65 protein-coding genes, 2 tRNA genes, 3 rRNA genes and 3 pseudogenes (2 of these 73 only partly in view) are annotated in these 115,343 nt (G+C 52.9%); 44 read left to right on the plus strand and 29 right to left on the minus strand.

What is annotated here, in order from left to right; all coding sequences use genetic code 11:
• The 9 genes and pseudogenes from AC53GJ_RS01695 to AC53GJ_RS01735 all read left to right on the plus strand — a co-directional run.
• On the plus strand, positions 1–3,048 hold the 3' portion of the coding sequence (locus tag AC53GJ_RS01695) for a type I polyketide synthase (RefSeq protein ID WP_496730803.1). The gene continues 243 nt to the left of window position 1, outside the view; only the last 3,048 of its 3,291 coding nucleotides appear in the window; its start codon lies off the left edge, out of view; the stop codon is at positions 3,046–3,048.
• Positions 3,045–12,839: an amino acid adenylation domain-containing protein gene (locus tag AC53GJ_RS01700; RefSeq protein WP_496730804.1), complete on the plus strand. Its 9,795-nt coding sequence runs from the start codon at positions 3,045–3,047 to the stop codon at positions 12,837–12,839. Before AC53GJ_RS01695 ends, AC53GJ_RS01700 begins: the two co-directional genes overlap by 4 nt.
• Positions 12,833–14,332: pseudogene (locus tag AC53GJ_RS01705) on the plus strand (condensation domain-containing protein); the annotation flags it as partial. The gene AC53GJ_RS01700 and the pseudogene AC53GJ_RS01705, both read left to right, overlap by 7 nt.
• A gap of 177 nt (positions 14,333–14,509) precedes the next feature.
• A pseudogene (locus tag AC53GJ_RS01710) lies at positions 14,510–15,850 on the plus strand (non-ribosomal peptide synthetase); the annotation flags it as partial.
• Between the two features lie 156 nt (positions 15,851–16,006).
• The gene (locus tag AC53GJ_RS01715) at positions 16,007–23,467 is read left to right on the plus strand and encodes an amino acid adenylation domain-containing protein (protein WP_496732749.1); all 7,461 of its coding nucleotides are present in this window, start codon (positions 16,007–16,009) and stop codon (positions 23,465–23,467) included.
• Positions 23,455–26,862 (plus strand): non-ribosomal peptide synthetase, encoded by a 3,408-nt coding sequence (locus AC53GJ_RS01720; RefSeq protein WP_496730805.1) that lies wholly within the window; start codon positions 23,455–23,457, stop codon positions 26,860–26,862. The genes AC53GJ_RS01715 and AC53GJ_RS01720 overlap by 13 nt, the downstream gene beginning before the upstream one ends.
• 51 nt (positions 26,863–26,913) lie before the next feature.
• Positions 26,914–27,675, plus strand: a complete 762-nt coding sequence (locus AC53GJ_RS01725; RefSeq protein ID WP_496730806.1) for a phytanoyl-CoA dioxygenase family protein — start codon at positions 26,914–26,916, stop codon at positions 27,673–27,675.
• Positions 27,676–27,760: 85 nt separating this feature from the next.
• Positions 27,761–38,209 (plus strand): amino acid adenylation domain-containing protein, encoded by a 10,449-nt coding sequence (locus AC53GJ_RS01730; RefSeq protein ID WP_496730807.1) that lies wholly within the window; start codon positions 27,761–27,763, stop codon positions 38,207–38,209.
• Between the two features lie 132 nt (positions 38,210–38,341).
• Complete coding sequence (locus AC53GJ_RS01735; RefSeq protein ID WP_496730809.1) at positions 38,342–39,274, plus strand: arginase family protein; 933 nt, start codon at positions 38,342–38,344, stop codon at positions 39,272–39,274.
• Positions 39,275–39,334: 60 nt separating this feature from the next.
• Here AC53GJ_RS01735 and AC53GJ_RS01740 read toward each other — a convergent pair whose 3' ends face one another.
• Positions 39,335–41,812, minus strand: coding sequence for an ABC transporter permease (locus AC53GJ_RS01740; RefSeq protein ID WP_496730810.1), 2,478 nt, complete (start codon positions 41,810–41,812; stop codon positions 39,335–39,337).
• A 53-nt stretch (positions 41,813–41,865) separates the two neighbouring features.
• The gene (locus AC53GJ_RS01745) at positions 41,866–42,330 is read right to left on the minus strand and encodes a hypothetical protein (protein ID WP_496730811.1); all 465 of its coding nucleotides are present in this window, start codon (positions 42,328–42,330) and stop codon (positions 41,866–41,868) included.
• An 825-nt stretch (positions 42,331–43,155) separates the two neighbouring features.
• On the opposite strand from AC53GJ_RS01745, the gene AC53GJ_RS01750 reads away from it, so the two are divergent.
• From AC53GJ_RS01750 to rrf, 5 genes are all read left to right on the plus strand, one after another.
• Positions 43,156–44,680: ribosomal RNA gene (locus AC53GJ_RS01750) — 16S ribosomal RNA — on the plus strand.
• 86 nt (positions 44,681–44,766) lie between these two features.
• Positions 44,767–44,843: transfer RNA gene (locus tag AC53GJ_RS01755), tRNA-Ile, on the plus strand.
• 229 nt (positions 44,844–45,072) lie between these two features.
• Positions 45,073–45,148, plus strand: a tRNA-Ala gene (locus AC53GJ_RS01760).
• Positions 45,149–45,338: 190 nt separating this feature from the next.
• Positions 45,339–48,221 (plus strand): 23S ribosomal RNA (locus AC53GJ_RS01765).
• A gap of 102 nt (positions 48,222–48,323) precedes the next feature.
• Positions 48,324–48,438, plus strand: a 5S ribosomal RNA gene (rrf, locus tag AC53GJ_RS01770).
• Together the 16S, 23S and 5S rRNA genes with 2 tRNA genes alongside form the textbook arrangement of a ribosomal RNA operon.
• A gap of 394 nt (positions 48,439–48,832) precedes the next feature.
• Here rrf and AC53GJ_RS01775 read toward each other — a convergent pair.
• Positions 48,833–49,868 (minus strand): IS630 family transposase gene (locus AC53GJ_RS01775; RefSeq protein WP_496732747.1). Its coding sequence is split into 2 segments (ribosomal slippage): positions 48,833–49,409 and positions 49,408–49,868, totalling 1,038 coding nucleotides; the frame shifts between segments, so codons are not numbered across the junction.
• Between the two features lie 348 nt (positions 49,869–50,216).
• Here AC53GJ_RS01775 and AC53GJ_RS01780 point away from each other — a divergent pair.
• The gene (locus AC53GJ_RS01780) at positions 50,217–50,912 is read left to right on the plus strand and encodes a 2OG-Fe(II) oxygenase (RefSeq protein ID WP_496730812.1); all 696 of its coding nucleotides are present in this window, start codon (positions 50,217–50,219) and stop codon (positions 50,910–50,912) included.
• Between the two features lie 14 nt (positions 50,913–50,926).
• On the opposite strand, the gene AC53GJ_RS01785 is transcribed toward AC53GJ_RS01780, so the two are convergent.
• On the minus strand, positions 50,927–51,412 hold the full coding sequence (locus AC53GJ_RS01785) for a GNAT family N-acetyltransferase (protein WP_496730813.1): 486 nt from the start codon (positions 51,410–51,412) through the stop codon (positions 50,927–50,929).
• Between the two features lie 203 nt (positions 51,413–51,615).
• Between AC53GJ_RS01785 and AC53GJ_RS01790 the strand changes: the two genes are divergently transcribed.
• Together AC53GJ_RS01790 and AC53GJ_RS01795 are read left to right on the plus strand one after the other, a co-directional pair.
• Positions 51,616–53,634 carry a PhoX family protein gene (locus tag AC53GJ_RS01790; RefSeq protein WP_496730814.1) on the plus strand — a complete coding sequence of 673 codons (2,019 nt, stop codon included), beginning with the start codon at positions 51,616–51,618 and terminating at the stop codon, positions 53,632–53,634.
• Positions 53,635–53,875: 241 nt separating this feature from the next.
• Entirely contained in the window at positions 53,876–55,249 is a 1,374-nt protein-coding gene (locus tag AC53GJ_RS01795) for a lipase family protein (RefSeq protein WP_496732750.1), read from the plus strand.
• 46 nt (positions 55,250–55,295) lie between these two features.
• On the opposite strand, the gene AC53GJ_RS01800 is transcribed toward AC53GJ_RS01795, so the two are convergent.
• The 6 genes from AC53GJ_RS01800 to ylqF all read right to left on the minus strand — a co-directional run bounded on the left by AC53GJ_RS01800 (position 55,296) and on the right by ylqF (position 61,515).
• Positions 55,296–55,955: a choice-of-anchor E domain-containing protein gene (locus AC53GJ_RS01800; protein ID WP_496730816.1), complete on the minus strand. Its 660-nt coding sequence runs from the start codon at positions 55,953–55,955 to the stop codon at positions 55,296–55,298.
• A 159-nt stretch (positions 55,956–56,114) separates the two neighbouring features.
• Positions 56,115–57,008 (minus strand): DMT family transporter, encoded by an 894-nt coding sequence (locus tag AC53GJ_RS01805; RefSeq protein ID WP_496730817.1) that lies wholly within the window; start codon positions 57,006–57,008, stop codon positions 56,115–56,117.
• Positions 57,009–57,013: 5 nt separating this feature from the next.
• Complete coding sequence (gene cysM, locus AC53GJ_RS01810; RefSeq protein WP_496730818.1) at positions 57,014–57,925, minus strand: cysteine synthase CysM; 912 nt, start codon at positions 57,923–57,925, stop codon at positions 57,014–57,016.
• A 73-nt stretch (positions 57,926–57,998) separates the two neighbouring features.
• Positions 57,999–58,748, minus strand: a complete 750-nt coding sequence (locus tag AC53GJ_RS01815; RefSeq protein WP_496730819.1) for a TrmH family RNA methyltransferase — start codon at positions 58,746–58,748, stop codon at positions 57,999–58,001.
• A 93-nt stretch (positions 58,749–58,841) separates the two neighbouring features.
• The gene (locus AC53GJ_RS01820) at positions 58,842–60,509 is read right to left on the minus strand and encodes an amidohydrolase (protein WP_496730820.1); all 1,668 of its coding nucleotides are present in this window, start codon (positions 60,507–60,509) and stop codon (positions 58,842–58,844) included.
• A 70-nt stretch (positions 60,510–60,579) separates the two neighbouring features.
• Positions 60,580–61,515, minus strand: a complete 936-nt coding sequence (gene ylqF / locus AC53GJ_RS01825; RefSeq protein ID WP_496730821.1) for a ribosome biogenesis GTPase YlqF — start codon at positions 61,513–61,515, stop codon at positions 60,580–60,582.
• A gap of 250 nt (positions 61,516–61,765) precedes the next feature.
• Here ylqF and AC53GJ_RS01830 point away from each other — a divergent pair, with 250 nt between their 5' ends.
• The 6 genes from AC53GJ_RS01830 (at position 61,766) to cysW (ending at position 68,111) form a co-directional block, all read left to right on the plus strand.
• Positions 61,766–63,295: an FG-GAP repeat domain-containing protein gene (locus AC53GJ_RS01830; RefSeq protein ID WP_496730823.1), complete on the plus strand. Its 1,530-nt coding sequence runs from the start codon at positions 61,766–61,768 to the stop codon at positions 63,293–63,295.
• Positions 63,292–63,621, plus strand: a complete 330-nt coding sequence (locus tag AC53GJ_RS01835; protein WP_496730824.1) for a hypothetical protein — start codon at positions 63,292–63,294, stop codon at positions 63,619–63,621. The genes AC53GJ_RS01830 and AC53GJ_RS01835 overlap by 4 nt, the downstream gene beginning before the upstream one ends.
• Before the next feature lie 53 nt (positions 63,622–63,674).
• On the plus strand, positions 63,675–65,132 hold the full coding sequence (locus AC53GJ_RS01840) for a PepSY domain-containing protein (protein WP_496730825.1): 1,458 nt from the start codon (positions 63,675–63,677) through the stop codon (positions 65,130–65,132).
• A gap of 160 nt (positions 65,133–65,292) precedes the next feature.
• Complete coding sequence (locus AC53GJ_RS01845) at positions 65,293–66,306, plus strand: sulfate ABC transporter substrate-binding protein (protein WP_496730826.1); 1,014 nt, start codon at positions 65,293–65,295, stop codon at positions 66,304–66,306.
• 54 nt (positions 66,307–66,360) lie between these two features.
• Positions 66,361–67,203, plus strand: a complete 843-nt coding sequence (gene cysT, locus AC53GJ_RS01850; protein ID WP_496730827.1) for a sulfate ABC transporter permease subunit CysT — start codon at positions 66,361–66,363, stop codon at positions 67,201–67,203.
• A complete protein-coding gene (gene cysW / locus AC53GJ_RS01855) occupies positions 67,200–68,111 on the plus strand; it encodes a sulfate ABC transporter permease subunit CysW (RefSeq protein WP_496730828.1) in 912 nt (303 codons plus the stop codon). The genes cysT and cysW overlap by 4 nt, the downstream gene beginning before the upstream one ends.
• 58 nt (positions 68,112–68,169) lie before the next feature.
• On the opposite strand, the gene AC53GJ_RS01860 is transcribed toward cysW, so the two are convergent.
• The gene (locus AC53GJ_RS01860; RefSeq protein WP_496730829.1) at positions 68,170–68,601 is read right to left on the minus strand and encodes a hypothetical protein; all 432 of its coding nucleotides are present in this window, start codon (positions 68,599–68,601) and stop codon (positions 68,170–68,172) included.
• A gap of 426 nt (positions 68,602–69,027) precedes the next feature.
• On the opposite strand from AC53GJ_RS01860, the gene AC53GJ_RS01865 reads away from it, so the two are divergent.
• Complete coding sequence (locus AC53GJ_RS01865; protein ID WP_496730830.1) at positions 69,028–69,792, plus strand: hypothetical protein; 765 nt, start codon at positions 69,028–69,030, stop codon at positions 69,790–69,792.
• Between the two features lie 46 nt (positions 69,793–69,838).
• Here AC53GJ_RS01865 and AC53GJ_RS01870 read toward each other — a convergent pair whose 3' ends face one another.
• Together AC53GJ_RS01870 and AC53GJ_RS01875 are read right to left on the minus strand one after the other, a co-directional pair.
• Positions 69,839–70,849, minus strand: coding sequence for a helix-turn-helix domain-containing protein (locus AC53GJ_RS01870; RefSeq protein WP_496730831.1), 1,011 nt, complete (start codon positions 70,847–70,849; stop codon positions 69,839–69,841).
• A 2-nt stretch (positions 70,850–70,851) separates the two neighbouring features.
• Positions 70,852–71,757 carry a GGDEF domain-containing protein gene (locus tag AC53GJ_RS01875; RefSeq protein WP_496730832.1) on the minus strand — a complete coding sequence of 302 codons (906 nt, stop codon included), beginning with the start codon at positions 71,755–71,757 and terminating at the stop codon, positions 70,852–70,854.
• A 249-nt stretch (positions 71,758–72,006) separates the two neighbouring features.
• Between AC53GJ_RS01875 and AC53GJ_RS01880 the strand changes: the two genes are divergently transcribed.
• Together AC53GJ_RS01880 and AC53GJ_RS01885 are read left to right on the plus strand one after the other, a co-directional pair.
• A complete protein-coding gene (locus tag AC53GJ_RS01880) occupies positions 72,007–74,868 on the plus strand; it encodes a TonB-dependent receptor (protein WP_496730833.1) in 2,862 nt (953 codons plus the stop codon).
• Between the two features lie 133 nt (positions 74,869–75,001).
• A complete protein-coding gene (locus AC53GJ_RS01885) occupies positions 75,002–77,023 on the plus strand; it encodes a phytase (RefSeq protein ID WP_496730834.1) in 2,022 nt (673 codons plus the stop codon).
• Positions 77,024–77,067: 44 nt separating this feature from the next.
• Here the strand turns inward: AC53GJ_RS01885 and AC53GJ_RS01890 are convergent, their stop codons facing one another.
• The 5 genes and pseudogenes from AC53GJ_RS01890 to AC53GJ_RS01910 all read right to left on the minus strand — a co-directional run bounded on the left by AC53GJ_RS01890 (position 77,068) and on the right by AC53GJ_RS01910 (position 81,822).
• Positions 77,068–78,345, minus strand: a complete 1,278-nt coding sequence (locus AC53GJ_RS01890) for an acetyl-CoA hydrolase/transferase family protein (protein ID WP_496730835.1) — start codon at positions 78,343–78,345, stop codon at positions 77,068–77,070.
• 172 nt (positions 78,346–78,517) lie between these two features.
• Positions 78,518–80,203: pseudogene (locus AC53GJ_RS01895) on the minus strand (PAS domain S-box protein); the annotation flags it as partial.
• A 173-nt stretch (positions 80,204–80,376) separates the two neighbouring features.
• Positions 80,377–81,051 (minus strand): methyl-accepting chemotaxis protein, encoded by a 675-nt coding sequence (locus AC53GJ_RS01900; protein WP_496730836.1) that lies wholly within the window; start codon positions 81,049–81,051, stop codon positions 80,377–80,379.
• Positions 81,014–81,229, minus strand: a complete 216-nt coding sequence (locus AC53GJ_RS01905) for a PAS domain S-box protein (protein ID WP_496730837.1) — start codon at positions 81,227–81,229, stop codon at positions 81,014–81,016. Before AC53GJ_RS01905 ends, AC53GJ_RS01900 begins: the two co-directional genes overlap by 38 nt.
• Before the next feature lie 134 nt (positions 81,230–81,363).
• Complete coding sequence (locus tag AC53GJ_RS01910) at positions 81,364–81,822, minus strand: hypothetical protein (RefSeq protein ID WP_496730838.1); 459 nt, start codon at positions 81,820–81,822, stop codon at positions 81,364–81,366.
• Between the two features lie 94 nt (positions 81,823–81,916).
• Between AC53GJ_RS01910 and soxR the strand changes: the two genes are divergently transcribed.
• A complete protein-coding gene (gene soxR / locus AC53GJ_RS01915; protein WP_496730839.1) occupies positions 81,917–82,417 on the plus strand; it encodes a redox-sensitive transcriptional activator SoxR in 501 nt (166 codons plus the stop codon).
• Between the two features lie 91 nt (positions 82,418–82,508).
• Here soxR and AC53GJ_RS01920 read toward each other — a convergent pair whose 3' ends face one another.
• Positions 82,509–85,490, minus strand: a complete 2,982-nt coding sequence (locus AC53GJ_RS01920; protein WP_496730840.1) for a TonB-dependent receptor — start codon at positions 85,488–85,490, stop codon at positions 82,509–82,511.
• A 250-nt stretch (positions 85,491–85,740) separates the two neighbouring features.
• Here AC53GJ_RS01920 and AC53GJ_RS01925 point away from each other — a divergent pair, with 250 nt between their 5' ends.
• From AC53GJ_RS01925 to AC53GJ_RS01965, 9 genes are all read left to right on the plus strand, one after another.
• Entirely contained in the window at positions 85,741–87,027 is a 1,287-nt protein-coding gene (locus tag AC53GJ_RS01925) for an alanine racemase (RefSeq protein WP_496730841.1), read from the plus strand.
• 63 nt (positions 87,028–87,090) lie between these two features.
• Entirely contained in the window at positions 87,091–87,942 is an 852-nt protein-coding gene (locus AC53GJ_RS01930) for a MurR/RpiR family transcriptional regulator (RefSeq protein ID WP_496730842.1), read from the plus strand.
• A gap of 2 nt (positions 87,943–87,944) precedes the next feature.
• On the plus strand, positions 87,945–89,450 hold the full coding sequence (locus AC53GJ_RS01935) for an N-acyl-D-amino-acid deacylase family protein (protein ID WP_496730843.1): 1,506 nt from the start codon (positions 87,945–87,947) through the stop codon (positions 89,448–89,450).
• Between the two features lie 102 nt (positions 89,451–89,552).
• Positions 89,553–89,936: a RidA family protein gene (locus AC53GJ_RS01940; protein WP_496730844.1), complete on the plus strand. Its 384-nt coding sequence runs from the start codon at positions 89,553–89,555 to the stop codon at positions 89,934–89,936.
• Positions 89,937–90,049: 113 nt separating this feature from the next.
• Positions 90,050–91,588: a sodium:solute symporter family protein gene (locus tag AC53GJ_RS01945; RefSeq protein WP_496730845.1), complete on the plus strand. Its 1,539-nt coding sequence runs from the start codon at positions 90,050–90,052 to the stop codon at positions 91,586–91,588.
• Positions 91,585–92,649 carry a PfkB family carbohydrate kinase gene (locus AC53GJ_RS01950; protein ID WP_496730846.1) on the plus strand — a complete coding sequence of 355 codons (1,065 nt, stop codon included), beginning with the start codon at positions 91,585–91,587 and terminating at the stop codon, positions 92,647–92,649. Before AC53GJ_RS01945 ends, AC53GJ_RS01950 begins: the two co-directional genes overlap by 4 nt.
• On the plus strand, positions 92,639–95,224 hold the full coding sequence (locus tag AC53GJ_RS01955) for a beta-N-acetylhexosaminidase (protein ID WP_496730847.1): 2,586 nt from the start codon (positions 92,639–92,641) through the stop codon (positions 95,222–95,224). The genes AC53GJ_RS01950 and AC53GJ_RS01955 overlap by 11 nt, the downstream gene beginning before the upstream one ends.
• A 242-nt stretch (positions 95,225–95,466) precedes the next feature.
• The gene (locus AC53GJ_RS01960; protein ID WP_496730848.1) at positions 95,467–97,749 is read left to right on the plus strand and encodes a di-heme-cytochrome C peroxidase; all 2,283 of its coding nucleotides are present in this window, start codon (positions 95,467–95,469) and stop codon (positions 97,747–97,749) included.
• An 18-nt stretch (positions 97,750–97,767) separates the two neighbouring features.
• A complete protein-coding gene (locus AC53GJ_RS01965; RefSeq protein WP_496730849.1) occupies positions 97,768–99,135 on the plus strand; it encodes a cytochrome P450 in 1,368 nt (455 codons plus the stop codon).
• A 63-nt stretch (positions 99,136–99,198) separates the two neighbouring features.
• Here the strand turns inward: AC53GJ_RS01965 and AC53GJ_RS01970 are convergent, their stop codons facing one another.
• From AC53GJ_RS01970 to arfB, 3 genes are all read right to left on the minus strand, one after another.
• Positions 99,199–99,837 carry an NAD(P)H-dependent oxidoreductase gene (locus AC53GJ_RS01970; protein WP_496730850.1) on the minus strand — a complete coding sequence of 213 codons (639 nt, stop codon included), beginning with the start codon at positions 99,835–99,837 and terminating at the stop codon, positions 99,199–99,201.
• Between the two features lie 265 nt (positions 99,838–100,102).
• Positions 100,103–101,167, minus strand: a complete 1,065-nt coding sequence (locus AC53GJ_RS01975) for a sulfate/molybdate ABC transporter ATP-binding protein (RefSeq protein WP_496730851.1) — start codon at positions 101,165–101,167, stop codon at positions 100,103–100,105.
• Positions 101,168–101,490: 323 nt separating this feature from the next.
• Entirely contained in the window at positions 101,491–101,910 is a 420-nt protein-coding gene (arfB, locus tag AC53GJ_RS01980) for an alternative ribosome rescue aminoacyl-tRNA hydrolase ArfB (RefSeq protein ID WP_496730852.1), read from the minus strand.
• Between the two features lie 131 nt (positions 101,911–102,041).
• On the opposite strand from arfB, the gene AC53GJ_RS01985 reads away from it, so the two are divergent.
• Positions 102,042–102,383, plus strand: coding sequence for a zinc ribbon domain-containing protein YjdM (locus tag AC53GJ_RS01985; RefSeq protein ID WP_496730854.1), 342 nt, complete (start codon positions 102,042–102,044; stop codon positions 102,381–102,383).
• Positions 102,384–102,429: 46 nt separating this feature from the next.
• Here AC53GJ_RS01985 and AC53GJ_RS01990 read toward each other — a convergent pair whose 3' ends face one another.
• From AC53GJ_RS01990 to AC53GJ_RS02010, 5 genes are all read right to left on the minus strand, one after another.
• Positions 102,430–102,657, minus strand: coding sequence for a hypothetical protein (locus AC53GJ_RS01990; RefSeq protein ID WP_496730855.1), 228 nt, complete (start codon positions 102,655–102,657; stop codon positions 102,430–102,432).
• A gap of 99 nt (positions 102,658–102,756) precedes the next feature.
• Complete coding sequence (locus tag AC53GJ_RS01995; protein WP_496730856.1) at positions 102,757–103,170, minus strand: ExbD/TolR family protein; 414 nt, start codon at positions 103,168–103,170, stop codon at positions 102,757–102,759.
• A gap of 1 nt (position 103,171) precedes the next feature.
• Entirely contained in the window at positions 103,172–103,924 is a 753-nt protein-coding gene (locus AC53GJ_RS02000; protein WP_496730857.1) for a MotA/TolQ/ExbB proton channel family protein, read from the minus strand.
• Positions 103,925–103,943: 19 nt separating this feature from the next.
• Positions 103,944–104,600 carry an energy transducer TonB gene (locus AC53GJ_RS02005; protein ID WP_496730858.1) on the minus strand — a complete coding sequence of 219 codons (657 nt, stop codon included), beginning with the start codon at positions 104,598–104,600 and terminating at the stop codon, positions 103,944–103,946.
• A gap of 208 nt (positions 104,601–104,808) precedes the next feature.
• Positions 104,809–105,765 carry a hypothetical protein gene (locus AC53GJ_RS02010; protein ID WP_496730859.1) on the minus strand — a complete coding sequence of 319 codons (957 nt, stop codon included), beginning with the start codon at positions 105,763–105,765 and terminating at the stop codon, positions 104,809–104,811.
• A 237-nt stretch (positions 105,766–106,002) separates the two neighbouring features.
• On the opposite strand from AC53GJ_RS02010, the gene AC53GJ_RS02015 reads away from it, so the two are divergent.
• From AC53GJ_RS02015 to AC53GJ_RS02025, 3 genes are all read left to right on the plus strand, one after another.
• The gene (locus AC53GJ_RS02015) at positions 106,003–108,108 is read left to right on the plus strand and encodes a bifunctional metallophosphatase/5'-nucleotidase (RefSeq protein WP_496730860.1); all 2,106 of its coding nucleotides are present in this window, start codon (positions 106,003–106,005) and stop codon (positions 108,106–108,108) included.
• Positions 108,109–108,327: 219 nt separating this feature from the next.
• The gene (locus AC53GJ_RS02020; RefSeq protein ID WP_496730861.1) at positions 108,328–111,186 is read left to right on the plus strand and encodes a bifunctional diguanylate cyclase/phosphodiesterase; all 2,859 of its coding nucleotides are present in this window, start codon (positions 108,328–108,330) and stop codon (positions 111,184–111,186) included.
• Positions 111,183–111,923: an SDR family oxidoreductase gene (locus tag AC53GJ_RS02025; protein WP_496730862.1), complete on the plus strand. Its 741-nt coding sequence runs from the start codon at positions 111,183–111,185 to the stop codon at positions 111,921–111,923. The genes AC53GJ_RS02020 and AC53GJ_RS02025 overlap by 4 nt, the downstream gene beginning before the upstream one ends.
• Positions 111,924–111,967: 44 nt before the next feature.
• On the opposite strand, the gene AC53GJ_RS02030 is transcribed toward AC53GJ_RS02025, so the two are convergent.
• Positions 111,968–112,240, minus strand: a complete 273-nt coding sequence (locus tag AC53GJ_RS02030; protein WP_496730863.1) for a DUF2798 domain-containing protein — start codon at positions 112,238–112,240, stop codon at positions 111,968–111,970.
• A gap of 130 nt (positions 112,241–112,370) precedes the next feature.
• On the opposite strand from AC53GJ_RS02030, the gene AC53GJ_RS02035 reads away from it, so the two are divergent.
• A complete protein-coding gene (locus tag AC53GJ_RS02035) occupies positions 112,371–113,294 on the plus strand; it encodes a LysR family transcriptional regulator (protein WP_496730864.1) in 924 nt (307 codons plus the stop codon).
• Between the two features lie 46 nt (positions 113,295–113,340).
• On the opposite strand, the gene AC53GJ_RS02040 is transcribed toward AC53GJ_RS02035, so the two are convergent.
• A complete protein-coding gene (locus AC53GJ_RS02040) occupies positions 113,341–113,676 on the minus strand; it encodes a hypothetical protein (RefSeq protein WP_496730865.1) in 336 nt (111 codons plus the stop codon).
• 144 nt (positions 113,677–113,820) lie between these two features.
• Between AC53GJ_RS02040 and AC53GJ_RS02045 the strand changes: the two genes are divergently transcribed.
• The 3 genes from AC53GJ_RS02045 to AC53GJ_RS02055 form a co-directional block, all read left to right on the plus strand.
• Positions 113,821–113,964 carry a hypothetical protein gene (locus tag AC53GJ_RS02045; protein ID WP_496730866.1) on the plus strand — a complete coding sequence of 48 codons (144 nt, stop codon included), beginning with the start codon at positions 113,821–113,823 and terminating at the stop codon, positions 113,962–113,964.
• An 87-nt stretch (positions 113,965–114,051) separates the two neighbouring features.
• On the plus strand, positions 114,052–114,435 hold the full coding sequence (locus tag AC53GJ_RS02050; RefSeq protein ID WP_496730868.1) for a glutaredoxin family protein: 384 nt from the start codon (positions 114,052–114,054) through the stop codon (positions 114,433–114,435).
• An 803-nt stretch (positions 114,436–115,238) separates the two neighbouring features.
• Positions 115,239–115,343, plus strand: the start of a protein-coding gene (locus AC53GJ_RS02055) for an ABC1 kinase family protein (RefSeq protein WP_496730869.1). 1,203 nt of this gene lie beyond the right edge of the window; only the first 105 of its 1,308 coding nucleotides appear in the window; it begins with the start codon at positions 115,239–115,241; the stop codon falls past the right edge of the window.

The raw sequence follows: 115,343 nt of genomic DNA on the forward strand, positions 1-115,343 counted from the left end.
GCGGAATTTTTTGGTTTTTCGCCGCGGGAAGCGGAATTACTGGATCCTCAGCATCGGATTTTTCTGGAAGTTATCTGGGAGTTGCTGGAGCGCGCAGGATATGGTGGCGGTGAACAGGGCCAGGTGATTGCTGTTTACAGTGGTGCTGGAGCCAGTTCTTATCTGTCACGCAACTTATTATCTCACCAGGACTATGTGCGGGATGTTGGAACTTTTAAGGTGTCACTGGCTACAGGGCAGGATTTCGTCTCAACCCGGGCCAGTTACAAGCTGGGGCTCACCGGTCCAAGTATTAACGTCAATACTTTATGCTCCTCTTCAGCTGTGGCAGTGCATTATGCGCGGGAAGCGTTGCTGGCGTACCAGTGTGATATTGCAGTCGCTGGCGGGGTGACTATTTCAAACTCACGTGAAGATGCGTTGTTTTATCAGGAAGGTGGCATTGGTTCTTTTGATGGTCATTGCCGCGCTTTTGATGCCAGAGCAGCAGGTACTGTTGCCGGGAACGGCATTGCCCTGGTGGCATTAAAACGGATGGAAGATGCGCTGAATGACGGGGATCAGATCATTGGGGTACTGAAAGGTTCGGCCATCAATAATGATGGTGGTGACAAGGCCAGCTACACGGCACCCAGTCCGGAAGGCCAGGCCCGTTGTATCACCGAAGCGCTTGAGGTCGCCGCCGTGGACCCTGCCACCATAGGCTATGTTGAAGCGCATGGCACTGGCACCAACCTAGGGGATCCAATTGAGGTTTCCGGCCTGACCCGCGCTTATCGTCGTTATACCGAGAACACGAATTATTGTGGAATTGGCTCCGTCAAAACCAATATCGGTCATCTGGTCGCCGCCGGTGGGGTTGCCAGTATGATTAAAACGTTGTTGGCGATGCAGCATCGAACGTTACCTGCCAGTCTGAATTTTGATATCCCGAACCCGAAAATTGATTTTGCCAACAGCCCGTTTTATGTCGTTGCCCAAAGCAAACCCTGGTTACCGGTTGGCGGCGATGTGTTGCGTGCCGGTATCAGTTCTTTTGGCATTGGTGGGACCAATGCCCATCTGATTGTCGAGCAAGCACCAGCATTACCAGCTTCCGAACCAGGCCGTAGCCATCAGTTGATTGTGTTGTCTGCTAAAACGGCGACGGCGCTGGCGACGATGAAACAAAATCTGCTCGATTATTTACAACATCATCCGGCGGTTTGTCTGGCTGATGTGGCTTATACCCTTCAGCTTGGCCGGCGACATTTTGAATATAAATTTGCAGCAGTAGCCAGTTCAGTTGCGGAGCTGATGGCGAAACTGGCTGGGACCGAATATCGTTTTACCGTACAAACTGAGCAGAAATCCAGTCAGCGAGAGTTATGTTTTATGTTTCCGGGTCAGGGTAGCCAGTATATCGGCATGGGCCGGGCGTTGTACCAGACCGAAGCCGTGTATCGTGCTGCTGTGGAGCAGTGTATTGCACTGGTGCAGCCACAACTGGCGGATGATTTGCTGCACATGTTGTATCCGGTACCGCAACAGGAACAACAGGCCGAGGCACTGTTAAGGCAAACTCAATATGCGCAGCCAGCATTGTTTATCACTTGTTATGCCATGGTGCAGTTATTAGCCAGTTGGCAGATTAAACCGGATCGATTGATTGGTCACAGTATCGGTGAATATGTCGCGGCCTGTGTAGCCGGGGTGTTCAGTCTGGCAGATGCGCTGATGCTGGTGGTGAAACGGGGCCAACTGATGCAACAGATGCAGCCTGGACAGATGCTGTCGGTGCCGCTGAGTGTGGCGGCGATCCAGCCGTTGCTCAGTGCTGAGATTTGGCATTGTGTCCAGAATGGTCCTGAGGCGCAAGTGCTGGGAGGCAGCCTGGATGCGATTGCTCAGTTACAGCAGCATCTGGAACAGCAGCAGATCAGTGCCACAGTGTTACACACTTCTCATGCCTTCCACAGCGGCCTGATGGAGCCGGCGCTGGCTGAGTTCAGTGCCATAGTGGCCGGAGTGTCATTACAAGCACCAACCATCCCCTTTATTTCGAATCTCAGTGGGCAGTGGGCTGGCGCCGAGGTCACGACTGCTGCCTATTGGGCAAATCATTTGCGCCACACGGTTCGGTTTGCCGATGGTCTCAGTACCCTGCTGGCCGACAACCCGGGTCAGCTGTTTATCGAAGCAGGTCCGGGCCAGACACTGAGCTCGTTGTTGCGAACTCAATCTGCCGGTCAGGCGCTATCAGCCATGGCGATGCCTCACCCGCGTCAGGTGGCTGACACTTTAGCGCAGATACAGCAATTGCTGGCTGTGTTGTGGGGCGCAGGGCATACCCCGGCCTTTGTCGCCTTACATCAGTCAGAGCGCAGGCTGCGACTGTGTTTACCAACGTACCCGTTTGAATCAAAACGATACTGGATCGAACAGGCACCCGCCGGGGCGAGAACGTTCCGCCCTGATTGCATCCTTGATACCGCGACTGATCCGGCGCAACTGCAACTGCCGGTAGCCCAAGCGATGCTGCGGCTGGAACTGCATGCCGGAGCCGATGGGTTCACCATGCCGGCAGACATTTGGCAACAACTGGGTCTGTTGCAGCAGAGTTTCAGTCAGCAGTTACAGCAGTTGGTTGGTGATTATGCCCAGATCCGCAGTCCCGGCCCTGAATTGAAGTTTCAAACCGCCATTGGCAGCAGTGCCGTCAGTCCTGTTGCGGCGTCGCTGGCGACAGCAGCCAGTCACAGCAGACCCCATGGCGCAGCCCCCTATGTGGCGGCCGGTTCAGAATTGCAGCAATTGCTGGTACAGCAATGGCAGGAAGTGCTGGGATATAGCCCGGTTGGTATTCACGACAACTTTTTTGAAGTGGGGGGGCACAGCCTGATGGCAGCAGCCTTGGTCACGCGGATGCGAAAGCAATTTGACTTTGAGGTGCCATTGCGGGAGTTACTGGAAACCCCGACCATAGCCGAATTGGCGGAGCTCTTGGAAAACCGGCTCTGGTTGTTGCAACCAAGTAACACGGAAGCCGCCGAGGTGCTGGAGCTATGATGGCGGAACAGCTATTGAAAGCACTACGGGAGCATCAGGTTCGGCTGAGACTGGAGCAGGACAAGTTAATTTGTGAGTTGCCAAAACAAGGCATCCCGGCAGAGTTACGCCAGAGCCTGATGGCAAGGAAAGAAGAACTCAAAGCTTTCCTGCGTCATTTGCCATCCAGTCCCGTTGCGGTGCAAATACCAGGTCGGCCGCAACAAGCCAACTGGCCTTTGTCGTTTGCGCAAAACCGGCTGTGGCTGGCGGAACAGATGTCAAGACAGGACAGTCACTACAACAGCTATTTTACGTTTCAGGTGACAGGACAACTGGAGTCAGCTGCTTTGCAGCAGGCATTTGTCCGCATCGTAGCTCGTCATGAAAGTCTCAGAACCGGTTATGGACTGATTGACGGGGAGGGGCGGCAATGGGTTCATCCGGTTGAGAACATCACTGAACAGACGCTGCTGGATGTGGTCGATGCTTCGGGGTTCGATGACGAGATGCTGACCGCTTTGTTACGGCAACGGATCCAGCACCGTTTCCGGCTGGAACAGGATATTTTGATGCGGGTAACCCTGCTTCGCCAGTCCGGCGAACAGGCCTTGGTATTGCTGGTGGTACACCACCTGGCCTCGGATGGCTGGTCTGGTGCCGTGCTGGCACAGGAATTGACCCATTTTTACCGGCAATTAGTGGGTGAATCAGTGACTGAACTGGCGGAACTACGCATTCAGTATGTAGATTTCGCCTGCTGGCAGCGCTCGCCAGAGGGAGCCCGGCAATGGCAGCCGCTGTTACCTTACTGGCAGCAGCGGCTGCAGGATTTACCCAGCGTTCATCAGTTGCCGCTGGATAGCGCCAGGCCATCGGAACAAAGTTTTACCGGTCGGCAGATGCTGCAATATATTCCGGCGGCCCTAGCACAATCACTACAGCGGATGGCAGTAAAGCAAGGGGTGACCTTATTTATGCTGCTGCACACCTTGCTTGGTTTACTGCTGGGTCGTCTCAGTGGACAAAAAGATGTTGTGATAGGTGTGCCGGTCGCCAATCGCAATCAGCCCGAACTGGAGCCGTTAATCGGCTTTTTTGTCAATACGCTGGTCACCCGGTTGCAATGGCAGCCTGAACAGACATTTCTGGCTTTATTACAACAGAATAAAACAGCGTTACTGGATGATTTTCGTCATCAGCAGATGCCATTTGACGTGCTGGTTGAGCAGCTACAACCGGAGCGTTTACCGGGGATCACTCCGTTATTTCAAATTCTGTTCGTGATGCAAAATAATAAAGCTGCCGAGCTGGACGTGCCGGCGGCACAGATCAGACCCATCAGCTTCGATGGGGGGCTGACCCGATTTGAGCTGGAGTTGTATGCGACAGAGCAGGAACAAGGACTGGAGCTTTGCTGGAACTTTGCCAGCCAGTTATTTGAGGAACAGACCATCCTGATGTTGCAGCAAAGCTATCTGCAACTGTTGCAGTCGGTGCTGCAGGCACCGGAGCAGCCTGTTGCCTTACTGCCTTTGTTAGCTGAACCGTCACCATGGCTACAGACCAGTACCGGTCCGATACTGGCCACGCCGGAACAACCCGTGCAACGCTGGTTTGAACAGCAGGCCCGTCAGCAACCAGCAGCACTGGCGCTGCTCAGTGCCGAAGAGCAATGCAGTTACCGGCAACTTGATCAGCAAGCCAATGGAATGGCAACGTTGTTGCGCACTGAATATCACTGTCAGACCGGTCAGCTGGTTGCATTTTGTTTACCCAGAGGCATCCGCCAAATCACCACGATGCTGGCCATTTTGAAAGCGGGTTGTTGTTATGTGCCACTGGATCCAACTTTACCTGATGAACGGTTGCAACAAATAGTCCGGCAATACCCATCTTTATTGTTGCTCACCGATCAGGAGAATGCGGCTCGTTTTGTCGAAACAGACGTCCGTTTGCTGCTGGAAACATCAGTGCCGCTGCAGCCATGTCCACCTGCAGTTTCAGACTGGCAGCCAGCAGATCCGGTGTATTTGCTGCATACCTCAGGTTCGACCGGACAACCAAAAGCCATTCAAATGCCGCACCGGGCTGTACTGAACCATCTAGCAAGCCTGCGGCAGGATCTGCCGTTGCTGCAGGGACCCAATCGTTCGCTGCATTTTGCTTCGGTCGGCTTTGATATGAGTTTCACCGATATCTTTCTGACATTAAGCGGTGGTGGCCAGTTGGTCCTGTTAGATGGCTCCCGGCAGTATGATCCGGCCTATCTGGCACAGCTGGTGCGTCAGCATCAACTGAATACGCTGAATTTACCCTATGCGATGCTGGCGATGCTGGCTGAACACCTGCAGCAACAACAACAGTTATTGCCGTCCTTGCAATGTATCACGGTATCGGCCGAACAGTTAAAAATGACCCCGGCGATCCGGTATTGGTGTTCGGCGCAACCGGAACTGCAGTTGGTGAATCACTATGGGCCTTCTGAAACCCATGTGGTGACCAGTTGGCAACTGAGCGGCGATCCGGCCGCCTGGCCATTGTTGCCACCGATAGGCCGGCCACTGGCGAATATCCGCTGTTATGTGCTGGATGCCAGACAACAGCCTGTGCCTGATGGTGCTGTTGGTGAACTATATCTGGCTGGTGACTGCTTGTCGCTGGGTTATCTGGGACAGGTCGAGCTTACCGCAGAGCGGTTTATGCCCGATCCCTTTGCGGCGCAGTCTGCGGCGTTGATGTATCAGACCGGGGATTTAGTTCGCCGCCGCCGGCATGGTGAGCTGGAATATCTGGGCCGTAATGATTTTCAGGTTAAAGTCAGAGGGTTCCGGATTGAACTGGGTGATATCGAAGCGGCACTGCGGCAATGTGGTGTGGCTGAATGTCTGGTGATCACGCAACCGGATGCCCGTGAGCATGTCCAGTTGGTCGCTTATTATCGCAGCAACACCGACATCTGCGCTTTCGAGTTACAGCAGCAGATCGCGCGTTTGTTGCCTGCTTATATGGTGCCTGCCGTGTTGGTCGCGGTAGACGCCTTTGTGTTAAATGCCAATGGTAAAATTGACAGGCGGGCATTACCTGCCGCCATGATGCCAGAGCGGCAACAGGCATTTATAGCGCCAGTGACGACAACCGAGCAATTGTTGGCTGCACTCTGGCAGGAGGTGCTGCAATCCGGCCCTGTCAGTCTGACCGATAACTTTTTTGCCCTGGGCGGTCATTCATTACTGGTCATGAATTTAGTTGCCAAAGCGCAGCAACATCAGTTGAAGCTGGATGCCACTCAGGTGTTCGCAACTGCCAGTCTGGCTGAACTGGCAGCGACACTCAGCACACAGATGGAACCAACATTCCGGTTGCCAGTGACGTTGACGACCTCTGCGCATCTGACTGTGACGCCGTCGATGTTCCCGCTGGTGCAGTTAACTGAGTCTGAGCTGGCAGACATTGTGGCGGCTGTCCCTGGTGGGGTTGGCAATATTCAGGATATATATCCGCTGACGCCGTTACAGCAAGGATTTTTGTTCCACCACTTGCTGGATGTGGAGGCGCGGGATGGTTATCTGCAACATCCAGTGCTAAAAGTGCAGGATGCTAGCCGGACCCAGCAACTGCTGGCGTTATTGCCTGAGCTTTTTCAGCGGCATGATGTGCTGCGGACGCAGCTGGTTTATCAGGGGCTGGAACAGGCCGTGCAGGTGGTGTGCCGGCAAGTGGCGCTTGTTCCGACTTTTGTCCGACTGACGACGGCTGACTCGGATGAGGCGTACCACGCTCAGTTATTCGAGCTGGCACCACCGCGACTGCCACTCGATCAGGCACCGCTGGTCCGGGTGCTGGTGGGGCACGTTGAAGGGGAAGCGCAGCATTATGTGCTGGTGTTGTGGCATCACATTATTTCTGACCATGTCGGGGTAGAAATTTTGGGGCAAGAGTTGCTGGCATTACTGGAGCAACGGCTTTTACCGGCGGCGGCACAATACCGGGACCAAATCGGCTGGATGCAGTTCTGCCGGCAGCAACAGGATTTATTAGCTTTTTTCCGCGCTGAACTGGCGGATGTAACAGAGCCGACCTTACCTTTTGCTCTGGCGGATGTCCGCAGTAACAGTCAAAAACAGGATATTGTCGCCTGGTCATTAAGCAGTACCACATCCGCTGATATCCGCCTGGCATGCCGCAGCATGAATTTGAGCCCGGCGGTCTGGTTCCATGTGGTGTGGGGACTTGTGGTCAGTCTGGCCAGTAACAAAGAGGATGTCGTGTTTGGTACTGTGCTGTCGGGGCGGATGACAGGGTATGAAGGAATAGGTCGGATGGCCGGTCTGATGATTAACACGCTGCCACTCAGATGCCGTGTCGCCGACCAGTCACTGCGCCAGTTGTTGCAAAAAACCGAATTATTCTTACGTCAACTGATGTCGCTGGAGCAGGTGTCACTAGCAGAAGCGCAGGCTTGTAGTGCTGTGCCACCGAATGTGCCCTTATTCAGTGCGATGCTGAATTATCGCCACACTGAAGTGGTGACAGAGCAGTTAGCCAGCCATGGACTCGCGTTGCTATTACCCGCTGATCAGTCGAATTACCCCTTTGCCTTGGCTGTGGATGATTTGGGGCCGCAGCATTGCTTTGCGCTGAATGTTCAGACGCAAGGGGTCGCGGCTGTTCGGGTCCAGGCAATGGTGCAGACGGTGCTGGAGCAGTGTCTGCAGTTGTTTGCGCAGGACGAAGAGGTCCTGCTGCAGTCGTGTCCGCTGTTACCGTTGAGTGAATTGCACTGGTTGGAACATTGGAACGATACCACAGTGGCTTACCCGGTGGATGTCAGTCTTCACCAACTGGTTGCTGCACAGGCGGCACGTACGCCAGCTGCCGTGGCTGTAGTTTGTGGTGCAGCTCAGCTCAGTTATGCCGAGCTGGACGCACAAGCGAGTCAACTGGCACATTATCTGCTGACAAACCATGCTGTGACGGCTGAAAGCAGGCTGGGTATTTGCCAGCAGCGAGGAATTGGCATGCTGGTGTCGGTGCTGGCGGTGCTGAAAGCTGGCGGTGCTTATGTACCGCTGGATGTGACCTATCCGGTGGAGCGACTGGACTACATTTGCCAGGATGCCGGGCTGGTGGCGGTACTGTGTGATCCTGCCGGGATGCAGGCGCTGGCATCAGCTGCGGTTACATTATTGGATGTTGGGCAATTGAATTTGTCTGTGCAGCCACTCACTGCCCCAGCGTTATCAGGTCAGAGCAAGCATGCGGCATATGTCATTTATACCTCAGGTTCAACAGGCCAGCCCAAAGGCGTTCTGGTGGAGCATCGGCAGGCCAGTAATTTCTTGTTTGCAATGCAACAGCAACTTGGCTTACAGCAAGGAGAGTCATTGCTGGCACTGACTTCGTTGTCTTTTGATATCCATGTGCTGGAAGTTTTTCTGCCCTGGCTAACCGGGGCGACTGTGGTGTTGGCCACTGAAGAAGCCAAACAGGATCCGTCCTTGCTGATAGCTTTATTACAGCAGGGGGTTCGGATGATGCAAGCGACCCCTGTGACCTGGAAAATGTTGCTGGAAGCCGGCTGGCAGCCTACGCAGCCACTGCGGGTTTTATGTGGCGGCGAGCCGATGCCGGTCCAACTGGCTCAGCGTTTACTGGCGCTACCGGCGCTGGAATTATGGAATATGTATGGGCCAACGGAAACCACGGTATGGTCATGTTGCGGTCAGATCAGGGCGGACGCAGCAGTGATCACTGTCGGCAAACCAATTGCGAATACCCAGTTGCGGGTGATGTCATCCGCAGCACAGTTGTTGCCGGTTGGGGTCGCAGGTGAATTGTGGATTGGCGGATTGGGGGTCAGCCGGGGTTACCTGAATAAAGACGCATTAACCGCTGAGCGGTTCAGGACATTGTCAGATGGGCAGATTTGGTACCGTACCGGTGATCTGGCGCGCTGGCAGTGGGATGGTCAGTTGGAAATTTTGGGGCGTTTGGATGAGCAAGTCAAAGTACGTGGTTTTCGCATTGAGCTGGGGGAAATCGAGTTTCAACTGATGCAGTCGGGTCTGCTGCGGGATGCAGTGGTGCACATCACCACAGGGCAGGATGGCGAAGCGCATCTGCTGGCTTATGTGGTGGTAGACTCGGCAGCGGAAGCACTTGCTTCTGCCGCGCTGCAGCAGCAATTATTGGCACAATTGTCCCGGCAATTACCTGCTTATATGCTGCCGGATGCGGTGATTGTGTTACCAGCCTTACCTTTGACATTAAATGGCAAAGTCGATAAAAAAGCGCTGCCAGTCCCTGGTTTGCTGGGTCAGCAGGCGGTGTATGAGGCCCCGGCGACCGCAACAGAACAGCGGCTGGCTGAGCTGTGGCAGCCATTACTGGGCGTGGCGCGGGTTGGCCGACAGGATAACTTCTTTACCCTAGGGGGACATTCGTTATTACTGACGCGACTGGCCAGCCAGATCCGGCAGCAGTTGGGGGTGACTGTGGCGTTGCGACAATTGTTTGAACAGGGGCAGCTGGCAGGCCAGGCGGCGCTGCTGGATGCCGCGGAACAGGGGCAGGCGGTACCGGCCATCGCAGCAGGCTCGCAGCAAGGGCCGTTGCCGTTGTCGTTTGCGCAGCAACGATTGTGGCTGCTGGATCAAATCGATGGCGGCAGCAGCCATTATCATATGCCGGTGGTGCTGCAGTTGCAGGGCCAGCTGGATTTGACGGCGGCGCACAGTGCATTGCAGCAGATAGTGGCGCGGCATGCGGTGCTGCGCACCATCTTCCTGCAAGACAGCGCCGGTGAGCCGTATCAGCAGGTGCAGGCAGATGCAGTGATCCAGCTAGCAGTGGAAGATGTGTCGACGCTGACAGGGGCGGCGCAACAGTCTGCCGTGCAGGCGCTGGTGGGGTCCATGCTGGCGCAGCCGTTTGATTTAAGCCGGGATCTGATGCTGCGTGCCAGCCTGATTAAACAAAGCGAGCAGCAGCATGTGCTGGTGGCGAATATGCACCATATTGCGTCGGATGGCTGGTCGATGGCCATTCTCACACGTGAGTTTGCACAGTTGTATCAGGCTGCGGTGACAGGTGCTGGTGCCGGGCTGGCGCCGTTACCGGTGCAATACAGCGATTATGCGCGCTGGCAGCGCGATTATCTGCAGGGTGAGGTGCTGGCGCAGCAACTGGACTACTGGCAACAGCAACTGGCGGATGTGCCGGTGTTGCACAGTTTACCGCTGGACCATGCCCGACCGAAGCAGCAGAGTTTTGCTGGCGGCAGTGTGCAGAGTGAACTAGGTTCGGCAACAACAGCGCAGCTGAAGCAGTTGTGTCAGGCCGAAGGTGCGACGTTATTTATGGGCTTGCATGCGCTGTTCAGTGCGTTGCTGGCGCGGTACAGCAATGAAACGGAGATTGTGCTGGGTAGTCCGGTGGCAAACCGGGAGCAGGTAGAAGTCGAAGGGCTGATCGGATTTTTTGTCAATACGCTGGTGCTCAGAAGCCGGGTCGATGCGCAGGCGAGTGTGCAGGATTTAGTGCGGCAGAGCCGGGAGACCTGTCTGGGTGCGTATGCCCATCAGCAGGTGCCGTTTGAGAAGCTGGTGGAAGTGCTGCAGGTGGAGCGCAGTCTGAGTCACAGCCCACTGTTTCAGGTGATGCTGGTACTGCAGAACAATGAAACGGCGGAGCTTTCGTTACCGGGTATGCAGTTAACGGCGCTGGACAGTCAATGGAAAAATGTTCAGTTTGATTTGACGCTGAATGTCACAGAAGTTGGCGACAGTTTAAAACTGGTTTGGGAATACAGTCGCGATTTGTTTGCTGAAGCGACTATTGTGCAAATGGCGGCACATCTTGAACTGCTGTTATCACAGATGCTGGAACAGCCAACGCGGTCAGTACATCAATTCAGTCTATTCACTGCAGAGGAAGAGACACAGTATCTGCTGCAGTCTGGCAGCCAGCCAAGACCGGCCGACACGTTGCATCAGATGTTTGGCTGGTGTCAGCAGCAACAACCTGAGCAGGTTGCTCTGATCGCCGCCAATCAACAACTGACGTACCTGGAACTGGAGCAGCAATCCAACCAACTGGCGCATTACCTGCAGCAATGCTATGGCGTTGCGGCCGGGATGCTGGTTGGTGTAAGCATGGAACGGTCGATTGCGCAGATGATTGCCATGCTTGCGATCTTAAAAACCGGTGGTGCTTATGTACCGCTGGATCCGGACTATCCGTCGGACCGCTTGCAGTACATGCGGGATGATTCTGCTTTACAGTTGATCCTGACCGATGCAGAGGTGCATCCGGTATTTGCCGACCCAGCATTGTCATTGTTGTCACTGAAGTCTGAAACCTTGCTCCAGCAACTGACACAATACCCGGTAACACCATTACCGGTGTCATCAGAGTGCGCAGAATCACTGGCCTATGTGATGTATACCTCAGGTTCGACCGGGAAACCGAAAGGAGTGATGGTACCACACCGGGGTCTGGTGAATCTGGTGAGTACACTGGCTGAGGTGTATCAGTTAAACCGGCAGGACCGGATCCTGCAATTTGCCCCCGCCAGCTTTGATATGTCAGTGGAAGAAATTTTTGGCGCTTTATGTAATGGCTGTACCTTGGTGCTGCGTGGACCCGACTGGCTGACGTCGGCGGCTGATTTCTGGCGCTATTGCGCACAATATCAGGTGACGATGCTGAATTTGCCCACCGCCTTCTGGCATGAGCTGGTGTGGGATCCACAAGCTGCAATACCGGCTTGTGTTCGTCATATTAGTGTTGGTGGGGAAAAATTACACCCGTCGGCTATTGCTGACTGGTTCCGCCGGCCTCAGCCTTTACCTGTGCTGATGAACGCTTATGGACCCACCGAGTTTTCGGTGAATGCTTCACTGAAAACCGTGTGTCAGCAGAACCCTGCCAGTATCGGTAAGGCTTTGCCGAATACCTGTTTACTAGTGATGAGTGCAGCAGGCCAGTTATGTCCGGTTGGTGTTGCCGGTGAATTGTGTCTGACTGGGGCAGGTCTGGCGGCAGGGTATCTGAATCGGCCTGATTTAACGGCGGATCGTTTTGTGCCGAATCCGTTCTACCGTGCTGAGTCGGGTTGCAGCAGTCCATTGATGTATAAAACTGGTGATTTGGTGCGCCGCTTAGCGGATGGTCAGATCGAGTATTTAGGCCGCAATGACTTCCAGGTCAAAATCCGTGGTTTCAGGGTCGAGCTGAATGAGATAGAAGCTTGTCTGATGCGATTACCTGCTGTCGAAGAGGCTCTGGTCCTCGCTCAGCCCGATCCAAGCGGCAATCTGTTTTTGCTGGCTTATTACCGCAGTTCGGCTGCTGATAGCGAGGCGGAACAGCTCAGAGCACAGTTAATGACCGAATTACCGCCTTTTATGGTACCCGCTTTGCTGATGAAACTGGCGCAATTCCCGCTCACCCCGAATGGAAAAATTGATCGTAAAGCTTTGCCTGCTGCCGATTTTTCGTCGTTGCAACAGCGCTTTGTTGCTCCTGAAACAGAAACTGAGCAGCAATTGGCGCAGCTATGGCAGCATTTGTTGCAGTTGCCCCAGGTTGGTCTGCACGACGATTTCTTTTTATTGGGTGGACATTCGCTACTGCTGACCCGGTTAGTGACGGCTATCCGGCAGAAGTTCGCGCTTGAGATCCCATTAAGGGAGTTCTTCAGCTTAACGGTACTACAGCAGCAAGCTCGGCTTATCGATGAGCAGATCATTATGAAAAATAATAAAAATATAATAAATACAGCGCAACTAGAGGAAATGGAATGGTGAGTATTCATCAGTTTATTCAACAGCTGAATACCAAGGGTATTGCTGTATTTGTCGAAGATGGCAAATTAAAAACCAAAGCTCCCGCAGGCAGTATGACCGCTGAGATTGCTGCAGAGATCCGCCTGCACAAAGTTGCGCTGCTGCAGGCGTTGACAGGTGCTGCTGATATCACGCCATCGCTGCTGCCAGCGATAGTGGCGACCGGCCAGCAAGGGCCTTTGCCGTTGTCGTTTGCGCAGCAAAGGTTGTGGCTGCTGGATCAAATCGATGGCGGCAGCAGCCATTATCATATGCCGGTGGTGCTGCAGTTGCAGGGCCAGCTGGATTTGACGGCGGCGCACAGTGCATTGCAGCAGATAGTGGCGCGGCATGCGGTGCTGCGCACCGTCTTCCTGCAAGACAGCGCCGGTGAGCCGTACCAGCAGGTACAGGCAGATGCGGTGATCCAACTAGCAGTGGAAGATGTGTCGACGCTGACAGGGGCGGCGCAGCAGTCTGCCGTGCAGGCGCTGGTGGGGTCCATGCTGGCGCAGCCGTTTGATTTAAGCCGGGATCTGATGCTGCGTGCCAGCCTGATTAAACAAAGCGAGCAGCAGCATGTGCTGGTGGCGAATATGCACCATATTGCGTCGGATGGCTGGTCGATGGCCATTCTCACACGTGAGTTTGCACAGTTGTATCAGGCTGCGGTGACAGGTGCTGGTGCCGGGCTGGCGCCGTTACCGGTGCAATACAGCGATTATGCGCGCTGGCAGCGCGATTATCTGCAGGGTGAGGTACTGGCGCAGCAACTGGATTACTGGCAACAGCAACTGGCGGATGTGCCGGTGCTGCACAGTTTACCGCTGGACTATGCCCGACCGAAGCAGCAGAGTTTTGCCGGCGGCAGCGTGCAGACAGTGCTGGACGCAGCGGTGACAGCGCAGTTGAAGCAGCTATGTCAGGCCGAAGGTGCGACGTTATTTATGGGCTTGCATGCGCTGTTCAGTGCGTTGCTGGCGCGGTACAGCAATGAAACGGAGATTGTGCTGGGCAGTCCGGTGGCGAACCGGGAGCAGGCGGAAGTGGCAGGGTTAATCGGTTTCTTTGTCAATACGCTGGTGCTCAGAAGCCGGGTGGATGCGCAGGCGAGTGTGCAGGATTTAGTGCGGCAGAGCCGGGAGACCTGTCTGGGCGCGTATGCCCATCAGCAGGTGCCGTTTGAGAAGCTGGTGGAAGTGCTGCAGGTGGAGCGGAGTCTGAGTCATCATCCGTTATTTCAGGTGATGCTGGTACTGCAGAACAATGAAACGGCGGAGCTTTCGTTACCGGGTTTGCAGTTAACGGCGCTGGAAGATGAGTGGCGCAGTGCGAAGTTTGATTTGACGCTGAATGTGGCGGAAACAGACCAGGAGCTGTTACTGAGCTGGGAGTACAGCACTGAGTTGTTTAGTGCGGCGAGTATTCAGCGGATGGCGGTGCATTTTAACCGGCTGGTCAGTGCAGCCTTAGCAGCGCCAGAGCAATCAGTGCATGGGTTGGCGTTACTGGATGCATCTGAAGTGGCGGAGCTGGAGCGCTGGAATGAGACGGCGGTGGCGTATCCGGCGGAGTTGTGCATTCAGCAGCTGTTTGAGCAGCAAGTGGCGCAGACGCCGGCCGCGGTGGCGGTGGTGTGTGGCGACGAACAGCTCAGTTATGCGGAGCTGAATACCAGAGCGAATCAACTGGCACACTATCTGAGAGCTCAGCATCAGGTTGGCCCTGATGTACTGGTTGGACTCTGCCTGGAGCGATCATTTGAAATGGTGATTGGTCTGCTGGCGATCCTTAAAGCCGGTGGCGCTTACCTGCCACTGGATCCAGATTATCCGGCGGAGCGGCTGGTCTTTATGGCAGAGGATGCACAGTTGTCTGTGATCCTGAGTATGGCAGCACAGGCCGAGTTAAACTTGCCTGGTATGGTGCAACTGGATGATCCCAGACTGCAGCTGCATATCGCCGGTTACCCAGTGACTGATCCGCAACTCACAGCGCTGACAGCCAGCAACTTGGCTTATCTGATTTATACCTCAGGTTCGACCGGCCGGCCGAAGGGGGTGATGGTGGAGCACCGTGCACTGGTGAACCGGATAGACTGGATGCAGCGGCACTATGGATGTGGTGCCACAGATCGTATTTTGCAAAAAACACCATTTAGTTTTGACGTTTCGGTATGGGAATTTGTCTGGCCATTGAGTGTCGGCGCGGCGCTGGTGCTGGCTAAACCGCATGGACATAAAGATCCGCACTATTTGGCTGCGTTGTTGAATGAGGCCGCAATCACCAAGCTGCATTTTGTACCTTCAATGCTCAGCAGTATGCTCAGCAGTCAGGTGTTGAGGCAGTGCCACAGTATCCAGCAGGTGTTTTGCAGTGGGGAAGCGTTATTGGCCGGTCAGGTTGAAGCATTCAGGCAGCAATGTCCGTCGGTAGAGCTGCATAATCTCTACGGCCCAACGGAAGCAGCTATTGATGTCAGCTACTGGGATTGCGGGCAGTATGTTGTGGCTGACAATAAAACGATAGTCCCGATAGGACGACCGATCCATAACATTCAGCTGTACATCCTGAACGAGGCTATGCAGCAGTGCCCTATTGGTGTGGTTGGAGAGTTGTATATCGCAGGTGTCGGTCTGGCGCGGGGGTATCTGAACCGGCCGGAACTGACGGCAGAGCGGTTTGTCCGGAATCCATTTGCTGAAGGTCGGTTATACCGGACCGGCGATTTAGTCCGCTGGTTAGCGGATGGGAATATAGATTACCTGGGGCGGAATGACTTTCAACTGAAGATCCGGGGCTACCGGATCGAAGCGGGGGAAATTGAAGCGGCGTTACAGCGTTGTGGTGCAGAGGTGGCGCTGGTCAGTGCTCAGCGCGATAGTATGGGGCACCAGGGGCTGGTGGGGTATTACCAGGCGGCAGACTTACCGGTGGAGACGTTACGGCAGCGGTTAAGTCAGAGTCTACCTGCGCATCTGGTGCCAAGCTGGCTGGTACAGGTTACGCAGTTTGTATTAAGTGCCAATGGCAAGATCGATCGTAAAGCGTTGCCAACAGTGGACCTGAGCGGACAACTGGCGGTGTATGAGGCCCCGGCGACCGCAACAGAACAGCGGCTGGCTGAGCTGTGGCAGCCATTACTGGGTGTGGCGCGGGTTGGCCGACAGGATAACTTCTTTACCCTAGGGGGACATTCGTTATTACTGACGCGACTGGCCAGCCAGATCCGGCAGCAGTTGGGGGTGACTGTGGCGTTGCGACAATTGTTTGAACAGGGACAGCTGGCAGGCCAGGCGGCGCTGCTGGATGCCGCGGAACAGGGGCAGGCGGTACCGGCCATCGCAGCAGGCTCGCAGCAAGGGCCGTTGCCGTTGTCGTTTGCGCAGCAACGGTTGTGGCTGCTGGATCAAATCGATGGCGGCAGCAGCCATTATCATATGCCGGTGGTGCTGCAGTTGCAGGGCCAGCTGGATTTGACGGCGGCGCACAGTGCATTGCAGCAGATAGTGGCGCGGCATGCGGTGCTGCGCACCATCTTCCTGCAAGACAGCGCCGGTGAGCCGTATCAGCAGGTGCAGGCAGATGCAGTGATCCAGCTAGCAGTGGAAGATGTGTCGACGCTGACAGGGGCGGCGCAACAGTCTGCCGTGCAGGCGCTGGTGGGGTCCATGCTGGCGCAGCCGTTTGATTTAAGCCGGGATCTGATGCTGCGTGCCAGCCTGATTAAACAAAGCGAGCAGCAGCATGTGCTGGTGGCGAATATGCACCATATTGCGTCGGATGGCTGGTCGATGGCCATTCTCACACGTGAGTTTGCACAGTTGTATCAGGCTGCGGTGACAGGTGCTGGTGCCGGGCTGGCGCCGTTGCCGGTGCAATACAGCGATTATGCGCGCTGGCAGCGCGATTATCTGCAGGGGGAGGTGCTGGCGCAGCAACTGGACTACTGGCAACAGCAACTGGCGGATGTACCGGTGTTGCACAGTTTACCGCTGGATCAGACCAGACCGAAGCAGCAGAGTTTTGCCGGCGGCAGTGTGCAGAGTGAACTAGGTTCGGCAACAACAGCGCAGTTGAAGCAACTATGTCAGGCCGAAGGTGCGACGTTATTTATGGGCTTGCATGCGCTGTTCAGTGCGTTGCTGGCGCGGTACAGCAATGAAACGGAGATTGTGCTGGGTAGTCCGGTGGCAAACCGGGAGCAGGCAGAAGTCGAAGGGCTGATCGGATTTTTTGTCAATACGCTGGTGCTCAGAAGCCGGGTCGATGCGCAGGCGAGTTTGCTAGATTTAGTGCGGCAGAGCCGGGAGACCTGTCTGGGCGCGTATGCCCATCAGCAGGTGCCGTTTGAGCAGTTACTGGAAGTGCTGCAGGTGGAGCGGAGTCTGAGTCATCATCCGTTATTTCAGGTGATGCTGGTGCTGCACAATACTGAAGACGTAACACTTGAATTACCGGGCTTACAATTAACGGCACTGGAAGGGGAATGGGACAGTGCCAAATTTGATCTGACACTGAACGTAACAGAGACGGCGACAGGACTGCAACTGAGCTGGAACTATAACTGCGATGTGTTTACAACTGCCACTATCAACCGGATTGCTGCGCACTTTAATCGATTGGTGACAGGCGCATTAACCATGCCTGCGCAGTCAGTGCATGAGGTCGCGTTGCTAAGTGCAGAGGAACTGGCGGATATCAGGCACTGGAATAGGTCGTTACTGCAACATCCGACCGATCTGTGTATGCACCAGTTGTTTATTCGTCAGTTGATCCTGACGCCGGATGCGACAGCGCTGCATGATGAAAACGGGAGTCTGACCTATGCTGCGCTCTATGCAGCCGCTGCAGAGCTGGCTGGCACATTACAGACGTTTGGTGTTGTTCCCGAGCAGTTAGTCGCCGTGCGGTTACCAAAAGGCAGAGCACAGTTAATTGCAACCCTGGCTATTTTGCTGGCCGGCGGTGCTTATCTGCCGCTCGAAACCAACTGGCCAGTTGAACGCTGTGAACAAATCATTCAGACCGCCGGTGTCAGTTTGTTGTTATTGCAACGGCCAGAGCACCGAGTGACGCTGGACAATTTAGTGCAATATGAGCTGGCCGATGTCTGTACTGATGTTGATGTGATCTCTGTGCTGGCACAGGCCAGCGCTTTTGTGCCTGTGCAACGTCCGGATCAGTTGGCTTACGTGATATTTACATCCGGTTCGACAGGGGTGCCCAAAGGTGTGGCCATTGAGCATGCTGCGGTCGTGAACACTTTGCTTGATATCAATCAGCGCTATCGTGTGACCGCAGCGGACAAAGTGCTGGCTGTGTCGGCGTTAAGTTTTGATTTATCCGTTTACGATTTTTTTGGTATTCTGGCGGCAGGTGGCACCGTCGTGTTTCCAACTGATGCATTGGCCCGGGATCCGGCACACTGGCGACAACAGGTTTTTCAGCATGGTATCAGCCTGTGGAATACAGTGCCATTGTCTGCAGGTTTATTGGTTGAGCAACTGGAAAGCCAGCCGGAACTCGTCAGGCCAGCGGTGCGAGTTGTGATGATGAGCGGGGATTGGATCCCGACGAATTTACCACAACGCCTGTGGCAGGCCTTTCCTGCAGCCGAGTTATACAGCCTGGGTGGTGCGACTGAAGCATCCATCTGGTCCATTCACTATCCTATTACCTTTGACACCAGCCACTTACGAAGTGTGCCTTATGGTAAGCCATTGTCAGGGCAGCAGTTTTATGTATTAAATAGTGCGCTGCAACCTAATCCGCTCGGGGTCACTGGTGAGTTATTTATTGGCGGACTCGGAATTGCCCGCGAGTACTATCAGGCGGCAGAGCTGACAGCAAAACAGTTTGTGCAGCATCCGGGATGGGGGAGCCGGCTGTATCGTACCGGCGATCTTGGCCGTTATCTGCCGGATGGCAATATTGAGTTTGTTGGCCGGCTGGATAATCAGTTAAAAGTACGGGGATTCCGGGTTGAGTTAGGGGATATTGAAAGTAAACTCAGCCAGTATCCTGGTATTGACGATGTCCTGGTATTGGCCAGAACGGATGGACCGGGACTGACGCGGCTGTTTGCTTATCTGACGATGCAGGCTGGCAGCAGTCCGGTTGCAGCAGAAACGTTACGCGCTTATCTGAAATCACAGTTACCGGATTACATGATCCCGGCAGCCTTTATGTTGCTTGAAGCGTTTCCGCTGACCGCAAATGGTAAGTTGGATAGAAAAGCCTTACCTGAACCTGATTTAGCGCAGCAACTCGCAAGTTATCTGCCCGCCAGCAGTCCGACTGAAAAAATATTGGCGCAATTGTGGCAGGAGGTTCTGGGGCTGGAACAGGTAGGCATGCTGGATAATTTCTTTGCCTTGGGCGGACATTCATTACTGGTGATGAAATTGATCAGCCAAGCCAGACAACAAGGTCTGATGATTGAAGTCCGTCAGATGTTTGAAACTGAGACGCTGGGAGCGCTGGCCCGGGCGCTGGACACGTCAGACACCGCCGCTGAACGGTTTATCGCCCCGGTCAATCTTATCCCGGCAGACTGTGAGCAAATCCAGCCTGAGATGTTACCGCTGGTTGCCCTGAATGCGACTGAGCTGGCGAGTATTGCAGCTCAAGTCAATGGCGGTATGGCAAACATTCAGGATATCTATCCGCTGACAAACCTGCAGGAAGGATTTTTGTTCCACTATCTGCTGAACACCACCGCAGATGCATACATTCTGAATAGCCTTGTCAGACTGGATTCAACTGAGATGTATGCCCAATTACTGCAGGCCTTGTCACAGTTGTTTGCCCGGCACGATGTGTTAAGAACGCAACTGGTCTGGCAGGACATCAGTCGCCCGGTGCAGGTGGTCTTGCGTCAGGCTCCATTGTCGCTGCGCGAGATTGAACTGGATGCAGAGCTGACTGAAAAAGAAGTGATCCAGCGGCTGAAGTTGTCTTTGGTCAGCCGTATGGATCCGGCCAGAGCACCGTTAGTGCATGTGATTGTGGGTCGTCAGCCAGGTTCGGAAGCCGGGTATCTGTTACTGCAGGTTCATCATCTGATCTGTGATCATGTCAGTCTGGAATTGATCTACGCTGAATTATTTGCCCTGTTATATCGGGACGCCGACAAGTTAGCCGTGCCTCGTCAGTTCCGTGACTATGTAGCATATCAGCAACATCTGGCCAGCAAACAGCGGGATATGCAGTATTTTAGCCATTTGTTCGGCGGATTTGCTAAACCGTCATATCCGTTTGGCCTGTCAGAGGCGGCCATGCAACAGCCGGAAACTGCGACTTTCGCTTTAGATGCGATGGACACAGCACGGCTGCGCCGTATCGTCAAACAGCACTTCACCAGTCCGGCGGTGTTATTCCATCTGGTCTGGGGCGCAGCCCTGCGGTTCTGCTGCGCGCAGCAAGACATTGTTTTCGGGACAGTTTTATTTGGTCGCATGCTGGATCAACATGCTGCGGCTATGGTCGTCGGACCAACGATCAACACCTTGCCGGTTCGGATCGAACTGGACGCGACGCCGGCGCACTCAGCTTTACTGCAATTGCAGCAACAACTGGAACAGTTGATGCTGAATGAGCAGATGGGGCTGGCAGAAATGCAGCAACTGACAAAGGTACCGCTTGGTACGGCATTATTTGGGAGTTTGCTGAATTATCGACACTCTGATGAGAATATTCCGGTCCCTGCCGGGACGACATTGTTGTGGAATGAGGAAAATACGCATTACCCATTGTCCCTGAATGTTGATGAGTCTCACACCGGCCTAGTCGTCACAGTGGATGCTGTTGGTGAGCAACGGGCTGCCATGGTGTTGCGGATAGTGCAACTGATGCTGTGCCGTATGCTAGATGCACTGGAATGGGCACCTGAACAGAGCATGGCTGCATTGTCGATGTTGCTGCCGGCAGAACAGGCCGAGTTGGCTGCCACATACCCTGGTTTTCAACAGTGGCAGCAAATCAGTGCCGAAGCGGCTGTGTTGGCACAGCAACTGGACTACTGGCGTTCGCAGTTGGCGGATCTGCCCGTGCTGCACAGTCTGCCGCTGGATAAAGTGCGGCCGCTGCAGCAGCGTGTCGCCGCAGAAGCAGTCCACAGTCGGCTGGACCCGGTGCTGACGGCAGCGTTGCAACAATTATGTCAGGCCGAAGGTGCGACCTTACTGATGGGGTTGCATGCGCTGTTCAGTGCATTGCTGGCTCGCTACAGCAATGAGGCTGATATCGTCGTGGGTTGCCCGGTCGAGCTGCCGGCACCTGCGGGCCAGGAGCGCCGAAGCGGAACTAGGCTTGATACACTGCTGCTCAGATGTCAGGTGGACGCAGAAACCAGTTTGCTGGATTTAGTGCGGCAAAGCCGGGACCGCTGTCTGGGAGCCTACGATCATCAGCAAGTGACTTTTGAACAACTGGTGGCTGCGTTGCAAGTGGAATGTAGCCAGAGCTATCAACCGCTGTATCAGTTACAACTGGTATTGCAGGAGCAATCCAGCATGTTGCCTGGCCATGCTGGCAACAGTGGTAAGTTTGATCTCATGCTGGTGGCTACAGAGACCGTTGATGGCTTGACGCTGCAATGGGTTTATCAAGGCGACCTTTTTAACGAAGACAGCATGGTGCGTCTGGCAGGGCATTTCCGCCAATTGCTGACCGCCGCGTTAGCGGCACCAGAGCAATCAGTCCAGCGGTTAGCCTTGTGCAGTGCAACTGAGCTGGCTGAGCTCGAACACTGGAATGACAATGCCGCAGTTTGTCCTTCTGGCTTGCAGATTCATCAGCTATTTGAACAGCAAGCCGAGCTGGCTCCGGCAGCTGTGGCCCTGATCTGTGGGGACCGGCAATTCAGTTATGCGGAACTGAATACCCGCTCGAATCAACTGGCACACTATCTGATTAAGCACTATCAACTGCGGCCTGAGATGCTGGTTGGGCTGGCGTTGCCGCGTTCACCAGAGCTGGTGATCTGTATGCTGGCTATCCTGAAAACAGGAGCCGCCTATGTTCCGCTCGATCCGGTTTATCCAGCTGAACGCTTAAGGTACATGCGTGATGATGCCGGTCTGACGCTGATCCTGACGCAGACTGAGCAACTGAGTATTTTTGCGGATAAGCCGACCACGACACTCTGTCTGGATAACCCGTCATTTGCCGCCGCAGTGCAAGCATATCCATCAACGGTAATAGCTGCCACCGGCCTGAACCCTGAGCAACTAGCCTATGTGATTTATACCTCAGGTTCAACCGGTCAACCCAAAGGCGTCATGGTCCCGCAGCGGGGCTTGCTCAATCTGGTCCATAATCTGGGGCAATATTATCAGTTAACACCGGCAGATCGGCTGCTGCAGTTTGCGTCTGCCAGTTTTGATATGTCGGTGGAGGAAGTGTTTGGTGCCTTGTGCCATGGCTGTACTTTGGTACTGCGCAGTGCAGAGTGGTTATCCGGTCCGGCCGAGTTCTGGCGTCGTTGTACAGACTATCAGTTAACAGTGCTGACCTTACCTACCGCATTCTGGCAGGAGCTGGTCAATGCACCGCAGTGGCCACTACCGTCCTGTATTCGGCTGATCAGTGTGGGTGGGGAGAAGTTATCTCCGGCAGCCATCACGCAGTGGTTCGGACGTACCGAGCCATTGCCACAGCTCCTGAATGGTTATGGTCCGACCGAATGCTCGTCGCTGGTGACGCTAAAAACAGTATCGCCTGATCAGCCTGCCAGTATTGGGTATGCGTTGCCGAATATCAGCCTGTTGGTTCTGAATCCGTTGGGGCAGTTATGCCCGGTTGGCGTTGTTGGTGAACTGTATCTGGCGGGCGCCGGAGTCGCCAAAGGCTATCTGAACCGGCCAGATTTAACAGCAGAACGTTTTGTCGCGAATCCATATTATCGTCCGGCGCTCAACAGCAGTGCACTGATGTATAAAACTGGCGATCTGGTCCGTCGTTTACCTGATGGCCAGCTTGAGTATTTAGGCCGCAATGATTTCCAGGTCAAAATCCGTGGTTTCAGAATTGAACTGACCGAAATTGAAGCTTGTATGCAGAAGCTGGACTTTGTCAGTGAAGCAGTGGTGGTCGCCCGGACCGATAGCAGCGGCAATCAGCAATTGGTGGGTTATTACACTGACGGTTCGGCTGTGGATAATACGCAGAGACTGCGCGACCAACTGATGGCGGAATTACCCGACTATATGGTGCCCGCTTGGTTGGTGCGGTTAACAAAGCTGCCACTCACCGCCAATGGCAAGGTTGATCGTAAAGCGTTACCGCAACCAGACTTCAGCCTGATACAGGCTGAGTTCGAAGCTGCGGTTACAACTGTGGAAATTGCAATGGCAGCGCTTTGGCAACAGTTACTGCAGGTGGAACGGGTGGGACGTCTGGATAACTTTTTTACACTGGGTGGGCATTCGTTACTGGCAACGCGGCTGGCCAGCCAAATCCAGCAGCAATGGTCAGTGCAAATTCCGCTGGCAGAAATTTTTGCCGAACCTGTACTCAGTTCGCTGGCTGAATACATTGAACGAGAACTGGCGCTTAAAAACAGTTTACGCCGGGTTGCAACAGGAGAAGATGTATGGGAACTATAAGTTTTAAAGCACAAATGTTGCGACTGAGCCATTTAGGGATTGGTTTTGATGTTAAAGGCGACAAACTCATTGTCAGTGGTGACCTGACGCAGCTATCTGAAGAATGGCGTCAGTTTATTCGGCTGCATAAAGCAGACATTATTCATTTACTGCAAGATAGTGCTTTGCCCCCGATCCAGGCTAGCTCGCAGCAAGGGCCGTTGCCGTTGTCGTTTGCCCAGCAACGGTTGTGGCTGCTGGATCAAATTGATGGCGGCAGCAGCCATTATCATATGCCGGTGGTGCTGCAGTTGCAGGGCCAGCTGGATTTGACGGCGGCGCACAGTGCATTGCAACAGATAGTGGCGCGGCATGCGGTGCTGCGTACCATCTTCCTGCAAGACAGCGCCGGTGAGCCGTACCAGCAGGTGCAGGCAGATGCGGTGATCCAGTTAGCAGTGGAAGATGTGTCGACGCTGACAGGGGCGGCGCAGCAGTCTGCCGTGCAGGCGCTGGTGGGGTCTATGCTGGCGCAGCCGTTTGATTTAAGCCGGGATCTGATGCTGCGTGCCAGCCTGATTAAACAAAGCGAGCAGCAGCATGTGCTGGTGGCGAATATGCACCATATTGCGTCGGATGGCTGGTCGATGGCCATTCTCACACGTGAGTTTGCACAGTTGTATCAGGCTGCGGTGACAGGTGCTGGTGCCGGGCTGGCGCCGTTGCCGGTGCAATACAGCGATTATGCGCGCTGGCAGCGTGATTATCTGCAGGGTGAGGTGCTGGCGCAGCAACTGGACTACTGGCAACAACAACTGGCGGATGTGCCGGTGCTACACAGTTTACCGCTGGACTATGCCCGACCGAAGCAGCAGAGTTTTGCCGGCGGCAGCGTGCAGACAGTGCTGGACGCAGCGGTGACAGCGCAGCTGAAGCAGTTGTGTCAGGCCGAAGGTGCGACGTTATTTATGGGCTTGCATGCGCTGTTCAGTGCGTTGCTGGCGCGGTACAGCAATGAAACGGAGATTGTGCTGGGCAGTCCGGTGGCGAACCGGGAGCAGGTAGAAGTCGAAGGGCTGATCGGATTTTTTGTCAATACGCTGGTGCTCAGAAGCCGGGTGGATGCGCAGGCGAGTGTGCTAGATTTAGTGCGGCAGAGCCGGGAGACCTGTCTGGGGGCGTATGCCCATCAGCAGGTGCCGTTTGAGAAGCTGGTGGAAGTGCTGCAGGTGGAGCGGAGTCTGAGTCATCATCCGTTATTTCAGGTGATGCTGGTGCTGCAAAATACTGAAGACGCAACACTTGAATTACCGGGCTTACAATTAACGACGCTGGAAGGTGAATGGAGCAGTGCGAAGTTTGATTTGACGCTGAATGTGGCGGAAACAGACCAGGAGCTGTTACTGAACTGGGAATACAGCACGGATTTATTTACTGCTGCGACTATGACACAACTGGCGGCGCATTTTAACCAACTGGTGATGGCAGCGTTAGCCGCTCAGACGTCGCCGATCAGACAGCTGACTCTACTCAGTCGCAGTGAACAGCAGCAGTTATTCCAATTAAGTCAGGGGCCGCAACTTGAGGTTACAGCACTGCCGGTACAACAGAGGTTTGAGTCCTATGCACAACAGTTCCCGCAACAGATTGCGTTAAAAGAATCCGAATTTCATTACAGCTATCAGCAACTGGATCAGCATGCGAATGGCCTAGCGCTGCTGTTACGTGACCGTTATGCATGCCAGCAAGGCCAATTGGTCGCGTTTTGTGTACAACGGGGCTTTGCACAAATAGTCACCCTGCTGGCTATTCTGAAGGCCGGTTGCTGTTATGTACCATTAGACCCCAGTTTGCCTGATGAAAGGTTACTGCAAATTTTAAGCAGTTATCCGGATTTACTGTTGCTCAGTGATGAGCAGAATGCCAGTCGCTTCAGTGAAAGTGCGGTCCGACTTATCGCCGGGATCCCGCAGATTATGGCTACGCAGCCACCTGAACTGCCCAACTGGCATCCAGCGCTGCCGCTGTATGTGCTGCATACTTCAGGTTCAACGGGTAAACCAAAAGCTGTTGAAATGTCGCATGGTGCGCTGGCCAGTTTTCTCGCAGGGATAGAGCACCACGAGCCTTTATTACAAGGTCCGAAACGCATGTTGCAGTTTGCTTCGATTGGCTTTGATATGAGTTTTACTGACATTTTCCTGACCTTGGGGCATGGCGGTTGTCTGACACTGATCCCGGCCGGGCAGCAATATGATCCAGCCTATCTGACTGGGCTGATTAAAGCCGATCAGTTGTCAGTGTTAAACCTGCCTTATGCAATGTTAGTGGCATTGGCGACTTACTGTGTTGAAGGCAACATTTTGCTGCCAGAAATTCGCTGCCTGGTGTCAACCGCTGAACAGTTAAAAATTAGTCCTGTGCTGGCCGATTTTTTCAGTGCCAATCCGCACATCGCGTTAGTCAATCACTATGGTCCAACCGAAACCCATGTTGTCACCGCAAAACGGCTGACCGGTTTGCCAGGCAGTTGGCCGGCTTTACCCGACATAGGTCATCCGATCGCAAATGTACAGACGCTGATTTTAGATAGCAGCTTGCAACTGGTGCCGCGCGGAGTGGTCGGTGAGCTTTATCTGGCGGGACAAAGTTTGGCAACTGGCTATTTGGGAGAGGCGGAATTAACCCGGCAAAGTTTTATTGAAAATCCGTTTTATGCTGTGTTGCCAGTCAGTGGGCCTCGTCTATACAAGACCGGAGATCTGGTGCGCTGGCGTCAGGATGGCACACTGGAATATCTGGGACGGAATGATTTTCAGGTGAAAATTCGCGGATTTCGCGTCGAGCTTGGCGACGTAGAACATGCGCTGCGCCAATGTGGCGTTGCGGAATGTCTGGTGATGGCGGTACCGGATGCTGCCGGCGATCTGCGGCTGGTCGCTTATGTGCGTGCCGATGCGGCATTGGATGTCGTGCAGTTGCAGCAGGAAATAACAACATTACTACCCGTTTATATGGTGCCTGCGGCAGTCGTCGCGGTGGAGAAATTTGCGCTCAATGCAAATGGCAAGATTGACCGCAAGGCCCTGCCAAAGCCAGATATCCGTAGTCAACAGTTGGTGTATCAAGCTCCGCAAACGGCTACCGAACAAGTTTTAGCCGGGATCTGGCAACAGTTGCTGGCAATAGAGCAGGTTGGCCGGCTGGACAATTTCTTTATGTTGGGCGGGCATTCGTTATTAGCAACACGGCTGGCGAGTCAAATCCGGCAGCAACTGGGGGTAGATTTACCGTTGCACGTATTGTTTAGTGCCCCGCAGCTGCATGTGATTGCCGGTTATCTGGACTCGATGTTGCTGAATACAACAGAACATGGCCAGTTTGCGGACGACTGTGTCGAAGAAGGCTTTATATAAAGTAACGACATGATTAATGTTATTGAATAATAATAAAATAAAGGATTTTATATGGATGACCTTCAGGAAAAGTACAAAGCGTATTGTGAAAATGGCTTCTTCTTTATTAGAGGAATGTTTGATCAACATACGATTGATGAAATAAATGCCAGCGTTAATACATACGTCACAGAGATCGAACTTGGTGTTTCGTTTGAAAAAAATGGAATGTTAAGAGCTGTACACGGAATGCATTTGTATAGCGAGTATTTTTCTGCATTGGCTAAAAACGAGACTTTTATAAGAATGTCTGACCATCTGCTGAATGGACGTTCTTATATACATCAATCGAAAATCAACCTGAAACAAAGCATTGCCGGGGATGACTGGCCCTGGCATCAGGATTTTATATTCTGGAATCGACTGGATTTTATTCCAACGCCGAACATGCTCACTATTGCTATTTTGCTGGATGATGCTGACTACTTATCTGGCCCGTTATGGTTTATCCCAAAGACACATAATTTAGGTGAGTTGTCTGAATCCATGCAAGGCATTGATCCGGATCATCACAGTTGGGAGAGCGATGTATCGAAAGAATTGAGTTATCAGGTTCCTGACCATGTCTGTCGGGATTTACAACAAAAGAATGGGGTTTCAGCGTTTACCGGGAAGGCAGGGGATGTTGTTGTTTTTCATTCCAGGCTGGTGCACGGCAGTACAAATAATATGAGTGCAAATGACAGGAAATTACTCCTGTTCACATATAACGAAATAAAAAATGTAGGTTCAAAAAGGTCGAATCGGCCAGAGTTTTTATGCTCATACCCTTGATGTACGCTGGTTATTGTTCGTAAACGTTGTTTTAGTCGTGCAGTTTGTTTAAAGAACTGCGGTAGTGATTTTAAGAGAAAATTATATGATTGTTGAGCAAATTTTATTATCTGCTTCTGCGGAAGGGATATTGGTCTATTTAAATGATGATCGACTTGCTTACAAGTCCCGCAGCGGTGGTTTATCGAACGAACTGAAACAACGTTTAGTTCTGCATAAAGCTGAAATTGTGCAGTATTTACGACAACAAAAACTGCAGGCTCAGACGACTGTTAAAATAACGGCTGCTGATCCGCAACAAGGGCCGTTGCCGTTGTCGTTTGCGCAGCAAAGGTTGTGGGTGCTTGATCAAATTGATGGCGGCAGCAGCCATTATCATATGCCAGCGGTATTGCAACTGGACGGCAGTCTGGATGTGGCGGCGGCGCACAGTGCATTGCAGCAGATAGTGGCGCGGCATGCGGTGCTGCGCACCGTCTTCCTGCAAGACAGCGCCGGTGAGCCGTATCAGCAGGTACAGGCAGATGCAGTGATCCAGCTAGCAGTGGAAGATGTGTCGACGCTGACAGGGGCGGCACAGCAGTCTGCCGTGCAGGCGCTGGTGGGGTCCATGCTGGCGCAGCCGTTTGATTTAAGCCGGGATCTGATGCTGCGTGCCAGCCTGATTAAACAAAGCGAGCAGCAGCATGTGCTGGTGGCGAATATGCACCATATTGCGTCGGATGGCTGGTCGATGGCGGTGCTGGTGCAAGAGTTTGCCCAGCTGTACCGGGCCGCAGTGTCGGGGACAGCGGCCGGGCTGGCGCCGTTACCGGTGCAATACAGCGATTATGCGCGCTGGCAGCGCGATTATCTGCAGGGTGAGGTACTGGCGCAGCAACTGGATTACTGGCAACAGCAACTGGCGGATGTGCCGGTGCTGCACAGTTTACCGCTGGACTATGCCCGACCGAAGCAGCAGAGTTTTGCCGGCGGCAGCGTGCAGACAGTGCTGGACGCAGCGGTGACAGCGCAGTTGAAGCAGTGGTGTCAGGCCGAAGGTGCGACGTTATTTATGGGCTTGCATGCGCTGTTCAGTGCGTTGCTGGCGCGGTACAGCAATGAAACGGAGATTGTGCTGGGCAGTCCGGTGGCGAACCGGGAGCAGGCGGAAGTGGCAGGGTTAATCGGTTTCTTTGTCAATACGCTGGTGCTCAGAAGCCGGGTGGATGCGCAGGCGAGTGTGCAGGATTTAGTGCGGCAGAGCCGGGAGACCTGTCTGGGTGCGTATGCCCATCAGCAGGTGCCGTTTGAGAAGCTGGTGGAAGTGCTGCAGGTGGAGCGGAGTCTGAGTCATCATCCGTTATTTCAGGTGATGCTGGTACTGCAGAACAATGAAACGGCGGAGCTTTCGTTACCGGGTTTGCAGTTAACGGCGCTGGAAGATGAGTGGCGCAGTGCGAAGTTTGATTTGACGCTGAATGTGGCGGAAACAGACCAGGAGCTGTTACTGAGCTGGGAGTACAGCACGGAGTTGTTTAGTGCGGCGAGTATTCAGCGGATGGCGGTGCATTTTAACCGGCTGGTCAGTGCAGCCTTAGCAGCGCCAGAGCAATCAGTGCATGGGTTGGCGTTACTGGATGCATCTGAAGTGGCGGAGCTGGAGCGCTGGAATGAGACGGCGGTGGCGTATCCGGCTGAGTTGTGCATTCAGCAGCTGTTTGAGCAGCAAGTGGCGCAGACGCCGGCGGCGGTGGCGGTGGTGTGTGGCGACGAACAGCTCAGTTATGCGGAGCTGGAGCGCCGGGCGAACCAGCTGGCGCATCATCTGCGTGCGGCATACGGGGTAGGCGCAGACACGCGGGTGGGGATTTGTCAGCAGCGCAGTCTGCAACTGGTGGTGTCAGTGCTTGCGGTGCTCAAAGCTGGTGGCGCTTATGTGCCGCTGGATGTGGCGTATCCGTCGGAGCGGCTGGGGTATATCTGTGCGGATGCAGAGTTGTCGGTGGTGTTGTGTGATGACGCAGGGGGAGCGGCGTTGGGAGCCGTGGCTGCCCGGTTACTGCATGTTGCAGATCTTGCGGTATCGGCGCAGCCGGTGACAGCGCCCGAGTGTCAGAGCCAGTGCAGGGATGCTGCTTATGTCATTTACACCTCTGGTTCGACCGGCCAGCCGAAGGGCGTGGTGGTGGAGCATCGGAATGTTGTGTCCTTGGTATTACCTGGGGATTATGCCGGTCTGGGGCGTGAGACGGTGATGCTTGGAAATGCGCCGATCAGTTTTGATGCCGCGACGTTTGAATGGTGGGGTGCGCTGTTACACGGCGGTCGGCTGGTGATGCATCTGGAGGCGGCGGATGTAGTGGCGCTGATGGAGGGGATGCGGCAGGCGCAGGTGAATACGGCCTGGCTGACCTCGGGGTTATTTGATGTGTTTGTGCAGCAATTAACACAGCCGCTGCCGGCGCTACGTTATCTGCTGGTGGGTGGGGATGTGGTCAATCCGCAGTCGGTGCAGCAGATGCAGCAGCGACACCCGGCGCTGCAGGTGATTAACGGGTATGGCCCGACGGAGAATACGACGTTCAGTACGACATGGGCGTTAGGGCCGGTGACGGCTGATGCGGGGTTACCGATAGGCAAGCCATTGCCAAATCGACGTTGTTACGTGCTGAACAGCCAGTTACAGCGGGTGCCGGTTGGGGTGGTGGGTGAATTGTATGTGGCCGGTGCAGGTCTGGCGCGGGGGTATCTGAACCGGCCGGCACTGACGGAGGAGCGGTTTATTGCCAATCCGTTTGGGGCGGGGCGATTGTACCGGACGGGTGATTTAGTGCGCTACCGGGCGGAGGGTGCACTGGAGTACCTGGGACGCAATGACTTCCAGTTGAAGATCCGTGGGTACCGTATCGAAGCGGGGGAGATAGAAGCGGCGTTGCAGCGTTGTGGTGCCGAGGTGGCATTGGTGAGTGCTCAGCGCGATAGTACGGGGCATCAGGTGCTGGTGGGGTATTACCAGGCGGCGGACCTGGCAGTGGAGACATTACGGCAGCGGTTAAGTCAGAGTTTGCCAGCGCATCTGGTGCCGAGCTGGCTGGTGCAGGTTGGCCAGTTTAAGTTAAGTGCCAATGGCAAGATTGATCGCAAGGCGCTGCCTGCGGTCGATTTAAGCGGCCAACTGGCGGAGTATGAAGCCCCGGCGACAGCAACGGAGCAGCAACTGGCAGAGATTTGGCAGCAATTGCTTGGCGTCCCGGTGGTTGGCCGACAGGATAACTTCTTTACGCTGGGCGGCCATTCGTTACTGGCAACACGACTGGCCAGTCAGATCCGGCAGCAGCTGGGGGTGAGTGTGGTATTGCGGCACTTGTTCGAGCACAGTGTATTAGCAATGCAGGCGGCGTTGTTGGAGGCAGCGGAGCAGGGGCAGGCGGTACCGGCCATCGCAGCCGGCTCGCAACAAGGGCCGTTGCCGTTGTCGTTTGCGCAGCAACGGTTGTGGGTGCTTGATCAAATTGATGGCGGCAGCAGCCATTATCATATGCCAGCGGTATTGCAACTGGACGGCAGTCTGGATGTGGCGGCGGCGCACAGTGCATTGCAGCAGATAGTGGCGCGGCATGCGGTGCTGCGCACCGTCTTCCTGCAAGACAGCGCCGGTGAGCCGTATCAGCAGGTACAGGCAGATGCAGTGATCCAGCTAGCAGTGGAAGATGTGTCGACGCTGACAGGGGCGGCACAGCAGTCTGCTGTGCAGGCGCTGGTGGGGTCCATGCTGGCGCAGCCGTTTGATTTAAGCCGGGATCTGATGCTGCGTGCCAGCCTGATTAAACAAAGCGAGCAGCAGCATGTGCTGGTGGCGAATATGCACCATATTGCGTCGGATGGCTGGTCGATGGCGGTGCTGGTGCAAGAGTTTGCCCAGCTGTACCGGGCCGCAGTGTCGGGGACAGCGGCCGGGCTGGCGCCGTTACCGGTGCAATACAGCGATTATGCGCGCTGGCAGCGCGATTATCTGCAGGGTGAGGTACTGGCGCAGCAACTGGACTACTGGCAACAGCAACTGGCGGATGTGCCGGTGCTGCACAGTTTACCGCTGGACTATGCCCGACCGAAGCAGCAGAGTTTTGCCGGCGGCAGCGTGCAGACAGTGCTGGACGCAGCGGTGACAGCGCAGTTGAAGCAGCTATGTCAGGCCGAAGGTGCGACGTTATTTATGGGCTTGCATGCGCTGTTCAGTGCGTTGCTGGCGCGGTACAGCAATGAAACGGAGATTGTGCTGGGCAGTCCGGTGGCGAACCGGGAGCAGGCGGAAGTGGCAGGGTTAATCGGTTTCTTTGTCAATACGCTGGTGCTCAGAAGCCGGGTGGATGCGCAGGCGAGTGTGCAGGATTTAGTGCGGCAGAGCCGGGAGACCTGTCTGGGTGCGTATGCCCATCAGCAGGTGCCGTTTGAGAAGCTGGTGGAAGTGCTGCAGGTGGAGCGGAGTCTGAGTCATCATCCGTTATTTCAGGTGATGCTGGTACTGCAGAACAATGAAACGGCGGAGCTTTCGTTACCGGGTTTGCAGTTAACGGCGCTGGAAGATGAGTGGCGCAGTGCGAAGTTTGATTTGACGCTGAATGTGGCGGAAACAGACCAGGAGCTGTTACTGAGCTGGGAGTACAGCACGGAGTTGTTTAGTGCGGTGAGTATTCAGCGGATGGCGGTGCATTTTAACCGGCTGGTCAGTGCAGCCTTAGCAGCGCCAGAGCAATCAGTGCATGGGTTGGCGTTACTGGATGCATCTGAAGTGGCGGAGCTGGAGCGCTGGAATGAGACGGCGGTGGCGTATCCGGCTGAGTTGTGCATTCAGCAGCTGTTTGAGCAGCAAGTGGCGCAGACGCCGGCCGCGGTGGCGGTGGTGTGTGGCGACGAACAGCTCAGTTATGCGGAGCTGGAGCGCCGGGCGAACCAACTGGCACATCATCTGCGTGCGGCATACGGGGTAGGCGCAGACACGCGGGTGGGGATTTGTCAGCAGCGTAGTCTGCAACTGGTGGTGTCAGTGCTTGCGGTGCTCAAAGCTGGTGGCGCTTATGTGCCGCTGGATGTGGCGTATCCGTCGGAGCGGCTGGGGTATATCTGTGCGGATGCAGAGTTGTCGGTGGTGTTGTGTGATGACGCAGGGGTAGCGGCGTTGGGAGCCGTGGCTGCCCGGTTACTGCATGTTGCAGATCTTGCGGTATCGGCGCAGCCGGTGACAGCGCCCGAGTGTCAGAGCCAGTGCAGGGATGCTGCTTATGTCATTTACACCTCAGGTTCAACCGGCCAGCCGAAGGGTGTGGTGGTGGAGCATCGGAATGTTGTGTCCTTGGTGTTACCTGGGGATTATGCCGGTCTGGGGCGTGAGACGGTGATGCTTGGAAATGCGCCTATCAGTTTTGATGCCGCGACGTTTGAATGGTGGGGTGCGCTGTTACACGGCGGTCGGCTGGTGATGCATCTGGAGGCGGCGGATGTGGTGGCGCTGATGGAGGGGATGCGGCAGGCGCAGGTGAATACGGCCTGGCTGACCTCGGGGTTATTTGATGTGTTTGTGCAGCAATTAACACAGCCGCTGCCGGCGCTGCGTTATCTGCTGGTGGGTGGGGATGTGGTCAATCCGCAGTCGGTGCAGCAGATGCAGCAGCGACACCCGGCGCTGCAGGTGATTAACGGGTATGGCCCGACGGAGAATACGACGTTCAGTACGACATGGGCGTTAGGGCCGGTGACGGCTGATGCGGGGTTACCGATAGGCAAGCCATTGCCAAATCGACGTTGTTACGTGCTGAACAGCCAGTTACAGCGGGTGCCGGTTGGGGTGGTGGGTGAATTGTATGTGGCCGGTGCAGGTCTGGCGCGGGGGTATCTGAACCGGCCGGCACTGACGGAGGAGCGGTTTATTGCCAATCCGTTTGGGGCGGGGCGATTGTACCGGACGGGTGATTTAGTGCGCTACCGGGCGGAGGGTGCACTGGAGTACCTGGGACGCAATGACTTCCAGTTGAAGATCCGTGGGTACCGTATCGAAGCGGGTGAGATAGAAGCGGCGTTGCAGCGTTGTGGTGCCGAGGTGGCATTGGTGAGTGCTCAGCGCGATAGTACGGGGCATCAGGTGCTGGTGGGGTATTACCAGGCGGCGGACCTGGCAGTGGAGACATTACGGCAGCGGTTAAGTCAGAGTTTGCCAGCGCATCTGGTGCCGAGCTGGCTGGTGCAGGTTGGCCAATTTAAGTTAAGTGCCAATGGCAAGATTGATCGCAAGGCGCTGCCTGCGGTCGATTTAAGCGGCCAACTGGCGGAGTATGAAGCCCCGGCGACAGCAACGGAGCAGCAACTGGCAGAGATTTGGCAGCAATTGCTTGGCGTCCCGGTGGTTGGCCGACAGGATAACTTCTTTACGCTGGGCGGCCATTCGTTACTGGCAACACGATTGGCCAGTCAGATCCGGCAGCAGCTGGGGGTGAGTGTGGTATTGCGGCACTTGTTCGAGCACAGTGTATTAGCAATGCAGGCGGCGTTGTTGGATGCAGCGGAGCAGGGGCAGGCGGTACCGGCCATCGCAGCCAGCTCGCAGCAAGGGCCGTTGCCGTTGTCGTTTGCGCAGCAACGGTTGTGGGTGCTTGATCAAATTGATGGCGGCAGCAGCCATTATCATATGCCAGCGGTATTGCAACTGGACGGCAGTCTGGATGTGGCGGCGGCGCACAGTGCATTGCAGCAGATAGTGGCGCGGCATGCGGTGCTGCGCACCGTCTTCCTGCAAGACAGCGCCGGTGAGCCGTATCAGCAGGTACAGGCAGATGCAGTGATCCAGCTAGCAGTGGAAGATGTGTCGACGCTGACAGGGGCGGCACAGCAGTCTGCCGTGCAGGCGCTGGTGGGGTCCATGCTGGCGCAGCCGTTTGATTTAAGCCGGGATCTGATGCTGCGTGCCAGCCTGATTAAACAAAGCGAGCAGCAGCATGTGCTGGTGGCGAATATGCACCATATTGCGTCGGATGGCTGGTCGATGGCGGTGCTGGTGCAAGAGTTTGCCCAGCTGTACCGGGCCGCAGTGTCGGGGACAGCGGCCGGGCTGGCGCCGTTACCGGTGCAATACAGCGATTATGCGCGCTGGCAGCGCGATTATCTGCAGGGTGAGGTACTGGCGCAGCAACTGGATTACTGGCAACAGCAACTGGCGGATGTGCCGGTGCTGCACAGTTTACCGCTGGACTATGCCCGACCGAAGCAGCAGAGTTTTGCCGGCGGCAGCGTGCAGACAGTGCTGGACGCAGCGGTGACAGCGCAGTTGAAGCAGTGGTGTCAGGCCGAAGGTGCGACGTTATTTATGGGCTTGCATGCGCTGTTCAGTGCGTTGCTGGCGCGGTACAGCAATGAAACGGAGATTGTGCTGGGCAGTCCGGTGGCGAACCGGGAGCAGGCGGAAGTGGCAGGGTTAATCGGTTTCTTTGTCAATACGCTGGTGCTCAGAAGCCGGGTGGATGCGCAGGCGAGTGTGCAGGATTTAGTGCGGCAGAGCCGGGAGACCTGTCTGGGTGCGTATGCCCATCAGCAGGTGCCGTTTGAGAAGCTGGTGGAAGTGCTGCAGGTGGAGCGGAGTCTGAGTCATCATCCGTTATTTCAGGTGATGCTGGTACTGCAGAACAATGAAACGGCGGAGCTTTCGTTACCGGGTTTGCAGTTAACGGCGCTGGAAGATGAGTGGCGCAGTGCGAAGTTTGATTTGACGCTGAATGTGGCGGAAACAGACCAGGAGCTGTTACTGAGCTGGGAGTACAGCACGGAGTTGTTTAGTGCGGTGAGTATTCAGCGGATGGCGGTGCATTTTAACCGGCTGGTCAGTGCAGCCTTAGCAGCGCCAGAGCAATCAGTGCATGGGTTGGCGTTACTGGATGCATCTGAAGTGGCGGAGCTGGAGCGCTGGAATGAGACGGCGGTGGCGTATCCGGCTGAGTTGTGCATTCAGCAGCTGTTTGAGCAGCAAGTGGCGCAGACGCCGGCGGCGGTGGCGGTGGTGTGTGGCGACGAACAGCTCAGTTATGCGGAGCTGGAGCGCCGGGCGAACCAACTGGCACATCATCTGCGTGCGGCATACGGGGTAGGCGCAGACACGCGGGTGGGGATTTGTCAGCAGCGTAGTCTGCAACTGGTGGTGTCAGTGCTTGCGGTGCTCAAAGCTGGTGGCGCTTATGTGCCGCTGGATGTGGCGTATCCGTCGGAGCGGCTGGGGTATATCTGTGCGGATGCAGAGTTGTCGGTGGTGTTGTGTGATGACGCAGGGGTAGCGGCGTTGGGAGCCGTGGCTGCCCGGTTACTGCATGTTGCAGATCTTGCGGTATCGGCGCAGCCGGTGACAGCGCCCGAGTGTCAGAGCCAGTGTAGGGATGCTGCTTATGTCATTTACACCTCAGGTTCAACCGGCCAGCCGAAGGGTGTGGTGGTGGAGCATCGGAATGTTGTGTCCTTGGTATTGCCTGGGGATTATGCCGGTCTGGGGCGTGAGACGGTGATGCTTGGAAATGCGCCGATCAGTTTTGATGCCGCGACGTTTGAATGGTGGGGTGCGCTGTTACACGGCGGTCGGCTGGTGATGCATCTGGAGGCGGCGGATGTGGTGGCGCTGATGGAGGGGATGCGGCAGGCGCAGGTGAATACGGCCTGGCTGACCTCGGGGTTATTTGATGTGTTTGTGCAGCAATTAACACAGCCGCTGCCGGCGCTACGTTATCTGCTGGTGGGTGGGGATGTGGTCAATCCGCAGTCGGTGCAGCAGATGCAGCAGCGACACCCGGCGCTGCAGGTGATTAACGGGTATGGCCCGACGGAGAATACGACGTTCAGTACGACATGGGCGTTAGGGCCGGTGACGGCTGATGCGGGGTTACCGATAGGCAAGCCATTGCCAAATCGGCGTTGTTACGTGCTGAACAGCCAGTTACAGCGGGTGCCGGTTGGGGTGGTGGGTGAATTGTATGTGGCCGGTGCAGGTCTGGCGCGGGGGTATCTGAACCGGCCGGCACTGACGGAGGAGCGGTTTATTGCCAATCCGTTTGGGGCGGGGCGATTGTACCGGACGGGTGATTTAGTGCGCTACCGGGCGGAGGGTGCACTGGAGTACCTGGGACGCAATGACTTCCAGTTGAAGATCCGTGGGTACCGTATCGAAGCGGGTGAGATAGAAGCGGCGTTGCAGCGTTGTGGTGCCGAGGTGGCGTTGGTGAGTGCTCAGCGCGATAGTACGGGGCATCAGGTGCTGGTGGGGTATTACCAGGCGGCGGACCTGGCAGTGGAGACATTACGGCAGCGGTTAAGTCAGAGTTTGCCAGCGCATCTGGTGCCGAGCTGGCTGGTGCAGGTTGGCCAGTTTAAGTTAAGTGCCAATGGCAAGATTGATCGCAAGGCGCTGCCTGCGGTCGATTTAAGCGGCCAACTGGCGGAGTATGAAGCCCCGGCGACAGCAACGGAGCAGCAACTGGCAGAGATTTGGCAGCAATTGCTTGGTGTCCCGGTGGTTGGCCGACAGGATAACTTCTTTACGCTGGGCGGCCATTCGTTATTGGCAACACGATTGGTTGCCCTGATAAGTCAAAGATTTGCACGACAATTGCCTTACCGTCTGTTGTTTGAAACTGCAACTATCGCAGCTATCGCTGAGTATTTGACTACGGCGACAGGCGAAATGCCATCACAGGAATCGTGCCTGATTTCGTTGAACCATGGGAAGGAACAGCAACCTTTGTTTGTTGTTCCCGGCGCAGGCGGACATGTGTTTTCTTTACAGCAAGTCGCACAGCACTATGGACCAAACCGGATGGTATATGGGTTGGAAGCTACAGGATTAATGACAGATGCTGAACCACTGGATTCGGTTACGGCTATCGCCAGTCAGAATATTGCCATCTTAAAAGCAGTGCAGCCAGAAGGGCCTTATCATCTGATGGGGCACTCCTTTGGTGGGGTCGTTGCTTTTGAAATGGCATGTCAGCTTGGTCAGCAAGTGGCCAGCCTGACTTTGCTCGATAGCATGGCACCGCAGCTTATGGCAGATCAACCTATGGCTGATGATGAAAGTCTGCTGGCTCAAATTGTCACTGTTTTATTATCAAACCGTGGTTTGTCAGTTGCTGAACCCGCAATCAGGTTGACAGATATCACAGAAACAGATCAGGTCAATTCGACGCTGCAGTTGTTGGCCACTCATGGTGTGATGTTCGAACCGGCATGGTTCCGCAGATTTTTTCAGGTCTACAAAGCGCACCTAATAGCTTACCGGACTTATCAGGCAACACCATTCGTGGGTAAGGCGAAATTGTTATTGCTAAAGTCAGAATTCGCGGATCCAACCTTGCCAGACTATGGCTGGGCACTTTGGTTACCGGCCACACTGCAAATAAGTTCAGTACCAGGTGATCATTTTGAGATGCTCAGAGATGCAGGTGCTGTCAGTATCTGCAGTCAATGGCAACAACTGCAGCAGGGATCTAAAGATCTTGTTCATCAGCAACGTCTTCTAGTTGCGGAGTAATCAGCAACTAGACAGTTACGGCCACGGTGAAGCAAGAAGGCTGATCTGCAGCTCAGCTTCGTACCTTAACCAATAATAAAAATTCAAGCCTGTATCTGAAGTTACAGGCTTATTTATCACAGGAATCGACAGATGACAAAATTCAATCATGATCACTGCCAGCTCGTGCTGGTGGAATCTGATTTGGGAGGCGCTGTGGCCGGTGCAGCTGCCGGACCAGAACATATCAGGCAGTGGTTATCTCCTGACTTAAACATGTGGCAACGACTGAAACCCGGACCGCTGAGTTCGCACGAAGCATGGCCTAATGCCAGGCGGATAGAGGTCATCCAGCCACTGCTCTCTGAATTACACCATAGCGTGCGACAGTTCTTTCTGAGCAATTCACAACAAAAAATGTTGTTAGTGACCGGTGATCATTCCAGTGCCTGTGCTGCTATCGGCGGTCTGAAAGCGGCGTTTCCTGAAAAGCGTCTTGGGGTTATCTGGATCGATGCACATGCGGATATTCATTCACCGGCATCGACTCCCAGCGGTAATTTGCATGGGATGCCGCTGGGCGCTTTGCTGTCATCAGAGCCGGTGCAGACAGATATCCCGTTATGGCAAGCAACACAAGCGTTATGTGCTGGCAGCATCAAGGCGGACGATCTGGTATATATTGGTATCCGTGATCTGGAAGAGGCAGAATGGGAATTGCTGGAAAGTCGTCAAATATGTGCTTTTACTGCGACTGAAGTGAGGAGGACAGGTGCTGCCGTGATCGCGCAAAAAGCGTTGCGGCATTTATCGGAGCTCGATTTGCTTTATGTATCCTTTGATATCGATGCCCTGGACGCCTCAATTGCCACAGCAACCGGCACGCCAGTGGTCGCAGGTCTGCTGGAAACAGAAGTCAGAACCTTGTTGCAAATTTTTCTGGCTGATCCCCGTGCGCAGTTATTTGAGATCTCCGAGTTTGCACCTGTCCTTGATGAACAAGGGCAAACAGCCGCAGTTCTGCAGCGTTTACTTACAGCCGTGATCCCAGAGCTGATGGGCGCTATGATGCCGACTGAGAGCTAAATTGTGACGCTTTACACTGGCACAGGAACCGCCTTGAGGAGTTCCTGTGCCATCCCTGCATCAGGTTCTTAACGCATAAATCGCTGGTTTTCTGATCACTGACCACACGGACAACAACGACACTATGGTCGTTAACAGCAGAATCATCAGAAATGGCAGTAAGAATCCTTGTGCTGATAATTCAATCTTAAAAGATGACGCTTGTACGGCAAACCAGAGAACCACCAGTAACAGCATACTGGCAAGAAAACCGATCAACACTGGTTTAATATTTTCCCGTAACAGTTGCATTAAAATGGTGACAGGGCGAGCGCCAATTGCCATCCTCACTCCCAATTCGTAGCGACGCAGCTGTACGCTGTAGCTTAAAACACCATAGATACCAACTGCAGCAAGAAATACAGTGATCGCTGACAACGACATAGTGACGCCTGCAGCTAAGTAATCGGCAAACTGAATTGTTTTAACATTTTGTTCCAGGCTGAAGATTTCGGCAGTGCGATACCTCAAAGATACCTGAGTAAGCAGGTTGTTCATCTCGGTTTTGGTCAGGTGCATGCCTGGTTTAAGCTTAAATAACAGTGTGCCCCCATAATCGCCTGTAGTGCGTGCACTGAATGCGCGCAAGGGTTCAGTTGCTGAATATTGATCAGTCAAGTTAAAGTCTGGGACAACGCCAATCACATCCCATGTTCTGCCGCGAGCGCCATACAACCGCTGGCCTACAGCCTGTTGATTTGGCCAGACTGTGTTAGCGAAACTTTGGTTGACCAGTAGCACCGCAGTGTTTTCGGTAAACTCCTGTGGCGTAAAATTCCGACCACTTAGGATTTTGATATCAAACATTGGCAGGAAATTTGGATCAGTATCTGTGACACGTCCCATGACTAAGTTTTCGTCGCTTTCTTCCGCTGATTTATACCAACTACCACTGCCATACACACCGTCAAAGTTCGCCGGCGCATAGTTAGCAACGGATGCTGAGCTCACTGCCGGGTGTTGTGCCAATAAATCGCGAATTTCGGTCAGTTCGCGTTTTTTTTCCAACCGGCGGGCGGCCATATTTTCTGGGGCAATCTCCTGCATTAATTCGTCAAGGTCAACCTGATAAATGCGGTCGGTGTTAAAACCAATATACTGGTTCAGCTTACCGATAGCTTGTTGCATCACCATCATGCACGCGACCAGCAATACAGCTGTCAGCGTGACCTGACTGATGATCAATAACTGCCGGACCAGCGCTGATATTTGTAAACCACTGCCCTTACCACTGCTCTGTAACTGACGGTTTAAAAACCTGTAATTAATTTGCCGTACCACCAGATAAGCAAATGTGCAGCCAAGGCTCAATGTCATCATGGTCGCAAACAATAAGGTCGGCAGATTGAGTTGTAATTCTGTAACGCGTGGTAAATAGATCTCCGCGACCTGTTGCAGTAACTGATACTGAGCATGGGCCACGGCCAAAGCAAAAAGCAGAGTCAGTAATAGCAGAATTAGCATTTCGGCAAAAACGTGGATGAAAATATGCTTTTTCTGTGCACCTAATGCCGCCTGTATTGCCATCGAACGTTGCTGTCGCACAGCTCTGGCCAGCACCAGGTTCAACGTATTGGCACTGGCGATACAGAGCAACACCAAACTGCCGACAAAGAGCCATAACGTCTTACTTTCACTGTCACCGACTAATGTTTGCCGTAACGGTTGTGCTTCGAAGGTAATACTGTCATTGCTGGCCGCTTGGCTGTCACTGACAGAATCTTTAAACAGGGCATTCAGCTCCGCACTCAGTTGTTGTGCAACTTGCTGATGCTGACCTGCGGCTTTGAGTTTACCTAACATAAAGTGCCATCCGACCATGCAGCTACGCGCGATCAACCCCTGAACACAAGGATCCGGGTTAAAGTCCCATGGCAGCCAGAGATCGTTACTCCGATTCGGACCAATCAGCCGCGGTTCGACAAAACTTTCAGCTGCAATACCAATCACTTTAAACTGATGTTGAGCAACCTGAATATTTTTACCGACCATGGCTGGATCTGCATTGTAGTGTTTACGCCAGATGTGCTCACTGAGGATCGCGACTGCTGTATGCGTATTGAGATCTTCATCAGCGCTAAAGGCTCTGCCGTGCAGGATAGGCATCTGAAACATCTGCATATAGCCTGGAGTTGTATAAGCAATCAGGATCTTGGGGCTATCGGCTTTGTCTCGTAACGACATTCCGGTATATGAATAGCCGACCAGAGCTGTGTTTTCGAATGTGGTTTTGTCACGCTGATAAATGGCCGGTAATAACTGCATCGGTGCCCCATCATCGTAAAGACGTTCATTGTTGACAAAATAAGGGGTTTTGCTGACTATCAGCCGGTCTTCATCTGCATAAGGTAAAGGCGCCGCGATGAGGGTATAGTTCAGGTTGAACGTTGCCAGTAACGTCCCTAAAGTTACAGCTAATGTGATGATAACAGTCGCAGCGTATCCCTTGGCGCGACCCAGTGCATAAAGCGCATTTGAGAAGTCTTTTATCGTGAGCATCTTTGCTTTCTTCCTTTTTATCTGCCGCAGCCTATGCTGCTGGCCGGCATGGGTTAAATTGCGACTGTTACTACAGGTGAAGCCTGATGCCGATCGAAAATTCTGCCATCAAGGAGGTGAGGTTTGTGGGTCGCCATCGCAGTAACATAGAGGTCGTTTGCCAGCATAGATAAAGCAGTTCCTACTTTATTAGACTGCTGCGCCATGTCCATGGCGGCATCCCCGTCTTTGTACTCCAGATTATCTGTAGCTCCACCTCTTAATAACAAGGCAGGTTTATCCACCAGAGCACGGGTAATGGCGCTGCGTTGCTGTTGTCCTACTTCGATCTGATATTTGCCACTGGTCGGCATCTTCAATAATCCCTGCAGAGATCCTAGATTAGATTTAGCGCAGCCGGAAGAGCTGGCTTGTTCGATAGCAATAGCAAAATTGATGCCACGTAAGGTGTATGTTTTCATTTCATCAGTGGCAAAAACCCTGGCGATGTCCTTGGGATTCAGAATGGTTTGTTTCATGGCTGTCTCTTATGTCTGATAAGGTTTAGCGCACCTGAACTTGTTAAAGTCTTAATTACAGCTATGAGGCTGATTTTGCGTTCAGCAAGTGCAACTCAGTAGACTGACGCAAAAGGCAACTGCGGTAGCACTTTGCCATTGACGCATGATTAACTGGCAAAAAGCAGCTGTACGGCTGGACAGGCGATTAATTGTATAAATCAGCTTATTGAAGCAAATTGTATTCCAATATTTAATCTATTGATTTATCGAAGTTAAAGGGCAACGCCTAGAACTGGTATTGCTATTTCGTCCGATTCCGGACGGATTTTCCGGAATCGGACGTTCAAGCTGTTATTACAAAGAGTGATGGATCTGCAGATCCACCACTCTTTATATAGTCAGGACGGATCCAGCGTTGTAGGGGTAAAACTGCGTATCGGACCTTCTGCAAGGTCGGATCGGCCAGCAATACTGCTCAGAAGTGCCATTCCTGCTGATTAATTCAGCAAAAAAGCGTGTTTTGTGCAAAATATGTCCGAACGATCATCTTTCTGTCAAAAAGATCTTGTGGTCTGTTTGGAAGTCTCTATAATGCGCCTCATCGACAGCGACGACGGATTCGAAAACGAAAAAGTCAAACGCCAAAGATTCTGAAAGTGGTTGAATATCAACGGCTTTCGTCGTTAAGTAAAACGACACGCTCTTTAACAATTAGCAATCAATCATCTGTGTGGGCACTCGATTCATGAGATTCGCAAAACGAATTAACTGAGTATGAGTGACCAGATAGTAAAATATTTAGTCAGTAATACTGAGCAGCTACTTAGGTAGCGAAAAAACTTTTAATTGAAGAGTTTGATCATGGCTCAGATTGAACGCTGGCGGCAGGCCTAACACATGCAAGTCGAGCGGGGTTTTCGGACCTAGCGGCGGACGGGTGAGTAATGCGTAGGAAGCTACCCGACAGAGGGGGATACCAGTTGGAAACGACTGTTAATACCGCATAATGTCTACGGACCAAAGTGTGGGACCTTCGGGCCACATGCTGTCGGATGCGCCTACGTGGGATTAGCTAGTTGGTGAGGTAATGGCTCACCAAGGCGACGATCCCTAGCTGGTTTGAGAGGATGATCAGCCACACTGGAACTGAGACACGGTCCAGACTCCTACGGGAGGCAGCAGTGGGGAATATTGGACAATGGGCGCAAGCCTGATCCAGCCATGCCGCGTGTGTGAAGAAGGCCTTCGGGTTGTAAAGCACTTTCAGCGAGGAGGAAGGGTTGGTCGTTAATAGCGGCTAACTTTGACGTTACTCGCAGAAGAAGCACCGGCTAACTCTGTGCCAGCAGCCGCGGTAATACAGAGGGTGCAAGCGTTAATCGGAATTACTGGGCGTAAAGCGCACGCAGGCGGTTGGTTAAGTCAGATGTGAAAGCCCCGGGCTCAACCTGGGAATTGCATTTGAAACTGGCCAACTAGAGTACGTGAGAGGGGGGTAGAATTCCAAGTGTAGCGGTGAAATGCGTAGAGATTTGGAGGAATACCAGTGGCGAAGGCGGCCCCCTGGCACGATACTGACGCTCAGGTGCGAAAGCGTGGGGAGCAAACAGGATTAGATACCCTGGTAGTCCACGCCGTAAACGATGTCTACTAGCTGTTCGTGGTCTTGTACTGTGAGTAGCGCAGCTAACGCACTAAGTAGACCGCCTGGGGAGTACGGTCGCAAGATTAAAACTCAAATGAATTGACGGGGGCCCGCACAAGCGGTGGAGCATGTGGTTTAATTCGACGCAACGCGAAGAACCTTACCTACTCTTGACATCTAGCGAAGATTGTAGAGATACGATTGTGCCTTCGGGAACGCTAAGACAGGTGCTGCATGGCTGTCGTCAGCTCGTGTTGTGAAATGTTGGGTTAAGTCCCGCAACGAGCGCAACCCTTATCCTTAGTTGCCAGCACGTAATGGTGGGAACTCTAGGGAGACTGCCGGTGATAAACCGGAGGAAGGTGGGGACGACGTCAAGTCATCATGGCCCTTACGAGTAGGGCTACACACGTGCTACAATGGTACGTACAGAGGGAGGCAAGCTGGCGACAGTGAGCGGATCTCTTAAAGCGTATCGTAGTCCGGATCGCAGTCTGCAACTCGACTGCGTGAAGTCGGAATCGCTAGTAATCGCAAATCAGAATGTTGCGGTGAATACGTTCCCGGGCCTTGTACACACCGCCCGTCACACCATGGGAGTGGGTTGCAAAAGAAGTAGGTAGCTTAACCTTCGGGAGGGCGCTTACCACTTTGTGATTCATGACTGGGGTGAAGTCGTAACAAGGTAACCCTAGGGGAACCTGGGGTTGGATCACCTCCTTACCTATAGCGAACTGATGTTTCGAAGTGTCCACACAGATGATTGATTGTAACGTAGAGCAAACAGTAAGAACCATTGCGGTTACGGCTGGTCTGTAGCTCAGGTGGTTAGAGCGCACCCCTGATAAGGGTGAGGTCGGTAGTTCGAGTCTACTCAGACCAACCAAATTTCGCTTTATGCTTCGTTACTTTAAACCTCACATACAAATGTATGCTTCGGTTCAAAGTGCCTCGCCTAAAACGAAATTACCATTAAATCCGAAAGGATTTAACGCGAGTGGTTTGCTTTTAGACGAGCTGACTTTGTGAGATGAGGAAGGAGTGTACTGATGTACATGACTGACGATGCGAGCAAACAAAAGCGAAGTATAAAAGTAAAGAACGAAGCGATAAATGGGGTTATAGCTCAGCTGGGAGAGCGCCTGCCTTGCACGCAGGAGGTCAGCGGTTCGATCCCGCTTAACTCCACCATTCTTAAGAAATGAAATTACTGTTTGAAAACTCAAAGACAAACTCTCTGGTTAGAGACTTTATCTTTGAGCTTTATGCTCAACGCTCTTTAACAATTAGGCAAGCTGATAGTAGTAAAAATAAAGGTCAACAATTTTATTGTGAACCTTAAGCACAAACTTACGATTTCCAAGACAATTTGGGGTTGTATGGTTAAGTGACTAAGCGTACACGGTGGATGCCTTGGCAGTCAGAGGCGATGAAGGACGTGCTAACCTGCGAAAAGCTGTGAGAAGTCGGTAAGAGACGTTAGACTCACAGATGTCCGAATGGGGAAACCCACCAGATTTATCTGGTATCGTATGATGAATACATAGTCATACGAGGCGAACCGGGAGAACTGAAACATCTAAGTACCCCGAGGAAAAGAAATCAACCGAGATCCCCTTAGTAGCGGCGAGCGAAAGGGGGCTAGCCCTTAAGTTGGTGAAGAATTAGTGGAAGGCTCTGGAAAGTGCCGCGATACAGGGTGATAGCCCCGTACACGAAAAGTCTTCATCAGTGAAAACGAGTAGGACGGGACACGAGACATCCTGTTTGAATATGGGGGGACCATCCTCCAAGGCTAAATACTCCTGACTGACCGATAGTGAACCAGTACCGTGAGGGAAAGGCGAAAAGAACCCCTGTTAGGGGAGTGAAATAGAACCTGAAACCGTGTACGTACAAGCAGTGGGAGCCCCTTCGTGGGGTGACTGCGTACCTTTTGTATAATGGGTCAGCGACTTACATTCTGTAGCGAGGTTAACCGAATAGGGGAGCCGTAGGGAAACCGAGTCTTAACTGGGCGAATAGTTGCAGGGTGTAGACCCGAAACCGGGCGATCTACCCATGAGCAGGTTGAAGGTTGGGTAACACTAACTGGAGGACCGAACCCACTAATGTTGAAAAATTAGGGGATGACTTGTGGGTCGGAGTGAAAGGCTAATCAAGCTCGGAGATATCTGGTTCTCCTCGAAAGCTATTTAGGTAGCGCCTCGAGCGAATACCATTGGGGGTAGAGCACTGTTAAGGCTAGGGGGTCATCCCGACTTACCAACCCTTTGCAAACTCCGAATACCAATGAGTACTACTCGGGAGACACACGACGGGTGCTAACGTCCGCCGTGAAAAGGGAAACAACCCAGACCACCAGCTAAGGTCCCAAAGTCATGGTTAAGTGGAAAACGATGTGGAAAGGCATAGACAGCTAGGAGGTTGGCTTAGAAGCAGCCACCCTTTAAAGAAAGCGTAATAGCTCACTAGTCGAGTCGGTCTGCGCGGAAGATGTAACGGGGCTAAACCATGCACCGAAGCTGTGGACTTGCACTATGTGCAAGTGGTAGAGGAGCGTTCTGTAAGCCGTAGAAGGTGTCTTGTGAAGGATGCTGGAGGTATCAGAAGTGCGAATGCTGACATAAGTAACGATAAGGGGAGTGAAAAACTTCCCCGCCGGAAGACCAAGGGTTCCTATCCCATGCTAATCAGGGTAGGGTAAGTCGGCCCCTAAGGCGAGGGCGAAAGCCGTAGTCGATGGGAAACGGGTTAATATTCCCGTACCGACAGTACTGCGATGGGGGGACGGAGAAGGCTAGGCAGGCATGGCGTTGGTAGTCCATGTGAAAGTATGTAGGTTGGGTGTTTAGGAAAATCCGGACGCCTAAGACTGAGATACGAGACGAGCCACTAAGGTGGTGAAGCTGTTGATGCCACGCTTCCAGGAAAAGCCTCTAAGCTTCAGGTACTTGTCGACCGTACTCGAAACCGACACAGGTGGTCAGGTAGAGAATACCAAGGCGCTTGAGAGAACTCTGGTGAAGGAACTAGGCAAAATAGTACCGTAACTTCGGGAGAAGGTACGCTCTTGGGTGTGAAGGACTTGCTCCGTAAGCATCTGAGAGTCGCAGTGACCAGCTGGCTGCAACTGTTTATTAAAAACACAGCACTCTGCAAACTCGAGAGAGGACGTATAGGGTGTGACACCTGCCCGGTGCCGGAAGGTTAATTGATGGGGTTAGCGCAAGCGAAGCTCTTGATCGAAGCCCCGGTAAACGGCGGCCGTAACTATAACGGTCCTAAGGTAGCGAAATTCCTTGTCGGGTAAGTTCCGACCTGCACGAATGGTGTAATGATGGCCAGGCTGTCTCCACCAGAGACTCAGTGAAATTGAAATTGCGGTGAAGATGCCGTATACCCGCGGCTAGACGGAAAGACCCCGTGAACCTTTACTATAGCTTGGCACTGAACATTGACCCTGTATGTGTAGGATAGGTGGGAGGCTTTGAAGTTGTGACGCTAGTCACGATGGAGCCGTCCTTGAAATACCACCCTTGCATGTTTGATGTTCTAACGTGGGCCCCTAATCGGGGTTGCGGACAGTGTCTGGTGGGTAGTTTGACTGGGGCGGTCTCCTCCTAAAGAGTAACGGAGGAGCACGAAGGTTGGCTAAGTACGGTCGGACATCGTACGGTTAGTGCAAAGGCAGAAGCCAGCTTAACTGCGAGACAGACACGTCGAGCAGGTACGAAAGTAGGTCTTAGTGATCCGGTGGTTCTGTATGGAAGGGCCATCGCTCAACGGATAAAAGGTACTCCGGGGATAACAGGCTGATACCGCCCAAGAGTTCATATCGACGGCGGTGTTTGGCACCTCGATGTCGGCTCATCACATCCTGGGGCTGAAGTCGGTCCCAAGGGTATGGCTGTTCGCCATTTAAAGTGGTACGCGAGCTGGGTTTAGAACGTCGTGAGACAGTTCGGTCCCTATCTGCCGTGGGCGTTGGATGATTGATTGGAGTTGTTCCTAGTACGAGAGGACCGGAGTGAACGAACCGCTGGTGTTCGGGTTGTCATGCCAATGGCACTGCCCGGTAGCTACGTTCGGAACGGATAACCGCTGAAAGCATCTAAGCGGGAAGCCGGCCAAGAGATGAGTCATCCCTTGTACCTTGAGTACACATAAGGGTTGTTGGAGACCACAACGTTGATAGGTGAGGTGTGGAAGCGTAGTGATACGTTAAGCTAACTCATACTAATTGCCCGAGAGGCTTAACCATACAACGCCCAAGTTGTTTTGCAGTAAGTGTGCGACTACTATCAAGAGCTACTAAAAATTAGTAATCAAGCTTGTCTAAGTTAAAGAAGCTAAACAGTTTTTGCCTGGTGGCAATAGCGCTGTGGAACCACCTGAATCCATTCCGAACTCAGAAGTGAAACGCAGCTGCGACGATGGTAGTGTGGCAGATGCCATGCGAGAGTAGTACACCGCCAGGCTCCCAATAAATGAAAAAGCCCCAGTCGAAAGACTGGGGCTTTTTTATTTATCGTGATTCTGGCGCTGGAGTACTTGGAGAGTAGTACAGTGAAGCCCGAAACAGACAACGCCAACAATTTGGCGTTGTCCGGGCTGAACGGCCCTGAGCTCTGCGAAGGGCATGAAGGCTCCTCATAAAGCCAAAAAGGCCCAGTCTAACGACTGGGCCTTTTTGCTTTATAGGATCCGGCGGTTTATTGCCCGAGCTTGGCATTCCCATGCGAGGTAGTACAGTGAAATCGGGGTTTCAAAAAGCCAACAATTTGGCTTTTTGCCGATTGAACGCCCTGAGCTCTGCGAAGGGCATGAAGGCTCCCAAACTCGCTAGGCTTTTTTTATTTATACCATTCCATCTTAAAGTCTGTTCAGTACCGCCCAGTTTCTTGAGCACATCTTGCTCACCCGTACTTTATCGCTGATAAAGTCATTCCAGGCATCGCTACAGGCATCCACAATCGCTTCGTAGCTCTCGAAACAACGATTGGCTATGTGGTGTTGACGTAGCCAGCTCCATACTTGCTCTATCGGATTGAGTTCAGGTGAATACGGTGGCAGTTTTAATATCGACAGGTTATGAAAATCATCTGCAATATCATCAGTATGCCAACCCGCGCCATCCATCACGACCACTGCATAGCGGCCCTTGGCTGTTGTGGCTGAAATTTGCGCTAAGTGCATTTTCATCACCTCTTTACTCAGAAAAGGAACTATCAATGCTTCTGTTGCGCCATTGGCCGGGCAGATGGCGCCGAAAAGATGAGCGTATTCAAATTGCTGCTGTTTAACCGCACGTGGCCGAGAGCCTGTGCTAGCCCATAAGCGCGTGGTTGTATTCTGCTGGCCGATACGAGCTTCATCCTGGAACCAGACATCGACATCTTCCAGCCGCACCGTGCCAGGAATGTTAAGGATCGTTTCCAATTGGAAGTTTTATATATGCGTCCTGGACGCCTTGTTGTTGCTTCGGGTGCCGCGAGCGACTGGTTATCCAGCTAAATCCAAGTTGTTTCAGTAACTTATAAATGGCGTTATGGTGATAATGTACACCAAACTCGGCTTTGATATAGTTGAGGATTTTTTCACCGGTCAGCCTGCCACCATGTTCATTCTGGCTTTGGCATGTAATAAAGTCGCCCAATTGTTTTTGCTGCTGGGCAGTCAAAAATGGCGTACGTCCTTTTGCTTTACGTGCTTCTAAACCCTCGAGGCCAGAAGCAAGGTAGTTGCTCACCCAAGTATTCACACTGGTGCGACTGATTTTAAGCTGCTCAGCAACTGATGTACGGTTTTTACATTGAAGAAACAGAGACAGCGCCAGTAAGCGCATACGCTTGCGGGCATTTTTTTCGGCTCGAGAGCGCTTCAGTAAGTCTTCAGGAGTAAGATCCATCATGCGAATGCCGTATTGATGCTAATAGCTCAATTAGAACAAAAAACTAGATGGAATGGTATTACGCATCCTTGAACTCAACCAACTGATTTGTATGGAATTTACCGTAGGTCGAACTTACCACGAAGTGCGAACCAGCGTGAAACGCTGTGGCAGCCCAACGCTTGGTGTCCAACAATCGTGATGGATAAAGATTGCTGTGAGAGGTGTTGGACTGCCGCGTATGTTATTTATCAATGAACAGTTAAACAAATGCATCTTTTACTTCAAACCGCGGATGGCATGCAGTATTGTAGAGCATCCACTGTTGGCGCCATGGCGCAACTTCGTCTGTTGAGAGCAATTGTGATGCCAGATTTCATTGAAATATACGATAACGCCTTAAGTGCTGAGTTATGCCAGCAGTTGATCCATGCTTTTGAGCAGAGTCCGCATCTGAAAGCTGGTCGTACTGGCGGTGGCGTTGACCCGACTAAAAAGATTAGTACTGATTTATATTTAAATGAACATGCTGAATATCAGCCGTTACTGCAACAAATTTTTGCCGTCACTACTCAGTATGCGACTGAGTATTTCCGAAAATATCATTTTGCGCTGATAGCCCCGGTGGCTTTAACGGTATTAGACAGCAACACTGGACAACCGGTGGCACTGACGCATGAAAATTATCCGCAGTATGGCGCTCATAAAGCCGAAGATTTTATGAAAGTTCTGTACCGGCTTGGGCCTATTCAAGCACAAAGATATCAGGCTGGGGTCGGTAATTACAATTACTGGCATTGTGAGGTCTACCCGCAGGCACCGCACAACGAAGCTTTGCACCGTACTTTATTGTTTATGTTTTATCTGAATGACGTGGAACAAGGTGGGCAAACTGAATTTTATTATCAAAACAAATCGATTCGCCCCAAAACAGGCAGGATGGTGATTGCGCCGGCGTATTTCACCCATACCCATCGCGGTTGTGTGCCTGAATCAAATGACAAATACATTCTGACCAGTTGGATCTTATTAAACCGCGCCGAACAGCTTTATGGCGGCTGAAGGCGCTGCGCAGACTAAACTTGTCCAGTGCTGACGACGCTGCCAGCGACAGTTAATATCATTTTCAGATGTGGGATATCGTCTTCCAGATAAGGTTCACTGGCCGCAACAAAACCCATACTTTCATAAAAACGCTGCAGATAGCACTGGGCGGAGATATGAATATCAAGTCCGGGCCAGCCTTGTTTGGCGGTGGCAATTGCCTTAGCGACTAACACCTCGCCTAAGCCTAACCGGCGGGCGGTTTGTGCGACACAAACCCGGCCTACCCCTGGTACGCCGGCGAAACTGACGTCTGGCGGTAAAATGCGGGCATAAGCCAAAATTTTACCGGCTTTTTTCAGCAGGATATGCTTGGTTTGCGGGTGTAAATCTTTATCATCCAGTTCTGGGTAAGGACAGTTTTGTTCGACCACAAACACATCAACCCGCAGCTGTAACATCGCGTATAAAGTGTAAGTATCAAGTTCTTCAAACTGAACTATCTGCCATTCCATCATCAATTAAATCCACACTGCGTGACCGTTGTTTTCCTTACTATACCAGAGCAAAGGTAGTTAAACCTAGTCACCCTTGTTGCTGCACCTCTTCAGAGCAGCCGTTGATGTCTTAAATATGTCCGGATTTTGTCACTGCGCTGACATCTGTAACCGCTTTAATAGCCACGGAAAAAATATAACATCCTATCGGTATTGGAGTAAAAATGCAGAACCATAAACCTTTGGTCGTGGATAACAGTGGTATAGATCCACAAACCAACTTCTCAGCAAACCCGGAGTTTGCCGATATTCTGGCGGCGAATTTACAGCGCCGCAGCTTCTTAAAAGGCAGTTTAGGGACTGCTATTGCGACTATGTTTGCCGGTGGTTTGGCTGGCTGTAATGAAGGTGGTAGCAAAGCGGCCGTGGCCTTGCCGGCGGCAGTGAAACCAGAACCGGCACCTGTGTTGCTTGGTTTTAAACCCATCGCGACTAGTCGGCTGGACGCTGTGGTGGTGCCGGAAGGTTATACTGCCAAAGCCTTTTTACCGATGGGGACACCATTAACTGGTAGTTATCCGGCATATCGCGACGGTGGTAGTAACAGCGGCAGCGAAATGGAACAACAAGTCGGCGCCCACCATGACGGCATGCATTTCTTCCCGCTGGATGCGCGTGGCGAAGCAAAAAACAGTGCTGAAGGTTTATTGGTATTTAACCACGAGTATTGCGAACCTGCGACATTACATCCGAATGGCCCAACGGCAGCACCAAGACCAGCCGATGAAGTGCGTAAAGAAGTGGCTGTGCATGGTGTCACAGTGGCGCATATCAAAAAAGACGGCAATGGTCAGTTCCAGCTGGTGCAGGGGAGTCCGCTGAATCGTCGGATTACCGGTGCGACGCCGATGGAGATTGCAGGGCCGGCCCGTGGTGACAGCAAAATGGTGACCAAATACAGTACAGACGGTACCCGCACTCGCGGTACCCTGAACAACTGTGGTAATGGTTATACCCCTTGGGGCACTTATCTGACCGCAGAGGAAAACTGGGCCGGTTATTTTATGAATAATGATGCCGAGCAACCGCGCGAACATAAACGTTATGGTGTTGGCACTAAAAATGGTCGTTACAGCTGGGAAACTGCAGATTCAGCCGCTGACCAATACCGCCGCTTTGATGCTTCGACCTTAGCCAACAGCGCCGATCGCGATTACCGCAATGAGCCAAACACCTTTGGCTGGATTGTCGAAATTGACCCATTTAACCCCGATAGCGTGCCACAAAAGCGCACTGCCTTAGGTCGCTTTGGTCATGAAGGTGTGGTGTTTGCGCCTGTGGTGGAAGGTCAGCCGGTGGTGTTTTATTCCGGTGACGATTCAACTTTTGAATATATCTATAAATATGTTTCCAAAGCCAACTATTACAAAGCCACAGCCGGTGGTCACCTGCTGAATGAAGGCACTTTGTACGTTGCCAAATTTAATGCCGATGGCAGTGGTGAATGGTTAGCGCTGGATATCAATAACGCCGCTTTTAAAGCGAAAGCGCTGGCAGCCAATGTGACTTTCAGTAGTCAGGCCGATGTCTTGATCAACACCAGGTTGGCGGCTGATGTCGCTGGTGCCACTAAGATGGACAGACCTGAATGGGGTGCAGTGCATCCGCAAACCGGTGAAGTGTATTTCACGCTGACCAACAACACTGGCCGGAAAGAAGCGCAAATTGATAAAGCTAATCCAAGGGCGAACAATGCCACCGGTCATATCATTCGCTGGCGTGAACGTTCACAACCACAAGCCACCAATTTTGACTGGGATATCTTTTTATTAGCGGGTGATGTTGGCACTGAAACGCCAGGCACAGGTTTGAAACTGACTGCCGACAATCATTTAGCCAGCCCGGATGGTTTGGCCTTTGATAAAAATGGCTTGTTGTGGATCCAGACCGATATGAGTGGTAGCCAGCAATCATCAGGTCCATTTGGTAATAACCAGATGTTGGTGGCTGATAGCAAAACCAGACAAATCAAACGTTTCCTGGCTGGTCCTATCGACTGTGAAGTGACAGGTATTAGCTGGACTCCGGATATGAAAACCATGTTCGTCAATATCCAGCACCCTGGTGATCGTTCGACGTTCAGCAAGCTGACCAGTAACTGGCCAGCGACTGACACCATCAGCCGGCCACGCTCGGCGACCGTGATCGTCACTAAAGATGATGGTGGCGTGATCGGCTCTTAAGGCCATTTTGTGTCCGATGCATAAGTTCGCCGGCCGTCAACTTTGTCGCTGACGGCCGTTTTTTTTTGCTAACTGACCCAGGGCTGAATCTGCGGCAGTTTATTTGTTGGCAAAGCTGCGAAAGCGACTTGCCAAGGCTGGCTGGCAGGGGGGCATTTCGGGTATAATTTGGCCAATTCGTCGGCCGCCAGGCCATGTTGTGGTAATAAGTCAGTGCTGACTGATTGAGTAATCTGTGGTCATGATCGTAAAAAAAATTCTGCTTGGAAAATTATTGCTGCTACTGGCGTTGTCGTTGTCGGTATGGCTGAGCTATATCCCCGATCAACCTTATCATCTGCCTACGGCGGAAACAGCGCAGCAGAATTTTCATGTGATTGAATTTAATGATGCCGGTCAGCCCCATTTGCCGGAACAATGGCAAGCGTTACAAGCTAGGATCACTCAGACTTATAGCGGTCCGGCGCCGGAACTATTAATTTTTATCCACGGCTGGCATCACAGTGCCAAGCCTGATGATGAAAACTTTGTCGCTTTTCAGCAGTTTTATCAACAAATGTCGAAGCGTGATCCACAACGCAATTTGCTCGGTTTGTATATCGGCTGGCGTGGCGACAAATTTGATCCGTTATTTCTGGATGGCTCGACTGACGCCAACAGCTCTGTGGAGCCACTTGATTTTCCGACTATTTTTCAACGTAAACGGGTCGCAAAGAAAATTGGCCAGACCGGTTTGTCGCAGTTATTAGATCAGTTGGACCTGTTAGTTGAACAACGCAAGATGCAGCGTTATGTGCTGGTCGGTCACAGCCTTGGTGGCGCCATGGCACTGCATGCCAGTAAAGATCGGGTTAAGCAGGCGATTGAACAGCAAAAAGACAATCCGAATCTGTTTATTTTGCTCAATCCGGCGGTACATGCCAAAGAATACCAGCCATTGGATAGCTTACTCAGTCTGGACCGGCAAAAACCAGGGATGGTGGTGCTGCAATCCAAGGGCGATTTTGCCGTGAAAGAAGCCTTTAATTACCTGAAAGATGGCGAGCGGGCGGTCGGTAACTCCTGGGCCATTACGCATGATATTGACCGTTGCCCAGCCGGCAACTGTCAGACACCATTTAAAATGCCGGCGGCTTTGCTGGAACATGACCAAAAACCTGGTTGTATGATGACATTAGAGCGCACGGGCTGGAAAGTCAGAGCCAGACTGCAAGCCCGCCGCACTGTACAGACCTGTGCAGATGCCAATATGCAAGCGGTTTGGGTGCTGGCGGTCTCGGACGATATTATTAATGGCCATAACGGTATTTTGACTGAAGGTCATGCCGGTGCTTTGTCAGAAATAATGGGGATGATTGATTTGTATCGCAATCAATTACCGGCTGGCCATGTGGCGGAAGCTACAACTGCTACAGCGGCTGACAGTCAAGCCTCGACTACTGCTATTGAAACTGAGACCGTCAGTCGTTTGTCCGGATTGGAACCCGCTGTGGAGCAAGCTACCGAGGTGGTACTGCAGCCTGTGCCAGAAGTAAAGACATCCACACAGAGTGCTGCTGCACCAGCGGTCAACACCCAACCAGTTGCCATCGAACCAGTCGCCACGCAACAATAAACCGACATAACCAGGCCGGCGGTGGCAGGCCTGGTTGACGCTATGATTAGGCTTTACGACGCAGCCAGCCCAGCAGACCCACACCCAGCAGCATTAAAGCGCCCGATGCCGGTGCCGACACTTGTGCCGGACCTTCGAAGTAATAATTTACTTTCAGTCTGGCCCCCGCCATGCTACCGACTTCACTGAGCAAGTTGCCAGAACCGCTGACAGAAGATGTGGCGGTGGCACGCAGGTTGACGTTAAAACTGTCAGATCCTACGAAACTAAACAGATTTGGATTGCCCCAACTGATATCAAACACATTGCTTTGTGATGCACTGATAGTGCCAAAGTCAAAGGTGTTGCCATTGACCTGCGCTGTTCTGCTGTCAGACGCTGTCAGGCTCATATCGTTGCTGTAAGGGTTCGAAATGCTGAAAATAGCCGAAGCCGTCGCGGTCACATCCTGGATATCTCCGGCAGGGTTGGATGCTTTAATGCTGGATTCGATATTGCCAAGTAAATCGAAAGTGACACGGAATAAGTAACCGAGCGAGCTATCGAATTTCGGAAACAGAATGTTGTCTGCCCAATTCGTTCTTTTATTATCGACAGTATAACTGTGAGTAACAAAACCCCGTCCAGAATTGGTGATCACGCTGGCTTGTGCAGTACTGACCAAGAATGCGCTGAGCATAGTGGCCAGTAAAATGGTCTTCTTCATGGAAATTTCCTTTTCATTATTTAGTTATCAATTGATTACGCAACATTCGTAACCTGAATATTGCGGCCAGATCCTAACTGAATAAAAAACAGGCGTTTTTACATTTTGTGCGCAGCGCAGGTGTAAGCAGGAATTGAGGGTAGCCAGAGGGGCCAAAGGTTAATGTCGCAGGATCAGGACGGTGCCACAGACGGTCAGCGCCGCGCCAAGCCAGGCGCCCAGGGCTGGCCGGCGACGATAGACCAACCATAACAGCGGTAGCACCACCACAGGGCTGACCGATGACAGCATGGCGACAATACCGGCATCGCCTTGTTTCAGTGCTTGTAAAATCAGCGTCATGCCAATGCCCATCGACAGCAGGGCATTAAAAGCCACCATCGCTAACACTTTGCCATTCATCGGCAGCACAGTGCGGGCGACGCGAAATCCGAGCCATAACAACAGTAAATGGCAACAGAGTGCGGCCGTCATCCGCACTGCCGATGCCGCGATAGCATCAATATCCGTGCTCATCAGCGGTTTGAGCATCAGCGTGGACACCGCCTGGCAGAATGCCGACAACAACCCAAGCGCAATGCCAATGCCAAGCTGATGGCTATTGGTCTCCCAATGATGTTGTTCCTGTGCCCGCTTGCCAAATAAAATCGCGGTCATCACACCACAGACTAATAAACTGGAGCCCACCAGCGTCCAGCCCCAGATGCTTTCGCCCAGCAACAGATAGGCCAGTACGGCGGAAAATAACGCATGAGTGGCAAATAACACCCCGGCCCGGCGTGGACCTAGCCGGTTCATCGAGGCAAAAAGCGCCGTGTCACCAATCAGAATACCGATGATGCCAGAGAGTAATAAGAGCCATAACCCTGATAGCGGTAGCTGTTGCCATTGCCCGGTATAGAGCGCGACCGACCAGAGTAAGACACTGGCGCAAGCCATCCGCCAGCGGGTAAAGGCAAAAGCGCCGAGGTGGGCGGAAGCCGGAGCAGAAATTAAACTACCCACTGCCCAGCAGCAGGCGGCCGCCAGTGCCATCCATTCAAAACTCACCATAGTCCTCAGTCGGCACTGTCAGCCACAAATAAACCCGAGGATAAATAGCGATCGCCCCGGTCACAGATAATGGCGACTATCACAGCTCCCGGTTGCCGCTCGGCCAGTTGCAAGGCAGCAAAGACTGCACCACCTGAGCTGACGCCGGCACAAATACCTTCTACCCTCGCCAGTTGCCTGGTGGTGGCTATCGCATCCGCTTCGCTGATATCTATCACCTGATCGACGCGCTCTGGCTGATAAAAGCCTGGTAAATAGGCGGCAGGCCAGCGCCGGATCCCCGGAATTGCACTGCCTTCCGCCGGTTGTAAACCAATGACCTGAATGGCTGGATTTTGCTGTTTCAGATAGTGCGACACCCCCATGATGGTGCCGGTTGTGCCCATGCTTGAGACGAAGTGGGTCACTAAGCCCCGGCTTTGTTGCCAAATCTCGGGTCCGGTACTGGTACTATGGGCTGCCGGATTATCTGGATTATTAAATTGATCCAGTACAATACCTTTGCCTTGCGCCTGCATCTGCAAGGCTAGATCGCGGGCACCTTCCATGCCTTGCGCTTTGCTCACCAGCAGCAGTGTGGCGCCGTAAGCCTGCATCGATGCTTTACGTTCAGCAGTGGCGTTATCCGGCATAATCAGAATCATCCGGTAGCCTTTGATGGCAGCTGCCATCGCCAAGGCAATACCGGTATTGCCGCTGGTGGCTTCGATAATGGTATCGCCGGGTTTGATTTGACCGCGCAGTTCGGCCTGCAGGATCATATTCAGCGCCGGGCGATCTTTGACCGAACCGGCCGGATTATTGCCTTCCAGTTTCAGTAACACGGTACTTTGGGTATGGGCCGCCATCCGCTGTAACCTGACCAGCGGCGTCTGGCCAACAAAAGCTTCGATGGTCGGAAAATCTGCCACGGACATGAACCACTCCGGAAAAATGACTGGCGTCAGTGTAGCCGAAGCCAGCCTGAACACCAATGGGCTAAAAGGGGGCTCAGGCTGGCGACAGCCGGCGCAAGTTATCCAGCAACACGGCACTGGCAATACCGACATTCAGCGATTCAGCATCACCAAAAGCCGGGATTGTCAGCCGGCGACTAATTAAAGGGTCAAGTTCAGCGCTGATACCATTGGCTTCATTGCCGAGCACGATAAAACCGCCTGCGCTTGGCAGTTGCAACTGATGGACTGATTCCCCACCCAGATAAGCACCATAAATCGGCTGGCGGACTTGGGCCAGCGTTGCCGGCAGTGGCTGGTAATGCAATCTGACCCGCAAAAATGAACCCTTGGCACTGGCAATCACTTTCGGATTAAAGGCATCAACGGTGTCAGGTGAACATAAAATATGGCGGATGCCATACCAGTCAGCCACCCGGATAATAGTGCCCAGATTACCCGGATCGTTGATTTGATCCAGCACCAGCACCCAGTCGCCTGTTTGCTCGGCAAAGGGTGGATACAGCGGCAGCGCCACCACGGCCAGGGCGGCATTGTTGCTGACAAAGGTTCCCACTTGTTCCAGCTCAGCCGCGCTGCATGGCTGACATAACTCTGCTGCAACAGCTGCAGCCGGATAACGGTCGAGAAAATCGGCAGTGCCAAACAACGCTTTCACCGGCCAGCCAGAGGCCAGCACTTCCAGCACCGCTTTTTCGCCTTCGACAAAAAACAGTTGTTCAGCTTTTCTGAATTTCTTCAGATGCAGCGATTTAATAAGTTTGCTCCATTTCTGGCTGATCATACTGAGGTCCTGCACTGGCGTTGGCATCTAAAACAAAAGACCGCAGTGTAGCTTGCTTCTGCGGTCAATTCAGCAGAATTTCGGCGGTGGCCTTTAGTCAGCTCGCTGATAGCGCAAATTACCACCGACCCAGGTTTGCAATACCTGGGTTTGCCACAACTGTTGCGGCGGGATAGTGCCGATGTCCCGGTCTAACAAGATAAAATCAGCCCACATGCCGGGCAACAAACTGCCCATCGCCTGCTCCTGATAAGCGCCATACGCCGCATCAACGGTAAAAGCCCGCAACGCTTCAGTGAACGTCAGTTTTTGCTCTGGTAACCAGCCACCGGCTGGCTGATTTTGTTGATCTTGCCGGGTCACTGCCGCATGTAAACCAAAAAACGGATTGGCCAGTTCGACCGGGTAATCAGAGCCGCCGACGATACGACTGCCTTGATCAACAAAACTACGCCAGGCATAAGCGCCACGCAGCCTGGCGACACCTAGTCTGGCACCTGCCATATTTTTATCCGAGGTGGCATGGGTCGGTTGCATCGAGGGTAAAATGCCCAGACTGGCAAAACGCGGAATATCTTTTGGCGCCACAATTTGCGCATGTTCAATCCGGTGACGGCCGTTTTGGCGTTGCTCGGCGCTGGTGAGCAGTTCAAACCGATCCAGCGCCAGTTGGTTGGCATAATCGCCAATCGCATGGACATTGGCCTGGAACCCGGCATCAATGGTCATTTTCATCAGTGCGGTTAATGCGTCCGGTTGTGTCACCAGTAAACCTTTTTCACCGGCTTTATCGCTGTAAGCGTCAATCAGGGCGGCACCGCGACTACCTAGTGCGCCATCGCCATAAATTTTCACTGAGCGCACATCCAGGATATCGGTTGGATCATTGACCGGACCCGCTTTCAGCCAGGCCGGTAACTGTGGATCTGTGGCGGATAACATGGCGTAAATCCGCAGCGGTATTTGTTGTCGCTGCTGCAGTTGCTGGTAAGACTGCAAATTGGCGGCATCGACGCCAGCGTCATGGGTACTGGTAATGCCCAGTGACAACAAATGATTGAAGGCGGCGGTTAACGCGGCCTGACGTTCGGCTTCATTTTGTTGCGGGATCTGTTTTTCCAGTAACAGCATGGCGTTGTCAATCAGTACCCCGGTCGGATTGCCGGCGGCATCCCGCATAATCTGACCACCCGGCGGATCAATGCTGTCTTTATTGATCCCCGCCAGTTGCAGTGCTTTACTGTTGGCCCAACCGGCATGACCATCTACCCGGGTCAGCCAGACCGGCTTGTCACTGATGGCTTCATCCAGCAAACTCAAGCCTGGAAACTGCTGGGTTGGCCATAACACCTGATTCCAGCCACGGCCTAAGATCCACTGCGCCTGCGGCTGATTTTTGGCAAAGGCCGCCACTTGCGCGACAGCCTGCGCTTCACTGCTACTGGTGCGCAACTCAACCTGACTCAGATTTTGCCCCAATCCCAATACATGACCATGGCCATCAATCAAGCCAGGTAACAGTGTTTTGCCCTGACCATGCACCTGACGGGCGCCGGGATAACGGGTCAGTAGCTCTTCACCGCCGCGCGCCAGCACTTTACCGCTGGCATCATCAAACACCAGTACCTGAAATTTCGTTAAATTGCGTTGTTGATCAAAACCATAACCCTGGATTTGACTGAGCACTACGGGGGCAGCGACGACGGACGTACTGGTGGTAAGACCGAGCAGCAATAGCTGGCACAGGCGGGATAACAACATATTCAACTCCGATTGCAGGTTCCTGGTCATCATAATAAACAGGCAGACCGCAGCCGGAGCCGGATCCCGGCTAGCGGTATTTCTTTTTCGCTTTGCGTGCCCGTTCTTTTTCCCGCTCTGCTTTTTCTTTTTCAAGGCGGGCTTGCTCTAACTTAGCATCGGCTAATTCTTGTGTCACCATCTCAGGAGTTTCCAGACTGACCGGGCCAAATAAACCAGCCCGCAATTCTGTAATTAAAATTGTACCTGCCTTGGTTAAATCCACGATCCCGCCTTTCACCATACAACCACGGCGCTGGCCGATGGCATCTAATAATGCCAGATCGTTTTCTGGTTGTTCCGCCAGTTGATAACGTGTCATCACTTGTTGTGGATAGTGTTTCAGCAGATAGTCAGCGGCATACATGGCAATATCGGCATAATCAAAGGCCGTATCTTTGATGGCGCCTGTCACGGCCAGCCGGTAACCACAGCTTGCCGGGCTCAGTTTCGGCCATAAAAAGCCCGGGGTGTCGGTCAGGATCACATTGTTATCGAGTTTAATGCGTTGCTGAGCTTTAGTAACACCGGCTTCATTACCGGTTTTGGCAATAATACGGCCGGCCAGTGTGTTGATCAGGGTGGACTTACCGACATTGGGAATACCCATGATCATGGCGCGGGCACCACGGATGTCAAAATTACGGTCAGGCAATAATGCTGTACAGAGATCAAGCAAGGCGCGGATTTGCGCCGGATCTTGCTGGCTGATAGGGATGGCTTTGACACCAGCTTCAGCTTCAAAATGGCGTTGCCATAAAGCGGTGATGGCAGGGTCAGCCAAATCAGCTTTGTTCAGCACTTTAATACAAGGGGTTTCACCCCGTAATTCAGGCACCAGTGGGTTTTCGCTGGAAAACGGAATGCGGGCATCCAGCATTTCAATAATCACATCCACTTGTGGCATCACTTCGGCGATTTCTTTGCGCGCCTTGTGCATATGGCCCGGGAACCAGTTAATCGACATATCTTTACTCTGTATATTCGCAGCATGATTTAGCGGGTTAGTTTACCTTGTCTGGCTGCAACTGGCCGTGCTTTTTTTCGACGCTCATTGCTGCTGTGCGCTTTGTGCAGCAGAAATCAGCGTTAGAGAAATGAATTTGTTACATTTTATACAGTCAGATGCTGTGGTCTGCCATTATGATAGGGCCGTTGATAGACAAAACAGCGGGCGATGGCGACACCGCCGCAATATGCAATAAGGAGATGCTGTGATGAAGTTGTCGTTGGGCCGTGCTTTTGCTGTCTGGTCGTTCAGTTGGTTATTGTTACTGCCGGTCTTTGCGGTGCAGGCCGTCAGTTTTCAGGCCAAACAAGTGAAGCTGGAACATCCAGCTAATGGTAAACTGCTGAAATTAGATGATAATCCTTGGTTATTGGTGTCAGGCCACAATACTGAACATCGCTGGCTCAGTGCGGTGGATTTAACCCGTTGGCAGGCGCAGCAGATCCCGATCCCAACCACTGGCCAGTTTTTTCAGCAAGCCCGGCTGGCTGGCTTTGACGGCGGGCAACTGGTCATGCTGACCACCGATGGCGTGGCGCATTATCAGTTTGCTCCGCCGACCGCCAAGCTTAATACCGTCAGTGTCGAGGGCCAGGGAGCTGCAATGCCGGCAGGAAGCTGGCGCTCGTTATTGACCAGCAGCTCAATGTATCGGGTGGTCGATGATAAACGCCTCAATAGCCTGCCTTTTACCGTGGATGTGAACAATGACCAACTAACCGATTTTTTGCTGGCGGATTTTAATGCCTACCAGCTGTGGCTGCAGCAGGCGGATGGCAGTTTTCGCCATTTTTCGCTTGCCATTGCGGCGCAAATGAAAGCCTTCGATGAAGATCCAACGTACATGGCCCGCATCCCCTGGTTGGTTGATCTGGATCTGGATGGCCGCACTGATATCGCTTTTGCCAAAGACGACACACTCCAGCTATTTTTACAGCGCTCAGATGGCAGTTTCAGTACCACGGCGCAGACGGTGGCCCTTGGCATTGGCTTAACGCCTGACAAACAAGCGCAGTTACGTGGTGGTGATGGCCGTAGTTTTAAAGGCTTGCAGATCAAACGACTGGAAAGACTGGCTGATATAAATGGCGATGGCTTGATGGATCTGGTAGTACAACAGCAGCAATACATTGATGTGATGGAGCAAAATTATAGTTACCATATTCATTATGGCCGCAAAACGGCAACAGGGTTGGCTTTTGGCAGCCAGCCGGATCAACGTATTAATACCAGTGGCATGCAGTTTGAAGTGAAGTTTGTTGATCTGGATAACGATCAACGGCTGGATTTTTACACCCCGGCGGCGCAAATCGGTGTGCGGTCCATTATTCGTGCCTTGATTGCCGGCACCGCCAATCTGGAGCTGCAGTTTTACAAACAACACGCCGATGGCAGTTTTGGCACTCAACCGGTGTACCGACAGGATGTCACGGTTGAAATCAGCATCGGCAGTGGTCAGGTTAATATGCCGCTGGCCACTGTACTGAAAAATGTCGAAGGCAAAGCCAGTCTGGTGGTGGCGGATGGTGAACAAACCTTGCGGACTTTTGCGCCGGTGGCAGCGAAGTTTTTCAGTGATAAAAGTAGTAAACAGACACAGCCGATGCCTAAACGTGGTATCGATGCATTGGTGGTTGATTTAAATCAGGATCAAAAAGAGGATCTGGTGTTGCCTTTTACTCAACAAGAACAAAGTGTTGAACTGACCAATCAGTTACAACTCTTGCTACAGCAATGAGCGATAGCTGGCGGCGCAATACTTCCTGGCGCTGGCTGCTGAGCAACTGGCAACGTCAGCACTGGCAGCATTCGATGGGATTGCGGTTAGTGTTGTCCGCCGCGCTATGTTGGTGGTTATTAGCGCCTGGTTCGGCGTTGTTGGCGCTGATTTTTCGTCAGTTCAGCCATCCCTCGGAAGCTGTAGTGATGGCCGGTTTTTGGGCGCCTATGCTGCTGTTGTTATGGTGGTTTGGTAGTTTTTTTGCACGGACTTTGCAGGCTTTTGTCGTTTATCTGCTGACCGGCGCAGCGCTGGTGCAGGCCGCTGGCTGGTACTGGTTATAAAGGGTGGTCTGCAGCTGAGATGTCGTTTTCCATCATCATAAACAAGTGGTTTCATGCGTAAATTAACTCGGCGGTTGGCCCGTGTTCATCTGTTGCTCGCCTTGTGGCTGGGCTGGCTGTTGTTATGGGTGTTACTCAGCGGCAGTCTGAGTTTTTACCGTGCTGAGCTTGATAGTTGGCAGCAACCAGTGCTGGCGGCGCAACAAGGACCGTTACCGGCCGCTGAGCTCAGTGCGCAGCAGGCGCTGCGTTATCTTGCACAACAGGCGCCGACGGCGACGCAGTGGTATCTGCAATTACCGTCCGAGCGCCAACCTTATCTGACCATCCACTGGCAGCTGCCAGTGGCCGCCAATCCCAGTGACAATGCAGGCAGTTTTCGCAGTGGACCTTTTTATCAACAATGGTTAGCGGCCGATGGCAGTGTCGCGCTGGCGCCACCACAGCAAGTCAAAGCCGGCGATCATCGGCATCAACTGGGCGGGCTGTTTTTTCAGCTGCATTATTCGTTATTACAGGCGGCCGGGCCTGATAGCCGCAGTCTGGTGGCGTATCTGGCACTGTTATGGCTGCTGTTATCGCTGACCGGGCTGTACAGTTTACGGGGGCGTTTTGGGGCATTGTGGCAGTGGCGCTTGTCTGGCATGGTGGCGGAGCGCAAAAAACAGCTACGCCATCAACAACTGGCGTTACTGACGTTGCCCTTTGCCCTGCTGTTTGCCACCACTGGCTGGCTGACGCAGATCCTGAGCGAAAATCCGGCACCATTACAGCAGCTCTATCCGCAGGGGGCCGCTGAGTTTTACCAGCAATTATTTCCGCAACCGGTCCGGTTACCGTCAGACTCGTCGCAGGCGGCACAGCAACTGACACCTGTACAGCGGCAACAACTGCTATTGGCTGCCTTGCCCGCTTTGATGCAACAGGCCGGACTAGACTGGCAGGGCAAAAGGGTTGGCAAACTGAATCTGAGTCAGCCGCTGCAAGCTGACATGCAACTGACGCTACAAAGTGCAGCGGCCGATCGGACCGGCAACAAACCGGACAGTCAGAGTTTTATGTTGCGACCGATGGCAGGACAAGCCGCGACGCCAGGCTGGCAACAGTTGCCTGTCGTAACAACGGCCAGTACATTGCCCGCAGCTCAAAGCCGGGATTTTTGGTATGGCGTGCATCAGTCATTATTCTGGGAACCAGCTATGCGCTTGTTATTACTGTGTGCTGGACTTGGCAGTAGCTGGATGTTGTGGCTTGGCGTGCGCAGCTGGCTGCAACGGCAAGCGGGTTTTTATCTGCCGGCGTTGCTTGGCAGTAGTTTTCTGGCGGTGCCAAGCTCAATGCTGCTGTTATTGCTGTGGGTGCCACTGGCAACCCGGCTGATGCCAGCGCTGCTGGCGACACTCAGTCTGCCACAATGGTTAGCGCTGGCTTGGTGCTTGAGTTTCGGCGGCTGGTTGGGTTGGTACCGGCTGAGGTTCACCACAGCGGCCACCCTGGCCAGACGCGGTTGAGCCGTGCTGGTTAGGTTGCTATATTTCCTTTGGTTATAGTGAAGTACTTTTTGATTCTTTTTATCTGACTGAATTTGCATTAGGCTGGCAACCATAAATTGAAGATGTTCAGACGTCTGAATATCTGAGACAACAGATAACGCTGCTGCGGGAGCTGCCGATGAAACCACTTAAATCCGTGTTGCATACAGTGCTGCTGCTGAGTACAGCGACCAGCCTGCTGCTGACACAGGTGCAGGCGAAAGAATTTAAACTGCTGAACGTGTCTTACGATCCAACTCGTGAGTTGTATCGCGATTATAATCAGGCGTTTGCCAAACACTGGCTGGCAACAACCGGCGACAGCGTCAAAATTGAACAATCGCATGGCGGCTCCGGCAGTCAGTCGCGCTCGGTGCTGGATGGCCTCAGAGCCGATGTGGTGACGCTGGCACTGGAAGTGGATATTGATCCGCTGGCCAACCTTGGGCAATTGCTGCCGCCGGACTGGGCCAGCCGCTTACCACATCGCAGTGCACCTTTTAGCTCGACTATTGTGTTTCTGGTGCGTAAGGGCAATCCGAAAAATATCAAAGACTGGTCTGACTTAGTACGGCCAGATATTGAAGTCATCACCCCCAATCCAAAAACTTCAGGTGGTGCCCGCTGGAACTATCTGGCCGCCTGGGCTTATGCCAAAAAACAAGGTCAGGCCGATGCCGAAGCTCAGCAGTTTGTCAGCAAATTGTACCGGAATGTACCGGTGCTGGATTCCGGCGCCCGCGGCTCGACCACCACTTTTGTTCAGCGCGGCATTGGTGATGTATTGCTAACCTGGGAAAATGAAGCTTTTCTGGCAGTGAATGAATTAGGTGCCGAGGCGGTGGAAATGGTGGTGCCATCGGTATCAATTCTGGCAGAGCCGTCGGTGGCGGTGGTGGATAAATACGCCGAGAAAAAAGGCAATCTGGTGGTCGCGCAAGCCTATCTAAAGCATCTCTATAGTACTGAAGGGCAAGAGATTGCAGCCAAACATTATTACCGGCCTACAGAGCCTGCGGTGGCAGCCCGTTATCAGCAAAAATTTCCGCAATTGCAGCTGATTAATATCAGTGAATTTGGTGGCTGGCAGAAAATATTGCCGCAACACTTTGCCGAAGGCGCAGTGTTCGACCAGATTTATCAGCACAATTAATTCCCGGCCGTCCGGCTGCTGCCGGGCGGTATTTTTGCTTGTATGAGGTTCACTTTGGCGCTGTTTTCACAACGTAAAAAATCAGTTCTGCCTGGTTTTGGCCTGTCGTTAGGCTTTAGTATTTTTTATTTAAGCCTGATTGTGTTTTTGCCACTGTCGGCGCTGGTATTAAAAACTTTTGAACTGAGTCTGGCCGAGTTCTGGCAAGTGGTGGCCAGTGAACGGGCTATTGCCAGTTATCAGTTAACTTTTGGTGCGTCCTTGCTGGCGGCACTGATTAATCTGGTGTTTGGTTTGTTGGTGGCCTGGGTGTTGGTCCGATACAGCTTTCCGGGCAAAAAAGTGCTGGATGCGCTGGTTGATTTGCCTTTTGCCTTACCAACAGCAGTGGCTGGTATTGCGCTGACGGCTTTGTATGCGCCCAATGGCTGGATTGGTCAATTCTTTCATGCGGCTGGGATCAAAGTCGCCTACAGCGCAGTGGGTGTCACAGTGGCGCTGGTGTTTATCGGGTTACCTTTTGTGGTCAGGACAGTACAGCCAGTGCTGGAAGATGTGGAAAAAGAGCTGGAAGAAGCGGCCGCCAGTTTAGGTGCCAACCGCTTGCAAACCTTTTGCCGGGTGATTTTTCCGGCCTTGTTGCCGTCGTTACTGACCGGTTTTGCCCTGGCGTTTGCCCGCGCTATCGGTGAATACGGCTCCGTTGTGTTTATCAGTGGCAATATGCCGTTTAAAACTGAAATCACGCCGCTGCTGATTATGACTCGGCTGGAACAATTTGATTATGCCGGTGCGGCGGCGTTGGGCACTGTGATGCTGGTAATTTCATTCAGTTTATTATTGCTGATCAACCTGCTGCAACACTGGAGCAACCACAGACACGGAGGCGTGAAATGACAGAGGTGGTGGTGAATAGCACATTGTCCAGCAAAGACAGCGCCAGAGCGCAAAAATTACGCCAGGCAACGGCTGAGCCGGTTTGGTTGAAAGTGTTGCTGACCGGCATCGCACTTTGCTTTTTAACTTTGTTTTTGTTATTACCCTTGGTTATCGTGTTTGGCGAGGCTTTTGCCAAAGGCTGGCAGGTCTACCTGGCGTCCATCACTGAGCCAGCAGCCATGCACGCCATCCAACTGACGTTACTGGCCGCAGCTATTGCAGTACCCTGTAATGTGATTTTTGGTCTGGGCGCCAGTTGGGCCATTGCCAAATTTCAGTTTCGTGGCAAGCAATTGCTGATCACCTTGATTGACTTACCCATTGCGGTGTCGCCGGTGATTGCCGGTTTATGTTTTATGCTGTTATTTGGCGCTCGTGGCTGGTGGGGGGAATGGCTAAATGATCACGATTTAGCTGTGATGTTTGCCGTGCCTGGTATTGTGCTGGCAACCATTTTTATTACTTTTCCTTTTGTAGCCCGGGAATTGATCCCCTTGATGCAGGAGCAGGGGCGGGAACAAGAAGAAGCGGCCTTAACCTTGGGCGCCAGCGGCTGGCAAACCTTCCGGCTGGTGACCTTACCTTCGATTAAATGGGCCTTGTTATACGGTATTATTTTATGTAATGCCCGTGCTATGGGGGAGTTTGGTGCTGTGTCTGTGGTGTCTGGCAAGATCCGCGAACAGACCAATACCATGCCACTGCATATTGAAATTTTGTATAACGAGTATCAGTTTGCAGCTGCTTTTGCGGTGTCGTCGTTATTAGCATTGCTGGCACTGCTGACGCTGGTGCTCAAAAGTGCGCTGGAATGGCGCGCTGCCAAGGATTATGCGGAAGCTGCCAGGCTGCGCTCTGCCGATTAAGTCATCTGCAGGGGGCGCTGTGATTGCCAGCAGCAATGAACACGCCCCTGCGTCCTGTTCAAAACCGATAACCAAGGTGGACACCCAGCAAAGTGTGACTGTTGGTCTGACCATAGTTGCCATAAAAGCCACTGCTATCTTCCCGCCGTTGTCCTGCATTGAATCCAAGCCGCCAGCTGTTATGGCTCGTACCTTGTGGATAATAACTGTATTGCAAGGCAACAAAGCCTTTTTCGCTACTGATGGTTTCACTGCCAGCCAGTATGCCTAAACTATGCCGTTGCTGCTGATCCAGCAGATAATGATAACCGACAGCGCCACCCACTAAACCCAGGGCTGCCGTATACATATGCTGCTGTTGTTGCACGCTGTATTGCACTCCAATAACCCCGCCATAGGGATAACCGAGACCTGCGCTGAATTCTGCTACGGCCTGGAAGCTGAAACTACCCAGCAGCAAAACGGCCAGCGCAGTATGAGATAATTTCATTGATGTATCCTTATAATGAGCAAAATGACGGCGGGGTTCTGATATTTCCGGAGTGGCTGACCGGAGCGGCTGACCTCAGTGATGAAGCTGGTTGTTGCTGTGTTATTACAGGGTCTAAAGATACCTTAAATTTACATAAATATGTCAAAGTTTAGTCATTTTGTTACTTTTCTCACGCTAGATCCCAGTGATAATGGCAAGAGTAACGGCAATGTCCAGCCTGGTCGATTGATAATGTTCTGATAAAAAACGGCAGATTAATTTTCTATTACAGGTAATTAAATGAGAGTAAATATCATTGACAGCGTTGTCACTTTGCCGTTAAGTTAAAAAGGCTTAAGCAAAGCAGTGCTGCGTACACCGATATTTAACGTTATAGCTACGTCAACCATACATGGAGTGTCTATTGTGATTACACGCAACTTAATGCTTTCCGTATCAGCGTTGTCGGCTTTATTGCTGACTTCTGCCGCTCAGGCCCAACTGGTAACCGTCTGGGACTATGACGGTTACAATCGGGAAACTATTCATGCCGCCGGCCCTGTTGCTTCATTACAAACAGACAGCGTTGCCGGACATCAGTTACGGGTGTACTTGCGCCGTCAGCCCGGAGCCTCTTGTGAGCTGGTGAATGTGTATGCCGAAGAAGGCGGTCGTTACATTGCGCCAGTGCGCATTACAGCGCTGGCAGCCAATATAGACTTTCTGGAAGCCGATATTCCGTCTGAAGCTCTGACAGAACACAGAGTGCTGGAAGCCTTTTGTACCGACAAGGCGGGGGCACAATTCCGTGTTCAGCATAAAATTCCGGCGTTACCAAAAATCGAATGGACTGCTGAGTTAACTCCGGCTGGCGAGTTTGTCCGGCAGCCCCGTGGTTATGACTACCATACTGCAGTGGCGTATCAGGGTCAGCTGAAAGTGAATAACTACAGTACTGAAGCGCATTGTGAGAGCGATTTTAATACCAGTTGGAGTCATCCGCTCTATCTGTTTAACGGCCAGGCCGGTAAATCGAACTTCCAGGAAGATGTATTTGTCACTCGGACCACATTGGAAAATAACAAGCCGGCACTGACCCACTCAGTGATCTGTACCAACCCGGCTGGTAAAACCCGGATGGTCAAAGTGTGGGAACTGCATCACGAAAATGCCATTCCGCTGGTGTATTCCGAGACGTTCCACTACTAAGCGTTAGCACACCCGACCACAGCAGTCAGTGCTGCTGTGGTTATTCTTAGCAACGAAAATGCCCCGGAATAAAACCGGTCCAGCGTTTAAACGCGCGGCGGAAATTATGCGGATCTGAATAACCCAGTCGCTCTGCCAGTTGGCGGTTACTGAGTTCAGGTTGTTGTAACCACTGTAACGCCAGTTGATTGCGCACTTCATCCAGCAATTGACTGAAGCTGGTTTGATGTTGTTGTAACAGCCGTTTTAAACCACTGCTGCTGAGCCCTAGCTTGTCCGCCAGTTGTTCCTGCGTCAGTAACGTCGGCAAGGCCCGACGAATTTCCCGTTCACAAAACTCCAGCAGACCGCGTCGTTTGTGCAGTAATTTATCTTGTTGCCGACAAATTTGCCGTGCTTGCCGATACAGTTGCGGGCAAGCCAGCACAAAAGGTTGTTGCCAGTAACGGCGTGGGATTTGGATCCAGGTTGAGGCTTGCTGATACAGCACAGGGACAGGCCATAAACTTTGTTGGGCGGCCAGCGGTAACGGGCAGGGCCAGCGTACATTCAGGCTGACGCCATCCAGGCCATGCTGTTGTTGCAGCAGTTGCAGAATAAAACCAAACCAAAGCTCGCAAATCAGCCGCTGTTGGGCGCCAAGGCCAATACCAGCCCGAAATTCAATCCGGATATACTGCTCATCCTGCTGCACGCGAGCAAATAAATAGGGTGCCAGTTGCTGGCGAAAGTACCAGGCGGCACAGAGCGCCTGGCGCAAATTTGCTGCATGTTGCATCATCTGACACAGCGGCAGTTGTGGGTTTTGCAATAAAGCGGCGGCTGTTAACAGCGGTAATTCCGGGCTTTGCAATTGCTGGCAATTGCGTAAAAACACCAGCCAGCCACTGGCTTCAATCCGGTGTTGTGGTTTGGTCAGATCGGCTTCAAAAATTCGGCTGCCAGCCAGCAACTGATGAGATTTACCACCCCGGCGCAGCGCCAGCAATAACATATCGCGCACCGCATATTGACTGAGCAGTACTTTATCCTGATAACCAAAAGGCGGCAGCGACATTGTCAGCTAAACACCGTTGTCAGCGCGGCTGCGGCTGGTTTCGCTTGTTGTAGTGCCTGCCGTGCCAGGCCAAGTGCAGCATCGGCATGCGGTACTTGTGCCAGTGGCAGTTGCAGCGCGACCGCGGTTAACTGCACATTTTGTTTGGGGAGCAGCTGTCCGAGTTGTTGCTGTAAATGCTCGGACAGCACCACAGCACTGGCCATTTCGGTTTGTGGCAACACCGCGACAAAACAATCTCCGGCCAGGCGGCAAATCAAGTCTCTGGGTCTGAGTTGATGCGTCAGTAACTCACTGAACTGCGTCAAAAAATGATCGCCGGCTGCGACGCCAAAATGACGGTTATAGGCAGAAAAGCCGCGGATATCCAGCATCAATAAGGACAGTGGTTGTTGTTGCTGGCGGTGTAACTCCAGCTCGCGTTCCAGCACGGCTTGTAAGTAAGCCGGACCATATAATTGCGTCAGCGGATCAATCAGCGCATGGTTGCGTAAAAACAGCTCCCGGCCTTGCAATTGCCGGTTAATCGCCAGTTGCTCCCGATGCCAGCCGACCAGACCAAAAGTCAGCAGCAGCATGCCGACAGGGGCCGGAAAAGATTCCAGCCAGCTCATCAGCCGGTGTGGTTCCGGATAGGCGATAAATTCATCCATTAAATCGACACTGTAGGAAAACACCAGTAAAAAACTGCCGCTGTAAAGCCAGTTGGTGACAGGTCCGGCTGGTCTGCTACTGACAATCAGGCACAACCAGCCAATGGCGACCGCCAGACTGGTCAGCTCGCCAACGCTGTCCCAAAAGTCCAGCTTAAGAAATGGCTTCAGGCTGCCATATTGCAGCGATAAGGTGATACCAGCCAACAACAGCAGCAGGCTAACAATGAGTTTATTCAAATGATGTCGCCACATAAGCTGGCTCTCCGTTGTCCCTAACCACCTCGGTGGCGATGTCACAGCATTGGCAACTGATGTTGTGCCAACGCGATTTAACTATCCATCATCGCCATCCTGTATGACCGCTTGATGACAATTTACCACCGCGCTGAGCTGTATGGACCCGGGTCATTGCAGCTCAGCAAAGCGGCTTTTCGCGATTACAGTTGTCATATGACCGCCGCACAATAACGGCCACTTTGACTAAGCCGTGAGAGCATCCTGATGAAAACGCAAAAAAAATCGCAAGTACAAACGCAAGGTTGTCCCTTGTCACAACCTCGTTTTAGCCGTTCCAGACTAGCGCTGGCGTTGTTACTTGCCAATGTCGCCTGCGCCGGACCTGTGCTGGCCGCGATGCCAATGGAATTAACCGCGGATAGCCGGCAAACTGCGGCCCCAGGTATTGTCGGTCAACTGAGCAATGCGCAAAAAGTATTGTTGCAAGGTGCTATTGTTCGGCTGACTGGTGCCAATCAAAGTGGCAAACCACGGGAAACGGTGACGGACAGCAGTGGCCGCTTCCGTTTTGATGGTCTGCCAGCAGGTGATTACCGGTTGGAAGTCAGTTATTTAGGTTATGGCAAACATCAGTTGCCGGTCAGTATCCAGCAACAGTCCGGTCAGTGGTTACAACTGAAGTTACAACCCCAAGCTGGCATGGAAGTGATCAAAGTGACCGGCAGCCGTGAAGGCCAGGCGCGGGCGCTGAATATCCAGCGTGCGGCCGACAACATCAAATCTGTGGTCTCTGCCGATTATCTCGGCCGGTTTCCGGATGCCAACGTGGCTGAATCCGTCCAGCGGCTACCCGGCATTTCGATCCAGCGTGATCAGGGTGAAGGTCGTTATGTCAACGTGCGTGGTGCGCCACTGGAATTTGCCAGTGTGACGGTTAACGGCACGTCTTTGCCATCGCCCAATGGTGCCACCCGCGCTATTGATTTAGATACTATTCCAGCCGATGTGATTTCGACCTTAGAAGTTACTAAAGCTATTACGCCAAATATGGATGCCGATGCCATCGCCGGCAATATCAATATCGTCACCCAAGGCGCGCTCGACAGCAAAGAGCCGATAGCACGGGCCAATCTGGCGGCTGGTCAGAATGAAAAGGGCAGTGGCGCTGTATATAACGGTGGGCTGACGCTGGGCCAGCAACTACAGGATGGCAAGCTTGGTTTGTTATTATCAGCCAGCCATAGCAAAACCGAACGGGTGACCGATAACGTTGAACACACCTGGAGTGAACAGGACAACGGCCAGTATCTGCCGGAACTGACCGAATTTAAAGATTATGAGTTAACCCGCAGTCGCAGTGGGGTGTCGGGCCGGCTGGATTTTCGGCCAAATGATCAGACTCAGCTCTATCTGGCGCATCATTTCTCCCGTTTTAGCGATGATGAATATCGCGATACCATGACGATAGAACTGGAAAAATTCAGTGCCGATGCCACTGCAGTGAAAGGGGTGGCCGGTCGCGCCACTTTTGATAAAGAAGTACGGCATCGTAAAGTGGTGAAAACCATCAACAGCACCCAGGCCGGTGGCAGCAGCCGGTTGCAGGACTGGACTGTGGATTATGGCGCAGCGCATTCAACAGCCAGCGAAGCTTACCCGCACCGTGACTATCTGATTTTTCGGGAAAAATCGCGCCCGGCGCTGGCTTATGACTTCAGCGACAGTGATTATCCGCAGTATCAGGTACTGGACAGCAAAGGCAAGCAAGTACGGGCCGATTTTAATTTCCCAGCGGATCAGTTTAATTTCCGCCGGTATGAACGTCGGTTTGGCGAAGCGGAAGAAACCGAACAAGCGCTGCATCTGGACTTGAGCCGGCTCAGCCAGTGGGGTCAGCTTGATAGTAGCTGGAAACTGGGGCTGAAAGCCCGCCTGAAAGACAAAGACAATGATGAAGACCGCCGCCGCAATGCGGTCGGCAAAGGTGGCCCGGCTTATGCCAAAGTGGCGACTGGCAAAGCGTCACAGCCGTTTGACGGTCGTTATCAGAACGGCAATAAATACCAGCGTGATTTTGTCGCGGCTTATGGCAGCCTTTATGAAAATGCCGATTACAAATTACTGCCGGAAGCATCGCAAACCACCGACTTTGCGGCGAGCGAAGATACCCTGGCAGCTTATGTCATGAATACCCTGAATTGGGATAGCACCACCTTGTTGTTGGGTCTGCGGCTGGAGCACACCAGCACTGAAGGCAGTGCGGTGCGTTTTGATGCTGATACAGAAAAATTCAGTCCGCAACAAGCCAAAGACAGCTACAGCAAGTGGTTCCCCAGCGCGCATTTACGGCATGAACTGGACAATGGCGTGATCCTGCGGTCGGCCTATAGTACAGGTCTGAACCGGCCGAACTTTGCGGATTTAGTGCCTTATCTGATTGTGGAAGAACGCAGTGAACAAGGCGGTAGCATCAGCATTGGTAACATTGGCCTGACGCCGACCTATAGCCACAACCTGGATCTGATGACTGAATATTACCTGGAACCGCTGGGACAGTTATCGGCCGGGGTGTTCTACAAATATTTATTAGATCCGATGTTTAAAGCGCGCAGTGTGCAGCAGGGCGGTGAATTTGCAGGTTTCCAGCTGACCAGACCGGAAAATGGCGATAAAGGCCGTTTGTATGGGTTGGAGCTGAACTGGCAACAAACGCTGGCGGCGCTGCCTGGCTTTGGCGTGATGCTGAATTACACCCTGACCGATTCAGCAGCGGACTTGCCTTTTGGCATAGGACAGACCGATTTACCTGGCACCAGCAAACATAGCTACAACGCGGCACTGAATTATGAAGCGAATGGCTACAGTGCGCAGCTGGCTTATAACTATCGTTCTGAGTATATCGACGCGCTGGATACGGCAGATCCAAAACTGAATACCTATTGGGATGAACGCGCCACGCTGGATTTCAGCGCCGGTTATAAATTCTCATCCCAGTTGAGTCTGTTTATTGAAGCCACCAACCTGACCGATAGCCAGGCGATCCGTTACCAGGGCGTACGCAGCCGGGTGTTTGAACACGAACAGTTTGGCCGTGCCTGGCAACTGGGCGTGCGGGGCAGCTTCTAAGCGCCAGCACTGCAGTTTCGAGCGTAGCACAGTGCCTGATTGGATGGACTGTGCAGCCTTGTTGTGAGGCGCTGCTACCGCTGAGTGGCCGCGCCTCAGAAGTATATTTTGCGAAGAACATTTTGCTGAGAACATGATGAAACCAACCTTATTTAACCCTTCGCGGCTATTTTGCGCCGTCTTGATGGCTGCCATTGTTTGCGGCAATGGCATCGCCAATGCAACTGCAGCTCAATCAACTGGTGAGCACTTACTCACAGCTTTGCCACCGTTGACTGTCAAAGCCCGTGCTTATCAACAACTGACACACCAGGGCGAGCGGCTGCAGTTGCTGGCGGATAAACGCGGCTTGCACATTCTGAATGACAAGGGCCAGTCACTGGCCACGGCGGCTGGTGATTTTAGTCGTTTTACCACTTTGCAATTACCAGTTTTGCCATTACCAGTCCAGGGCGCTACGTCGGTTGGAAGTCAAAGCAGCCTGTTGATTGCGGCGATGGATGATGAAAGCCAACACTTCCAGCTCTGGTCCTGGCAGCAGCAACGGCTGCAACTGTTGCAGCAACAGCCTGTCACCAGCCGGGTGGTGGAGGATCTGTGTTTTTATCACAGCCAGGATAATCAACAACTGAGTATTTTCCTGCTGGGCGATCGTGGTGGTGCCGATCAACTGTTATTACAGCAACAAGGCCGCTGGTTAAAGCAACCACTGCGGATCCGTGAATTGAGTGTGCCTTATGACAGCAAAGCCTGTGCTGTTGATCAACGCAGCGGTAGCTTGTATCTGAGCGAGCACAGCCAGGCCATTTGGCGTTATCAGGCCGAACCTGAAGCTGATGAAGGCCGGCAGTTGGTGCAGGTGAAGCAGCCGTTTGGGGCTATAGCTGCTGAGATTGTCAGCATGACAGTGCTGCCGGACGGTCGCCTGCTGGCGCTGGAAGAGCAGCCGGGCCGGGTGTTGCAACTGCGATGGCCGTTGGATCAGGCCGGTCAGCCTGATTTCAGTGCCGAAGCCCAGCTCAGTGCCCAGCCCCTGGGTGATGGTGAATTCGTCTATCTGTCGGCTGCACTGACGCCGCAGCAACAGAGCGTTTTTGTCAGTGCCAAAGGTGAGCCTGTGCAGCAATTGGCGCTATCTGGCAGCACAGGCCAAGTGCCGCTAGTTGCAGCGGCGAGCTTGCTGTTACCGATGCAACAAGTGCTGCCCACAGTGCAAACACCAGCCGCGCCAGCACGGGGTGATGTCATCGACGACCCGGCCATTTGGCATCATCCGTCGAAACCAGAGCGCAGCCGTATTTTGGCGACCGACAAGCGCAATGGTCTGGAAGTGTATGATGTGCAGGGCAAGTTATTGCAACAGTTGAACGTCGGCCGGCTGAATAATGTCGATGTCCGTTATGGTCTGCCTTTTGCCGGTCAGCCGCATGATGTGGCAGTGGCAAGTTTACGTAATAACAATAGCTTGCAGTTGTTTGCAATTAATGCAGAAGGTGAAGTGCAACAGGCCGGTCAAATTGCCACCAGCATGCAGGAGATCTACGGTTTATGCCTGTTTCAGCCGGCTGCGGGTCAGGTGGACGTGTTCGTCAATGATAAATCCGGCTTGATTGAGCAGTATCGACTGAGTTCAGACGGCAAGCGCTGGCAGGGGCGCAAAGTGCGGCAACTGCAAGTGCCCGGGCAGCCGGAAGGTTGTGTGGTGGATGACGCGCGCCAGCAGTTATTTGTCGGCGAAGAAGATGTGGGAATCTGGCGTTTTGCCGCGGCGGCAACAGCCAGCAGCAGCGGTGAAAAAATTATCTTAGCTGATGGCAAGACGCTGGTGGCGGATGTGGAAGGTCTGGCTTTTGCACCGGGTGAACAACCTTATTTGCTGGCCTCCAGCCAGGGCAATGACAGTTATGTGCTGTTTTCTGCCGTGGCACCATATCAGCCGGTACTGCGTTTTCGCGTCATCACTAACCCTGACCTCGGCATTGATGGTACTTCTGAGACCGATGGGTTGGAGTTAACCGTTCGCTCGCTAGGGCCAGCGTTTTTGCAAGGTGCGCTGATTATTCAGGACGGTCGCAACCGGATGCCGGAGCAAGGCCAGAACCTGAAGTACATCCCCTGGCAGTCAGTGTTGCAACTGATCCCTAAGCAGCAATAGTGCGCAAAAAACCAGCAGCAGCGGGGTGGCTGCTGCTGGTTGTTTTAGACCGATAAACCCCAGTCATCAAAAGCTTGCCGCGCCAGTTGTTCGCGAAATTGCGGCGCGGCAATTTGAATCAGCGCTCTGGCTCTTTCAGTCAGGCTGCGTGCCCGCAAATTGGCGACACCATATTCAGTGACAATATAATGCACATGAGCACGGGTGGTCACCACGCCAGCGCCAGGGGCTAATAAGGAGCTGATGCGCGACACTGTGCCGCTGGCAGCTGTGGCTGGCAGCGCAATCACGGAGCGGCCACCTTCGGATAAGGCGGCACCACGGACAAAATCCATCTGGCCACCGACGCCGGAATAAATTTTGGTCCCCAGTGAGTCGGCGCAGACCTGACCGGATAAATCCACCTGTAAGGCGCTGTTAATGGCCATCACCTGCGGATTTTGCCGGATCACGGCGGTATCGTTGGTATAAGCCACGTCCAGAAACACCACTTCCGGGTTGTCATCGACAAAGTCATATAAGGCCTGACTGCCCATGGCAAAAGTGGTGACAATTTTGCCCGGATGTTTGCGTTTATTGCGGTTACTGAATACGCCTTTGGCCAGTAGCGGCAACACACCATCGGAAAACATTTCAGTGTGGATCCCCAGCTGTTGCCGATCGCCCAGGCAAGCCAAAGTTGCATCCGGAATAGCGCCAATGCCCATCTGCAAGCAATCACCGTCCCGCACTAAACTGGCGACATTTTTGCCAATCTGGGCTGTGACGTTATCAATGCTGGCGGGCAAATGCAGTGGAATGTCAGATTCGAGTTCACAATAAGCGCTGAAGGCCGATAAATGCACAAAAGAATCGCCATGGGTGCGCGGCATCCTGGGGTTAATTTGCGCGATAATTTTTTTCGCCGATTGCATGGCGGCCCGCGTTGCTTCCACCGACACCCCCAGGCTACATAAGCCATGTTTATCCGGCGGCGATACCTGAATAATGGCGGTATCAATGGCTTGTTCGCCACTGCGGAACATTTTCGGAATTTCTGATAAAAAGGCTGGCACATAATCGGCAGCGCCACAATTGACGGCTGGCCGGGTTGGGCGGCCAACAAAAAATACCCGCTGGCGTAAATGCCCTTGCAGCGCCGGATCACAAAGCGCGCTACTGAGTTCAGTGTGCAGGCTTAGCAAGGTTAAGTCGCGTTTATCCAAGGCCACTTTGGCGAGGGCATTCAGCATCGAATAAGGGGTAGCAGCCATCGAGTGGCTCCAGATGGATTCACCGTTACTGATGGTGGCTAAGGCTTGTTCCGGGGTGGCATAATACATAACTGAACTCTGTGCTGGGAAATTGCAAACAGCATAACGACAGCTTTGGGCGGCCGTTATGATTGGGATCAACTGAATTGGCTTTATCCGTCTAGCTTTGGCTGGCGAGCTGATTGAGCGTTTCAGCCAGACTTTTTAACAACGCCTGATTCTGATTAACCACGCTATTGATTTCACTGGCCGAGCTGCCAGCTTTAAACGCCAGATTCCGCACTTCTTCTGCTACCACTGAAAAACCCCGACCCGCTTCGCCCGCCCGCGCCGCTTCAATCGCAGCGTTCAGCGCTAATAAGTTGGTCTGATCGGCAATGGCATTAATACTGGACACCATATTGTTGATACTTTTGCCGGAATTCAGCAATTCCGCCATCACCTGATCGCTTTGTTGCACCACCTGCTGCCGTTTGCTGATATCGGTGCCGTAAAAAATCACTTTTTGCAGATCGCCCTTGGGATGGCGAATGGCACTAAAGGTGGCGGCCAGGCTGATGGTGCGGTTGCCAATACTAAAACTTAAATCTTTACGGATATTTTTGCCAGCGACTAACTGCTGCTGTTGCTCCGGCGACAGGCATTGTTGCCAGCTTTTACAGGCGCTGCTGAACTCATCATTTTTCACCTGCAGGATGCGGCTGGCGTAGTCGTTCATGGCCAATACTTTGCCCTGGGCATCCCATTCCAGCATCAGATTGGATTGGCTGATGGCATCAAACCGCACCTGATTTTCCAGCGCTGAGGATTTAACCGGCGTGATATCGGCCAGAATGGCAATATAACTGTGGTGTTCGCCGCGTTCGTTATGCACCGGGTTGCTGGTGACTGAAATCCATAACGAAGAACCATCGCGGCGATGGATTTCTATTTCATCATAAAAGGCTCTGGGGGCGGCCAGCTCAGCTTCAATCCGTTGCCGGGTGCTTTCATCGGTTTTGGGGCCGACTAACACTTCGGCAGCGACATGGCCGAGAATTTCAGCGCTGCTGTAGCCAGTCATCTTCGTAAAACCCTGATTTACATATTGTATTTTTCGATTTACATCGGAAATAATCACCGCGTTATCGGTTTCATTGGCCACCATCGACAGTAATTCAGCTTCTTGTTTTTGCATGATTTCTGCTGTGATATCAGAGGCATATTTCACCACTTTCAGCACTTCGCCATCAGGCCCTAAAATAGGGTTGTAGGTAGCGTGGATCCAGACCGACTGACCGCCTTTGGTCAGTCTTTTAAAATCGGCGGTTTGATAGTGACCCTGGCGTAATTTCGCCCAGAATTGCCGGTATTGCTCTGAATTCGCTTCTTGTGGTGCAACAAAAATGCGGTGGTGTTTGCCTTGTACTTCGCTCAGTTGATAACCCATCAACTGTAAAAAGTTTGCATTGGCCGTCAGGATCTGGCCATCGAGATTAAATTCGATCACCGCTTCAGAGCGCTGGATGGCTTCAATCTGACTTTGCATATCCGCTCTTTGCATCACTTCAGCGGTGATATCGGTGGCAAACTTAATAATCCGGCTGACTTTGCCGTTGCGCAGAATAGGGGTGTAATTGGCTTGGATCCAGACCGAGGTTCCGCTTTTGGTGCGGCGTTTAAATTCGGCAATTTGGGCTTTCCCGGCGCGTAATTCATCCCAAAACCGCTGATAATCGCGGGAATGGCTGGCGGCTTGGTCTAAAAATATCCGATGCGGTTTCCCGACAACGTCTGCCAACTGATATTGCATCAGTTGCAGAAAGTTTTTATTGGCATGCACCACAGTACCATCGGTGCTGAATTCTATCACTGCCATGGTTTGATGCAGTGCTTTGATAATATCGTCGTTGCCGCCTTTGTTGCCAAACAGTCCGAACATAGTCACCTCAAGTACCTTTGCTTGCAACAAAGCCTAGTCGGCAGTTGTTGCATTTTCAAACCAGATATGAGTTAAATTTTTTCAGTTTCAAAGTCTTAGTGACAGCACGCAGTGATAGTGCATAGCACAATAAAATCAATGACCTACCGATTTTGCTACGCCCGATAAAGCCGTCTGGATCAGCTTTGTTGATTCAGCCGTAGCATAATCTCAGCCAGCCGTTGTAATAACTGCTGATTGGTATGCACCACAGTACTGATTTCACCCGCCGAAGCGGCTGCTTTACTGGCCAGATTGCGTACTTCATCGGCCACCACGGCAAAACCACGGCCGGAGTCACCGGCGCGGGCTGCTTCAATCGCGGCATTGAGGGCCAGTAAATTGGTTTGCTCTGCAATCGCATGGATACTGGAGACCATCTGATGGATATTCTGGCCAGAGGCCTGCAACGCCTGCATTAATTGCTCGCTGTGGCGCAATTCGGCCAGCGTTTGCATCCGCGCTGAGATATCACTGCCATAAGCGATCACTTTAGCTAAGGAATCATCAGGTTTGAATACGGCGCAGAACGTCGCTGCGATGCCGACGCTGCGCTGGCCGAATTCCAGACTGATTTGTTGCGCTACATACTGGCCGGCCAGCACTTGTTGTTGCTGTGCAGGCGTCAGATATTGTTGCCAGCTTTGGCAAGCCTGGCTGAATTGACTGTGATTGATGTCATAGACCCGCTCGGGATAATCATTCAGCCCGGTCAGTTTGTCTTGTGCATCCCATTCCAGCAGCAGATTCGAATGGCTGATGGCATCAAAGCGGATTTTATTTTCCAGCGCGCTTAGTTTGACCCTGGCTGGCATCAACAAAGATCCGGTGTGACTGGCCCTGGATTTCGCTCTGCTGATAGCCCATCAGCTGCAAAAACTTGTCGTTAGCGCTGACGATAGTGCCATCGGGTTCAAATTCAATCACCGCCTGATGTTGGTAGATGGCGGTTAAAATGGCGGCCGGGCTCACTTTGTTACTAAATCCAAACATCTGCTGCTTCCATCAGGAATAATGCTGTTGAGCTTAGTCAGCAAAGTCCGGCACTGCCAAAGTGGCCCCACATTTTTTTGCAATTGCTCCCACTCATACTCTCACTTCAGGTCATTGTTTTTATCATGTTTATCCTAAAGCGCATTACAGGCAGCTAATAACCATTGTTGTTGCACCTGATGCAGCACCAGCAATAACAGGCAACTGCTGGCGGGCTGATCCTGTTGCAGCCAGTGTTGTTGCACCTGTAATACCAGCACTGAGTTGCCGAGCTGCTGTACGTCCTGTAACTGATAATGCAATTGCAGGCCGGGGTTTTCTGCCAGCAATTGTTGCAAAGATTGCAGTAAGGCCGGGATCCCCTGTTGAGCCTGACCAAACAGATTCACTTGCCGCACTTCTGGGCTTAAGTTGGTTGCCAGTAACGGCCAATCGCGTTGCTGGCAAGCCAGATTCAGTTGTTGCAGCCAGGCACTGGCGGCTGGTTGGCCGTCGTAAGCGAAGTGTGTTGCAGAGTTGCGCAGCGGAGTATGAAACGTCAGTACAGCGGCGGCGTGGTTAAAACTATTGCTGATGGCTTGGTGCTTGTGCATAAGTCGTTTCCTGAGTTGGGTTGAAACCGGGGTGACAAAAATCTGCCGCCATGCTAAAACCTCAGGTTAACTTCAGGTCAAGCAGGAAATAACCATGGCAACTGAAAAATCGCTCAAAGCATGGCTCAGTGTGGGTGAAGTGGCTAAACGCAGCGGGGTTGCGGTGTCGGCGCTGCATTTTTATGAAAGCAAAGGTTTGATCCAGAGTCAGCGTAATAGTGGCAATCAGCGCCGTTATTCGCGCGATGTGTTGCGCCGGGTCGGTATTATCAAAGTGGCGCAGCGTACCGGTATTCCGCTGGAGCAAATTGCGCAGGCATTGGCGGCGTTGCCAGCTGGCAGCAATGCCAGTATGCAGGATTGGCAAGCGTTATCGCAGCAATGGCGGCAGTCGTTGGATCAACGCATCACGGAATTAATCCAGCTGCGGGATCAACTCAGCCGTTGTATTGGTTGTGGTTGTTTATCGCTGGATGGCTGTCCGCTGCGCAATCCAGGTGATCAGTTGTCGGCACAAGGGGCGGGCCCGCATCTGATGTCATTGGAAAGGATGGCCGAGCTGGCGGCAAAAGAGCAATCACAGCAAAAATCCTGACCCTCAACCCGCAGCTAAAAAAGGGGCCCAAAGGCCCCAACAACACACACACAAAATCGGTCGCAACTGCCTAGTCGTCCTGCTTAATGCTCTAGAACCTGCTACGCAGGCCTACAGTCCAGCGTTTTTCATACACATTCTGGCTAATCAGATTGTCTTGCCACTGCGCATAGTTGTTTTCAAACTCGCCGGTCAGGTTGCTGACCGACAGATAGACACTGGTTTGCTGCCAGACATCATAACTTGCTGAAAAATCAACGTATAAAGTGGAGTCAGTCCAGATCGGTACCACGCCTTTACCGAGCGGAACCTGCAGTGAATCCAAGCGATCACTGCGGTAGTTGGCAGCGAGGCGCAGTTGCAGACCGGACTTTTCATACCAGAGCACGGCATTGCCGGAATGCTCGGAGTTATCCTGGATGGGCAGGGTTCGTCCCAGCACATCTAAATTGGCACTGTCGCTCGGCGCATAGGTGTAATTGAGCGAAGAACCGAAGCCACTCCAGATCCCAGGCAGGAAATCAAAGGCTTGCTGATAGGTCAGCTCGACCCCATCAATGGTGCCGCCTTTGCCATTCACTTCGGTATCCACCGGTACTTCCCGCCGCACCACACCGTCAATATCCGGCAGGGCTTTCATCACCACGCCTTTTTCAATAAAGGATTCGATATCAATTTTAAACAGCGCCAGGCTGACCAGGCTGCTGGCAGAAAAATACCACTCCAGCGCCAGATCATAATTACTGGAGCGCCAGGGTTGCAGTTCTGGATTGCCATTTTGCCGGCCACTGACCGCCACCAGCAGATCCGGACTGACATTATATTCTTTCGCTAACACATCGCCGGCGCGGGTACGGCCGACTGAAACACCACCGGCCAGTTTGGCAAAATCCAGATTGGTCATGGTTTTGCCATAAGCGGCCCGCAGTACCCAGTCATCGGCCAGATTCAGCCGTAAATTGGCTGACGGCAGCAGCTCGTTATCGCTGCGCTTAATGGTTTCTTCGCCGGTTTTGGTGGCGGCGGTACATAATGCGCAAGGTCTGGCATTGCCAACCAGATTCTGGTTGATGGTCAGCTCAGTGCGGATGTACTGAGCGCCGAGATTGGCGGCATAGGGCAGGGCAAATAACTCACCTTCCAGATTCAGCTTCAGGTAACCACTTTGGTTATCCTGTTGGATCTGATAACTTTTGGTCGGGTCGCTGAGCTTTTTATTGCCGGGATATAAGGCATTCTGAAAGGCAACAGGATCATCCATCACCTTGGGATCAATCAGATAAAAACTATCGCGGCTGGCCGGGCCAAAGCCTTGCACTGGTTTGACCCAACCCGCCGGCAGTTCATCAAAATAAAAGGCCTTGCCAATGGTTAAATCGCCACCCGCCACTGAACTGACGCCATCGCCGTTGGTATCGCCAAGCGAAGCACCTGAGTCTTTCCACATCACATCGGCAGTCAAAGGGCCTGTGCTAAAAGGCGCTACCAGAATAAAAGTATCCCGGGTTACATCACGACGGGCAGCCCGAACACCGAATTCGGCATTTTGTACATCCGCCAGTTCAAATTGATATTTGCCATCTAATCGCAGTACATCCAGGTTAGCGTCTTCGCTGAAATTGTTTTCCGAATAGGTCGACACCAAGTTGGTGCGGGCGGCGTCACTGGCAAAACCTTGTGGGAAGCCCAGGCGCATATATTTGCCAGTGCTGTTGAAGCTGACCGGAATATCGGCCGGACCATAACCTCTTGGGTTGACGGGCTCAGGACCCTTGCCGACGTTACGCAGCAAGCCATGCTGAGCACCACTGGTGACATAAGCGTGCGCGACGTTTTCGGTATGGTCACGTCCGGCATCGCCGTATAAATAGCGCAAGGAACCGCTAAAAGCGCCCTGACTGTCGTAATCGAGCTGCAAGTTCAGGTTGGTGGAATCGCGTTCGTTGGTCAGACTTTCAGAATAAGCACTGACCCGTCTGACCAATAACTCAGCTTGGTTGACAGTGTAGAGGTTGCCGCCGAGCGGACCCGGGCCACGGTCAATAAATTGATCGGAATAAGCCCAGTTATTGCCGCGGGCGCTGTCAATCATCAGACCTTGTTTGCGATCCGCATCGTCCATTTGGGTATAAAACAAGTCTGCGCTGAATAACAGCTGCTCAGTCAGCACATATTGTACTGAGGCATTGGCGCCAACCCGATCCCGCTCTGTGCCGCGGTCCATGGTGCCGTAATAACGTTGGGTGAAATAACTGTCGTTGTTATCGCCATCTTTATTAAAATCGCGTTTGTCTTTTTCCTGCTCACCTACCACTTCCATGGCATTGAGAATGGTGCCGTTTAAATAATTGGCCAGGTTGCTTTGGTCGTACGACAAGCTGAATACGGTCGCCAGTTTTTCATCGTCCGACTTATAACCGGCAAATACAGCGGCTTTACCGTCATTCTGTTCGGATAAAGAACCACGGGTCAGTTCAGTATTGACGGCAAAAGTGTGACCCGTCTGCAGTTGCAGCGGGCGCCAGGTTTTTAAATCCAGCGTGCCGGAGACACCCCCTGCCAGCACGGACGCCATCGGCGATTTCAGCACATCAATACCGGCAATCAGCGCGGCCGGAATATCGGTGAAGTCGGGTTGTACTGTGGTCAGCGAACCGGCGCTGAGAAATTGTTCACCATTGAGTAAAGTGGTGACTTGCGGCATACCACGCACGTTCACAGTCGAGCCTTCGCCAGCGGAACGGCGGATTTGAATACCCGGAATTCTTTGCAGGGTGTCGGTGATGGTCACATCCGGCAATTTACCTAAATCTTCAGCGGTGATGGTATCCACCACCTGATCGTTAAATCTCTTGTTGTTCAGATTCTGCCGGGTACTGGCGGCAATACCCCGAATTTCCAGTCGTTCGACGGCCTGTGCTGGCGGTGTGGCGGTATCGGCACTGGTTTGTTGTGCCAGTACCACCGGGCTGCTGCACAAACATAGCCATAACGCCTGATTGAGTGTGGTCCGGCGCCAGCGCTGCGGCCTGGCGGATTGCTGTTTTGTTGCTGCGAATTGACGATGTGACATGCTGTTCCTCTGCTTTTTAGTTTTATCAAAGTGTTGGCCGTCCCGGCCCTGCAATCCGCCATACGCAAAAAGCGGTCTGCTATTCCTTCTGTTCCTGTTGTGTGTGCGCAGATGTTATTTTGTAACTTTAATTATTTTGCTTGCGGGTTACCTTTTAACACGATATTTTAGTGAAGTTCAATGATTATTTTTTCGGCGCCTGTGGCAGTTGCAATTGACTGCCATACAGTGCCCCAGACAGGACCAAGGCATGATCACACACAGCATCGAAGCCGGCAGCAGCTTACCGGCAGTCGCGACCGAGCCATGGCTGGCTGGTAACAAAGGGATGGGTGATGCGGCCTTATGGCAGGCCGGTGGCTGGAATTTATTAGCTGAGCAGTTGGAATTACCGGTGGCGGTACTCAATGCCACTGCGCTTCGTCATAATTTACGCTGGATGCAGCAGTTTGCCGCCAAGGCTGGGGTGCAACTGGCACCGCATGGTAAAACCGGCATGTTACCGGCGTTGTTTCAGCAACAGATGGCGCATGGCGCCTGGGGCATCACACTGGCAACGATGGCGCAGGTCCAGGTGGCCGCGGCAGCCGGTGTGCCGCGGGTATTGTTGGCCAATCCGCTGGTCGGCTTGCGGGCGATGCAACAAGTCGCTGCCTTGCAGCAACAAGGCCTGGAGTTTTATTGTCTGATTGACAGCAGCAGTCAGTTGCAGCAACTGGAGCAGTTTTTTGCCGGTTGTGGCCAGACCTTACATGTGTTGCTGGAAGTGGGGGTGACAGGCGGCCGCGGTGGTGTCCGTGGCCAGCAGGCGGCATTGCAACTGGCACAACAAATCAGTCAGAGCCGGCATATCCGGCTGGTCGGGCTGGAATTTTATGAAGGGGTGGTGAAAGCGCCGACGGCGGAATTAGCAGGCGCCGTGCGGCACTTTGTCGATGACTGTATCGCGCTGACGCTGCAGCTGGCTGAGCAAAAGCTGTTTGCCGCTGAGCAAATCATCCTGACGGGTGCCGGTTCCGCCTGGTACGACGTGGTGGCGGCCGCTTTTGCTGCCGCGTCTTTACCGGCCAATGTGCTGCCGCTGATCCGGCCTGGTTGTTATGTATTTTTTGATTTGGGCATCTACCAGCAAGCGCAGCAGCAGGTACTGGCGCGCAGTGCGCTGGCCTGTCAGGTGGACGGTGCTTTGCAAAATGCGCTGGAAGTCTGGGCTTATGTGTTGTCGCGGCCTGAACCCGGTTTGGCCGTGGTTGGCCTTGGTAAAAGGGATATTGCTTTTGACGCCGGACTCGCGCTGGTCAGTCAGCATTACCGGCCTGGCACTGCGGTGCCGAAGCCAGCCGATCCGGCCTGGCGGCTGCAAAAAATCATGGATCAACATGCCTTATTACAGCTGCCACCGGATGCGGATGTCGCGGTCGGTGATATGCTGAGTTTCGCCGGTTCCCATCCTTGTCTGACATTGGACAAATGGCGCTATCTGGCACTGTTGGATGCGGATTATCAGGTCCGGCAGTTATACCCAAGTTATTTTTAATCTGTCGTCGGCAGGCCATGCCAGGCTGGGCCCGGCGGTGGATCCGGACAAAAGGATATCGCAGTGGATATAGTTTCACGGATCAATGAATGTATCACTCATTTACGCCAATCCGAACAAAAAGTGGCGCGGCTGATCCTGGCCGATTTAAATTTTGCCGCCAGTGCCAGTATCAGTGAGCTGGCGGATAAAGCCGGCGTCAGCCACGCCAGTATCACCCGGCTGGCGCGGGCGCTGCAGTGTGACAATGTGCGGGATCTGAAATTAAAAATTGCCCAGTCGGCTGCGGTCGGTGAGCGTTTTATCAGTGACTCCATGGTGGAGAAAAAAGATATTCCGGTTATTTATCAAGCCATTACTGAAATTTTGCAGCTCAACACCGGCCTCATCACCCAACCGATGATCGATGCCGCTTCTGATCTGATGATCCAGGCCCCCAAAGTGCTGATCTTCGGCGTCGGTGGTGGCAGTTCAGTGCTGGCGCAGGAATGTCATCACCGATTGTTCCGTCTTTGTGTACAAAGTAACGCCTATTCAGATCCGTTGCTGATGCGGATGACGGCGGCCAGTGTGGATAAAGGCGATGTGGTGCTGTGTTTATCACTCAGTGGTTACAGCCCGGAAGTCGAGGCTGCAGTACAGATTGCCAAAGATTATGGCAGTGCCGTCATTGCCATTTGCCCGGACAGCCGTTTGTCGAAACTGGCCGATGTGCATTTACCGATCCTGACGCAAGAAACTGATTTTATTTATAAACCCAGTTCTTCCCGTTATGTGATGCTGGCGGCCATCGATATCCTGGTCAGTCAGATTGCTGTGCTGAACCAGCGTAAATCCAGAGAGAAACTGCGCCGGATTAAACATGAACTGGACGAACACCGGCATGGTCCGGAACGTCTGCCACTAGGAGATTAACAGTGTCAGGGAATGCACCCATTCAGGCAAAGATTGCCGTATCGCAGGCCACAGCAACAGAGGCAGAGCTATACGAGGTGATTTTTCGCGGTGCCAGTGTGATTGATGGCACCGGCACCGCCGTCAAAATTCAGGATGTGGCGCTGCTCGGCGATCGCATCGCTGCAGTCGGCACTTTGCTCCATGCCAGTGCCAGGGTCGAGGTAGATGCCCGCGGTTTGACCCTGGCACCAGGTTTTATTGATGTGCATACCCATGATGATCTGGCGGTGATCCGACAGCCACAGATGCAAGCCAAACTGAGTCAGGGCGTGACCACGGTGATCACCGGCAATTGTGGCATCAGTGCTGCGCCGGCGTTGTTGCAGGCACCGCCGCCGGATCCGATGAATTTATTGGGTGCTCAGGCCGAATTTATTTATCCGACGCTGGCGGATTATAGCCGCGCCGTTGCACTGGCGGCGCCCGGCGTCAATGTAGCAGCGCTGGTTGGTCACACCACCTTGCGTAATGCGGTGCTGCCAGATTTATCGCTGGCAGCCAGCAGCACAGAAATCAGTCAGATGCGGCAGTTGCTGACGCAGGCGCTGCAACAAGGGGCTTTAGGGTTAAGTTCGGGACTGGCCTATCACAACGCTTTTGCGGCACCGGCAGCGGAAATTATTGCCATTGGTCAGGACCTGGCGCAGTACGGTGGTATTTATACCAGCCATTTACGCAATGAATTTGCTGACATTATTCCGGCGCTGGCGGAAGCCGCCGACATCGGGCTGGCTTTGCAGGTGCCGGTGGTGATTTCGCATTTAAAATGCGCCGGTGTCGCCAACTGGGGCCGTGCGACTGAAGTGCTGGACTTTATCCGGCAGCGCGGCGTGAGCCAGCCGTTGTGTTGTGATTGTTATCCTTATGCTGCCAGTTCCAGCACGCTGGATTTAAAGCAGGTGACCACTGATTTTGACATTTTTATCACCTGGTCTGAGCCATGTCCCGAGATGGCTGGTCAGACGCTGGCGGCTATTGCTGCGGCCTGGCAAACCAGCCTGCCTGAGGCGGCGGCGCGGCTGATGCCAGCCGGCGCGGTTTATCACGGCATGGCGGAAGCGGATGTGCAGCAAATTCTGCAGTTTCCACCGACCATGGTCGGTTCAGACGGTCTCCCCTGTGATCCGCATCCACATCCCCGCTTATGGGGCTCTTTTCCACGGGTGATCGGGCATTACAGTCGTGAGCAGCAGTTATTCAGTTTGCCGCAGGCCATCCACAAAATGACCGGTTTGTCAGCCCGCAATTTCCATTTGCCACAACGCGGCGTGATCGCTGCAGGAAACTTCGCCGATTTAGTGCTGTTTGACAGCGAAAAAATTAAAGATGAAGCTGATTTTCTGCAACCGACCCGGCCTGCTGCCGGTATTTGTCAGGTTTATGTCAATGGCCAGTTGGCCTATCAGCATGGCGCTGTGACCACCACGCGGGCCGGACGTTTTTTAACCCGGGCTGTTGCAGGCTGAATGCCTGTGTCAGCCGCAACCTGATCCCAAGCTTAAAACCCGCAGCCTGGCTGCATAACCCAAAGGCGGCAAGCATGCCGTCCACATATTCAGGAGTAACCCATGATCCGTAGATTTGGCGCCGCAGGCGGCACCGGCACCGGTGGCCAGCATTTACCTTTTTCCAGCGCAGTTGAAGCCGGTGGCTGGTTGTATGTGTCGGGCCAGACCCCGATGCGGGATGGTGAAGTGGTGGAAGGCGGCATCATCGAGCAATCTGAGCTGGCGATCGCCAATTGTTTGCAGATCATGCAACAGGCCGGTTATGGCCTGGAACACGTGGTGCATGTCACAGTGATCCTGACCGATGCCCGCTATTTCAGTTCTTTTAATAAGGTGTTTCGCGACATTTTTGGTGCTCATCCGCCGGCCCGGGTCTGTGCTGTGGCTGATCTGGTGGTGGACTGCAAAGTGGAAGTGGATGTGACCTGCTACAAAGCGCCTTAAGCGCACCGCTGCCGCTGGTGACCAGTGCGGGTTGCCAGACGTCAGTATCGACGGCAGATCAAGGCTGACCAACGTAGCTAGCCTGGCCGTAATCCAGCAACAGGGGAACAACAATGACAGAACAAACAGGATTTCTGGCCGGATTTTTTGTCTATCTGGCCGCCATGATTACGCTTGGCTGGTGGGCCGCCCGCCGGCAACAAGGACCGGCCGGCAGTAAAACTGCTGCCGAACAAGGGGAAGATTTTTTATTGGGTGGTCGCAGTTTGCCATTCTGGCTGACGCTTGGCACCACAGTGGCGACTATGGTCGGCACAGGGTCATCTATGGGCGCGGTCGGTTATGCCTATCAGCATGGCTGGGCCGGTACTTTGTATGGGGTTGGCGGTGCGCTCGGCATTTTATTGTTGGCCTGGTGGTTTGCTCCGGTGCGTGAACTGCGGTTTATGACGATGAGCGAAGAGCTCAGTTATTACGTCGGCGCTGACGCCTGGGTGAAAAATCTGGTGGCAGTGCTGATTTTTATCGCCTGTATTGGTTGGTTAGGCGCGCATATCCTCGGTGGCAGTATGTATTTGGCCTGGCTCACCGGCATTAGCCAGAACGAAGCTAAGCTTTTGATAGCCTTTGGTTTTGCCATTTATGTCATCATCGGCGGTTATACCGCTGTGGTGTGGACAGATGCGGTGCAGGCGCTGATTTTATTTGCCGGTTTTATCCTGATGGCGCTGTTTGCGCTGCACGCCGTGGGTGGCTGGCAGGTGCTGCAACAATCGATCAGCAGTCATCAGATTGCGGCGCCGGGCTTGATACCATCGATTTCGCTGGCGGCCGCTATTCTGGTTGGGGTACTGGCGACCCCATCGTTCCGGCAGCGGATTTATTCCGGCTTGAATGTCAGTACGGTGCGGCGCTCTTTTGTCTGGTCCGGTTTGTTATATCTGGGCTTTTGTTGCATTCCGGCGCTGCTCGGAGCCGTGGCCTGGCTGTTGCAGCCTGAGCTGAGCAATCCGGCTTTTGCTTTTCCTTATCTGGCGCTGGAGCTATTGCCGTGGAGCCTGGGTTTACTGGTGTTACTGGCCGGTATTTCCGCCACTATGTCGAGTGCCAGTTCAGATGCTATTGCCGCCGTATCGGTGTTGCTGCGTGATCTGTATGCGCTGATTTGGCGCCGTACTCCAGCGGCGGCGCAAGTGGTCAAACTATCGCGTTTTGGCCTGGTCGGCGTGGTCGCGCTGGCGCTGCTGTTTGCGCTGTTGGCGGACAATATTATCAGTTATATCACCGGCATGATTGCCATGCTGATGTCCGGCATGTGTGTGCTTGGCGTGACTGGCCGGTTCTGGCCGCGGCTGAATCGTACCGGCGCACTGGCGGCTTTACTGGTGGCGCCGCTGGTATCGCTGCTGTTGCTGTTGCAACCCGATTGGCTGGCCTTTTGGGGCAATCCGGTGATCCCGGCCGTGCTTGGCAGTGCACTGGCCGCTGTGGTTGGTAGTTTGTTGACCAAAGCGCCGACGGTCAGCCGCGCGCAGGCGCTGGCGCTACTCAATCAGCAACGCGCAGCGATGGAAGGCCAGGCAGTGACGCTCACGCCAGAGGCAACGTCAGAGTTAGCTTGCGCCAGCCTGCAACCGGAGGTGCGCGGATGATTATTGGTTTGTTTGGCGAATGTATGCTGGAACAAAACCTGTTGCCGCAGCTGTCGGCAATGGCTGACGCGCCCCGTTTTGGTGGCGATACCCTCAATACCGCACTTTATCTGGCGCGATGTTTGCCGCAGCTGGCGGATGCTGGCAAGTCACAGTCCGCCTGGCAGCCGCCGCGCTATTTCACTGCTGTTGGTCAGGATCAGGCCAGTCAGCAGCTGTTGCAGGCCTGGCAGGCGGAAGGCATCGATATCAGCGCTGTGCAGCAACTGGCGGATAAAACCCTGGGCCGTTATCAGATCAGCCTGGACTCACAGGGCGAACGCAGTTTCAGTTATCAACGCTCGGATAGTGCAGCCCGGGCTTATTTCCGAGAGCAGCCAACGGCATTGCAGCAGCAACTGCAGCAGCGGCAACTTGACTGGTGTTATCTCAGTGGCATTAGTCTGGCGATTTTAACTGAGGCCGATCGGCAACTGTTATGGGCCAGTCTGCAACGTTTTGTCGCTGCCGGTGGCAAGCTGGTGTATGACAACAATTTTCGGCCGCAGCTGTGGTCAGCGGCGGACGCCGCCCGCTGGCAGCAGCAGATTTTGCCTTATTGTCAGTTGGCGTTGTTAACCGACAGCGATGAACTGGCCATTGGCGGCCAGAGCGCTGAACAAAGCCGGCAAGCGGCGCTGGCGGCCGGTTGCGCTTTGGTGCTGGTGAAGCAGGGCGCAGGCCCTTGTCTGATCGGCTGGCAAGCGGCCGGGGCTGCGGCGCTGTGCTGGCAAGTGCCGGCAGAAGCGGTGCCGACAGTGGTCGACAGCAGCGCGGCCGGTGATGCTTTTGCCGCGGCCGTGCTGGCGGCGTTATTCACAGCGCCAGACTGGCAACCGCCGCAGATAGAGCGGGCGGTCCGCTGTGGGCATCGGCTGGCGGCTGCAGTGCTGGGCCAGCATGGTGCCATTATTGCGCCTGCTGCGATGCCGGATTTTACCGATCTGCAGTGGGCACCCTGTGCAGATGTTGATGCTGATGCAGCTGTTGTTGGCCAGGAGGAGAAATCCGATGCTAAATAATGTATTGCTGGCTCCTATGCCGGTGTTGCCAGTGTTGCCGTGCTTTCGACAGTTATCACACTGGACTGTCGCATTCAGTCTGGCAGTGTTTTGTGCTACCGCCAGTGCCAGTCCGGCGGTCACCGACAACCGCGAGCTGGCGCTGATGCCTTATCCGGCTAGTGTGAGCCAGCAGCCAGGCGCTTTTTCGCTGAACCGGGTCCAGCTGGCTGGCGCTGACAGTCCGGACTGGCAGCTGAATGTCTGGACTGAAGCCAATACCGCCGGTAGTCAGTTTTTGCTGGATCATCTGCAACAACGTCTGACTGCTCAGGCCGGTCAGCCGGTCAGACTACGGCGGGTGAAAGATGCCGCTGCTGCGCAGTTGCAACTACGTTTTACCAAGCAGATTAGCATCCCCAAACCCGGTGATGATGAAAGTTATCAGCTGCAGGTCACGCCACAGCAGATCCGGCTGAGCGCGCCGACCAGTACCGGTGCTTTGTACGCTGTAGAAACGCTGGCGCAATTACTGGATTGTCAGGTGACGTGCCAATTTCCGGCTTTGCAGATTGCCGATCAAGCCAGATTTGGCTGGCGCGGTTTGTTGCTGGACAGTGCGCGGCGTTTTATACCGCTGCCGGATCTACAGCGGCAGTTACAGGGCATGGCTTCTGCCAAACTGAATGTGCTGCACTGGCATTTAACCGATGATCAGGGCTGGCGTTTTGAAAGCCTGGCTTATCCCAAACTGACAGCGCCAGCGGATGGGATTGAAAACAGCACTGATCCGTCGTTTTATAGTCAGCAGCAAATGCGTGAGCTGGTGGCTTATGCCGCCAGGCTTGGCATCCGGGTGGTGCCGGAAATTGATTTACCCGGTCATGCCAGTGCCATTGGCCGGGCTTATCCTGAGCTGATGGCGGCGCCGGGGCCTTATTTACCGGAATTGCGGTTTGGTGTGTTTACCCCGCTGTTGGCTGTGCATTCGCCGAAAGTGAGCGAATTTACCCAAAAGTTGCTGACTGAAGTGCAACAAATTTTCCCGGATCCTTATCTGCATATTGGCGGCGATGAAGTGAAGCCGGATGACTGGCTGGCGAATCCGGACATTGTGCGGTTTATGCAACAACAGCAATTGCCGGATGCAGCGACGCTGCATGCCGATTTTAACCGTCGGTTAGCCGGGCAATTGCAGGCACTCAATCGGCGAATGATGGGCTGGGATGAAGTGCTGCACCCTGATTTGCCGGCTGAAGTGCTGGTGCAATCCTGGCAAGGCCAGGATGCGGTGGCGGCCAGTGTCAAAGCCGGTCATGCCACCTTGTTATCGGCCGGTTATTATCTGGATCAGCCGATGCCAGCCTCTTACCATTATCGCAATGATCCAGTGACAGTAGCGCAGCCACTACCGCCGCTCCGGGGGGAGCGCGAACAGGCCATCCAGCTGAATTTCAGTTTGCAGCGGCTCAATAATAAAGCAGTAGAGGGCAGTTTGTTGTTGCTACCCGCCACAGCACAGCACAGCGCGCAACTGCGCTGGTGGGTGCCAGGCCGTGGTGCGCTTGCAGCCAATACGTTAAAGCAACAAGGCCAGCACTGGCAGTTTCAACTGGATAGCTGGCTTGGCCCCGGTGAATTTGAGCTGGAGCAGCAAAGCCCGGCCAGTTCACAGCAAAGCAGCCAGTGGCGAGCCAGCTTATGGCTTGGCAACACCCCTTATCCGCTGCAACTGCGCCAGATGGCGGTTGATCCGCTGTTATGGCAACAACTGAGCGCCAGCCAGCCAGCCTTAACGGCCTGGCAGCAGCAGTTGATCAAAGGCGGTGAAGCGGCGCTCTGGACCGAATTGGCCCCGGCCGCAACGCTGGATCTGAAGTTATGGCCCAGGTTATATGCGGTGGCGGAACGGTTCTGGTCTGAGGAAAGTTTGCGGGATGAAGCTTGGATGTACCAGCGTTTGCAGCGGATGGATGATTATGCTGCCAGGCTCGGCTTGCAACATCAGTTACAGCAGCAACAAGGGTTACAACAACTGGCGGCCAACAGCGCAGAGCTCTCGGATCTGAAGCTGCTGAGTGAACTGACCGAACAAAGTCAGTATTACAGCCGGCATCATCTGAAAACGGTGCGGGATGAATACAGGTTGGGGCTGCCATTGCAGCGGTTGGCGGATGCTTTACCGGCGGAAAGTCTGCAGCTAGTGAGGCTGCGACAGCAACTGCGCAGTTTGCATTGTGCTGATATGGCTGTCACTGCCGCTGAGCGCGCCAGTTTAGTGGCTGAGTTGCAGCACCAATTGAGTCAGTGGCAGCAAGCCGCCAACAGGTTACAGCAATTTCAGGGCAGTGCCAGTGGCGCCTTGCAACAAAGGACCATCCGGCTACTGGCGCAGCAAGCCAGTCAAAGTCTGGCGCTTGGTTTGCAGTGGCTGCAGTTGTTGCAGCAGGGGCATACCGTCAGCCCGCAGCAGTTGCAACAATGGCAGTTGCAGCTACAGCAACTGCGCACAGCGCCCGCTGAAGAAGTCCTGCCGTTGCTGCGGCTGTTATCACTGAGCTGGCAAAGTTGTGCTGCTTCAGCAGCATCGCGCTAACCAGGCATTTTCACACTGGCAACCTGCGGCCGCTGCCGCAGGTTGCCAGGCTTAGTCGTGAATTAACCGCCTGGGGGGTTGCGCCCGTCTGTGATCACCGACCGTTTTTGTGCACTCTGCTTTGCCAACTGTCAGCAGATCACCAGGTGCAGTTGACCAGCGGCCAGGGCTGAACTAGCTTTAAACACCAACAACAAGGACCAGCGTTGTTTAAAGGTCAGCTTCCATGATGGAGGTGTGTCATGTTCAGTCGTCTGCTTTATCGTATCGTGCTGTTTTTTATCCGTTTACCAAAAAGTGTCAGTTATCTGCTGCTCGGCTTGGTGCTGATCCTGCCGCTGCTGACCACTTTTGTCGCCAAAATGTATCAGCAGTGGGATAACGATCCGGACCGTGGCGCTGTAGCTATGGCCGATGGTCGGTTTGGCGAAAATTACAGTACGCCGGAATATCTGGATCAGGGTTGGGATGCCAATGCCAGCCTCTGGTTTTATAACACCACGCAGGGCTCGGCGCTGTTGCCTTATGACTTTTTACTGGCGCTGGAGCAACCAGAAAAAAGTCAGTTCAGTTGTGAGCGTAACGGCAAAAACAGCAGCTGGTTTTTATGTCCGAAATTTATTGATGATCATCGCTATTTACCGCAAAAAGCCACTTTTTTTAATCCAGATGCCTTGCCGGTAGGTTTTGTCAAAGAACGTTATCAGGGCCGTGATTATGTCGGCCTGACCTGCAGCGCCTGTCATACCGGCCAGGTCAATTATCAGGGCCGGGCACTGCGGATAGATGGCGGACCCGCGATGGCCGATATGGTTGGTTTGTTAACTGACATGTCGCAGGCGCTGCGACAAACTCAGCGTCAACCGGATCGCGACAATCCAAGGTTACAGCGTTTTATCGATCAGGTGCTGGCGCTCGATAACGATTTCAGCACGGCCGAACAAGTGGAAGCTGAGCTGAATAAATGGACCCAGACCCGGGATCTGTACAATACCGTCAATCACAGTACCACCCGGCAGTGTTTGCAGTCGGATGGTAGCGTGCAGGATTGTGCCGGCGATACCAATCGTCCGCTGCGATACGGCTATGCCCGACTGGATGCCTTTGGCCGTATTTATAACCGGGTGCTGCAACATGCCATTAATCGCAGTCAACTGGAGAAAATTTTAAAAAGTGTCACCCGATTCGGCGGTGCTGAACGAGTGCTGACCGATGCGGAAGTGGAACTGGTGTTAAGAGGGGTGGGAGATCCGACGGACGCGGTGTTAAAAGACGAACAATTTGCCCAGATCCTGGCCAATTTACGCTCCAATGCGCCAGGGTATCCGGCTTTGAATCAGCCGAATATGCTCAGGATCCGCAATGCCATTTTCAACCCGCCTAATGCGCCTGTCAGTTACCCTTTCCTGTGGGATATTACCCGTTCTGATTATGTGCAGTGGAACGGACTGGCTGGTAATTCTTTTCTCGGGCCTTTGGGCCGTAATGCCGGTGAAGGGATTGGGGTCTTTGCTATTCTGGACTGGCATACCGAAACTGGTGTTAGTAAGTGGATGAAAAACTTTAGTTTATCCTCATTTTTAACCGGGCAAAGTAATAAAGAACAGGTGATTAATTTTAAATCCTCGGTCGATTTATTTAATCTGGAGCGGCTGGAAAGTCATTTAGGCAGTCTGATGTCGCCGCGCTGGCCGTTCTGTCGCCAAAGCGAAAGCGGCGCTTATTATTTGCCAAATGGCCCGCAGAGCCAGCCGGTCGATGTACGGGCTTGTGCCGGCAAGGATTTACGAATTAATCCGCAGCAGGCGGAGCGGGGCAAAGTGCTTTATGCCGAGCGCTGCCAGAGTTGTCATATTGTGCTGGACCGGGAGGCCGGTGACCGCTTGATGGTATCGAATATGGTGGGGATCCAGGATGCGGAAACCACCGATGAAACCATGGCGCGCAACAGTGTGATGTACCATGGCAAATCCGGCAATCTGAAAAATACCTATCAGGATACTGATGTTGGTACTGTGGTGATCCAGGAAGATGCACCTGTAGTGCAAATTCTGACGGCTGGCACCAAAGGGGTGATTGCGACGCCAGATGCGGATAAATGGCTGCCGGTGCGGCTCTATGACTGGGTCTATTCACTGGTGAGATCAGCGCAGGACAATCCGATTAAAAATAGCCTGAAAGCTGGTAATTATCTGCCGGACACCACCGCCAATCCCTATCAAAGTCTGCTGGCGTATCGTGGCCGCTCGCTGAATGGCATCTGGGCCACTGCACCTTATCTGCACAATGGTTCAGTGCCTACTTTGTATGATTTACTCAGCTGTGCGCAGGACAGGCCTAAGACTTTTCAGGTCGGCGCCCGTGAGTTTGACCCAATCAAAGTCGGGTTAAAGAGTGAAGGTTATGCTGGTTTTACCTTTGATACCACTCTGGTGGGCAATCTCAATAAGGGCCATGACTATGGCGCTTGCCAGCTCAGTCATGACGATCGGATGGATCTGATTGAATTTCTGAAAACGCTGTAACTACAGCAAGGAGAGCCTATGCCAAGCCGGAATTTTTTAGCCGAATTTGATGCCGCAGCGCCAGAGTGTCAGTACCCGCTGGTACAAAGCTGGATCCAAAGTCCAGCGCGACTGGCATTTTTTGCCCAGCTCAGAGCAGAGCGGCCGGTGTTGCAGACGCCGGTCTGCACGCTCGTGGCGAATTATGTCGATGTCGCCGATCTGCTGCAGTTGCCACAAAGCTTCACTGTTGATTTGTACAAAGCCAAGATGGGGGTGACCGCCACTGACGCCGGTTATCTGATGGCGCATGATGATGATGCCTTACATTACCGGGAAAAATCGCTGATGCAGGGTTTGCTCAATCGCGACGATTTACCGGCAGTACGGCAGCAAGTGGCGAAAAACGCCGCCACAGTGTTGCAACAGGCCGCTGGTGAGATTGAACTGGTCAATCAGTATTGCCGGTTGGTGCCGGTGTTGCTGGTACAACAGTATTTTGGCTTGGATGGGTCGGATAAGCAGGATTTAATCCGCTGGTCGTACTGGAATCAGTACGACGCGTTTCACAATCAGCCGATTGATTTGTTATCCGATCAGGATTACCAGTTGATTATCAGCGAACATGCGAAAGTCTCGGAAGAATTGCAGGCTTATATTGCGGTGCTGATGGCGCGTAAAGTGGTATCAGCACGGCTGAAAGGCTGGTTGCAATTACTGTTAAAACCGCCGGCAATATTGCTGAGCCGTTTGTTGGGCCTGACCATGCCGCCGCACCGGGATACGATGGTCGAGCGGATGGTGAAATCACAGTTTGCCAGCAGTGTCGATTTTCCCTTGCTGCGGGTTGGGGTGAATGCTGGCGGTTTACTGATTGGTGCTATTGAAACCACCTCACAAGCGGTGGCACAAACGGTGCAATTTTTTCTGCAAAGGCCGGAGTTATTACAGCAGGCCAAAGCGTTGGCGCGGCAGGATGATGTGGCAGGCTTTGATGCTATGGTGTGGGAAGCACTCAGGTTTGTCCCCATCAGTCCGGATATTTTCCGCAAAACCGCTGCCGATTGTGACATTGGCCTGGGGACGAATTATCAGACCCGGCTGAAAAAGGGCACTATCGTCCGGTTACTTACCCAGTCAGCGATGTTTGATCCTTATGCTTATCAGCAGCCTGAAACATTTAATCCGCAGCGGGATGTCAATCATAACTTTGTGTTTGGTTATGGTCCGCATCAGTGTCTGGGTAAATATGTCGGCATGCAGTTGATCCCGGAAATGGTCAAACAAGTACTGTTGCTGGATAACATCCAGAGCAAAGCCGATATCAGTTATGTCAATGCCGAGTATTTTCCGGATCGGCCCGGGCCATTTCCGGAACATTACCCGTTATGCTGGCAACCGACCTAAGCTGAGCCTCCAGCAGCTGGCAGGGTTGGGCCCAAGCTGCGCATCGGGTCCAACCTTGTTCAGTTAGTTGATTTCAGTAATAAACTGCTCGCGGCTGCGGCGTACTTTGGCCAGATTGACCAGCCAGTCACCCTCGGCGGCACGATAACCCAGCGGTAACATCACCACAGAGCGCAGGCCACGCTGACGCAGTTGTAAAATTTCATCCACTTGCTCAGGCACAAAACCTTCCATCGGCGTACAGTCAACCTGTTGTTCCGCAGCGGTAATTAAGGCTGAACCCAAACCAATATAAGCCTGACGGGCGGCGTGTTCAAAATTGGTCTGGGCATCCCGTTGCGGGTAAATACTCAGCAGTTGCTGACGGTAATTTTCCCAGCCTTCATTGCGGAAACCACGCACAGTGTTGACCAGATCAAACATTTGGTTAATCCGATCGGCGGTGTAATTGTCCCAGGCGGCGAACACGAGCAAGTGGGAACAATCAGTCACCTGATCCTGATTCCAGGCATGGGGTTTGATTTGTGCTTTCAGCTCAGTATTGGTGACCACTAACACTTCATACGGCTGTAAGCCACTGGAGCTGGCGCTCAGACGGATCGATTCCAGAATGGTGTCTACCACTTCGGTTGGGACGGCTTTGCTGGCATCCATTTTTTTCGCGGCATAACGCCAGTTTAAATGTTTTAATACATCAGACATTGCAAATTCTCTCATAGCTCGCCAGGCCTTCAGCTTGTTGCTGACCCGACCTTGGCCAACAACAGATGTTGGGCAACAGCTTTGATCTGCAGTTCAACTGGCGGCTGGCTTCGTGCATGGAACAAATCCTGTACCCGGCAAAATAACCGGGACAGGGATCAGGGTGCTGCTGGTTCCTTTTCATGCCTGAAGATGCAGGCAACGGGTTGGCACTTAATAGGCCAGCGCTGGCAGCCTGGCAGATCTGGAGACGCTGTGGGCGGAATTAAATGCCTTCGCCTAAAAATACTCTGCTGTAACGTGGTTTCAGAAATACTTGTTGCCCGACGGACAGCCCCAGTTTTTTGAACTGCTCTTTACTGAGTTCGACATGGACCACCCGCTCTGCACCATCCGCCTGCAGTTCCAGTCGTACCACCGGACCGACCACAGTGATCAGCTCCAGGCTGGCAGCAATAGTGTCGGTTTCAGCCTGTAACACCACCTCAATTTCATGTGGCCGGACGTAGGCAAAACCCGGTAACTCGACGTCGGCCTGACTGGCCGGCTGATCGCTGCTATTGGTGTTCACCAGGGTATCGCCGTGCCGCACTCTGGCATGGAATAAATTCACTGTGCCCAAAAATTCATAGACAAAAGGGTTGGCCGGGTTGTCATACACTTGTTCCGGCGTGCCGTCCTGTTCAATTCGGCCTTTGTTCATCACCACGATGCGATCCGCCACTTCCAGCGCTTCTTCCTGATCATGGGTAACAAATACACTGGTGACATGAATTTCATCATGCAACCGTCGCAGCCAACGCCGCAGTTCAGCCCGAACCTTGGCGTCTAAAGCGCCAAAAGGCTCATCCAGCAACAGCACTTTGGGTTCAACGGCCAGTGCCCGCGCGAGCGCGATCCGCTGCCGCTGACCACCGGACAGTTGCGATGGATAACGATCGGCGGTCCAATCTAACTGCACCAGTTCCAGTAAACGATGCACTTTTTGTTTGATTTGTGCAGCCGATGGTCTGAATTTGCGTGGCTTGACAGTCAGGCCAAAGGCCACATTTTCAAACACTGTCATGTTTTTAAATAAAGCGTAGTGCTGGAACACAAAACCGACACCCCGCTCACTGACATGCTGATGACTGATGTCTTCACCATGAAAAATAATCCGGCCTGAATCGGTTTGTTCCAAACCGGCAATCAAGCGTAATAACGTAGTTTTACCTGAACCAGATGGGCCGAGCAGGGCGGTCAACTCGCCGCTCTGAATAGATAAACTGACATTATCCACGGCGACAAAATCACCAAAATTTTTCCGTACCTGTTCGACCTGAATACTCATGTTTACCTCGTGGCGGGACCGCGGTTAGTCGCGATATACCGTCATCATTCATCGGTGACTGTCTGCTGCTCTAGCCAAGCTAACAAGGGGCTGCTCAGCACTGGCGATGGCGCCAAGCTCTGCGGTTGCCATACGCTGTTCCAACTGGATCAGCCACTGCTGCAGCCAGATTTGCCAGGATTGCATTGTCATTGCTACCTCATCTAGACATCTATATGCCTGATGCGCATTACAACAGAGGCTGTTAATAACTTTAAATACTTTTTAGTAGCAAGGTTATAACTGAAAGTAATGAATAACTGATATCTAAGCGGCAGATGAGATTAGTCGGCGGAAATTTTTTGCTGGCGCAGGGATTTAGTGCCGCTGCGTTGTTTTTTGCTATCGAGCCGGCGTTGTTGACTGCCATAGGTTGGTTTAGTGGCATGACGCTTTTTTTGCACCTGACCGGCACTTTGGATCAGTTGGATCAGTTGGGTCAGTGCTGCCGAGCGATTCATTTCCTGGCTGCGGCTTTGCTGGCTTTTGATAATAATTTTACCTGAGGCGGTAATCCTATGATCGGCACGCGCCAATAACGCTGTTTTGTAAAACTCCGGCAACGAAGATGCACGGATATCAAACATCAACTGCACTGCGGTGGAGGTCTTATTGACATGCTGGCCGCCAGGCCCGCTGGCACGAATGGCCTGCCAGTCAAGTTCAGCGGCATCAAGCCGGATACCGGGGCTGATTTCAAGCATGGAATACTCCTGAAAAAAGCTGATCCTGCCAGATCAACCGAGAAATTGCAGCCAGTTTCGCTGACAGCGGCTATAATGCCACACTTTTTTTATGGGTAAGTGAATCTTTCCCCCTGTTGAGGATACCTCTAATGTCACAATTACCACCTTGTCCACAATGTAATTCCGCTTTTGCCTATGAAGACGGTATCCAACTGGTGTGCCCTGAATGCGGCCATGAATGGCAGCCAGGCGCTGTTTCTGAAGCTGCTGACAGCGCAAAAGTGATCCGCGATGCCGCTGGCAATCCATTGCAGGATGGCGATACTGTCACCGTGATTAAAGACTTAAAAGTGAAGGGGTCATCGCTGGTGGTGAAAATTGGCACTAAAGTCAAAAGCATTCGTCTGGTGGAAGGCGATCACGATATCGACTGTAAAATTGATGGTTTTGGTGCGATGAAACTGAAATCAGAGTTTGTGAAAAAAGTTTAAAGCCGTGCCAGGCGGGGTCGGACTGACCCCGCTGGCGTGCACAAACTTAATAGGAACGGCTGCGGTAAGTGGCGGCATCCAGAATGGCCCACAAATGCACCAGCCCGGCCAGAATCGCTGGGACTATTAAAAACCACAGAAAATAACCGACAGCACAAGTGACAAAAAACAGGATAGCGGCCAGTAACCGACCCTGAACCAGCTGTCCCAGCCCCGGAAACGGAATATTACATAAGGCTGCAATTACATTACCGCCTGAACCTTGTTCTGCCATTCTACACCCCGACAATTCACTAAATGAAGCCATGAGATTATCGCACTTTGACCATGCTGACAGCAAAAATCTGTAACAGGCTATGTCGTGTGCATGCCGTTATGGCGCGGGTTCAGTGACAAAACCCAGTTTCAGAATGCCAGCGCTTTGCACTGCGGCCATGGTTTTGACCACATGTTCATAAGCCACAGTGCGATCACCGCGCAGATGAATTTCCGGTTGCGGTTGTGCCGCCGCTGCCGTTTTCAGCTCGGCAGCCAGTTGTTCCGGACTGACTTTACGTTCATTCCAGAACACTTCGCCTTGCGCATTCACCGCCAGTTGCACTGTGCTGGGTTTGACTTCATTCGGCACATTACTGGCGCGGGGTAAATCGACATTGACGCTGTGTGTCAGCACCGGCACGGTAATAATAAAAATAATCAGTAATACCAACATGACATCGACCAGCGGCGTCATGTTGATTTCGCTCATCACTTCATCCTGAGACTCAAAATCGCCGCCAAACGCCATCTCAGACTCCTTTACGGATAGCAGTGACCTGAGCGGCCTCTGCCCGTTGCTGGGCTGATTTTGGGGCGGCGCCCGTCAGGAAATAAGCATGCAACTGAAAGGCAAAGCGGTTTAATTTACTGATGATGCCTTTGTTGCCACGGTTGAGCGCGTTGTAAGCCAGCACGGCCGGGATTGCCACCGCCAAACCAAAAGCCGTCATAATTAAGGCTTCACCGACCGGGCCTGCCACTTTATCAATACTGGCCTGGCCGCTGGCACCAATGCCGACCAATGCATGGTAAATACCCCAGACAGTGCCAAATAAACCAACAAAAGGCGCGGTTGAGCCGACAGATGCCAGCACGGCCAGGCCTTTTTGCATTTGTTCGGCACTTTCTTCAATCGCACCTTTTAAGGTGGAGGTCAGCCAGTCGGATAGCGGCAGATGACCATGTAAATCGTCCTGGTGGGTGCTGTGGTGGTCTAATGCCGCCTGACCTTCATCGGCCAGAAAGCGGAACGGATTAGCTCTGCTGCTGTGCTGGGCATTGGCAGCAGATAAAATCTGCAGACCCTGGGCAAAACTTTGCGCATGCCAGAAATCACGGCTGGCGTGGGCGACTTTTTGCAGTTGCCATAAATGGCGGGCGCGGATCAGGATCACACACCAGGAGGCGACGGACATGATCAGCAGGACCAGGGCGACGCCTTTAATCACGCCATCACCTTGTGCCCACAATGCAGCAATGCCATAAGGGTTTTGTTCAATCATGCTGGACCTCAATCAAAAGTTATGGATTCAGAGAAAAATTCACTGGCATTTCATACCAGAAATCAATGGCTTTACCGTTTTGCCTGGCAGGCTCAAACTGCCACTTTTTTACCGCCTGGCGGGCTGCCTGATCCAGCCGGCTAAAACCGCTGCTTTGTTTGATGCTGATATCACCCACAGTGCCATCGGCTTTCACTTCCAACAGTAACCAGACAATGCCTTGTTCTTTTTTCTTGCGTGACATCTGCGGATAAACCGGCGCCCGGTTTTGTAACCCCTTCGCTGCAGCCGAAGGCGGTTGCACTGGTGCCGGCTGGGCTTTGACCGGTTTACTGGCGGTGGGCGCTGGTGTTTTCGCCACGGTTTTGACCGGCGGCTCTGGCGGTGCCTGCACGGCACGTTCTGACGGTGGTGCTTTTGCTATTGGTTTAGGTTTGGCAACCGGCTTAGGCCGCACTTTCGCGACAGGTTTGACCGGTTCAACCGGTTTAACCTTCACCGGCTGTGGCGCAGGCTCTGCTTTGGGCGTGCTGATCAGGACCGCCATCATCGGAGGCGGCGTGATGGTTTCAGCAACTGGTGTGGTGCTGACGGCCATCGCGACGGCCAGACCTGCCAGGTGGACGGCAATGACGATACACAAAATCACAATATGCTGACGGGCAAATCTGTCCACATGTATTCCACAGCCATGGCTAAGCCAATGCTGATATAAAGCTATATGATAATAGTTCGTATTATCTCATTTTCAATGCTGACATGATAGTGCTTTTGTTGAGCAAGGTGATAAATCTTTCTGGCCGGCTTTAAAGCATGGCATCACGCCAGTCCGGCACTGGGTTATGGGGCCGGTTCTGGCAAGTGCCGCGCTGAACACAGCGGCGCTAAGCGACTTGTTTTTCCGCCAGATGCAGTTCCATCGTCGCTTTTAATAAGCGGAACAGCCGGATCGATGCATCAATTTCTTCTTTTCGGTTGGTCAGACTTTCGACGTTCAGTCCCAGTGGTAAGTCTAAATTGGCACAATGCTGCAGAATTTGCTGCAGGTTGTCACGGCAGATTTTAATCGATTCATGCAGCGGATGGTCGGCATCCAGAATGCGATAACGACTGGCCTCTGGCACTGAAATGCCAAGCCATTGCATAAAATCCAGTGTTTGTTCACCGCCACAGGGGGTAAAGGTCAGAATGATGCGTTGTGGCGTCAGACCTTGTTGCTTACAACTGCGGGCGTAGCTGGTGAGTAAATCAATAGTGGCCTGGGCGTTGTAAACAGCTTGCGAAATAAAAAACTGACAACCCTGGTGCGCTTTTTCGATCAGCCGCTGATGTTCGTTGCCTTTTTGCGCATGACGTTCGGCAATAGCGACCCCGCCCAGATAAAAACACTGTGCTGAGCTGGCCAGTTGCTGATAAGCGTCGCTCAGGCTGAGTTTAATGGTGCCATTGGACGATGGGCTGCCAACCAGCACCAGATTATCCAACTGATACTCTGTTTTGGTTTCGCCAAGCCAGTGCTGAAATTCCGCGGCATCACGCTGTGCCACACTTTTATAAGTAATCACGTCACGCCGTGCCAATTGGCGCAGGATCTGGCTGTAAGCTCTGGGATCCAGTGTCTGTTGAAACGGGAAAGGCCGTTCACTGCTCACTCGGCTGCTTTCATCCTGAATGTCATAAATAATCAGGCCGTCGTATTCCACTTCATTCAGCCGCGCCAGCAGTTTTTTTGCGATGCGCTCAGTTTTATCGACCGCAGTACCGGCTTTTGGCGGAGTGGTGCCAATCAGGTATACCCCTTGGCTAGGATCGGTAATTTTTTGCTTTAAAGATAACGCCATGATCAACACTGCTTGCTGGATGAAATTACGGCTAAGTATACAGATGTTTGGATGGCTGGCCATCCAAATTTAAATGAATTTTTTCGATAACAGTGCACTGAATGATTCAAGCAGGTTAAAACAGCAGGCGATTCAGCTGGCGAAATTAAACTGTGTTGCAGACCAACTCAGCGCAAAGCCGCTTGCGGCCTGAGCTGGCGGGCATTATGCTGCAGTTTTGACTTCGGACGACCTCGCATGGCAGCGCATCTGCACTTGTTTTCATCACTTCACCCGGTTGCGGGCAACTTAGCTGCTGCGCCAACATCACGCCTGAGCCCTGGCTGGCGGGCCGCTTTATTGCTTTTGCTATGCAGTCAGTTCAGTTGCAGTACCCAGCTAGCACCAGACTCTGCCTTGCGCTCCTTGACCTTATTGCATATCAACGACACGCACTCGCACTTTGACGCCGATCCGGCGACAGTGCAGCTTGCTGGCCAATCGCAGCCGCTTTATACCTATATTGGCGGCCACGGCCGGGTCGCGACGCTGGCCAGGCAATGGCGGCAACAGGCAGCACAACAAGCTAAGCCGTTGTTATTTTTACATGGTGGTGATGCGTTTAAGGGCAGCGGTTATTTTGAAGAATTTGGCGCGGCTATTAACAGCGATATGCTCAACCGGTTGCAACTGGATGCGATGGCGCTTGGCAATCATGAATTTGATTTAGGGGTGGCAGAATTGGCCAGTTTTGCCCGTGCCAATCAGTTCCCGTTGTTGGCTGCGAATCTGGATACCACAGCAGAGCCAGCATTACCGGCTGGTTTGATCCAGCCTTATGTATTGTTTGAAATTGATCAACAGCAGCGCGCCCAGCCTGTGACACTGGCGCAGGTGCAACAGCCAGCAAGAGTAGTTGCCGTGTTTGGGCTGGCATTGCAGGATATGAAAAACTTATCAACGCAGACCGGCGCCCTGCAGTTTCAGGATGAAATTGACAGCGCACGGCAGTTAATAGCGCAGCTGAAACAACATGGCATTGAGCGGGTGATTGCGCTGACCCATCTGGGGCACCAGCGTGATTTAACCATCGCCGCTGCAGTGGACGGTATTGATGTGATAGTCGGTGGCCATTCCCATAGCTTGCTGGGCGATTTCAGCGCCTGGGGTCTGGGTGTACAACCGCCTTATGCCGAACAAATCCGCAGCCTGAGTACTGGTCAGCCGCGGCAAAGTCCGGCTTGTGTGGTGCAGGCCGGTCAGTTTGCCCAGGCGCTTGGCAAGCTGGAGTTGGAGTTTGATCAACAAGGCCAGATCAGCCTTTGTCAGGGCGAGAATACGCTGCTGGCGAGTGCTGACTTCTTCCGCGCTGCCAGTCGCAGTGAGTCGGAGCGGTTGACCGATCCGCAGTTGCTGAGTGCAGTGGCGGCTTTACCACGTACCCGGATTGTGGCCGAAGCGAGCGATATCCGGCAACGACTGGATCAACATTACAAACCGGCAGTTGAACAAAGGTATGGCCCGGTGCTGGCGATCGCTGGGCGTAGCTTTATGCATGTGCGCCAGCCTGGCGAACAAGGCAGTTCAGAGCATGGTTCAGAGCTGGCACCGCTGGTGGCTGATAGCTTGTTACAGTACGTCAATCGCGCTGATATTCAGGCGCAAACCGGCCGCGCCGCCGATATCGCCTTAGTCGCTGCTGGCAGTATCCGTAGCAGTCTGGCGGCTGGCGCTGTGCGCGAAGGTCATGTGTTATTGGAAATTCTGCCTTATCAGACCTCGGTCAGCTTATTGACGGTGAGCGGTAAAACGCTTAAACAGCTGTTGCAACAGACTATTGCGGCCACTATTGCACCAGGAGCACATAGCGGCAAATTTCCTTATGGCGCCGGACTACGCTATCAGGCGCTGGTCGGCCCGGACGGGCAACTCAGTTTCAGCCAGCTTGAATGGCTGCAGCAGGATCAGTGGTTGCCAATTGAAGACGAAATGCAGTACCGACTGGCCACGACTCAGTATTTAGCCGATGGCAATGATGGCTGGGGCGCGCTGGCACAAGCTCAGCTCGCCGGCACAGACCGGATTGATTTAGCTTTTGTCGCCGGTCAGTTGCAACCTTTTCCATTGCGTCGCCTCGTGCTGGCCAATGCTGCGGAGCCGGCGGCACAGCACAAAGTGCAGTATCAGGCGCAATACCAGCCGCAGTATCAGCCGGGTAAAACGCTGAATTGTCAGAGTGGCCAGGCTGAGCTGCGTTGTGGTGTGCAAAATCAGGCGCTGCTGGATTATATTCGGTTCCAGCCGGAGCGCCTGCAGCAATTATTGCCGCCGCTGGTGACATTCCGCCGGCAAGCCGCACTGTAAAGCTGCGCGAGGTGGCGGCCACAGGCGCAAGGTTTGCGACCGTCGTGGTAGCGCTTTCATTTGCATTGCAGGCGGTTTTTTCAGCAGTTGCCGCGGTGTTTGGCAAAATCCCGTTAAAGCAGCAGCTTTGTGAGTGAAAGTCTTGACGGATGAGGCTAATTGTCATAAATCTGTCGCCTGCGCGGCATAAATTATCAGCTTTACAAAGGATGTCAGGTGATGTTGGGGCGTATTTACACACTGCCGGTGTTGTTGTTTTGTGTGCTGACTTTATTCAGCGCTGGTCTTGCCTCTTATATCCAATTGATTGAACACCGTTCCAACAGCAGTAAAGCCTCGATTATCGCCCATCAAATTAGCAGCAATCTGGAAGTATTTTCTGCTGACCGTTTACGCGCTATTGATGACTTGTTGGCGAGCTGGCCGGTCTATCACGCCAACCCGATAGACTGGTTTAACGTTCGCGCCAATACCCTGGCGAAGGTGTTGCCTGGTTTTAAAGATATAGTACTGGCCGATCCGCAATTGCGCATGCAGTGGAGTATCGATAAAACCAATCGGCAGCACAGGCTTGGACAGTCGCTGACCGTGATGGGCCTGGCGGCGGTGCCTGTAGGTAAAATGCAGTTCAGCACAGGCTTCTATTTGCAGGATAATCATCAATATGCAGTGATTGCCAAAGTGATTGACGATCGCAACCCGGCCAAAGGCGTGGTCGCGGCCAGCTTCGACCTGGATGAAATTTTACTGGTGCTGGTCGGGGAGCTGGTCAGTGATAACCTGAGTTTTTATCTGCTGGACCAACAAAGATTATTATTTAAACATGGCGAGCTGGATTTAGCTGCGCCCGTGGTGGAGCAACATTTGAGTTTTGCCGGCCGCGACTGGTTATTTGTGATCCAGTCCCGGCAGCAAGGCTTACACAGTGCTTTGCTGGTGCTGTTGATCGGTATCAGCTCAGCCCTGATGATGAGTTTATTGTTATACCGTCATTTACGCCGCGAACAACAGTTATCCGCTCACCAGCAAATGTATCTGGCAGCCGCCAATGCCTCGCTGGATGCGATAGCCTTATACAGCCCACAGAGCGGTGCGACCGCTGATTTTAAATTAAAACATACCAATGCCAGAGTGCCGTTGTTGCTGCAACCGGCGGGGCAGCATTTGTTGCAGTTGACTTTAAAGCAACAGTGTCAGGCACTGGGTAGTGATGCCTTCTGGTCAGCTTGTCAACAAGTGTTCCATCGCGGTCAGCCGTTTGAAACTGTGGTCGCGCTCGATTCGCCGTTGTTATTTGCAAAGTGGTTGCGGGTGCAAGTGGTGCGGGCTGGTGAAGGGCTGGCGGTGACATTACGTGATATCACAGTGCGTAAAACAGAAGAGCAACTGCTGAAAATCAATGAAGAAAAATATCGGCGTTTAATTGAAGGTATCGATGGTCATTTTATTTACCGGATGACGACGGCGGGGCAAATCGATTTTATTTCCAATAGTGTGCAACAGATCCTGGGTTATCAGCCGGCTGATTTTTGTCAGCATCATCAGCGTTATGTGCGGCAGGAGCCGGCCAATATGGCGCAGATCCGGCTGTTGTTGCAACAAGGCCACACGCCGGCGCCTTATATGATTGAGTATCTGGATGCAACGCAGCATCCCAAAGTTATTGAATACCGCGAACGGCCCATGCTGGATGACCAAGGGCAAGTGCTGGCCATTGAAGGCATAGGCCGCGATGTGACTGCTGAGCTGGCACTGCAGCAAAAAATCCGCTTTCAGGCCGATCATGATCAACTGACAGGTCTGCTGAATCGGTATGCTTTTGATCTCCGCCTGAAACAATTGTTGGCGGATGCGGTGCCGGCCATCCTCTGTTATATCGATATGGACCAGTTTAAGCTGGTCAACGACTCCTGTGGTCATTTAGCCGGTGACGAGCTGCTGCGCAGTGCCGCCAACATTCTTGCCACTGATTTGGCGCCTGGCGATATGCTGGCACGGCTGGGGGGGGATGAATTTTGTCTGATTTATACTGGCATTAACCTGGCCCAGGCCGAGCAACGCCTGCAGCTGTTATTTGAACGTATTCAGGCGTTTCGTTTTAGCTGGGAAAATAAAGTCTTTACCATAGGTGCCAGTATTGGGGTGCTGCAACTGCGTGGCCAGACGCAAAATACAGTGGAAATTCTGAAAGCGGCCGATAGCGCCTGTTATTTTGCCCGCACTGCGGGGCGTAATCGTTATCAGGTAGTCGATACCGATGCTGCTGAGCTGAACCATCGGCAAAACGAGCTGAATCTGGTCAGTAAAATACAGCAGGCCATAGATTTAAATCAGTTTGAGCTGTACTTCCAGTCGATAGTGCCGCTGCAGGGCCAGGGCCAGGGGCATCATTATGAAATCCTGCTGCGACTTAGTGATGCGCATGGGCAGATGTTAAGTCCGGCGGTGTTTATTCCGCTGGCGGAGCGGTTTGGCCTGATGCAGGCGATTGATCGCTGGGTGTTTAATCAGGTGCTGGATGGGCTGGAGCAACAGCCGCACCATGTGGCGCAACTGGAAAAAGTCGCGATTAATTTGTCTGGTTTGTCGCTGGGGGATGATAATTTATTGCAACATATCCTGCAGCGGTTTGCCCGCAGTGCAGTGCCACCGGCCAAAGTCTGTTTTGAAATTACCGAGACCGCCGCAGTGACCAATATGGCGAGCGCTGACCGTTTTATTCAGACGTTGCGGCAGATTGGCTGTCGTTTTTCGCTGGACGATTTTGGTGCCGGCATGTCCTCTTTTACCTACCTGAAAAATATGCCGGTCGATTTTGTCAAAATTGACGGTTCTTTTGTCCGCAATATGGCGGTGGATGCCACCGATTACGCCATGGTCAAAGCCATCGCCGAAATTGCCATCAGCTTAGGTAAACATACTATTGCTGAGTTTGTGTCGGACGGACAGGTGAAACAACTGCTGAAGGAGCTTGGCGTTGGTTTTGGCCAGGGCTTTGCGCTGCATAAACCACAGCCCTGGCAGCCTTGGGTGCAGCAGCAGTCGCAGCCTGCCCCTACGTTGGCGGTGTTGCCGTGAACAGCCAAGATAAAGTGGTGATAGTGACAGGCGCCAGTCGGGGTATTGGCGCTGCCACAGCCTTATTACTGGCATATCAGGGTTATGCCGTGGTGGTGAACTACCGGCAGCAACAGGCTGCTGCTGGGGCTGTTGTTGCGGCGATCACCGCTGCCGGTGGCCGGGCTATCGCGGTGGCCGCTGATGTCAGTCAGGAGGCGGCGGTTTGTCACTTGTTTGACTGCGCTGAACAGCAATTTGGCGCCGTGACCCATCTGGTGAACAATGCGGGCCGGTTGCAGCCACAAAGCCAACTGGCGCAGATCAGTCTGGCGCGTTTTCAGCAAATGCTGAGCGATAATCTGCAAAGTTGTTTTTTATGTTGCCGCGAGGCGGCCCGACGTTTTAGCAGTGGCGCCGCTATTGTGAATGTTTCTTCAGTCGCAGCCAGAACCGGCTCAGCCGGTGAGTATGTCGATTATGCTGCCGCCAAAGCCGGTATCGACACGCTGAGCAAAGGCTTGGCACTGGAACTGGCCGGCCGTGGCATTCGCGTTAATGTGGTGCGCCCTGGTTTTATTGACACCGAGATGCATGCCGATGGCGGTGAACCAGGCCGGGTGGAACGACTAAAACATCAGATCCCGCTGCAACGTGGCGGGACTGCTGCCGAAGTGGCAGCTGCGGTCGCCTTTTTACTGTCGGAGCAAGCCGCTTACAGCACTGGCATTGTGCTGGATGTGGCGGGTGGTCGTTAACCGATAGCTCTGAGTGTTCAGCATGCGCTTCAGTGCTCACCTGACTAACTCCGCTCTGCCTGGATCGAATATTTCACTAACTGCATCACCAGCGGCCGTACCATTAAAATAGCGGTAAAAGCACAGGGCATCGCAACCTGATAAGCCTGCCAGACCTGGCGCAGATAATCGCTGCTGAAACCGCGATTGAGTGCAGTAATCAGCAACGTCATCAACAAAGCCATAATGCCGGACATGTAAAAAGCAAACAGCAGCGGCGTATAACGGGCTGGCAGCTTGAAGCGATGTGCTTTGGTTGGAGCTTGAGAAGCTGACATCAGAAAGTTTCCTGCTTAACAAAGTAAGGACGGCATTATAAAAGACTGCTTGGGGGTTCAGTAGAATGTTGCAGCTGGTTACAGTCGTAAGTTAATATTTCGAATCTTTTATGGTGGCACGTATTGGCTTATGGATTCGTTAAAAGGCATTCAGTGTCTGATTAAAGCGGTACAAACCGGCAGTATTGCAGCGGCTGGTCGTCAGCTTGGTATCAGCGCTGCCGCTGCCAGTCAGAATATTGCCAGGCTGGAACAACAGCTTGGTTGTCGATTACTGGTTCGAACGACCCGTCAACTGGCGCTGACCGAATCAGGCCAGTTGTATTATGACCGGGTGGTTACTTTGTTGCAGGACCTGGAAGACGCGGGTCAGGCCGTGAGTGCTGTCACTGCGACACCTGGTGGGCGTTTAACGGTCGCGGCCAGCGCTGCTTTTGCCAGACATTTGTTGGCAAAAGCATTGCCGGGTTTTCAGCAACTGTACCCCAGGATTATCACTGAGCTGATTACCACAGATCGCAGAGTCGATCATATCAAAGAGGCGGTTGATGTCAGTATCCGGATTAAAGAAACGCTGGAAGATGGGCTGGTCGCTCGACCGCTGGCCCGGGTGCCACTGTTGTTTTGTGCCGCCCCCGCTTATTTGCAGCGGGTTGGTAAACCAGATCGGCCGGAACAGTTGCTAGCGCATCAATGTCTGTTATTCCGGTTGCCAGGACATGGCCGTTTGCTACCCTGGCGTTTTATCCGTCATGGTGTCAGTTTTGAACCCAAGCTACAAACTGCCATGATCAGTGATGATATTGATGCGCTGGCTGCGATGGCGGTGGCTGGTGCAGGTATCGCCAGACTTGGCGCTTTTGTGGCTGAGCCGCTGCTCCGGGCTGGCAAACTGGTTGAGTTGTTCCGCTTTGAGCCGGATACCGCCTTACAGGCCGAAGCTGAACCGCTGGAATTTTATCTTTGTGTGCAAGACCGGCATCAGTTGACGCCAAAAGTACAAGCCTTTTACCAGTATCTGCGACAGCAAATCCCATTACAGTGGCGGCTTTAGCCGTGAGCGCAACTCGCTCCTGAACGCAATAACAACGACAAAGGCGCTATGCTGGCTTGCCAGCAGTACGTTCCGGTGCGATCAGTTTTATATTCGATTTTATCTGATTTTCAATCAGGGATATTCGATTTTTATTGATTTTAAAAATCGGTATGATAACAGGCAATTCGTGATTGAATTCCTTGTTGTCCTCGATACTTGCTGAGCAACACTGGCGTGACCCAAACGTACTTGTGGTGGGTAACCTATCCGCTCTTTGCCCCGGTGAAAACCGGGGCTTTTTTTTATGTGCAGGAATGAACGGTACAGCCTTGTGGTCGGGAACAAACAAGGCTGCATGTGCAGGAATAGGTGACTGGATTGCAGCTCGCTGGCGCGCCATCTAGTTAACATGAATGAAAATTAAATATTTATCTGATATGCATAAAAAGTGACAAAAATTGATATTTTTGTTGTTTATCTGTGTTGAACCTGATGGTATAAAAAATCAGCAGGACTTGCCTGCTTATACTCACAGGAACAAAAAATGAAAAAAAATACTAAATTACGCGTTGTCATTGTCGCAGCCCTGTTCGGTCTGTTTTCTGGTTATGCGATGGCAAAACCTATGGTCTCTACCTGCCAGGAAGAGTGTACTTTATTCTGCGCATGGCTGGGGTTGTGCCAGTAAAGCCAGTCAGGTAACTAGGATTGAGCAAGAGTGCAGCCATTGCTGCCTCTTGCAGTGTTATTTCGGCACTGATGTGAGAATCTAACAATGGCAAATTTCAAATTTATCGCAGTGGTGTTTGGACTGATGTTTGCTGTTGGTCAGTTGCTGAGTTATCTGCATACAAATTATCTTGCCCAACCTGTTGTGGTATATGGTGATTATCAACAATATGGCCTCAGCCAGACGCAACAAGTCAAAGTATATGGTGTGAGTTGGTGTGTGTTTTGCAAACAACTGACTGCTGAATTAACCGCCAGAAACATACCTTTTACTTTGGTTGATGTGGAGAAAGATGCCTCGTCCAAAGTTGAGTATCAGGCTTTAGCAGGCCGCGGTTATCCGTTAGTGATTGTAGGGGATGCACTGATCTATGGTTTCCAGCGGGATATTGTTAATCGCGAACTAAAAAAACTTGGTTATCCCGATTGAAGCTGCCATCAAACGATCTGATAGTTCTAATCCGAGGCGACTGCGCCTTGTTATGTCATGGATCCTGCAGTGCTTTTATCTGAGCACTGCCAGGCGAAAAAAATCCGCCAGTGGCAGTAAAGGACTCAACTTAGCTGCAAGATGATGCGATTGCAGCCGATGCTGGCCGTTTGAAGCAGGTGAAATAATGGGATTGAGTCCGAAGTTAACTCTGTTGTTTTGCTTTTTTTGACGCCCAGCAACCACAGCCCCCGCAGAAAATGACCTTTTCTTATGTTGAACATCCGGTGATGGTCAATGTATTGATCTGCACACACTATGCATATCCGAAGTGTAGTGAATTAGAGTGCTAATTCTACCGCAAAAATATCCAAAAGCGCGTTAGATCAACAGTCTACTGCGCCCATTGCTTTTATTAACCAAGTTTCAGTTCCGGAAAAAAAGAATGTCTGCAAATAAGGCAAAGCAGCCATTCGCGTTTTCGAGATCCTTCGTTTGATGTAACCACAACTCGCCCGACGTTACCTTTACCCCAAGCAGCAAGTCGGCTGGGGCGAACGGAACATTTACCGCCGGTCGGTTTGCAGGAATGAACCAACAGCGGTTGTCGGAGCAAAGATACTGGCCGGGTGCTGTTCAGCTGTCCCACCAGCTGTTGCTGGCAGTTCAGCCTTCATGAGCGCCAATCCCCCGCGCTTTGCTGGGCATCAACAGGGGCTTAAGCGTTTTTTTAGCGGGCGACTGGCCTGTCACCGCGCTTTGCTCGTATACCTGCAGCATGGCCTTGCGACAAACATCTGAATATGACTACCGCCAAAAGCAGTAAAGTTCCCACCAGCCGGCTGGCACGATTTGGCAGCCTGGCCAGTTTAGCTGGCAAAGTAGCCGGCGGCATGTTAGCCGAAGGC

It is taken from the genome of Rheinheimera sp. B2H12 (genome assembly GCF_059620065.1).

Bases quoted from the DNA above. Each gene is read 5' to 3' on its own strand.
- AC53GJ_RS01995 (WP_496730856.1), bottom strand. From the start codon at position 103,170: ATGGCGTTTGGCGGCGATTTTGAGTCTCAGGATGAAGTGATGAGCGAA.
- AC53GJ_RS01865 (WP_496730830.1), top strand. From the start codon at position 69,028: ATGCTTTCCGTATCAGCGTTGTCGGCTTTATTGCTGACTTCTGCCGCT.
- AC53GJ_RS01955 (WP_496730847.1), top strand. From the start codon at position 92,639: ATGCTAAATAATGTATTGCTGGCTCCTATGCCGGTGTTGCCAGTGTTG.
- AC53GJ_RS02015 (WP_496730860.1), top strand. From the start codon at position 106,003: ATGGCAGCGCATCTGCACTTGTTTTCATCACTTCACCCGGTTGCGGGC.
- AC53GJ_RS01845 (WP_496730826.1), top strand. From the start codon at position 65,293: ATGAAACCACTTAAATCCGTGTTGCATACAGTGCTGCTGCTGAGTACA.
- AC53GJ_RS01740 (WP_496730810.1), bottom strand. From the start codon at position 41,812: ATGCTCACGATAAAAGACTTCTCAAATGCGCTTTATGCACTGGGTCGC.
- AC53GJ_RS01970 (WP_496730850.1), bottom strand. From the start codon at position 99,837: ATGTCTGATGTATTAAAACATTTAAACTGGCGTTATGCCGCGAAAAAA.
- AC53GJ_RS02020 (WP_496730861.1), top strand. From the start codon at position 108,328: ATGTTGGGGCGTATTTACACACTGCCGGTGTTGTTGTTTTGTGTGCTG.
- AC53GJ_RS01945 (WP_496730845.1), top strand. From the start codon at position 90,050: ATGACAGAACAAACAGGATTTCTGGCCGGATTTTTTGTCTATCTGGCC.
- AC53GJ_RS01990 (WP_496730855.1), bottom strand. From the start codon at position 102,657: ATGGCAGAACAAGGTTCAGGCGGTAATGTAATTGCAGCCTTATGTAAT.
- AC53GJ_RS01905 (WP_496730837.1), bottom strand. From the start codon at position 81,229: ATGTTTGGATTTAGTAACAAAGTGAGCCCGGCCGCCATTTTAACCGCC.
- AC53GJ_RS01950 (WP_496730846.1), top strand. From the start codon at position 91,585: ATGATTATTGGTTTGTTTGGCGAATGTATGCTGGAACAAAACCTGTTG.
- AC53GJ_RS01790 (WP_496730814.1), top strand. From the start codon at position 51,616: ATGCAGAACCATAAACCTTTGGTCGTGGATAACAGTGGTATAGATCCA.
- AC53GJ_RS02010 (WP_496730859.1), bottom strand. From the start codon at position 105,765: ATGGCGTTATCTTTAAAGCAAAAAATTACCGATCCTAGCCAAGGGGTA.
- AC53GJ_RS01720 (WP_496730805.1), top strand. From the start codon at position 23,455: ATGGGAACTATAAGTTTTAAAGCACAAATGTTGCGACTGAGCCATTTA.
- AC53GJ_RS01900 (WP_496730836.1), bottom strand. From the start codon at position 81,051: ATGCCAGCCAGGGTCAAACTAAGCGCGCTGGAAAATAAAATCCGCTTT.
- soxR (WP_496730839.1), top strand. From the start codon at position 81,917: ATGGCAACTGAAAAATCGCTCAAAGCATGGCTCAGTGTGGGTGAAGTG.
- AC53GJ_RS01960 (WP_496730848.1), top strand. From the start codon at position 95,467: ATGTTCAGTCGTCTGCTTTATCGTATCGTGCTGTTTTTTATCCGTTTA.
- AC53GJ_RS01840 (WP_496730825.1), top strand. From the start codon at position 63,675: ATGCGTAAATTAACTCGGCGGTTGGCCCGTGTTCATCTGTTGCTCGCC.
- AC53GJ_RS02050 (WP_496730868.1), top strand. From the start codon at position 114,052: ATGGCAAATTTCAAATTTATCGCAGTGGTGTTTGGACTGATGTTTGCT.
- AC53GJ_RS01830 (WP_496730823.1), top strand. From the start codon at position 61,766: ATGAAGTTGTCGTTGGGCCGTGCTTTTGCTGTCTGGTCGTTCAGTTGG.
- arfB (WP_496730852.1), bottom strand. From the start codon at position 101,910: ATGCTTGAAATCAGCCCCGGTATCCGGCTTGATGCCGCTGAACTTGAC.
- AC53GJ_RS01965 (WP_496730849.1), top strand. From the start codon at position 97,768: ATGCCAAGCCGGAATTTTTTAGCCGAATTTGATGCCGCAGCGCCAGAG.
- AC53GJ_RS01885 (WP_496730834.1), top strand. From the start codon at position 75,002: ATGATGAAACCAACCTTATTTAACCCTTCGCGGCTATTTTGCGCCGTC.
- AC53GJ_RS01820 (WP_496730820.1), bottom strand. From the start codon at position 60,509: ATGTTGTTATCCCGCCTGTGCCAGCTATTGCTGCTCGGTCTTACCACC.
- AC53GJ_RS01780 (WP_496730812.1), top strand. From the start codon at position 50,217: ATGCCAGATTTCATTGAAATATACGATAACGCCTTAAGTGCTGAGTTA.
- AC53GJ_RS01940 (WP_496730844.1), top strand. From the start codon at position 89,553: ATGATCCGTAGATTTGGCGCCGCAGGCGGCACCGGCACCGGTGGCCAG.
- AC53GJ_RS01985 (WP_496730854.1), top strand. From the start codon at position 102,042: ATGTCACAATTACCACCTTGTCCACAATGTAATTCCGCTTTTGCCTAT.
- AC53GJ_RS02045 (WP_496730866.1), top strand. From the start codon at position 113,821: ATGAAAAAAAATACTAAATTACGCGTTGTCATTGTCGCAGCCCTGTTC.
- AC53GJ_RS01785 (WP_496730813.1), bottom strand. From the start codon at position 51,412: ATGATGGAATGGCAGATAGTTCAGTTTGAAGAACTTGATACTTACACT.
- AC53GJ_RS01910 (WP_496730838.1), bottom strand. From the start codon at position 81,822: ATGCACAAGCACCAAGCCATCAGCAATAGTTTTAACCACGCCGCCGCT.
- ylqF (WP_496730821.1), bottom strand. From the start codon at position 61,515: ATGTCGATTAACTGGTTCCCGGGCCATATGCACAAGGCGCGCAAAGAA.
- AC53GJ_RS01745 (WP_496730811.1), bottom strand. From the start codon at position 42,330: ATGAAACAAACCATTCTGAATCCCAAGGACATCGCCAGGGTTTTTGCC.
- AC53GJ_RS02000 (WP_496730857.1), bottom strand. From the start codon at position 103,924: ATGATTGAACAAAACCCTTATGGCATTGCTGCATTGTGGGCACAAGGT.
- AC53GJ_RS01880 (WP_496730833.1), top strand. From the start codon at position 72,007: ATGAAAACGCAAAAAAAATCGCAAGTACAAACGCAAGGTTGTCCCTTG.
- AC53GJ_RS01795 (WP_496732750.1), top strand. From the start codon at position 53,876: ATGATCGTAAAAAAAATTCTGCTTGGAAAATTATTGCTGCTACTGGCG.
- AC53GJ_RS02030 (WP_496730863.1), bottom strand. From the start codon at position 112,240: ATGTCAGCTTCTCAAGCTCCAACCAAAGCACATCGCTTCAAGCTGCCA.
- AC53GJ_RS01835 (WP_496730824.1), top strand. From the start codon at position 63,292: ATGAGCGATAGCTGGCGGCGCAATACTTCCTGGCGCTGGCTGCTGAGC.
- AC53GJ_RS01815 (WP_496730819.1), bottom strand. From the start codon at position 58,748: ATGATCAGCCAGAAATGGAGCAAACTTATTAAATCGCTGCATCTGAAG.
- AC53GJ_RS01975 (WP_496730851.1), bottom strand. From the start codon at position 101,167: ATGAGTATTCAGGTCGAACAGGTACGGAAAAATTTTGGTGATTTTGTC.
- AC53GJ_RS01735 (WP_496730809.1), top strand. From the start codon at position 38,342: ATGACAAAATTCAATCATGATCACTGCCAGCTCGTGCTGGTGGAATCT.
- AC53GJ_RS01870 (WP_496730831.1), bottom strand. From the start codon at position 70,849: ATGTCGCTGCCGCCTTTTGGTTATCAGGATAAAGTACTGCTCAGTCAA.
- AC53GJ_RS02035 (WP_496730864.1), top strand. From the start codon at position 112,371: ATGGATTCGTTAAAAGGCATTCAGTGTCTGATTAAAGCGGTACAAACC.
- AC53GJ_RS01875 (WP_496730832.1), bottom strand. From the start codon at position 71,757: ATGTGGCGACATCATTTGAATAAACTCATTGTTAGCCTGCTGCTGTTG.
- AC53GJ_RS01925 (WP_496730841.1), top strand. From the start codon at position 85,741: ATGATCACACACAGCATCGAAGCCGGCAGCAGCTTACCGGCAGTCGCG.
- AC53GJ_RS01700 (WP_496730804.1), top strand. From the start codon at position 3,045: ATGATGGCGGAACAGCTATTGAAAGCACTACGGGAGCATCAGGTTCGG.
- AC53GJ_RS01730 (WP_496730807.1), top strand. From the start codon at position 27,761: ATGATTGTTGAGCAAATTTTATTATCTGCTTCTGCGGAAGGGATATTG.
- AC53GJ_RS01805 (WP_496730817.1), bottom strand. From the start codon at position 57,008: ATGGTGAGTTTTGAATGGATGGCACTGGCGGCCGCCTGCTGCTGGGCA.
- AC53GJ_RS01725 (WP_496730806.1), top strand. From the start codon at position 26,914: ATGGATGACCTTCAGGAAAAGTACAAAGCGTATTGTGAAAATGGCTTC.
- AC53GJ_RS01890 (WP_496730835.1), bottom strand. From the start codon at position 78,345: ATGTATTATGCCACCCCGGAACAAGCCTTAGCCACCATCAGTAACGGT.
- cysW (WP_496730828.1), top strand. From the start codon at position 67,200: ATGACAGAGGTGGTGGTGAATAGCACATTGTCCAGCAAAGACAGCGCC.
- AC53GJ_RS01860 (WP_496730829.1), bottom strand. From the start codon at position 68,601: ATGAAATTATCTCATACTGCGCTGGCCGTTTTGCTGCTGGGTAGTTTC.
- cysM (WP_496730818.1), bottom strand. From the start codon at position 57,925: ATGTCCGTGGCAGATTTTCCGACCATCGAAGCTTTTGTTGGCCAGACG.
- AC53GJ_RS02040 (WP_496730865.1), bottom strand. From the start codon at position 113,676: ATGGCGCGCCAGCGAGCTGCAATCCAGTCACCTATTCCTGCACATGCA.
- AC53GJ_RS01800 (WP_496730816.1), bottom strand. From the start codon at position 55,955: ATGAAGAAGACCATTTTACTGGCCACTATGCTCAGCGCATTCTTGGTC.
- AC53GJ_RS01920 (WP_496730840.1), bottom strand. From the start codon at position 85,490: ATGTCACATCGTCAATTCGCAGCAACAAAACAGCAATCCGCCAGGCCG.